General features: G+C 66.1%; 101 protein-coding genes and 2 pseudogenes (2 of these 103 cut by a window edge). 63 read left to right on the top strand and 40 right to left on the bottom strand.

The window, feature by feature from the left end:
* Nucleotides 1-35, top strand: the final stretch of a protein-coding gene (locus tag LJ754_RS09495; protein WP_227926366.1) for a carboxylesterase/lipase family protein. The gene continues 1,486 nt to the left of window position 1, outside the view; only the last 35 of its 1,521 coding nucleotides appear in the window; its start codon lies off the left edge, out of view; the stop codon is at nt 33-35.
* A gap of 14 nt (nt 36-49) precedes the next feature.
* Here LJ754_RS09495 and LJ754_RS09490 read toward each other — a convergent pair whose 3' ends face one another.
* Entirely contained in the window at nt 50-943 is an 894-nt protein-coding gene (locus LJ754_RS09490) for an arginase family protein (protein WP_227926365.1), read from the bottom strand.
* 99 nt (nt 944-1,042) lie between these two features.
* On the opposite strand from LJ754_RS09490, the gene abc-f reads away from it, so the two are divergent.
* The 5 genes from abc-f (at nt 1,043) to LJ754_RS09465 (ending at nt 8,139) form a co-directional block, all read left to right on the top strand.
* Nucleotides 1,043-2,680 carry a ribosomal protection-like ABC-F family protein gene (gene abc-f / locus LJ754_RS09485; RefSeq protein WP_227926364.1) on the top strand — a complete coding sequence of 546 codons (1,638 nt, stop codon included), beginning with the start codon at nt 1,043-1,045 and terminating at the stop codon, nt 2,678-2,680.
* Between the two features lie 238 nt (nt 2,681-2,918).
* Entirely contained in the window at nt 2,919-3,134 is a 216-nt protein-coding gene (locus LJ754_RS09480; RefSeq protein ID WP_227926363.1) for a hypothetical protein, read from the top strand.
* A gap of 122 nt (nt 3,135-3,256) precedes the next feature.
* Nucleotides 3,257-4,807, top strand: coding sequence for a carboxylesterase/lipase family protein (locus LJ754_RS09475; RefSeq protein ID WP_227926362.1), 1,551 nt, complete (start codon nt 3,257-3,259; stop codon nt 4,805-4,807).
* Between the two features lie 160 nt (nt 4,808-4,967).
* On the top strand, nt 4,968-6,368 hold the full coding sequence (gene lpdA, locus LJ754_RS09470; protein WP_227911255.1) for a dihydrolipoyl dehydrogenase: 1,401 nt from the start codon (nt 4,968-4,970) through the stop codon (nt 6,366-6,368).
* Between the two features lie 157 nt (nt 6,369-6,525).
* Nucleotides 6,526-8,139 (top strand): DUF4389 domain-containing protein, encoded by a 1,614-nt coding sequence (locus LJ754_RS09465; protein WP_227926361.1) that lies wholly within the window; start codon nt 6,526-6,528, stop codon nt 8,137-8,139.
* A 42-nt stretch (nt 8,140-8,181) separates the two neighbouring features.
* Here LJ754_RS09465 and LJ754_RS09460 read toward each other — a convergent pair whose 3' ends face one another.
* Nucleotides 8,182-8,529 (bottom strand): VOC family protein, encoded by a 348-nt coding sequence (locus tag LJ754_RS09460; RefSeq protein ID WP_227926360.1) that lies wholly within the window; start codon nt 8,527-8,529, stop codon nt 8,182-8,184.
* Nucleotides 8,530-8,709: 180 nt separating this feature from the next.
* Here LJ754_RS09460 and LJ754_RS09455 point away from each other — a divergent pair, with 180 nt between their 5' ends.
* The 6 genes and pseudogenes from LJ754_RS09455 to LJ754_RS09425 all read left to right on the top strand — a co-directional run bounded on the left by LJ754_RS09455 (nt 8,710) and on the right by LJ754_RS09425 (nt 14,827).
* A complete protein-coding gene (locus tag LJ754_RS09455; protein ID WP_227926359.1) occupies nt 8,710-9,540 on the top strand; it encodes a hypothetical protein in 831 nt (276 codons plus the stop codon).
* Between the two features lie 192 nt (nt 9,541-9,732).
* Nucleotides 9,733-10,182 (top strand): acyl-CoA thioesterase, encoded by a 450-nt coding sequence (locus LJ754_RS09450; RefSeq protein ID WP_227911259.1) that lies wholly within the window; start codon nt 9,733-9,735, stop codon nt 10,180-10,182.
* A gap of 120 nt (nt 10,183-10,302) precedes the next feature.
* Nucleotides 10,303-10,830, top strand: a pseudogene (locus LJ754_RS09445) (SAM-dependent methyltransferase); the annotation flags it as partial.
* Between the two features lie 291 nt (nt 10,831-11,121).
* Nucleotides 11,122-12,460 (top strand): annotated as a pseudogene (locus LJ754_RS09435) (DUF222 domain-containing protein).
* A gap of 53 nt (nt 12,461-12,513) precedes the next feature.
* Nucleotides 12,514-13,662 carry a glycosyltransferase gene (locus LJ754_RS09430; protein ID WP_227926356.1) on the top strand — a complete coding sequence of 383 codons (1,149 nt, stop codon included), beginning with the start codon at nt 12,514-12,516 and terminating at the stop codon, nt 13,660-13,662.
* Between the two features lie 13 nt (nt 13,663-13,675).
* The gene (locus LJ754_RS09425; protein WP_227926355.1) at nt 13,676-14,827 is read left to right on the top strand and encodes a glycosyltransferase; all 1,152 of its coding nucleotides are present in this window, start codon (nt 13,676-13,678) and stop codon (nt 14,825-14,827) included.
* On the opposite strand, the gene LJ754_RS09420 is transcribed toward LJ754_RS09425, so the two are convergent.
* Nucleotides 14,731-15,636, bottom strand: a complete 906-nt coding sequence (locus LJ754_RS09420) for a glycosyltransferase family 2 protein (protein ID WP_227926354.1) — start codon at nt 15,634-15,636, stop codon at nt 14,731-14,733. The genes LJ754_RS09425 and LJ754_RS09420 overlap by 97 nt on opposite strands.
* Nucleotides 15,637-15,737: 101 nt before the next feature.
* On the opposite strand from LJ754_RS09420, the gene LJ754_RS09415 reads away from it, so the two are divergent.
* A complete protein-coding gene (locus tag LJ754_RS09415) occupies nt 15,738-16,844 on the top strand; it encodes a glycosyltransferase (protein WP_227926353.1) in 1,107 nt (368 codons plus the stop codon).
* A 39-nt stretch (nt 16,845-16,883) separates the two neighbouring features.
* Here LJ754_RS09415 and LJ754_RS09410 read toward each other — a convergent pair whose 3' ends face one another.
* Nucleotides 16,884-19,175, bottom strand: coding sequence for a glycoside hydrolase family 3 C-terminal domain-containing protein (locus tag LJ754_RS09410; protein ID WP_227926352.1), 2,292 nt, complete (start codon nt 19,173-19,175; stop codon nt 16,884-16,886).
* A gap of 165 nt (nt 19,176-19,340) precedes the next feature.
* On the opposite strand from LJ754_RS09410, the gene LJ754_RS09405 reads away from it, so the two are divergent.
* Nucleotides 19,341-20,999: an ABC1 kinase family protein gene (locus LJ754_RS09405; RefSeq protein WP_227926351.1), complete on the top strand. Its 1,659-nt coding sequence runs from the start codon at nt 19,341-19,343 to the stop codon at nt 20,997-20,999.
* A gap of 10 nt (nt 21,000-21,009) precedes the next feature.
* On the opposite strand, the gene LJ754_RS09400 is transcribed toward LJ754_RS09405, so the two are convergent.
* The gene (locus LJ754_RS09400) at nt 21,010-22,365 is read right to left on the bottom strand and encodes an MFS transporter (RefSeq protein WP_227926350.1); all 1,356 of its coding nucleotides are present in this window, start codon (nt 22,363-22,365) and stop codon (nt 21,010-21,012) included.
* Between the two features lie 228 nt (nt 22,366-22,593).
* On the opposite strand from LJ754_RS09400, the gene LJ754_RS09395 reads away from it, so the two are divergent.
* The 3 genes from LJ754_RS09395 to LJ754_RS09385 are packed head-to-tail and all read left to right on the top strand — an operon-like array spanning nt 22,594 to nt 26,110.
* A complete protein-coding gene (locus LJ754_RS09395) occupies nt 22,594-23,466 on the top strand; it encodes a shikimate dehydrogenase (RefSeq protein ID WP_227926349.1) in 873 nt (290 codons plus the stop codon).
* A gap of 20 nt (nt 23,467-23,486) precedes the next feature.
* Nucleotides 23,487-25,343, top strand: a complete 1,857-nt coding sequence (locus tag LJ754_RS09390; protein ID WP_227926348.1) for a bifunctional sugar phosphate isomerase/epimerase/4-hydroxyphenylpyruvate dioxygenase family protein — start codon at nt 23,487-23,489, stop codon at nt 25,341-25,343.
* A gap of 2 nt (nt 25,344-25,345) precedes the next feature.
* Complete coding sequence (locus LJ754_RS09385; protein WP_227926347.1) at nt 25,346-26,110, top strand: IclR family transcriptional regulator domain-containing protein; 765 nt, start codon at nt 25,346-25,348, stop codon at nt 26,108-26,110.
* Nucleotides 26,111-26,134: 24 nt separating this feature from the next.
* Here LJ754_RS09385 and LJ754_RS09380 read toward each other — a convergent pair whose 3' ends face one another.
* Nucleotides 26,135-27,514 carry a glutamate decarboxylase gene (locus LJ754_RS09380; RefSeq protein WP_227926346.1) on the bottom strand — a complete coding sequence of 460 codons (1,380 nt, stop codon included), beginning with the start codon at nt 27,512-27,514 and terminating at the stop codon, nt 26,135-26,137.
* Between the two features lie 328 nt (nt 27,515-27,842).
* Between LJ754_RS09380 and LJ754_RS09375 the strand changes: the two genes are divergently transcribed.
* From LJ754_RS09375 to LJ754_RS09360, 4 genes are all read left to right on the top strand, one after another.
* The gene (locus tag LJ754_RS09375) at nt 27,843-28,253 is read left to right on the top strand and encodes an Hsp20/alpha crystallin family protein (RefSeq protein WP_227926345.1); all 411 of its coding nucleotides are present in this window, start codon (nt 27,843-27,845) and stop codon (nt 28,251-28,253) included.
* Nucleotides 28,254-28,287: 34 nt separating this feature from the next.
* Complete coding sequence (locus tag LJ754_RS09370; protein ID WP_227926344.1) at nt 28,288-30,291, top strand: MFS transporter; 2,004 nt, start codon at nt 28,288-28,290, stop codon at nt 30,289-30,291.
* A 187-nt stretch (nt 30,292-30,478) separates the two neighbouring features.
* Complete coding sequence (locus LJ754_RS09365; RefSeq protein ID WP_283996814.1) at nt 30,479-31,783, top strand: inorganic phosphate transporter; 1,305 nt, start codon at nt 30,479-30,481, stop codon at nt 31,781-31,783.
* Nucleotides 31,780-32,031, top strand: a complete 252-nt coding sequence (locus LJ754_RS09360) for a hypothetical protein (RefSeq protein ID WP_227926343.1) — start codon at nt 31,780-31,782, stop codon at nt 32,029-32,031. Before LJ754_RS09365 ends, LJ754_RS09360 begins: the two co-directional genes overlap by 4 nt.
* Nucleotides 32,032-32,129: 98 nt before the next feature.
* Here LJ754_RS09360 and LJ754_RS09355 read toward each other — a convergent pair whose 3' ends face one another.
* Entirely contained in the window at nt 32,130-33,206 is a 1,077-nt protein-coding gene (locus LJ754_RS09355) for an alkene reductase (protein WP_227911578.1), read from the bottom strand.
* A gap of 166 nt (nt 33,207-33,372) precedes the next feature.
* On the opposite strand from LJ754_RS09355, the gene LJ754_RS09350 reads away from it, so the two are divergent.
* Nucleotides 33,373-33,951 carry a dihydrofolate reductase family protein gene (locus LJ754_RS09350; protein WP_227926342.1) on the top strand — a complete coding sequence of 193 codons (579 nt, stop codon included), beginning with the start codon at nt 33,373-33,375 and terminating at the stop codon, nt 33,949-33,951.
* Here the strand turns inward: LJ754_RS09350 and LJ754_RS09345 are convergent.
* The gene (locus LJ754_RS09345; RefSeq protein WP_227926341.1) at nt 33,948-34,436 is read right to left on the bottom strand and encodes a hotdog fold thioesterase; all 489 of its coding nucleotides are present in this window, start codon (nt 34,434-34,436) and stop codon (nt 33,948-33,950) included. The two genes, LJ754_RS09350 and LJ754_RS09345, sit on opposite strands and share 4 nt — an antisense overlap.
* Between LJ754_RS09345 and polA the strand changes: the two genes are divergently transcribed.
* From polA to rpsA, 3 genes are all read left to right on the top strand, one after another.
* Entirely contained in the window at nt 34,435-37,266 is a 2,832-nt protein-coding gene (gene polA / locus LJ754_RS09340) for a DNA polymerase I (RefSeq protein WP_227926340.1), read from the top strand. The two genes, LJ754_RS09345 and polA, sit on opposite strands and share 2 nt — an antisense overlap.
* A gap of 35 nt (nt 37,267-37,301) precedes the next feature.
* The gene (locus tag LJ754_RS09335) at nt 37,302-38,645 is read left to right on the top strand and encodes a GNAT family N-acetyltransferase (protein ID WP_227926339.1); all 1,344 of its coding nucleotides are present in this window, start codon (nt 37,302-37,304) and stop codon (nt 38,643-38,645) included.
* A 278-nt stretch (nt 38,646-38,923) separates the two neighbouring features.
* Nucleotides 38,924-40,396: a 30S ribosomal protein S1 gene (rpsA, locus tag LJ754_RS09330; RefSeq protein WP_227911299.1), complete on the top strand. Its 1,473-nt coding sequence runs from the start codon at nt 38,924-38,926 to the stop codon at nt 40,394-40,396.
* Between the two features lie 99 nt (nt 40,397-40,495).
* Here the strand turns inward: rpsA and LJ754_RS09325 are convergent, their stop codons facing one another.
* Genes LJ754_RS09325 through LJ754_RS09305 form a run of 5 tightly spaced genes read right to left on the bottom strand, consistent with a single transcriptional unit; the run spans nt 40,496 to nt 46,295 of the window.
* Nucleotides 40,496-41,515 (bottom strand): LacI family DNA-binding transcriptional regulator, encoded by a 1,020-nt coding sequence (locus tag LJ754_RS09325; RefSeq protein ID WP_442860319.1) that lies wholly within the window; start codon nt 41,513-41,515, stop codon nt 40,496-40,498.
* A gap of 56 nt (nt 41,516-41,571) precedes the next feature.
* Nucleotides 41,572-43,008 carry a GH1 family beta-glucosidase gene (locus LJ754_RS09320; RefSeq protein WP_227926338.1) on the bottom strand — a complete coding sequence of 479 codons (1,437 nt, stop codon included), beginning with the start codon at nt 43,006-43,008 and terminating at the stop codon, nt 41,572-41,574.
* Nucleotides 43,008-43,916, bottom strand: a complete 909-nt coding sequence (locus LJ754_RS09315) for a carbohydrate ABC transporter permease (RefSeq protein ID WP_227926337.1) — start codon at nt 43,914-43,916, stop codon at nt 43,008-43,010. The genes LJ754_RS09320 and LJ754_RS09315 overlap by 1 nt, the downstream gene beginning before the upstream one ends.
* Nucleotides 43,913-44,914, bottom strand: coding sequence for a carbohydrate ABC transporter permease (locus LJ754_RS09310; protein WP_227926336.1), 1,002 nt, complete (start codon nt 44,912-44,914; stop codon nt 43,913-43,915). The genes LJ754_RS09315 and LJ754_RS09310 overlap by 4 nt, the downstream gene beginning before the upstream one ends.
* A gap of 58 nt (nt 44,915-44,972) precedes the next feature.
* Entirely contained in the window at nt 44,973-46,295 is a 1,323-nt protein-coding gene (locus tag LJ754_RS09305) for an ABC transporter substrate-binding protein (RefSeq protein WP_227926335.1), read from the bottom strand.
* 294 nt (nt 46,296-46,589) lie between these two features.
* On the opposite strand from LJ754_RS09305, the gene LJ754_RS09300 reads away from it, so the two are divergent.
* Nucleotides 46,590-47,111, top strand: a complete 522-nt coding sequence (locus LJ754_RS09300; protein WP_227926334.1) for a hypothetical protein — start codon at nt 46,590-46,592, stop codon at nt 47,109-47,111.
* Between the two features lie 32 nt (nt 47,112-47,143).
* Here the strand turns inward: LJ754_RS09300 and LJ754_RS09295 are convergent, their stop codons facing one another.
* Both LJ754_RS09295 and LJ754_RS09290 read right to left on the bottom strand, forming a co-directional pair.
* Nucleotides 47,144-48,280, bottom strand: coding sequence for a class I SAM-dependent methyltransferase (locus tag LJ754_RS09295; protein WP_227926333.1), 1,137 nt, complete (start codon nt 48,278-48,280; stop codon nt 47,144-47,146).
* A complete protein-coding gene (locus LJ754_RS09290; protein WP_227926332.1) occupies nt 48,277-48,951 on the bottom strand; it encodes an IMPACT family protein in 675 nt (224 codons plus the stop codon). The genes LJ754_RS09295 and LJ754_RS09290 overlap by 4 nt, the downstream gene beginning before the upstream one ends.
* A gap of 92 nt (nt 48,952-49,043) precedes the next feature.
* On the opposite strand from LJ754_RS09290, the gene coaE reads away from it, so the two are divergent.
* Together coaE and uvrB are read left to right on the top strand one after the other, a co-directional pair.
* A complete protein-coding gene (gene coaE, locus LJ754_RS09285) occupies nt 49,044-49,676 on the top strand; it encodes a dephospho-CoA kinase (RefSeq protein ID WP_331461520.1) in 633 nt (210 codons plus the stop codon).
* Nucleotides 49,677-49,735: 59 nt separating this feature from the next.
* The gene (uvrB, locus tag LJ754_RS09280) at nt 49,736-51,814 is read left to right on the top strand and encodes an excinuclease ABC subunit UvrB (protein WP_227911307.1); all 2,079 of its coding nucleotides are present in this window, start codon (nt 49,736-49,738) and stop codon (nt 51,812-51,814) included.
* 8 nt (nt 51,815-51,822) lie between these two features.
* On the opposite strand, the gene LJ754_RS09275 is transcribed toward uvrB, so the two are convergent.
* Nucleotides 51,823-52,995: a polysaccharide pyruvyl transferase family protein gene (locus LJ754_RS09275; protein WP_227926331.1), complete on the bottom strand. Its 1,173-nt coding sequence runs from the start codon at nt 52,993-52,995 to the stop codon at nt 51,823-51,825.
* Nucleotides 52,996-53,020: 25 nt separating this feature from the next.
* Between LJ754_RS09275 and LJ754_RS09270 the strand changes: the two genes are divergently transcribed.
* Nucleotides 53,021-53,473 (top strand): hypothetical protein, encoded by a 453-nt coding sequence (locus tag LJ754_RS09270; RefSeq protein ID WP_227926330.1) that lies wholly within the window; start codon nt 53,021-53,023, stop codon nt 53,471-53,473.
* Nucleotides 53,442-53,633 carry a hypothetical protein gene (locus LJ754_RS09265; protein ID WP_227911310.1) on the top strand — a complete coding sequence of 64 codons (192 nt, stop codon included), beginning with the start codon at nt 53,442-53,444 and terminating at the stop codon, nt 53,631-53,633. The genes LJ754_RS09270 and LJ754_RS09265 overlap by 32 nt, the downstream gene beginning before the upstream one ends.
* A 16-nt stretch (nt 53,634-53,649) precedes the next feature.
* On the opposite strand, the gene LJ754_RS09260 is transcribed toward LJ754_RS09265, so the two are convergent.
* The 3 genes from LJ754_RS09260 to LJ754_RS09250 are packed head-to-tail and all read right to left on the bottom strand — an operon-like array spanning nt 53,650 to nt 57,987.
* The gene (locus LJ754_RS09260) at nt 53,650-54,912 is read right to left on the bottom strand and encodes an alpha/beta fold hydrolase (protein ID WP_442860323.1); all 1,263 of its coding nucleotides are present in this window, start codon (nt 54,910-54,912) and stop codon (nt 53,650-53,652) included.
* A gap of 47 nt (nt 54,913-54,959) precedes the next feature.
* Nucleotides 54,960-55,436 (bottom strand): GNAT family N-acetyltransferase, encoded by a 477-nt coding sequence (locus LJ754_RS09255; RefSeq protein ID WP_227926328.1) that lies wholly within the window; start codon nt 55,434-55,436, stop codon nt 54,960-54,962.
* A gap of 10 nt (nt 55,437-55,446) precedes the next feature.
* Nucleotides 55,447-57,987, bottom strand: coding sequence for a DEAD/DEAH box helicase (locus LJ754_RS09250; RefSeq protein WP_227926594.1), 2,541 nt, complete (start codon nt 57,985-57,987; stop codon nt 55,447-55,449).
* Between the two features lie 68 nt (nt 57,988-58,055).
* Between LJ754_RS09250 and LJ754_RS09245 the strand changes: the two genes are divergently transcribed.
* Nucleotides 58,056-58,868, top strand: a complete 813-nt coding sequence (locus LJ754_RS09245; protein WP_227926327.1) for a trans-aconitate 2-methyltransferase — start codon at nt 58,056-58,058, stop codon at nt 58,866-58,868.
* Between the two features lie 6 nt (nt 58,869-58,874).
* On the opposite strand, the gene LJ754_RS09240 is transcribed toward LJ754_RS09245, so the two are convergent.
* Nucleotides 58,875-59,513, bottom strand: coding sequence for an MBL fold metallo-hydrolase (locus tag LJ754_RS09240; protein ID WP_227926326.1), 639 nt, complete (start codon nt 59,511-59,513; stop codon nt 58,875-58,877).
* Between the two features lie 85 nt (nt 59,514-59,598).
* On the opposite strand from LJ754_RS09240, the gene LJ754_RS09235 reads away from it, so the two are divergent.
* The 15 genes from LJ754_RS09235 (at nt 59,599) to secG (ending at nt 77,783) form a co-directional block, all read left to right on the top strand.
* Entirely contained in the window at nt 59,599-61,332 is a 1,734-nt protein-coding gene (locus tag LJ754_RS09235; RefSeq protein ID WP_227926325.1) for an ABC transporter ATP-binding protein, read from the top strand.
* Between the two features lie 8 nt (nt 61,333-61,340).
* A complete protein-coding gene (locus LJ754_RS09230; protein WP_227926593.1) occupies nt 61,341-63,287 on the top strand; it encodes an ABC transporter ATP-binding protein in 1,947 nt (648 codons plus the stop codon).
* Nucleotides 63,288-63,296: 9 nt separating this feature from the next.
* Entirely contained in the window at nt 63,297-63,707 is a 411-nt protein-coding gene (locus tag LJ754_RS09225) for a GntR family transcriptional regulator (RefSeq protein WP_227911316.1), read from the top strand.
* A gap of 80 nt (nt 63,708-63,787) precedes the next feature.
* Complete coding sequence (gene uvrA, locus LJ754_RS09220) at nt 63,788-66,691, top strand: excinuclease ABC subunit UvrA (RefSeq protein WP_227926324.1); 2,904 nt, start codon at nt 63,788-63,790, stop codon at nt 66,689-66,691.
* A gap of 105 nt (nt 66,692-66,796) precedes the next feature.
* Nucleotides 66,797-67,495 (top strand): HAD hydrolase-like protein, encoded by a 699-nt coding sequence (locus LJ754_RS09215; RefSeq protein ID WP_227926323.1) that lies wholly within the window; start codon nt 66,797-66,799, stop codon nt 67,493-67,495.
* The gene (locus LJ754_RS09210) at nt 67,482-68,150 is read left to right on the top strand and encodes a lysophospholipid acyltransferase family protein (protein ID WP_227911319.1); all 669 of its coding nucleotides are present in this window, start codon (nt 67,482-67,484) and stop codon (nt 68,148-68,150) included. The genes LJ754_RS09215 and LJ754_RS09210 overlap by 14 nt, the downstream gene beginning before the upstream one ends.
* 95 nt (nt 68,151-68,245) lie before the next feature.
* Nucleotides 68,246-70,258, top strand: a complete 2,013-nt coding sequence (gene uvrC, locus LJ754_RS09205; protein WP_227911320.1) for an excinuclease ABC subunit UvrC — start codon at nt 68,246-68,248, stop codon at nt 70,256-70,258.
* 119 nt (nt 70,259-70,377) lie between these two features.
* Nucleotides 70,378-71,277: an RNase adapter RapZ gene (gene rapZ, locus LJ754_RS09200; RefSeq protein WP_227926322.1), complete on the top strand. Its 900-nt coding sequence runs from the start codon at nt 70,378-70,380 to the stop codon at nt 71,275-71,277.
* Complete coding sequence (locus LJ754_RS09195; protein ID WP_227911322.1) at nt 71,277-72,299, top strand: gluconeogenesis factor YvcK family protein; 1,023 nt, start codon at nt 71,277-71,279, stop codon at nt 72,297-72,299. Before rapZ ends, LJ754_RS09195 begins: the two co-directional genes overlap by 1 nt.
* A 10-nt stretch (nt 72,300-72,309) precedes the next feature.
* Nucleotides 72,310-73,290, top strand: coding sequence for a DNA-binding protein WhiA (gene whiA, locus LJ754_RS09190; RefSeq protein WP_227911323.1), 981 nt, complete (start codon nt 72,310-72,312; stop codon nt 73,288-73,290).
* Between the two features lie 148 nt (nt 73,291-73,438).
* Nucleotides 73,439-74,065, top strand: coding sequence for a superoxide dismutase (locus LJ754_RS09185; protein WP_227911324.1), 627 nt, complete (start codon nt 73,439-73,441; stop codon nt 74,063-74,065).
* Between the two features lie 241 nt (nt 74,066-74,306).
* Complete coding sequence (gap, locus tag LJ754_RS09180) at nt 74,307-75,311, top strand: type I glyceraldehyde-3-phosphate dehydrogenase (protein ID WP_227926321.1); 1,005 nt, start codon at nt 74,307-74,309, stop codon at nt 75,309-75,311.
* Between the two features lie 24 nt (nt 75,312-75,335).
* Nucleotides 75,336-76,562 carry a phosphoglycerate kinase gene (locus LJ754_RS09175; RefSeq protein WP_227911326.1) on the top strand — a complete coding sequence of 409 codons (1,227 nt, stop codon included), beginning with the start codon at nt 75,336-75,338 and terminating at the stop codon, nt 76,560-76,562.
* Between the two features lie 92 nt (nt 76,563-76,654).
* Nucleotides 76,655-77,470, top strand: a complete 816-nt coding sequence (gene tpiA / locus LJ754_RS09170) for a triose-phosphate isomerase (protein WP_227926320.1) — start codon at nt 76,655-76,657, stop codon at nt 77,468-77,470.
* 61 nt (nt 77,471-77,531) lie between these two features.
* Nucleotides 77,532-77,783, top strand: coding sequence for a preprotein translocase subunit SecG (secG, locus tag LJ754_RS09165; RefSeq protein WP_227911328.1), 252 nt, complete (start codon nt 77,532-77,534; stop codon nt 77,781-77,783).
* Between the two features lie 83 nt (nt 77,784-77,866).
* On the opposite strand, the gene pgl is transcribed toward secG, so the two are convergent.
* The 6 genes from pgl to tkt are packed head-to-tail and all read right to left on the bottom strand — an operon-like array spanning nt 77,867 to nt 86,135.
* Nucleotides 77,867-78,700 (bottom strand): 6-phosphogluconolactonase, encoded by an 834-nt coding sequence (gene pgl, locus LJ754_RS09160; RefSeq protein WP_227926319.1) that lies wholly within the window; start codon nt 78,698-78,700, stop codon nt 77,867-77,869.
* The gene (locus LJ754_RS09155) at nt 78,697-79,632 is read right to left on the bottom strand and encodes a glucose-6-phosphate dehydrogenase assembly protein OpcA (RefSeq protein WP_227911330.1); all 936 of its coding nucleotides are present in this window, start codon (nt 79,630-79,632) and stop codon (nt 78,697-78,699) included. Before LJ754_RS09155 ends, pgl begins: the two co-directional genes overlap by 4 nt.
* The gene (zwf, locus tag LJ754_RS09150) at nt 79,629-81,173 is read right to left on the bottom strand and encodes a glucose-6-phosphate dehydrogenase (RefSeq protein ID WP_227911331.1); all 1,545 of its coding nucleotides are present in this window, start codon (nt 81,171-81,173) and stop codon (nt 79,629-79,631) included. The genes LJ754_RS09155 and zwf overlap by 4 nt, the downstream gene beginning before the upstream one ends.
* A complete protein-coding gene (locus LJ754_RS09145; RefSeq protein WP_227911332.1) occupies nt 81,174-82,802 on the bottom strand; it encodes a glucose-6-phosphate isomerase in 1,629 nt (542 codons plus the stop codon).
* Nucleotides 82,803-82,807: 5 nt separating this feature from the next.
* Nucleotides 82,808-83,923, bottom strand: coding sequence for a transaldolase (gene tal, locus LJ754_RS09140; RefSeq protein WP_227926318.1), 1,116 nt, complete (start codon nt 83,921-83,923; stop codon nt 82,808-82,810).
* A gap of 22 nt (nt 83,924-83,945) precedes the next feature.
* Entirely contained in the window at nt 83,946-86,135 is a 2,190-nt protein-coding gene (gene tkt, locus LJ754_RS09135; protein WP_227926317.1) for a transketolase, read from the bottom strand.
* Nucleotides 86,136-86,697: 562 nt separating this feature from the next.
* Here tkt and LJ754_RS09130 point away from each other — a divergent pair.
* Complete coding sequence (locus LJ754_RS09130; RefSeq protein ID WP_227911582.1) at nt 86,698-87,594, top strand: heme o synthase; 897 nt, start codon at nt 86,698-86,700, stop codon at nt 87,592-87,594.
* 588 nt (nt 87,595-88,182) lie between these two features.
* Here the strand turns inward: LJ754_RS09130 and LJ754_RS09125 are convergent.
* Genes LJ754_RS09125 through LJ754_RS09115 form a run of 3 tightly spaced genes read right to left on the bottom strand, consistent with a single transcriptional unit; the run spans nt 88,183 to nt 90,886 of the window.
* Nucleotides 88,183-89,172, bottom strand: a complete 990-nt coding sequence (locus LJ754_RS09125) for a COX15/CtaA family protein (RefSeq protein ID WP_227926316.1) — start codon at nt 89,170-89,172, stop codon at nt 88,183-88,185.
* Between the two features lie 5 nt (nt 89,173-89,177).
* Nucleotides 89,178-89,921 (bottom strand): ABC transporter permease, encoded by a 744-nt coding sequence (locus LJ754_RS09120; protein WP_227926315.1) that lies wholly within the window; start codon nt 89,919-89,921, stop codon nt 89,178-89,180.
* Nucleotides 89,918-90,886 (bottom strand): ABC transporter ATP-binding protein, encoded by a 969-nt coding sequence (locus LJ754_RS09115; RefSeq protein WP_227926314.1) that lies wholly within the window; start codon nt 90,884-90,886, stop codon nt 89,918-89,920. Before LJ754_RS09115 ends, LJ754_RS09120 begins: the two co-directional genes overlap by 4 nt.
* Nucleotides 90,887-90,998: 112 nt before the next feature.
* On the opposite strand from LJ754_RS09115, the gene LJ754_RS09110 reads away from it, so the two are divergent.
* The 6 genes from LJ754_RS09110 to LJ754_RS09085 all read left to right on the top strand — a co-directional run bounded on the left by LJ754_RS09110 (nt 90,999) and on the right by LJ754_RS09085 (nt 96,338).
* The gene (locus LJ754_RS09110) at nt 90,999-91,790 is read left to right on the top strand and encodes a helix-turn-helix transcriptional regulator (protein WP_227911338.1); all 792 of its coding nucleotides are present in this window, start codon (nt 90,999-91,001) and stop codon (nt 91,788-91,790) included.
* Complete coding sequence (gene sufB / locus LJ754_RS09105) at nt 91,790-93,265, top strand: Fe-S cluster assembly protein SufB (RefSeq protein ID WP_269437332.1); 1,476 nt, start codon at nt 91,790-91,792, stop codon at nt 93,263-93,265. Before LJ754_RS09110 ends, sufB begins: the two co-directional genes overlap by 1 nt.
* A gap of 101 nt (nt 93,266-93,366) precedes the next feature.
* A complete protein-coding gene (gene sufD / locus LJ754_RS09100; RefSeq protein WP_227911584.1) occupies nt 93,367-94,599 on the top strand; it encodes a Fe-S cluster assembly protein SufD in 1,233 nt (410 codons plus the stop codon).
* 106 nt (nt 94,600-94,705) lie between these two features.
* Nucleotides 94,706-95,476: a Fe-S cluster assembly ATPase SufC gene (gene sufC / locus LJ754_RS09095; RefSeq protein WP_227911339.1), complete on the top strand. Its 771-nt coding sequence runs from the start codon at nt 94,706-94,708 to the stop codon at nt 95,474-95,476.
* 24 nt (nt 95,477-95,500) lie between these two features.
* Nucleotides 95,501-95,830 carry a metal-sulfur cluster assembly factor gene (locus tag LJ754_RS09090; RefSeq protein ID WP_227911340.1) on the top strand — a complete coding sequence of 110 codons (330 nt, stop codon included), beginning with the start codon at nt 95,501-95,503 and terminating at the stop codon, nt 95,828-95,830.
* Between the two features lie 100 nt (nt 95,831-95,930).
* The gene (locus tag LJ754_RS09085) at nt 95,931-96,338 is read left to right on the top strand and encodes a DUF4440 domain-containing protein (protein ID WP_227926312.1); all 408 of its coding nucleotides are present in this window, start codon (nt 95,931-95,933) and stop codon (nt 96,336-96,338) included.
* A 14-nt stretch (nt 96,339-96,352) separates the two neighbouring features.
* Here LJ754_RS09085 and LJ754_RS09080 read toward each other — a convergent pair whose 3' ends face one another.
* Complete coding sequence (locus LJ754_RS09080; protein WP_227926311.1) at nt 96,353-96,988, bottom strand: hypothetical protein; 636 nt, start codon at nt 96,986-96,988, stop codon at nt 96,353-96,355.
* 199 nt (nt 96,989-97,187) lie between these two features.
* Between LJ754_RS09080 and LJ754_RS09075 the strand changes: the two genes are divergently transcribed.
* Nucleotides 97,188-97,823, top strand: coding sequence for an HAD family hydrolase (locus tag LJ754_RS09075; RefSeq protein WP_227926310.1), 636 nt, complete (start codon nt 97,188-97,190; stop codon nt 97,821-97,823).
* Between the two features lie 66 nt (nt 97,824-97,889).
* Here the strand turns inward: LJ754_RS09075 and ypfJ are convergent, their stop codons facing one another.
* From ypfJ to LJ754_RS09055, 4 genes are read right to left on the bottom strand one after another with little or no spacing between them, the layout of a single operon-like run.
* Nucleotides 97,890-98,792: a KPN_02809 family neutral zinc metallopeptidase gene (gene ypfJ / locus LJ754_RS09070; RefSeq protein WP_227911344.1), complete on the bottom strand. Its 903-nt coding sequence runs from the start codon at nt 98,790-98,792 to the stop codon at nt 97,890-97,892.
* Nucleotides 98,793-98,800: 8 nt separating this feature from the next.
* Nucleotides 98,801-99,481, bottom strand: coding sequence for an energy-coupling factor transporter transmembrane component T family protein (locus LJ754_RS09065; RefSeq protein WP_227926309.1), 681 nt, complete (start codon nt 99,479-99,481; stop codon nt 98,801-98,803).
* Entirely contained in the window at nt 99,478-100,206 is a 729-nt protein-coding gene (locus LJ754_RS09060) for an energy-coupling factor ABC transporter ATP-binding protein (RefSeq protein WP_227926308.1), read from the bottom strand. Before LJ754_RS09060 ends, LJ754_RS09065 begins: the two co-directional genes overlap by 4 nt.
* The gene (locus LJ754_RS09055; RefSeq protein ID WP_227926307.1) at nt 100,206-100,862 is read right to left on the bottom strand and encodes a biotin transporter BioY; all 657 of its coding nucleotides are present in this window, start codon (nt 100,860-100,862) and stop codon (nt 100,206-100,208) included. The genes LJ754_RS09060 and LJ754_RS09055 overlap by 1 nt, the downstream gene beginning before the upstream one ends.
* A gap of 257 nt (nt 100,863-101,119) precedes the next feature.
* Between LJ754_RS09055 and LJ754_RS09050 the strand changes: the two genes are divergently transcribed.
* Entirely contained in the window at nt 101,120-102,718 is a 1,599-nt protein-coding gene (locus LJ754_RS09050) for an ABC-F family ATP-binding cassette domain-containing protein (RefSeq protein ID WP_227911348.1), read from the top strand.
* On the opposite strand, the gene LJ754_RS09045 is transcribed toward LJ754_RS09050, so the two are convergent.
* The 4 genes from LJ754_RS09045 to LJ754_RS09030 are packed head-to-tail and all read right to left on the bottom strand — an operon-like array spanning nt 102,715 to nt 105,480.
* Nucleotides 102,715-103,839, bottom strand: coding sequence for a winged helix DNA-binding domain-containing protein (locus tag LJ754_RS09045; protein WP_227911349.1), 1,125 nt, complete (start codon nt 103,837-103,839; stop codon nt 102,715-102,717). The genes LJ754_RS09050 and LJ754_RS09045 overlap by 4 nt on opposite strands.
* A 57-nt stretch (nt 103,840-103,896) precedes the next feature.
* Complete coding sequence (locus tag LJ754_RS09040; protein ID WP_227926306.1) at nt 103,897-104,769, bottom strand: SURF1 family cytochrome oxidase biogenesis protein; 873 nt, start codon at nt 104,767-104,769, stop codon at nt 103,897-103,899.
* On the bottom strand, nt 104,770-105,066 hold the full coding sequence (locus tag LJ754_RS09035; protein WP_227926305.1) for a hypothetical protein: 297 nt from the start codon (nt 105,064-105,066) through the stop codon (nt 104,770-104,772). It lies immediately after the preceding gene.
* Between the two features lie 9 nt (nt 105,067-105,075).
* Entirely contained in the window at nt 105,076-105,480 is a 405-nt protein-coding gene (locus LJ754_RS09030; protein ID WP_227926304.1) for a DUF3099 domain-containing protein, read from the bottom strand.
* Between the two features lie 126 nt (nt 105,481-105,606).
* On the opposite strand from LJ754_RS09030, the gene LJ754_RS09025 reads away from it, so the two are divergent.
* Nucleotides 105,607-106,335, top strand: a complete 729-nt coding sequence (locus tag LJ754_RS09025; RefSeq protein ID WP_227911353.1) for a beta-ketoacyl-ACP reductase — start codon at nt 105,607-105,609, stop codon at nt 106,333-106,335.
* A 119-nt stretch (nt 106,336-106,454) separates the two neighbouring features.
* Nucleotides 106,455-107,210, top strand: a complete 756-nt coding sequence (locus LJ754_RS09020) for an SDR family oxidoreductase (protein WP_227926303.1) — start codon at nt 106,455-106,457, stop codon at nt 107,208-107,210.
* Here LJ754_RS09020 and serB read toward each other — a convergent pair.
* Nucleotides 107,207-108,112 carry a phosphoserine phosphatase SerB gene (serB, locus tag LJ754_RS09015; RefSeq protein WP_227926302.1) on the bottom strand — a complete coding sequence of 302 codons (906 nt, stop codon included), beginning with the start codon at nt 108,110-108,112 and terminating at the stop codon, nt 107,207-107,209. The two genes, LJ754_RS09020 and serB, sit on opposite strands and share 4 nt — an antisense overlap.
* 127 nt (nt 108,113-108,239) lie before the next feature.
* On the opposite strand from serB, the gene LJ754_RS09010 reads away from it, so the two are divergent.
* From LJ754_RS09010 to LJ754_RS08985, 6 genes are all read left to right on the top strand, one after another.
* Entirely contained in the window at nt 108,240-109,028 is a 789-nt protein-coding gene (locus LJ754_RS09010; protein WP_227911356.1) for an ABC transporter ATP-binding protein, read from the top strand.
* 13 nt (nt 109,029-109,041) lie between these two features.
* The gene (locus LJ754_RS09005) at nt 109,042-109,845 is read left to right on the top strand and encodes a TrmH family RNA methyltransferase (RefSeq protein WP_227926301.1); all 804 of its coding nucleotides are present in this window, start codon (nt 109,042-109,044) and stop codon (nt 109,843-109,845) included.
* 378 nt (nt 109,846-110,223) lie between these two features.
* On the top strand, nt 110,224-110,931 hold the full coding sequence (locus LJ754_RS09000) for a hypothetical protein (RefSeq protein ID WP_227926300.1): 708 nt from the start codon (nt 110,224-110,226) through the stop codon (nt 110,929-110,931).
* Between the two features lie 131 nt (nt 110,932-111,062).
* Nucleotides 111,063-111,320, top strand: a complete 258-nt coding sequence (locus LJ754_RS08995) for a type B 50S ribosomal protein L31 (protein ID WP_227911359.1) — start codon at nt 111,063-111,065, stop codon at nt 111,318-111,320.
* 113 nt (nt 111,321-111,433) lie between these two features.
* Nucleotides 111,434-112,513 (top strand): lipoate--protein ligase family protein, encoded by a 1,080-nt coding sequence (locus LJ754_RS08990; RefSeq protein ID WP_227911360.1) that lies wholly within the window; start codon nt 111,434-111,436, stop codon nt 112,511-112,513.
* Between the two features lie 77 nt (nt 112,514-112,590).
* Nucleotides 112,591-112,929, top strand: coding sequence for a cupin domain-containing protein (locus LJ754_RS08985; protein ID WP_227911361.1), 339 nt, complete (start codon nt 112,591-112,593; stop codon nt 112,927-112,929).
* A gap of 52 nt (nt 112,930-112,981) precedes the next feature.
* Here the strand turns inward: LJ754_RS08985 and pepN are convergent, their stop codons facing one another.
* Nucleotides 112,982-114,301, bottom strand: the 3' portion of a protein-coding gene (gene pepN, locus LJ754_RS08980) for an aminopeptidase N (protein ID WP_227926299.1). 1,290 nt of this gene lie beyond the right edge of the window; the window shows 1,320 of its 2,610 coding nt (coding positions 1,291-2,610); its start codon lies beyond the right edge, outside the window; the stop codon is at nt 112,982-112,984.

Below are 114,301 nucleotides of genomic sequence, written 5' to 3'. Positions count from 1 at the left end.
GGCTGGCCTGGAACGGCTACCGCGGCTACCGCTGAGCACGGGGGGATGATCAGACGGGAAGATCCCGCAGCAGCCCGCCCAGCCGGAGCAGTTCCAGGGGTGCATGCTGGGCAAGGGACAGACCGACAATTTCTCCTGCCTCGCCCACGGCGTCCATGATGCGCAGCAGGTCCGGAACGCGGACCCCGCGGGTTCCGGAGCCTGTCCTGTCCGCGAAGTCCCGCCGGTCAAGGACATCCAGATCCACGTGGATGGCCAGCTTAGTGGCCCCGGTCAGGGCGAGCCACTCCAGGATCCGCCGGGTGTCCTCGGGGGTGTCAGTGATTCCCACGCTGCGTATACCCAGCCTCTGCTTCGTTTCGATCCCCGGGTCCTGCCAGTCCCGCAGCCCAATCTGCAGGACATTGCCCGCAGGCACCACCGCCGGCAGCGAGGCGAGGAACTCCGGGTCGCCCAGCCCGGCAAGGGTCGCCAGGGACATGGACCGGAAGCCGGTGTAGCCGTCGCCCGGCATACCGGTATCCGGGTGGGCGTCCACCCACAGCACTGCCAAGTCATCTCCGTACAGGGCGGCCAGATGGCTGAACGGCGCAACGCTTACCGAGCACTCGCCGCCGAAGGTCACCACGGACTGAGGATCCGCTTCCTGCATCACCCGCACGGCTTCCTGGAGTTGCAGGAGCACAGCAGACCGGGCGTAGATGCCGTCCACCGTTTCGACGGCGGCTTCGGAGGTGTCGGTGCTGACGGGTACAAAAGCTGTGGGTCCGTCATGCTCGGGGGAAAGCAGCTCGAGCAGCGACGGACCCAGATGGTAGGACAGCTGGGTCTGGTGCGGCTGGCCCGCCGGCAGCGAGCCGACGGCACCGGCGCCGGCAGCGCCTTGCCACTGGGGAAAAATGAGCCGGAGGGCCCCGGGGCCCGAGGGATGCATGGCAGTCATGGCAGTCCTTTGGTGCGGCGGCTGGTGCGGCGGCAATCCAGCCACCATACCGCTGCCCTCCCGGACGGAAACAGTGCCGGCACAAAATAGGATGGAGGTATGACTGCAACCCTTGTCGCCCGCGACCTCTCCGGCGGCCATGCGCACCGCACCCTCTTTGAACACCTCTCCCTGACGGTGGCCCCGGGCGACGTGGTGGGCGTTGTGGGGGCCAACGGTGCCGGCAAGTCAACCCTGCTGCGGCTCCTGGCCGGGGCGGCGGTACCCCAGGCGGGAACGGTGAGCACCTCGCCGTCGGACGCCTTTGTCGGGTGGCTCCCGCAGGAACACGAGCGGCTGGCCGGGGAAACCGTGCGCGCTTATCTGGCCCGGCGGACCGGCGCTGCAGCGGCAACGGAAGCCATGGAAGCCGCGGCGGCCGCCCTGGGCGAGGAAATCCCGGGTGCCGACGACGCCTACGCCGCGGCCTTTGACCGCTGGATGGCCTCCGGTGCCGCGGATTTGGAGGACCGGGCCCCGGCGGTCCTTGCGGACCTGGGCCTGAACGTTGGCCTGGACGCCGAGATGACCGGTCTCTCGGGCGGGCAGGCGGCCCGGGCGGCACTGGCGGCCCTGCTGCTGAGCCGCTTTGATGTGGTGCTGCTGGATGAACCGACTAATGATCTGGATCTTGACGGACTGGCGCGGCTGGAACAGTTTGTCCGCGGGCTGCGCGGCGGCGTTGTCCTGGTCTCCCATGACCGGGAGTTCCTGGCCCGCTGTGTGACCACGGTGGTGGAGCTGGACCTGGCGCAGAACGGCGTGGCGGTCTACGAGGGCGGTTATGAGGCGTTCCTGGAAGAACGTGCCGTTGCCCGCCGCCATGCGCGGGAAGCGTACGACGAGTTCGCCGACAAGAAGGCCGATCTGGTGTCCCGGGCACGCACCACCAGGGAATGGAGTTCCCAGGGTGTGCGCAATGCCATGAAGAAGAACCCGGACAATGACAAGATCCGGCGCAAGGCAAGCACCGAGTCCTCCGAAAAGCAGGCCCGCAAGGTCCGGCAGATGGAATCGCGGATCGCACGCCTGGACGAGGTTGAGGAGCCGCGCAAGGAATGGCAGCTCCAACTGCGTATCGGTTCCGCCCCGCGTTCCAGTTCGGTGGTGTCCACGCTGAACGAGGCCACATTGACCCGTGGCGGATTCACCCTCGGTCCGGTTTCCGTTCAGGTCAACGCCGGGGAGCGGATCGGCATCACGGGTCCCAACGGCGCCGGCAAATCAACGCTCCTGCGGCTGCTGCTGGGCCGGGAGGTGCCCGACGCCGGGACTGCCTCCCTGGGTGCCTCCGTTGCGGTGGGGGAAATCGACCAGGGCCGCGGACAGCTGGACCCGGCGCAGGCGCTGGGCACCGCCTTCGAAGCGGCCGTTCCGGAACTGTCCTCTGCGGAGGCCCGGACCCTGCTGGCCAAGTTCGGGCTGAAGGCCGATCAGGTTGCCAGCCGCGTCGATGCGCTGTCTCCGGGGGAGCGGACCCGCGCTTCGCTGGCCCTGCTGCAGGCCCGCGGCGTGAACCTCCTGGTTTTGGATGAGCCCACCAACCACCTGGACCTGCCCGCCATCGAGCAGCTGGAAGAGGCCTTGGAAAGCTACGAGGGCGCTCTCCTGCTGGTTTCCCATGACCGGCGGCTGCTGGAAAACGTCCGCCTCGACACGCGGTGGCATGTGCAGGGTGGAACGGTGTCGCTCGGGTAGTCTTCCGCGCCTACCCGGTCTGTGCCGTGGAATACGCAGGTATGTGATACAAATTATGTTATGTTGCGTCCCTGCAGGGACGCAGATACTTAGGTCTCGGGCGATTTCACGGAAGAAGTGTCCTCATGGCTCCATGGATTGGAAATGCCGGCTGCGGAGCAGCCTTTGTGCACAGTGGCAGGGAAAGCCGCTGTGCCCTATCTGTAAGTGCAGGAAAAGCACACGCAGGAACAGCGCAGTGAAGGCGCTGAAGACGGCGGACCTGCCGGTCCTGATCACCGTCTGGCTCCTGTGCGTAGGGACCGACTGGTCCACCGGCACCAAGATTGCCCTCAACGTCATCGCCGTTGCCCTGCTGTGCGCCAAGGAAGTGGCGGTTCACCGGCGGGAGTCCCGGCGGAGCAGTGCGGCCGTCCGCCGAAGCCCCGCGCACCGGCTTGCCGCCGCAGCATAGTTCCCGGCCGGATACCCAGCTCCAATAACGGCCGCAGCACCAAAATGCGGTAGCCGCAGTCCGCGCGGAACCCCGTGTATGGTGACCCCGGTATGCCGCGGCTATGGTGGATAGTCGCAAGCGTGCAGGTCTTCGCCGGCTGGAAAGAGTCGATCGTGGCTATAGACGTGGCCTCATTGGTAGTCGAGACCAGCAATGGGCTGGTGCAGGGAATCGCAGAGCATGGTGTGCGCACCTGGCGGGGCATACCCTACGCTGCTCCGCCCGTGGGGGAACTGAGGCTGCGCGCTCCGCAACCGGCGAAAAGCTGGAACGGAATCCGGGATGCACGCTCCTTCGGTGCTGTCCCGCCGCAGTCCAAGGCGCCGAACCTGACCGGCAGCCACCGGCGGGTGCCGATGGACGAGGACTGCCTGAGCCTGAACGTCACGGCGCCCTTGGAGCCCTCGGACTCCCTGCGCCCGGTCCTCGTGTACCTGTACGGCGGTGCGTTCAGCTCCGGGTCGTCCGCGGAACCTACCTACCGCGGTACCAACCTGGTGCGCGACGGCGATGTGCTCTACGTATCGCTGAACTACCGCATCGGTGCCCTGGGGTTCATGGATTTCCGCGCTTATTCCACTCCTGACCGGCCCTTTGACGCCAATATGGGCCTGCGGGACCAGGTTGCCGCGCTCGAATGGGTGCAGCAGAACATTGAAGCGTTCGGCGGAGACCCGGACAACGTCACCCTCTTTGGAGAGTCGGCCGGGGCCATCGCCGTAACCTCGCTGATGTGCATCCCCAGAGCGGCACCGTTGTTCCATCAGGCCTACGCGCAGAGCCCCGCGCCGTCGGGAGCCTACTATCCGGAAATGCACGCGGCGTGGGCCGAGGACCTGCTGGAGATTCTCGGCATCCGCCCCGCCCGTGCGGCCGAGGCACTGACCTCGATCAGCGCCGCGAAACTGGTGGATGCCACGCGGAAGATGACCACGAAAATCGGGCCGGTGAAGCAACCCGGCACGCTGAGCGTTTCCCCTGTCATTGACGGGGACTTCCTGCCGAAGCACCCAATCGACGCCTTTTTGGACGGGGATTCCAACCCTGTTCCGCTGGTCCTGGGCACCATGGCACGGGAGGGGGCACTGTTCGCGAAGGTCTCGAATATCCTGCCGTCCACGCCGGAGCGGATCGAGAAGATGTTCGCCGGTACGGATCCGCTGGCCCGGGACCGGGTAGTGGCCGCCTACCCCGGGTATCCCTCACGGCAGCGGTCAGTGGACATCAGCGGTGACCTGGTCTTCTGGTATCCGAGCCAGATGGTGGCCGAGGGCCATTCCAGAACCGCACCAACATGGGCCTACCGCTACGACTACGCCACGCCCATGATGAACCTGCTCGGGTTCGGTGCCACCCATTCCTTTGATGTTCCGGTGATGTTCGGGGACACCCGGACCGGGATGGCCAGGGCCCTCTCCCTGCTCGGCGGCGCCGAGGAACTCAGGGCCCTGTCGCAGCGCTTCCAGGGGTCCCTGCTCAGCCTGGCCCGGTACTCCCATCCGGGCGTGGACTGGCCCGGCTACGACGAGATCCACCGGCATACCCGTGTCTTCGACAAGTCCGACCGGATCGAGTCCGACCCGTTTCCCGAACGGCGGCGGGCTTGGGCGGGCTATCGGGGTTACGTCTGATCCGGCGGCATCTGATCCGGCGGCATCTGATCGGGCAGCGTGCCGGATCCGGCACGCGAACCGGTGCCCCTCGCGGCCCATGCGTGAGAGTCTTAAGCCGGCTTATGATTTTCCCGCCCCGCAGCTTGTCCCGCACCGCAGCTAAGGAGAGTTAGTCAGCATGAGTGAACATTACGACCTCGTTGTTCTCGGAGCCGGACCGGGCGGATATGTGGCCGCGATCCGGGCGGCCCAGCTGGGCCTGAAGACTGCGATTGTGGAGGAGAAGTACTGGGGCGGCGTATGCCTGAACGTCGGCTGCATTCCTTCCAAAGCGCTGCTGCGCAACGCGGAACTTGCACAGATTTTCACCAACCAGGCCAAGACGTTCGGCATCAGCGGTGAGGTGAGCTTTGACTTCGGCGCTGCCTTTGACCGCAGCCGGCAGGTGGCGGACGGGCGCGTCAAGGGCGTCCACTTTCTGATGAAGAAAAACAAAATCACCGAATACGACGGCCACGGCGTGTTCTCCGATGACCACACCATCGAGGTCAGCCTCTCCAAGGGAGGTACCGAGACCATCACGTTCGACAACGCCATCCTCGCCACCGGCACCTACGTCCGCCTGCTGCCCGGAGTGGAGCTGAGCGAGAACGTCGTCACATATGAAGCCCAGATCATGGACCGGGACCTGCCGAAGAAGATGGTGATTGTCGGGGCCGGAGCCATTGGCATGGAGTTCGCCTACGTGCTGCGCAGCTACGGAGTGGACGTCACCATCATCGAGTTCCTGGACCGCGCGCTGCCCAATGAGGACGTGGACATTTCCAAGGAGATCACCAAGCAGTACAAGAAGCTCGGCATTCCCATCCTCACTTCCACCAAGGTGGAAACAATCCAGGACAACGGGTCCTCCGTGGCTGTCACCTATACGGACAAGAACGGCCAGCAGGGCAGCATCGAGGCGGACCGGGTCATGCTGTCCATCGGCTTCGCGCCGCGGACCGAGGGCTACGGGCTCGATAAGACCGGCGTCCAGCTGACCGACCGCGGTGCCATCGGCATTGACGAGTACATGCGCACCAACGTGCCGCACATTTACGCCATCGGCGACGTGACCGGCAAGCTGCAGCTTGCGCACGTGGCGGAAGCCATGGGTGTGGTGGCTGCTGAAACCATCGGTGCCGCGGAGACCTTGCCGCTGGGGGACTACCGGATGATGCCGCGGGCCACGTTCTGCCAGCCGCAGGTCGCCAGCTTCGGGCTCACCGAGCAGCAGGCGCGCGACGAGGGCCACGACGTCCTGGTCAGCACCTTCCCCTTCACCGCTAACGGGAAGGCCCACGGGCTGGGGGAGCCGGTGGGCTTCGTGAAACTGGTGGCCGACGCCAAATACGGCGAACTGCTGGGCGGTCACATGATCGGCCCCGATGTTTCCGAACTGCTCCCCGAGCTCACGCTGGCGCAGAAGTGGGACCTCACCGCAGCTGAACTGGCCCGCAACGTGCACACCCACCCGACGCTGAGCGAGGCACTGCAGGAAGCCTTCCACGGGCTGACCGGCCACATGATCAACTTCTGACGGCTGCTGCCTTGTGCTGATAGGCGGGTTCGGCACTGGCCCGGGGCTGGGTCTTGGTATTCCTTGACACTGTGTGCGGCGGCGCGAACGCTGGAATCAGGCACCCACGGCGTCCGGACCGTGCCTGCCACGGCTGGGATGCGAGAAGGGCACGGCCATGAACCCTGGCAGAATCGTCATGATTGTTATTGGGGCGCTGCTGGTCCTCATTGGGCTTGGATTGGGTGCGGCGGCTGCGGCGGTGGGGCTGATCGCCGGAGCCCAGCGCGACAACGGCTACCTGTCGGTGCCGGAGGAGACCTACAGTGTCAGCTCCTACGCCATCACCACCGGCTCCGCGGATATCGGCCCGGGTGCGGACGGCAATGAGGACATCGCATCCCTGCAGGTGCGCGGCACCGGGGTAGACGGCGACCTGTTCATTGGGATCGGCGCCGAAGCTGAGGTACGGCGGTTTCTCGACGGGGTGGCGAGCGCCGAAATTGACGAGGTGAGGTTCAACCCGTTCCGGGTCGATTACCGGCGGACGGCGGGCACGGAGGTACCGTCCCCGCCGGGGATGCAGGACTTCTGGGTGGCTTCTGCTGCGGGCAGCGGGCCCCAGGAGATTAACTGGGCGCCGACCGAGGGCGACTGGATCGTTGTGGTGATGAACGCCGACGCGTCCCCGCAGGTTACGGCCGAACTGCAGGCGGGCTTTCGCTCGGACCTGTTTGGCGTGGCCGCCGTGTGGCTGCTGATCGGTGCCGTGGTGTTGTTCCTTCTGGGAGTGGCGCTGATCCTCGCAGCGATCCTCGCCGGACGGAAACGGGGGGCGTACCCGCCGGCCGGCGGGTATCCGGGGCCGGTCCCCGGCGGTGCCTACGGGTACCGGCCGGTTGGGGCGACCGCGCCCCTCCCCGCTCCGTCCGGCGCCAGGGCGGCGGGAAGTGCTCCCGGCCCGGGTTCAGCCGTCACCGGCGGACCCGATGCCGGCGGACCCGGCGGGGGAGCTCCCTATCCGGCGCGCCTCTACGGCGAATTGGATCCGGGTTTGTCCCGCTGGTTGTGGCTGGTGAAGTGGTTCCTGGCCATTCCGCACTTCTTCCTGCTGTCCTTCCTGTGGATCGCCTTTTGGATTGCCACCATAGTGGCCGGCTTCGCGATCCTGTTCACTGCCCGGTATCCGCGGGCGCTCTTTGACTTCAATGTGGGGGTGATCCGGTGGAGCTGGCGGGTGGCGTTCTATGCCACGGGGGTGCTCGGCACCGACCGCTATCCGCCGTTCAGTTTGGAACGGGAGCACTACCCTGCGGATTTCGACGTCGACTACCCCGAGCACATGTCCCGCGGGCTGGTCCTGGTGAAGTGGTGGCTGCTCGTTATTCCCCAAGCCCTGATTGTCGGGGCCTTCAGCGGAACATCGTTGATGCTGGTGCGCGCACCGCGGTATTTCGGCGGGCCAAACGGGTACGGGCCGGACGGGTACGGTCCCGGCGGGGTCCGCTGGAACGACGGTCCCGGCGGGTTCGGCGCCACGGAGTGGGTGACGGCAGGCTTCTCACTGCTGGGCCTGCTGGTGTTCATTGCCGCCTTGGCGTTGCTCTTCACCAGCCGCTACCCCCGCCAGCTGTTCGACTTCATCATGGGGCTGCAGCGCTGGTCCTACCGGGTGCTGGCCTACACCGCACTCCTGCGGGACGAATATCCGCCGTTCCGGCTGGACCAGGGGCCGGCAGACGCCCGCGACCTGCCCCCGGCCGGCGTCGAACGTCCACCAAACCAGCAGTAGGTACCGTGCAGCCCAGGTGCCGTGCCGCCCAACCCGGAACGATTAGCCGAGCACGCAGAATTCGTTGCCCTCGGGATCAGCCATCACCACCCAGGTCACCCCGGGCGCCTGGCCCACATCCACCCGCCGGGCGCCAAGTGCGATCAGCCGCTCCACTTCTTCCTCCTGGGTGCAGCCGTCCGCCACCAGGTCCAGGTGCAGGCGGTTCTTCACGGTTTTGCCCTCGGGTACCGCCATGATGTCCAGGTCCAGTCCCGTGCCGTCCTTGGCCGTGAGGCTGTACAAGCCGTCCTCAACGGTGAGGTCCCAGTCCAGCGCCTGTTGCCAGAAGGATGCGGAGGCATCGGCGTCGACGGCGTCCAGGTGCACTGTGGAAATCCTGCTGGTCATGATGGGAAAGTCCTGTCGTTTCGGCGGTCGAGGTGTCCCGGGCGCATCGATTTCAGTGCCGTCCGGAAGTGAGGCCAACTTACAGCACTGCCACCGGCAGGATCCCGCAGGCCGCCGGGCGGGGCGCGCGGTCCGCGGGAGCGGCACCATTCCTGCTGCCGGTTAGGGCATACTGGCCGCATGACGACGCCGCTGGAGGGTCCACTCGCCGATTCGGATGCCGGTCTCTGGATTACGGAGCTGCTGGCACCGCCGGGCACCGTTACCGGAACAGTGCCCGGCGGGTTCGAAGCCTATGCGCGGATATTCCATCCGATCCACGCCCAACTGATGTCCTGGGACCAGGACTATCCCGAGGTAGTGGAGTCCCGACGGCTGCTGTGGAGCGAACTGGCGCAGGAACGCGGTACGGTAGCCCACCCGCTGATGCAGTGGGACTCCGTCTTGGCCGGCTACCGGAACCCGGTGTGGAACGAGCCCGGCTGGCAGTACGAAGACCCGTTGGTCGGCTCCCTTGCCACCGGCTCACTGGCCGAAGTGGCCCGTATCCTCGCCGGCCACACAAGCACGCCGGAAGAGTGCCTTGCCGGCCTGTGGGAGGGCTGGGGGTGGGTGAGCGGTGCGGAGGTGCGCCACACCGTGGGCACCGACGGCCGGAGCCGCACGGAACCGGCCTCGCCGCCGTTCGGCCAAGCAGGGGTGTTCGGTGCGGCCCGGCTCGAACTGCCGGGCCGGAAGTACCTGCTCTTTAACGCCGGGCTTTCCCTTTTCGCGGATCCCCGCTGGCAGGAAGCCAGCGGCTGGGACGGTCTGCAAAGTCCCAACCTGCTGTGGCCCAAGGACAGGCAGTGGTTCCTGGCCACTGAGATCGATTTCGATTCCACGCTCGTGGGCGGCTCGGCCGCGCTGATAGACGCGCTCGTGCAGTCCGACGTCGTGGAGTGCCTGGCCGTTCCGCCGGACGGAGACCTTACGCAGCTCGGCGACCTGCTCAACGAACGGCCCGACTAGCCCGTTCCGCACGAGCGCCGCGTGAGCGCCGCGTGAGCGCCGTCGCCGTCCGGGGGCGGCGCGGGACGGGGGCGCGGGACGGGGCTGCGCAGGACGGGCGCCACAGCACCGTCAGGGAGCTAACACCGGTCTGTGAGCAAGGCATCGGCGGATCCGTCGGGTCCGCGTCCGGGCTGTGGATAAGCTGAATATATGCCTCTAGAAAACATCAATTTCCACACCCGTAAGTGGGTCCGGCCCGAAGACCTGAATGCCAACGGCACGCTGTTCGGCGGAAGCCTGCTGCGCTGGATCGACGAAGAGGCAACCGTCTACGCGATCCTGCAGATGGGTAACGGGCGGGTCGTTACCAAGTTCATGTCCGAGATCAACTTCGTCAGCTCCGCGGTGCAGGGAGACCTGATCGAGATGGGCCTTACCGCCACCAAGTTCGGCCGGACCTCGCTCACCATGCAGGCCGAGGTGCGGAACATGATCACCCGGCACAGCATCCTGACCATCGACAAGATTGTCTTCGTGAACCTGGACGAGCACGGCAAGCCCGCGCCTCACGGTTACACCAGCATCAGCTACGACCGCGACCGTCTGCCGAACCACCACTTCCCGCCGCTGCCCCTCGACGCGGAGCCCTTCTCCGCCTAGGGCCCTACAGGGCCGCGAGCGTCGCCACCGTCCGGCTGCGCCTGCAACCGGCAACGCGGCGTCGCCTGAATCCGCCTGTAGCATCGCTGAGATGGAGCGCTCCCATCCTCTGCCGCCCGGCGTGCCGAGGAGCGGAAACTGAGCAACCGCGTGCGCTGGATCGAGACGGATGCCACCACCTGGAACGACGGGGTCTTCGACGTGGTGCTGTGCGTCGGTGCCAGCCACGCCTTCGGCCGGTTGGAGGACATGCTGGGTGCTGTCCGGCGGCACCTGCGCCCCGGTGGGCAAGCGCTGATCGGCGACAGCATCTGGGAGGGCACCCCGTCGGCTTCCGCGCTGGCAGCACTTGGGGTTTCTGCCGACGCCTATCCCGACCTCGCCGGCCTCGTGCGAGCCATCCATGAGTACGGGTTCGAGCCGTCGTACGGGCACGTCAGCACGTTGGCCGAGTGGGACGACTACCAGTTCAGCTGGACCGGGTCGCTCGTCGACTGGGCCGTGCGGGAGGCTTCGACGGCCGAGGATCGTGACCAGGCATTGGCCGCTGCACGCGAGAACCGCGACGCCTGGCTGAGCGGCGCACGGCGCGAGCTGGGGTTTGCAACCTTCGTCCTGCACGACGCCGCCGCTGGCATGCATGACTGAACGCTGGTCTTGACTATTCCTCCCGCAGAGGGCCTTTGACGCCCAGAGCCCCGCAAGCTGCATTCTTTTCCACAAGGATAAAAAGTACTTGTTGCGGCCCTCTGCGGAGTGGATACCATCGAACACATGTTCGAATCATTGGAAGTGGCGGAGTGCTTTCCGTCCGACCTCTCGGGTCACCATACCCCGCTTGTTTCCCGGTCTGCGGCCGGGCAAAGTCCCTCCGCTGCGGAGGCTGCGTCCCCGGTTGAGGTGGCGTCTTGGTCGCGGGCGCTCGCCTCCGAGGAATCCCTGGCCGGGATTGCCGCGGATTCCGATGCAGGGCTTGTTGACCGGCTCCGTGCTTTGGAGGAGCTGAAGGCTGCTGCGTGTGCGGCGCAGGCCCGGGTGGCGGCGGCGTTGGACGCATCTGTGCGTGCTGATCATGCCCGGGCGGGGCTGCCGGCGGAGAAGCAGGGATTGGGTGTTGGGGCGCAGGTGGCGTTGGCGCGGCGGGAGTCTCCGGCCCGGGGCGGGCGGATCCTGGGCTTCGCGAAGGCCTTGACCCAGGAGATGCCGTGCACGCTCCAAGCGTTGTCGGAAGGCCAGATTAGTGAGTGGCGGGCGACCCTGCTGGTCCGCGAGACCGCGTGCCTGTCCGTGGCGGACCGGCGGCTGGTGGACCGTGAAATTGCCGGGGATCCTGCCGGGTTGGACGGGTTGGGGGATGCCCGCGGGGGATGCCCGCCTGATTGCGAGGATCCGGAAGATCACCTACCGGCTTGATCAGGCCGCGTTGGTGCGGCGGGCGGCGAAGGCGGAGGCGGACCGGTTTGTGTCCTGTCGTCCGGCTCCGGACACCATGACCTACCTGACGGGTTTGCTGCCGGTGGCCCAGGGGGTTGCGGTGTATGCGGCCTTGTGCCGTGCTGCGGATTCGTTGCGGGCCCGGGGCGATGCCCGCGGCCGGGGCCAGATCATGGCTGACACGATGGTTGAACGCATCACGGGCCAGGCGAAGGCTGACCAGGTGCCGGTGGAGGTGCAGTTGGTGATGACGGACCGGACCTTGCTGGCCGGGGATAAAGAGCCTGCACACTTGACCGGCTACGGAATAGTGCCGGCGCCGTGGGCGCGGGATCTGGTAGGTAAGGGCGCCCGTCGGAGGGCTCAGAAGACAAGGAAGCCGGGGGAGTCAGGGGAACCGGGGGAGTCCTCTCCCGGATTCTGGCTGCGCCGCCTCTACACTGCCCCAAGTTCCGGGGAGCTTCTGGCCATGGACTCGAAGGCCCGGTTCGTGCCGGCGTCCCTGGCCCGATTGATCACGGCCCGGGACCAGACCTGCCGGACCCCGTGGTGTGATGCGCCGATCCGGCACCAGGACCACATCCGGCCACACCGCGACGACGGTCCCACGCAGGCGGCCAATATCCAGGGGCTGTGCGAGGCATGTAACCAGGCCAAGGAAGCGCCAGGCTGGAAGGCAACAGTCATCGGGGCGTCCGGTACCACCTACCAGCTGAGCCCGCGGGTCCGGAAGGCCACTGCTGCTGCCCGTCGCCACACCGTGGAGATCAGCACACCAACCGGCCATCGGTACCGGTCAACCGCCCCACCGCTTCCCGGCACCCCGGCCCCGTGGTTTCGGTAGCCGCAGGAAGGCAATGCCGGGCCGCGCCGGGGATACAAGGCATACTTACTAATATGAGTATCGAGTTCCCCCTGCCGCAGGGGCATGCGGCCGAGGGGAATGCGCTGCGGATAGCTGTCCTGTCCCACCTGCACCACCCGATCGCCAGCCCCTACCTCGGCGGACTCGAGATGCACACGTCCCTCATGGCCGATGAGTTCGCCTCCCGCGGCCATGACGTCACGTTGTTCGCTAAGGAAGGGTCCGACTCGTTGGGCCGCGTGGTGCCCGTGCTGGAGGCCGCCTTCGAATTCCGCCGCGGGCTTGCCCCGGAGGAAATGTCCGTTCAGCAGCAGAGATTGGATGCCGCGCTGCACCGGGCCATCGAGGAGGTGCGTACCGGCGGATTCGACGTCGTCGTCAACAACTCGCTGAGCCTGCTGCCCTACATCGAGCTGGCGGATGTGCCCATGCTGACCATCCTCCACACCCCGCCCCTGCCGTGGATCGTTGACGCGGTGGTTGACGGCCGGGCGCCGCTTTCGCCCCTGCACCGGTTCCTCAGCGTCTCGGCACGCAACGCCACCGGATGGCAGCCGCACCTGCCGGACCTGCACGTGGTCCACAACGGCATCCGCCTGGCGGACTGGCCCGCCGGCCCGGCGCAGCGTACCGGCGTCGCCGTTTGGGCCGGCAGGGTGACGCCGGAGAAGGGCCTGCATATTGCCATCGACGCCGCCCGGGCGGCCGGGATGGAACTGCACTTCGCCGGGCCGATCAGCGACCGCAAATACTTTGAGCGTGTTGTGGCTCCGCACCTCGGCAGGGGTGTGCGGCACGCAGGCCACCTGGACCACCGGCAGCTGGCGGCATTCCTCGGGTCCGGCGACGTATTTATCGCCTCGCCGGTCTGGTCCGAACCTTTCGGGCTCACCGCCCTGGAGGCAATGGCCTGCGGCACCCCCGTAGCTGCCCTGCCGCTGGGCGCCATGCCGGAAATCATCGACGCCGATGGCGGCCGCCTGGCTGAAGGGCTGGGCGCGGACGCACTGGCCGACGCCGTCACCGCAGCCCGCACCCTGGACCGCCGCGGCGTACGCAAATCCGCGTCCCGCTTCAGCGCCGCCGTCATGGTGGACTGCTACGAGGACCAAATCCGGTCCGTGCTGCAGCCGGACGGGCTGCCATCGTCATCCGATGCCTCAACCGCGCTGGTGCGCTGACCGGAGCCCGGACTTGCCTTCTGCACGCCTTCCCCGGGTGGCGTACTACGCCCACCACCACGGCACCGGACACCTGCGCCACGCGGTCAACATTGCCCGCCTGGACGCGGTCGAGCTGCTGGTCACCGGCACGGCTCCGCCCGGCGGCATCCCGTCCCTCCCGGGCAGTGCACAGTTCGCCGCCCTTCCGCCCGACGTCGGGCCCGACGGTCCCTTCGGCCCCGGCCCCGGCAGCTTCCTGCACTACGCACCGGCAGCCCCGCTGGTCCGGGAACGGTTTGCCCGGCTGCACCAACTATGGCAAGAGTTCACCCCCGACGTAGTGGTGGTGGACGTGTCCGTGGAGACCGCCCTCTTCGCCCGCCTGTGCGGATACCCGGTCATCCACCGGCGGATGCACGGCGAGCGCACGGACACACCGCACCGGCTCGCCTATGAATCGGTCAACGGCCTGATTGCCTACTTCCCCGAGAGCATTGAGGAACCGTCACATCTGGCCGAGCACCGCGGCAAGAGCAGCTACCTCGGCATGCTCGCACCGGCCAGCGCGCCGGCGCCTGGATCCATTCCGGTCCGCCCGCGGACGGTCAGCGTGCAAACCTCGCTTGGCGGCAGCGGAGTGCAGCTGTCCGATCTGCTTCGCGCCGCCCGCCGCACACCGGACTGGCAGTGGGAAGTAATGGGCCGCACCGCCGGAGCGCCGACGGACCTGCCCGACAACGTGCAGCTGCTCGGCGTCGTGTCAGATCCGGGACCCCGGCTGGCCGCGGCGGACGTCATTGTGACCTCCGGCGGGCACAACGCCGTCGCCGCCGCAGCCGCAGCGCGGCGGCCGGTACTGGTGATCCCCGAACCCCGGCCGTTCCGCGAACAGGAACTTTTCGCCCGGGCGCTTACGACGGCGGGGGCCGCCTCCGCAGCCACCTTCGCCGAGGTGGCGGACTGGCAGCGCACACTGGAGCAGCTGCGGAACGGGGATCCCGAACAGCTGGCCAAGACATTGCTGGTGCCGGTGGAGGACTTCCGCGCCCGGTTCCTCGCCGCCGTGGAGCAGGCAGTGTCGGGCGGTCAGTACGGCGCGTCCACCCGAATGGCCGCCAGCTCGGCGGGGCCGGGCGAGCGCAGCAGCCGCAGGTCACTGCCGGCGGGATCCCAAGCGACATAGCCCGCTTCGGCAAAAGCATCCAACCATCCGGTCATGGGCCAGTTCCCCCATTTGCGGCGGAACGCCTTCGCGTTGACCACAATTGACTCCAAATGCTGGAGCGGCGGGTGGTGCACCCCGTGGTGCTGGTGGAACATCACCGCTGCGGAGAACGCCAGCGGTATCCCTTTCCGCCGGGCCGTGAAGGCGAAATCGGTGTCTTCGCCGCCGTAGCCGGCGAACGATTCATCAAAACCGCCGATACGGTGGAAGTCATCCTGCGCCACAGCGAAACCCAGGGACCAGAACAGTGCATACTCCGCAGAGGGCCGTGCCGGCAGCCCTGGTTCGGGGGCGAGCGCGGACCGGGCATGGTGGGCAACGGAATCCCGGAACAGTACCTCGACGCTGCCGCGCCCGGCCCAGTCAGCCACACCGGCGTCGGCAGCCAAGTAACGCGGAGCTGCCATGACCAGGCCGCCGGTCCGGCCCGCATCGGCCAGCAGCACCTCGAACATGGTGGGGGCCGGTATGCAGTCCACGTCCAGGAACACCAGGACAGGGAAGCGGGCTGCAGCTGCGGCGGCATTGCGGGCCGCACCCAGCGGCAGCGGCGCACCAGGTCCGGTGTCCAGATGGACTACCCGCAGGGGCACACTGCTGGCCGGAGGAACCGCACCGGGCTGGTTCATGTAGCAGAGGACAATTTCGGCCGGGAGGAGGGTGGACCTGTTGATTCCCAGAACCGTGTTCGCCAGATGGGCGTCGCGGCCGGAACTGATGATGAGTACCGAAAACTGCCGGTAGGCCCCGTTGGGCTGCTCAGGCATTCTTCCCTTCCGCCGAAGGGCACCCGCCCGCCGGACACCCCGAACTAGTAAGTATACTGAAGACAGATTTTCACAGGGACGGATTTCGGGAGTAAGTACATATGAGCGCAGCTGGGGATTCGACCATCAGGGTGGCTTCGGTGCCGCACAGCCAGGTCTACATCCGGCACACAGACGCCGTCCCCGGCGAGCCGGGCAGCGTGGTTCGGCTGCCGGACCCGGATCCCCGCAACCCGGGCCAGTCCACTGAAGCCAAGTGGTGGCCGCCGGTCATGCTCGACGCTGGCTGGATCCGGGAGAACGCCGGCAGCTTTGACCTCATGCACATCCACTTCGGCTTCGATGCCATCACGCCGGAGGACCTGCGCGCCGTCACGGAAGAACTGAAGGCCCAGGGCAAGCCGCTGGTCTACACGGTCCACGACCTCCGCAACCCGCACCACCTCACGCCGGATGCGCATAACGCGCAGCTGGATGTCCTCATCCGCGCGGCCGATGAACTGATTACCCTCACCCCGGGCGCTGCCGCCGAAGTTGAAGGCCGGTGGGGGCGCGCCCCGCACGTGCTGCCGCACCCGCATGTGGTGGACCTGGACGAATTGGAACGCCGGCAGGCCCGCCGTCTCGCCGAGACGCCGCGGAATGAATTCCGGGTGGGAGTGCACCTGAAGAGCCTGCGCCCGAACATGATGGAGGGCGCCGTCCTGCCGTCCCTGCTCGACGCCGTGGAGGCGCTGCCCGGGGCGGTCCTGCAGGTCAACGGACATCCGGACATCCTGACGCCGGAGGGGGACAAATACCGTCCCGAACTGTACCGCTGGCTCACCGAGGCGGCCGACGCCGGCCGACTGGAACTGCAGGTCCGGGATTATTTCGACGAACCGCAGCTCTGGGACTACCTCTCGGGCCTGGACGTGTCCGTGCTGCCGTACCGCTTCGGAACCCATTCGGGCTGGCTGGAGGCATGCACTGACCTGGGCACCAGCGTGCTGGCCCCGTCCTGCGGCTTCTACGCACAGCAACGGCTATCGGTTACCGAGTTCGTGCACAACGAAGAAGGCCTGGACGCGCAGTCGCTGGCCAACGCCCTCAAGCAGCTCCACGGCAACCGGCCCTGGCCCGGGCTGACCCGGGAAGAGCGGACAGCCGAACGCCGCCGGGTGGCCGCAGCGCACGAAGCGATCTACCGCTCGCTCCTGGACAGGTAGCCCCGGCCGGACCGGCCGGACCGGCTGGTCCGCCCGGGGCTATCGGCCCGGCGCCAGTGCCTGCTCCAAACCGGCGAGCACCTCCGGCTTCAGCGGGCTGCCCGGAAACCGGGCCAGCCGCCGCAGCGGGAGCGAACCCATCATCGCCAGCGCACCGGCGAGCCCGGAAGGACCGGCGTCCCCGGCGCCCGCCCCGCCCATTCCGCCCAGCAGCTGGCGGCCCTGCGGATCCGCCAACCACTCCGACACTGTCGAGTTCAGCGTGAGCGGGTGCCGTTCCCCGGTACTGCCGGCACCGGGCAGCTCCACGGTGCCGGTCAGCCGGATATCCCGCGAGGAGGAGCCGACGTCGATCCGGCATTCTCCGGCGTCGGTGACCCAGTGGTGAGCGGCAGTGTCATATCGTGCCAAGGCGGTCAGCGGCAAGGTGAAAAGCACCGTATCGGACGCCCCCGCTTCCAGGAACACCTTGCTGAAGGCCCGCAGCTGCCGCGGCGCGGTTCCAGATGCAGGAGCCGGAGCGCCGGAGTACACCTGCACCACCTCGGCCCCGGCCCGCGCCCCGGCGTTGGTAACCGTGAGTTCCACCGTGAGCAGCGGTCCGGCTTCCGAATCGGTGGTCCGCACCGTGAGGGAACTGTAGGCGAAGCTGGTGTAGGACAGCCCGTGGCCGAAGCAGTATGCCGGTGCCATGGCGCGGGCGTCGTACCAGCGGTAACCCACGAGCAGGCCTTCGCCGTAACGCACGGTGCCGGCCTCGCCGGGGTAATTGCCAAAGGCGGGAGTGTCCTCGATCCGGTGCGGAAAGGTTTCCGCCAGTTTCCCGGAGGGGTTCACGTCCCCCAGCATTACATCCGCCACTGCTTCACCGCAGGCCTGGCCCGGAAGCCATGCCTCCAGCACCGCCGGTACCCGCTCGCTCCATTCGGTTTCGACTGCGCCTCCGTTGAACAGCACCACCACCGTCCAGGGGTTCGCCGCCTGAACTGCCCGCAGGGTGTCCAGTTGGCTGGCTGGCAGGCCGAGGTCCGGACGGTCAAAGCCCTCCGACTCCCGGTCCTCGGGCAGGCCGAGGAAAAACACCACCGCATCGGCCGCGGCCGCGGCCGTTTCGGCTTCGGCCACCAGCGCCTCGTCCGGTGTCCCGTCCAGCCGGTACCCGGGCGCGAACACCGCTGCCGCTGTCCGTTCGGCCAGGACATCCAGGGGAATGCTGACCTGCGTGGGCGTGACCTGCGAGGACCCTGCGCCCTGGTAACGCGGAGTCCGGGCCAGTTCGCCCACCACCGCCAGCCGGAGGTCCGGGGAGAAGGGGAGGATCCCGCCGTCGTTCTTCAACAACACCATGGACTCCGCCGCGGCCCGGCGGGCGAGCTGGTGGTGTGCTGCCGGATCCACCGGTTCACGCACTGGTGCAGCGGAGTGTGCGCCCAGCTGGACCAGCCGTGCCACGGAGGTGTCCACCATGTCCCGGCTTATCGTCCCGGCGTCAAGGCCGGCCTGCAGTTCGGCTGTTCCCAACCCGTTGCTGGCCGGCATCTCCAGATCCAGGCCGGCAGCGAGCGCCGCAGCTCGGTCGGTGACGGCGCCCCAGTCCGACATCACCAGGCCGTCAAAACCCCACTCGCCGCGCAGCACCGTGTCCAGCAGCCAGGCGTTCTCCGCGGCGTGGATGCCGTTGACCTTGTTGTACGCGGCCATCAGGGTCCACGGTCGGGCACTGCGTACTACGGTTTCGAAGGCGCGCAGGTAGATCTCACGCAGGGTGCGCTCATCCACTGCTGCGTCTATCCGCATCCGCTCCGCTTCCTGGTTGTTGGCGGCGAAATGCTTGGGGCAGGCGCCCACGCCGACGGCCTGCACCGCACGGATCCAGGCCGCACCGAGCAGCCCGGCCAGCAGGGGGTCCTCGGAAAAGTACTCGAAGTTGCGTCCGCACAGCGGCGTGCGTTTGATGTTCAGCCCCGGACCCAGGACCACGTCCACCCGGGCAGCTGCCGCCTCCCGCGCCGTCGCCGTGCCCAGCAGCGCCAGCAGCTCCGGATTCCAGGAACAGGCCGTGAGGCACTCGGCAGGGAAACAGGTGGCGGGCAGGGAATCACCAATCCCGGCTTCCGTCTCGCTGCGGGCACGGCGGATTCCGTGCGGGCCGTCGGAGAGCACCAGGGAACGGATGCCCGCAGCCGGGGCAGCTGCCGTTGTCCAAAAGGTTTCCCCGGAGAGCAGCAGCAGTTTCTCCTCGATGGGCAGGGACGCCGCAGGTCCGGGCAGTGGCCCGGGTACGGATGTGCGGGGATAGTCGCCGAGCGGTCCGGCTGCGGGGATTGGCATGTGCCGGAGTCTAGGACTCCGGTACGGTCCGCCGGAAGAGCACGAACGCGTTGGGGGGCCCGGTCCCGGGCATACACACGGGACCTGTGCGGAGGTTGGGCACGGCGGCTAGTGTTTCGGTATGCACCTGGCCGCAGAGCCGTGTCGGCGGATCGGAGCAGATCAATGATTAGCCATCTGGACCGGTACCGGCAGATCGCCGAGATACTCTCCCGGAACGGTTTGGGGTTCCTGGTGTCCGCCATGGGATTGGAAGGCCGGCTCCCGTTCCGCCGGCAGCAACCTCCGAATGAGGGCAGGCAGCGCCGGACCCGCCCGGAATACCTGCGCACCGCCTTGGAGGAACTGGGGCCCACCTACGTGAAGATAGGCCAGCTGCTCTCCACCCGCCCGGACCTGCTGCCGCCGGAGTACCAGGAGGAGCTCGCCAAACTGCAGGACGACGCCGTGCCGGTGCCGTGGCCGCGGATCCACGAGGAACTGCGGCAGGAGCTGGACGCGGACCCCCTGGAAATTTTCGCGTCCTTTAACACCAGCGTCATGGCCAGTGCCTCCATCGGCCAGGTGTATGCCGCCTCCCTTCGGGACGGCAGGCAGGTAGTGGTCAAAGTTCGCCGGCCGGGAATCGCCGAGGAGGTGGCCCAGGACCTTGAGATCCTGCAGAACCTGGCGAATACGGCGAGCAAGCACTGGGAAGCCGCGCGCGACTATGACGTCACCGGGCTGATGGAGGAGTTCGCCTCCACCCTGCGCGGAGAACTGGACTACCTGCAGGAAGGACGCAACGCGGACCGGTTCCAGCTGAACTTCGAAAACAACGCGGCCATCACCATCCCGGTCATCTACTGGGACTACACCACCTCACGGGTGCTGACCATGGAGCGCATCAACGGGACAAAGGTCACCGACACGGCCGCACTCGACGCAGCCGGCATAGACCGCCCGGCGCTCGCCCGCGCAGCTACTGCATGTGAGATGCAGATGGTTTTCGACGACGGTTTCTTCCATGCCGATCCGCATCCCGGGAACCTGTTCGTGGAGCCCGGCGGCAGTGTTGGATTGATCGACTTCGGCATGGTGGGGGAGGTGGATGAACGGCTGAGGAACCAGTTGTCCGGCCTGTTCGTGGGGATTGTCCGCCAGGATCCGGAACGAATGGCCAACGCGCTGGTGCGCATCAATGCCTCCGGGGTCCGGGTGGACCGGGTCAAGCTGCGGATGGACCTGGGTCCGCTGATCCGGATGTATTCGGGAAAGGACCTGCGCACCGCACCGGTGGGCAACATCATCACCACCGGGCTGGGCATCCTGCGCGCGCACCACATCCAGCTGCCCCGGGAAATGGCCCTGTTGCTGCGCATGCTGATCATGACCGAGGGGATGGGCGAAGTACTGGACCCGGACTTCCGGCTGGGCCCGGTCCTGGGGCCGTATGCCCGGCGGATGGCCCGGCAGCAGCTGAACCCGGTGAACTACGCACGGCGGCTGGGCCGGGCAGGTACAGAGGTCCTGGAGTTGGGTGCAGAGCTACCTGACCAGGTGCGCCGGCTGCTAAACACCCTGGACTTCGAGGGGATGGAGGTCCACATCCGGGCGGAGGAGCTGCTGCCGCTGGTGATCCGGCTGGAGCGCGTGGGCAACCGCATGGTTGCAGCCATTTTCGCCTCCGCCTTTATCCGCGGCGTGGGCGAGCTGGCCCTGGGGGATTCCTCCCGCTGGAAGTCCTGGCAGGCACCGCTGATGAGCGCAGGGCTGGCGTCCACGGGGGCGCTCGGCGGGTACATTGCCTGGACCTCCCGCCGGACGCGGCTCCGCGGCCTGTAGCCGAAGACGGTCAGGGAATCACGGGCTTCACCCTGGCCGGGCGGGCGGGATCTGCCGCAGGAACCTGGCCAAGCTTCGCCGTCGGAACGTGCGCGGTCTCCCTTGCTGTGAAGGCCGAGACGGCCGCGATGAGGCAGATCACCGCGGTGAATCCGCTGGTCACCAGCCAACCGCCCGGGTCCAGGCCGCCGAGCGCCGCAACGATGGACGGCGCAAAGCCGGCCATCAGGAAGCCGAGCTGGGTGCCGATGGCCAACCCGGAGAAACGCACGTTGGCGCTGAACATTTCGCCGTAGAAGGAAGGCCACACGGCATTAGCCGCGGCGTAGCCGCAGGAGAACACCGCGATGGATAGGGCAAACTGCAGCAGCGTGTTCCCCGACTCCATGGACAGCAGGTAGAAGGGCATAATCACCGCACTGGACACGGCGCCATAGATAAAGACGGGCCGGCGGCCGATCCGGTCGGCCACCCGGCCGAAGAGCGGCTGTGTCAGCAGGGCGACGGCGTTGCCGGCCACCACCAGCCATAGCGTGATGTTCTCGTCGACGTCGCCCACTTCCGTGCCGTACTTGATGGCGAGCGTGCCGTACACCGTGGACACCGCAGCAATGAAGGCGCAGCAGATGACCCGAAGGACATCGCGCCAGTGGTTCTGCAGCAGTACGCCCACCGGCAGCTTGGCAAGTTCGTTGCGTTCCTTGGCTTCGGTAAACGTAGGGGTTTCGTGCAGCGACCGGCGGATGAAGTACGTGACTATTACCACCACGGCGCTGAGCCAGAACGGAATGCGCCAGCCGATGCTGTATTTGATGTCATCGGGCAGCGAGACAACGGGGATAAAGACCATGGCGGCAAGGATCTGGCCACCCTGGGTACCGGTGAGGGTCCAGGAGGTAAAGAAGGAGCGGCGGTTGTCCGGTGCGTGTTCCAGGGTCATGGAGCTGGCGCCGGCCTGCTCGCCGGCGGCCGACAGCCCCTGCATCAGGCGGCAGAAAACCAGCAGGATCGGCGCCCACCAGCCGATGGTGCCAAAGTCCGGAAGGCAGCCGATCAGGAACGTCGAACCGCCCATGAGCAGCAGCGTGAACATCAGCACGCGCTGGCGTCCCACCCGGTCACCGAAGTGGCCCAGGATGACGGCGCCCACCGGGCGCGCCACGTAGGCGAAGCCGAAGGTGGCGAGCGACATCACGCTCGCCTGGGCGTCAGCGTCCGGGAAAAACACGCGGGGAAAAATCAGGGCGGCAGCTGAGCCGAAAATGAAGAAGTCGTAATACTCGACGGCGCTGCCCATAAAGCTGGCAGTCGCGGCTTTGCGCGGGGTCTTGCCCGGTGCTGATCCGGCGGGGGCGGATGCGTCCATTGCATCTCTCCTGACATGGGCGGAAGCGGTAGGGGAAGCTGTGCTGGAGGAGATTGTGCGGAACATTGTGCGGAACGTTTGTGCGGATAGCGCACGCCTGTGCATGATCCGTACACGTGAAGTAATGTAGCTCACAGCGAAGTCTCCGGCAAGGCGCAATCCCTTACACAGGGAATGCTCCGTCACGGCACGGAGACGGGTGAATCATGCAGCGGGAGGAGCTGGTCCATGAGCGGCACCAATGAAACATTCATTGTCGGACTGATCGGTGAAGGCATCACCGCCTCGCTCACGCCGCCCATGCATGAGCGCGAAGCCGCCTGCCAGGGACTGCGCTATATCTACCGCCCCATCGACCTCCTGACGCTGGGGCGGCCCGGCACCGATGTCGGCGAGGTGCTGCGTTGGGGCCGGGACCTGGGCTTCAACGCCTTCAATGTCACCCATCCCTGCAAGCAGCTGGTCCTGGCCGAGCTGGATGACGTCTCCGACGACGCCGCCCGGCTGGGCGCCGTCAATACCGTGCTAATCCGGAACAGCCGGTTCATCGGGCACAACACCGATTTCTCCGGTTTCGGCAGTGCCCTGGCGGATGGCCTGCCGGACGCCGAGCTGGACTCGGCAGTGCAACTGGGCGCCGGCGGCGCCGGCGCCGCCGTGTCCTACGCACTCCTAACCGCCGGAACCCGCCGGCTCACCATCCTGGACCTCGAGCCGGCACGGGCCGCGGACCGGGCAGCGGCCCTCACGCATCTGTTTCCCGGCCGGCAGATCACCGCCGGCACGCCCGGGGACCTGCCCGCTGCGCTCCCCGGGGCGGACGGACTGGTGCACGCCACTCCGCTGGGGATGCACTCCCATCCCGGCCTCGCCGTCGATCTGGACCTGCTGGACCCCTCCCAGTGGGTAGCGGACGTGGTTTACCGCCCGGTGGACACGGAACTCGTCCGCGGCGCAAGGGCCAAGGGCTGCCGGGTACTGGACGGCGGCCGGATGGCCGTGGGACAGGCCGTGGACGCTTTTGAACTCATCACCGGCATCCGGCCCGACCCCGCCCGGATGCACGCCCACTTCACGGAACTCATCAGCCAGGGCCGCTGAGGCCGGGAACCGGAGCACCCATGCGCACCTCTATCGCCACCGTCTGCCTGAGCGGCAGCCTCGAAGAGAAAATGCGGGCCTGCGCTGCGGCCGGCTTTGACGGCGTCGAAATCTTCGAACCGGACCTGGTGGTTTCTCCCTCCACCCCGGAACAGATCCGCGCGCTGGCCGGGAGCCTCGGCCTCAGCCTGGACCTCTACCAGCCCTTCCGCGATTTCGAAGGCGTGGGTGGTGAGGAACTGGCGGCGAACATGGTGCGGGCCCGGGCCAAGTTCGAGCTGATGAACCGGCTGGGTATTGAGACCATGCTGCTGTGCAGCAACGCGGGCACGGCAACCGTTAACGACGACGCCGTGGCTGCCGGCCAGTTGAGCCGCCTCGGTGACCTTGCTGCCGGGTACGGCGTGAAGGTGGCCTATGAGGCCCTGGCCTGGGGCCGCTACGTCAACGATTTCGAGCACGCCCAGCGCATAGTGGATTTGGCCCGGCATCCGAACATCGGCACCTGCCTGGACAGCTTCCACATCCTCTCCCGCGGCTGGGACCCGGGAGCCATTGAAAAGATCCCGGCGGAGAAGATCTTCTTCGTCCAGCTGGCCGACGCCCCGAAACTGTCCCTGGACGTGCTGTCCTGGAGCCGGCACTACCGGGTCTTCCCCGGCCAGGGCGCTTTTGACCTGGTGGGCTTTATGGCGCATCTGGTCCGCACCGGCTACGATGGACCGGTCTCGCTGGAGATCTTCAATGACGTGTTCCGGCAGACGGCTGAGGAACGCACCGCCGTGGACGCCATGCGTTCGCTGACCTTGCTTCAGGAACGCACCGCCGCCCGTCTGGCGGCGGACGACGGCGCGGCACGCTATCCGATGTCCCTGGCGGCCCTGCCCCCGGTGGCCGAACCCAGCGGCTTCAGCTTCGCCGAGGTCAAGGCGGAGCACCCGGAGACTGTATCCACCTTGCTCCGCCAGCTCGGCTTCGAATTCGGCGGCCGGCACCGGACCAAAGCCGCGCAGCTGTGGACCCAGGGCCAGGCGAGGGTCATCATCAACGGTGCCGGCGCACTGGAACCGGGCATCTCCGCCCTCGGCCTGGACGTGCAGGATCCGCTGGCCGCCGCCTCGCGTGCCGTTCAGCTGCGCACCCGCCGGGTGCCGCGCGAAACCCAGGCGGATGAGCAGGTACTGCAGGCCGTGTACGCGCCCGACGGCACCGAAGTCTTCCTCTGCGAGGCCACCGCGGACGGTACGGCCGCCTGGGCGGGGGAGTTCAGCGCGGATCCGGGCGACGGCACGGACGCGGAGCCGCTGGTCACCGGCATCGACCACATCAACCTGTCCCAGCCGTGGCAGCATTTTGACGAAGCCGTACTTTTCTACGAAGCCACCCTTTCCCTCTCGGCTGCCGGTGCGCAGGAGGTTCCGAGCCCGATGGGCCTGGTCCGGAGCCAGGTGATGCGCAGCACCGCCGGCGGGGTGCGGCTGGCCCTGAACATCGCCCCGCTCGCGGTCGAGTCCGAACCGGGCGGCTATCCCCAGCACATCGCATTCGCCTGCACCGACCTGGTCGCTGCTGCGCGGCAGGCCGCCGGCCGGGGATTGCGGTTCCTGCCCGTACCGGCGAACTACTATGAGGACCTCGCTGCCCGGTTCCGGCTGGAGCCGGACTTCCTGGCCGCGCTGCAGGAATTGAACCTGCTGTACGACCGAGACGGCGACGGCGCGTTCCTGCACTTCTACACGGCCACCGTGGGGAACGTGTTCTTCGAAGTGGTGGAGCGGCGGGGCCGCTATGACGGCTACGGCGCACCCAACGCCCCGGTCCGGCTGGCGTCGCAGTATCTGGCGGCCGAAGGCACGCTGGCACGGAAGGACGGCTGAGAATGGAGGACAGCTACTACGTCAAGTCCGTGGAGAAGGCCTTCGCCGTACTCGGCGCCTTCAGCAAGGACGTTCCGGAACACACGGTCAGTTCGGCTGCGGCTGCGGCCGGCACCAGCCGGGCAGCGGCCCGGCGGTTCCTGCTGACCCTGCGGGACCTGGGGTATCTGGGCTACGACGGCACCGCTTTCCGGCTCGCTCCGCGGACCCTGGACATCGGCGCCTCCTTCCTGTCCCATCTTTCGCTGCCGCACGCCGCCGAACCGCACCTAAAGCAGTTGTCCGCAGATCTGGGGGAGACGACATCGCTGTGCATCCTGGACGGCAGCGACGTGGTCTACGTTTCGCGGATCACTTCGCCGCGGTTGGTGCGGGTGGCGGTCAACGTGGGCACCCGTTTCCCGGCCTGGGCCACCTCCATGGGACGGGTGATGCTGGCTGCACTGCCGGAAGCCGAGCAGGAGGAGTACTTCGCTGCGGTCCAGCTGATGCAGTACACGGCCGGCACGGTCGGCAGCATTGCGGAACTGCAGCACGCAGTGCGGCGCGCGGGAACCGAAGGGTTCTCGCGCGTCGCGGACGAACTGGAAAACGGACTGCGGGGCGTGGCGGTGCCGGTCCGCGGAGCCGACGGTTCAGTGGTCGCCGCAGCGAACGTGTCCCTGCAGCTGCACAGTTCCCCGGAGGAACGCATCGAAGAAACCGTGCTGCCGCACCTGCGGGCCGCCGCGGACCGGATCAGCAGGGACCTCGGCGGCCGCGCCTAGTGCATGCACCCGGCCCCTCAGGGACTAATGGTGGAAGCCGGGGTGCTCTGCTTCGCGGGGCATGGGCGCGTTCAGCTGGCTGAGATACGCCGTTTCCCGCCGAATGTCCGCCAGGAGGTTGTCGGCCAGGTCCATGCTCAGTCCGTTGCGGACCACAACCCGCTCCACCGTGAGGTTGGCCAGGTTGTCCGGCATGGGATACGCCGGTACCAGCCAGCCCTTGGTGCGGAGCCGTTCGGCAAGGTCGTAGAGGTTCCATTTGTCCGTCTGGCCGTCCTTCAGCCGCCATGCGAACACGGGGATATCAGAGCCGTCATTCCATAGTTCGAAGGGCCCGATTCCGGCGATTCCGCTGGACAGGTGCAGGGCCACATCCTGGGACGCCTGCTGGACCTTGGCGTAACCGTCCCGGCCCAGGCGGAGGAACAGGTAGTACTGCAGGACCACCTGGGCGCCGGGACGGGAAAAGTTCAGGGCGAACGTGGGCATGTCGCCGCCGAGGTAGCTGACATAGAAAATCAGGTCCTCCGGGAGCCACTGCCGTTCCCGCCACACCACCCAGCCCAGACCGGGGTAAACCAGGCCGTACTTGTGTCCGGACGTACTGATTGAATGCACGCGCGCCAGCCGGAAATCCCATTCCAGATCCTGCTGGATGAACGGGGCGATCATGGCGCCTGAAGCGCCGTCCACGTGGATGGCGATGTCCAGGCCGGTGGAGGACTGGATCTCATCAAGCTTCGCGGCAATCTGCTTTACCGGCTCGTACATGCCGGTGTAGGTCACGCCCATAATGGCGACGACGCCGATGGTGCCCTCATCGACGTACTTTTCCAGTTCAAAGCCGTCCAGGCACTTATGCTCCTCGCTGATGGGCACCAGCCGGGCCTCGATATCGAAGTAGTTGCAGAACTTTTCCCAGCACACCTGCACCGCGGAACTCATCACGAGGTTCGGCCTTTCCGCGGGTTTCCCCTCGCTGCGCCGTTTGTGCTGCCACAGCCGCTTCAGGGCCAGGCCGCCGAGCATGCAGGCCTCCGAGGAGCCGACCGTCGAGGTGCCGATGGTCCCCTCCGGGTCGGGTGAGTGCCACAGGTCCGCCAGGATCCGCCAGCAGTTCTGTTCAATCTGCGCGGTCTGCGGGTATTCATCCTTGTCGATCATGTTCTTGTCGAACGTCTCGCTGTAAAGCCGGTTCGCCTGGTCATCCATCCAGGTGCTGACAAACGTGGCAAGGTTCAGGCGCGCATTCCCATCCAGCATGGTTTGATCATGCACAATCTGGTACGCGGTTCCCGGCAGCATTTGCCCCTCGGCCAGCCGGAATTTCGGAGCGGACGTTTCTTCGCCCGGGCGGGAAAAAAGGGGATTAACCGATACGGAATCCTGGTTGTTCTGCGCCATTGTGGAAGCCTCTCGACGGGATGCCGGTCGGTATCGTGCCGTAGTGGACGGCGGGCGGATCCTCACAGGACTGTGCGCACCTGAAAACTATACGCGGGGCGAAAATCCATTACTAGGCTCAAGGCCAGCGGCCCGGACCGTGGGGCAAAGGCGTTTCCGCCACCACCCAATACGCCGGCTGGGCCCTGTTTGCACGGGGGTATCCATTGAGGGCAGGAACCTTCCGGACGTAACCTAGCGGCACCGGCATTCCTCCCCGCCCGGCGGCAGGGCCGGAGCAAAACCGGCGCAACCTGCGGCGAATCCGGGCCATACACAGGAGATATCCATGGCTTCACTTGCAAGGCGCGAACGCTTCGAACTGCCCGACCAGGTCCGGAAATTCTTTGAGGGGGACTGGGAGGTCCCGGCCTTCCCCATCGAGGAGTACCAGGACGGTAACAGCATGGTGATCCGTGCCGAACTGCCCAACATCAACCCCGAGCAGGACCTGGACGTTACGGTCAGCGACGGGATGCTGCATATCAAGGGTGAGCGGCGCGAACAGACCGAACACAAGGGCCGCAACGGCTACCGCTCGGAGTTCCGGTACGGCTCGTTCACCCGGGAAGTTGCCCTGCCCAGCGGCGCCAGCCAGGACGACGTCACCGCCTCCTACAACGACGGCGTCCTTGAAGTCCGCGTCCCCGTTCCCGAGGTTGGTCCCTCCTCCAAGAAGGTGCCTATCTCGCGCGGTTAGTTCCACCGCCGGAAGCCCAACCGGAAGGACCGGTATGACCACGCAGCCGGCACGGAAGCAGCGAACGTACCCGGACTGGCTGGTCATTGCCGTCCTGGCCTGCGGCGGCATTGTGGTTTCACTGGAAAAGACCGCCGTGGTGCCGCTGCTGCCCGAATACCCGCGGGTCTTCGGGGTCAGCAGCGACGACGTCTCATGGATGGTCACCGTAACCCTGTTGGCCGCCGCCGTGGCCACACCCATCGTGTCGCGGCTGGCGGACATGTACGGCAAGCGCCGGATGCTGCTGCTGGCAATGGCCATGATGGTGGTCGGAGCCTTCACAGCCTCGATTGGCGGAACCTTCACCTGGGCGCTGGTGGGCCGGGGACTGCAGGGCTTTTCCGGAGCGGTGATCCCGGTGGGAATCAGCATCCTGCGCGATGCCCTGCCGCAGAAGAAAATTGCGGGAGCCGTGTCCCTGATGAGCGCCAGCTTTGGAATTGGCAGTGCCCTGGGGCTGCCGTTGTCCGGGTACATCTACGACCGGCTCGGATGGCAGGCAACGTTTTGGGTGGTGGGAATAATCGCCGCGCTGCTCATGGTCGCCGTTGCCGTTTTTGTCCCGGAGTCGCACGTGCGCACACCCGGCCGCTTCGATTACCTCGGCGCAGTGCTGCTCTCGGCGGGGATGACCGCACTGTTGCTGGCCATTACCAAGGGCGGTGTCTGGGGGTGGACCAGTTATCCGGTGGTGGGCCTGTTCGCCGGTGCCGCCGTGTTCTTTGCCCTGTGGTTCCCGGCGGAGCTGCGCAACGGCCAGCCGCTGGTGGACCTCCGGACCTCTGCCCGCCGCCCTGTCCTGCTCACCAATATCGGGGCAGTACTGGTCGGCTTCTCCATGTACGCCAACATGCTGGTCACCACACAGCAGCTCCAGCTGCCCCGGGAAACCGGCTTTGGATTCGGGCTGAGCGTGGTGGTGGCGGGCTTGACCATGATCCCGTCCGGGCTGGCCATGGTGGCGGCTGCACCCGTGTCGGCAAGGATCACCAACGGTTTCGGCGCCAAAACCACCATGGTGAGCGGCTGCGCGGTAATGGCGGCCGGCTACCTCTGGCGTGTGCTGTTTGTGGGTTCGGTGACCGAAATCATCACCGGGGCAGTGATCATATCCGTGGGAACAGCCATGGCCATGGCCGCTATGCCCACCCTGATCATGAGCAACGTACCGCTGACGGACACTGCCGCGGCCAACGGAGTCAACACACTGCTGCGTTCGGTGGGCACCTCCACCTGCAGCGCCGTGGTGGCCACCGTCCTGGCATCGCTGACGGTGAGCATCAGCGGTGCCGCCTTCCCCAGCTTGGACGCCTTCCGGACCGTTTTCGTCTGCGCCGGAATCGCGGCACTTGCGGCCACCGGAGTGTCCTGCCTGATCCCGCGCTCCCGCCGGCGCGAGGCCACCCACCCGGATCTGCACGCGGCACCGGGGCAAGTGCAGCCGCAGCGCGCAGACGCGAAACGGGAAATCATGGTCCACGGACGCATGCTCTCGGCGGCGGACGGCAAGCCTGTGCAGCGCGGCACCGTCACCGCGCTGGATGGCACGGGCCGACCGGTGGACTGGGACCGCGCCGACGACGCCGGCTCCTACAACGTGGTGCTGCCCGGGGACGGGGAGTACGTGCTCGTCGCCAACCATGCCCACTGGCGGCCGGTGTCGGAGGTGCTGGCCTTCCCCGGCTCGGCGGCGAACCATGACATCCACTTCCGCCAGCGGCTGACCCTCTCCGGGCGGATCGAGCATGCCGGCCGGCCGCTTGCCGGTGCCCTGGTCATCCTGGTCCGGCCGGGAGGCCAGCCGTCGGTGGCCGTGCGTTCCGACACTGCCGGGAACTACGAGCTGCCGCTGCCCGGGGCCGGCAGCTACATCCTCAGCATCGTGGAGCCCGACGGTGTGAACACGCATTCCCGGCGTGTCGTCCTGCCCGCTCCGGAGACAAACATCGACGTCGAACTTGGCGGCCGCGGGCCCCGGACCAGCCTGCGGATCTGAACCGAAGACTGCGGGTAGGTCCGCTCGGTGCAACCAGCGGGCGAGAGCAAGCGCACAACCCCCGCTTTGGTCCGGGCCTGCCCGAGCGCATACGATCAATCTGGCGTAAAGCGGGATTTCGGCAACACGTGCCGAAGCTGAACCCGCCACGCGGACTCTTTTCACTCGTCTTTAGTTAGGGTATGCGGTGGATCTCACCCTCATGGTCGCGCTGGTGATCGCGCTGGCTTTATTCTTCGACTTCACCAACGGATTTCATGACACCGCCAACGCGATGGCAACTCCCATCGCCACCGGCGCAATCAAACCGAAAACAGCAGTGGCCCTGGCGGCCGTGCTCAACCTGGTTGGCGCTTTCCTCTCCACCGAGGTAGCCAAAACCATCTCGCACGGCCTGATCCGCGAGGGCGACGGCGGAATTCAGATCACCCCGGTAATGATCTTCGCGGGCCTCATGGGTGCCGTGATCTGGAACCTGATCACCTGGCTCAAGGGACTGCCCAGCAGTTCTTCCCACGCCCTGTTCGGCGGGCTGATCGGTGCCGCGGTAGTGGGTGCCGGGTTCGGCTCGGTGGACTTCTCGGTGCTGGTCTCCAAGGTGGTCCTGCCGGCACTGATCGCTCCGGTCATCGCGGGCTTTGTGGCGTACCTCGCCACCAAGCTGGCCTACCGGATCACCCGCCGGCATGACCCGGACTCCGGGGAGAAGCTGCCCCGCAAGCGCGGCGGCTTCCGCTACGCACAGATTTTCTCCTCCTCGCTGGTGGCCCTGGCGCACGGCACCAACGATGCGCAGAAGACCATGGGCGTCATCACCCTGGTCCTGGTGGCCGACGGACTGCAGACCGCCGGAACCGGCCCCCATTTCTGGGTGGTCGCCTCGTGTGCCGTTGCCATTGCTGCCGGTACCTACGCAGGCGGCTGGCGCATCATTCGGACCATGGGAACCGGCCTGACCGAGGTCAAGCCGGCCCAGGGCTTCGCTGCCGAAACCAGCACCGCAGCCGCCATCCTGGCCTCCTCCCACCTTGGCTTTGCCCTCTCCACGACCCAGGTTGCCTCCGGCTCCGTCATTGGTTCGGGCCTGGGCCGCAAGGGCGCGGTGGTCCGCTGGGGAACTGCCGGCCGGGTCGCCAGCGGCTGGCTGCTGACCCTCCCTGCAGCAGCGGTCATGGGTGCCGTCACCGCCGCCGTCGCCTCCATGGGAACAGCGGGCGTGGTCATCGACGCCGTCGTCGGGACGCTGGTTATCCTCGGCATCTTCCTGTGGTCACGGCGGGACAAGGTGAGCCATGACAATGCCGTCAGCAACAGCGGTATTGAAAACGCCGGCGAAGTCGTGAGCATCAAGAAGCGCCGCGGCAAGGGCAAGAACAAGGGCGGCAAGAAGGCCAAGCAGGGCAAGAACCACGGCAAGGCTAAAAAGAGCTCCAAGGGCCGCAAGAACAAGAACGGCAAAAACACCCGCAAGGTCAAGGCAGGTTCCAAATGAACATCCACTGGCTGGACTACCTCGTGGTCTTCGGCGTCACGCTGGTAGCCGCACTGATCGTCGTCGGCGTCTACTCCTTCGGAGTGCGGCTGTACGCCGTGTCCCAGGACGAAGCCACCGCTTCCACCCCGGGCAACCGTGTTGCCTTGGCGAAGGCCGGCGCGTTTGCGTGCTTCGGCGTGAGCGCCGTTGCAGTCCTGTACGGCATCTACCTGATTGTGCCGGCGCTGCACGGCAACCCAACATAAGTACGCTACCGCAGTCTACGGTCGTGGGTTGTGGTGATCCTGCCGGCCTTCTGCGTTGCCGGGCCCGGTTTGGGTCCCGAAACGTCAGTTCTGCGACGTCAGTTCTGCGACGCGGCGTCGCCCCCGGAGTAGAAGGGGTAGTCGGTGTAGCCCTCCGGGCCGAACGAGTAGAACGTCGTGGCGTCAGGGGTGTTCAGGGGCAGCCCCTCCTGCCAGCGGCGCACCAGGTCGGGATTGGCGATGGCCGGGCGGCCGACCACGACGGCGTCTGCGAGTCCGTCGGCAACCATGGCGATCGCTTCGTCACGGGTGGTGATGACGCCGAAGCCGGAGTTGAGGAACACCGGCCCGCCGAAGCGTGCACGCAGGGCCTGCACCAGCTCTCCGGCAGGGTCACGGTGCAGGATGCTGAGGTAGGCAAGGCCCAGCGGTGCAATGGCGTCCAGCAGGGCGCCGTGGGTGGCCAGCACGTCCGCCGGATCTGTCTCGAGCGCCCCCTGGACATTGTGTTCGGGGGACAGGCGCAGGCCCACGCGGTCCGCCCCGATTTCGGCGGCCACGGCGGAAACCGTCTCGATGACAAACCGTGCCCGGTTCTCCGGGCTGCCGCCGTAACCGTCGGTGCGCTGGTTGGAGGCGGGGGAGAGGAACTCGTGCAGCAGGTAGCCGTTGGCCCCGTGCAGTTCGACTCCGTCAAAGCCCGCGTCAACTGCCGCACGCGAAGCGCGTACGAAGCCGGCGGTCACTTCCGCCAACTCTTCGGTTTCCAGTGCCCGCGGCACCTCGTACTGCTGCTTGCCGTCATAAGTGTGGGACAGTCCGTCCACCGCGATGGCGCTGGGGGCAACCAGTTCCAGCCCGCCGGTGGTGTTGGTGTGGCTTACGCGGCCGGCGTGCATGACCTGCGCAACGATCCGCCCGCCGGCGTCGTGCACCGCGTCGGTGACCTTCCGCCAGCCGTCCAACTGCTCCGGGTCCACCAGCCCCGGCTGGCCCGGGAAACCCTGGCCTTCACGGCTGGGGTAGGTGCCTTCGCTGACAATCAGGCCCAGTGAGGCGCGCTGCCGGTAATGCTCAACCATCATGGGTCCGGGGATACCGTCCCGGCCGGCGCGCTGGCGGGTCAGCGGTGCCATCACCAGGCGGTTGGACAGCTCAAGGCTGCCGGCAGTCATCGGGGAAAACAGGTTCAAAACGCAACTCTTCCTATAGTGCGCCGCTGCGCACGCCTCTTGGGGTGGCAGCGGCAATTCCAATCCATAGGCGGCAACCCCGAAGCGGGCGCCCGTATTCCGCAGGGCTGTCTTCCGCCGCGCATCCCGGCCTGGTTAGCATTGCCAGATGGTCCGGACCGTGTACTACGCCTCGGCCTCACTCGACGGCTTTGACGCCGCCGGACACAACCCGGCGGGGTTCAACTCCGCCGATTACCTGGCCGCAGGCTTCGACCCCTTTTCCCCGCATCCGACGGAAGCCGCCGGAACCGAAGTGCCATCCGCCGCGGGAGCCGTGGTGATGGGCGCAGGCACCTACGCGCGGCTGCTGCGCCAGGTCCAGGAACACGGGCCTGCGGCATGGGACTGCCCGCAGGCGCCGGTGTGGGTCTATACCCACCATGAGTTTCCCGGCATAAACGGCGCTGACGTGATGTTCGTGCGCGGCCCCGTCAGTGAGTTCGCCGCAGACATTGCCGATTCCGCGAACGACGCCGACGTGTGGCTGCGCGGAACAAACCTTGCCGCCCAGTACCTCCGGGAAGGCCTGTTGGACGAGCTGCACCTGACTCTGCACCCGCTGCTGCTGGGCTCAGGGCAGGCGCTGCTGCCGGCCGCGGCGAATCAGCAGGTCCGCCTGCTCCGGTCAGAGCCTTCCGCGGACGGCAGCATGCGCCTGCACTACTCGTTCCTGCCGGGTGCCTAGCGGGTCTCGCGGATCATGTTGGTGATCCGGGCGGTGGACAGGCGCCGGCCCTGCTCATCCGTCATCACTACTTCATGCGTGGTGAGGGTATTGCCCAGGTGCAGCGCGGTGGCCGTACCGGTGACCAGCCCCGACGAGACGGACCGGTGATGCGTGGCCCCTATTTCAATACCCACCGCGTGCCGGCCCGGGCCTGCGTGCATTCCGGCACCAAAGGAACCAAGGGTCTCAGCGAGGACCAGATGCGCTCCGCCGTGCAGGATTCCGGCCACCTGTTCGTTGCCTTCCACCGGCATGGTGGCGACCAGGCGGTCCGGCGCCATTTCCAGGAACCGGATGCCCATCTTCACCACGAGCCGTCCGACACCGTGCGCGGCAAGCCAGTCGTGCAGCTCCTCCGGGACACCTGCGTCCAGGAGTTCCTGCCGGTGCGGGTTCGTGTGTGCCGCGGGGCCCCCCGGGCCCGGCGTGAAAATCTCGCTCATGGCAACTAGGCTTGCATTTGTGAGTGAATCTACCAAACTGGCCGGCACCCCCCTTAGCAAAAGCGACACCGAAAACAGCGGCACCGATGATAGCAGCACCAAAAGCAACGGCACGGACGCCGGCACTGCAGCGGTTCAGCTCGGGAACGTGAATGCCGGGGGACACAACCGGTTGCTGGTGATTGACGGTCACTCCATGGCTTTCCGGGCCTTCTACGCCCTCCCGGCCGAGAACTTCTCCACTGACACGGGCCAGCACACCAACGCGGTGTACGGATTCACGTCCATGTTGATCAACCTGATCAAAGAAGAGAAGCCCACCCACGTAGCGGTGGCCTTTGACCTGGACACGCCGACGTTCCGCTCGGAGGAGTACACCGAGTACAAGGGCGGCCGGAACAAGACGCCCGAGGAGTTCCACGGGCAGATTGACCTGATTATCAAGGTCATGGAGGCCATGCGCATTCCTACCCTTTCCATGGACGGCTACGAAGCGGACGACGTCCTGGCAACCCTCGCCACCAAGGCGTCGGCGCAGGACTGGGACGTGATGGTGGTCTCCGGTGACCGCGATGCCTTCCAGCTGGTGGATGACCATGTCACCGTGTTCTACCCCAAGAAGGGTGTATCCGATCTGCCCCGGATGGATGCCGCGGCGGTCGAAGCGAAGTACCTGGTGCCGCCGGACAAGTACTCCGACCTTGCCGCGCTGGTGGGCGAGACCGCGGACAACCTGCCGGGCGTTCCCGGTGTGGGACCCAAAACGGCGGCGAAGTGGATTAAGCTCTACGGCGGCCTCGAGGGGATCCTCGAGAATCTGGACGCCATCAAGGGCAAGGTTGGCGATTCCCTGCGCGAGAACATCGAAGACGTTAAGCGGAACCGGCGCCTGAACCGGCTGCTGCGGGACCTGGACCTGCCCGTGGAGCTCGACGCGATGGCTGCCCGGCGCCCGGACCGGGAGGCCATCGAGGAACTCTTCGACGCCCTGCAGTTCAACGCGCTGCGCAAGCGGCTCTTCGACGTTTACGGGGAAGAGGAGGGCGAGGCCAGTACCCATGCCGAAGTGGCTGCCCCCGAACACAGTGTCCTGACGGACGCCGGAGCCCTGCAGGACTGGCTGCGGGCCACCAACCAGGCCCGTACCGCCGTGCAGCTTGTGACCGAAGGAGCGGCCGCGTCCCGCGACGTCGTCGGCATCGCCCTGGTGACCGACGCCTCCGCGGCCTATGTGCCGCTGACCGGGCTCGACGCCGAGGCCGAGCAGGTGCTCGCAGCATGGCTGGCGAACCTGGATGCTCCCAAGGTGGTGCACGATTTCAAGGAGGCCTACAAGTCCCTGGCCGCCCGCGGGCTGCACCTGGCCGGGGAAGTGGATGACACCGCCATTTCCGGCTACCTGATCCAGCCGGACCGCCGCAGCTACGAACTGGCGGACCTGGCCCAGTACCACCTGAAAATGAATATTGTTCCGGCGGCAGCAGCCAGCAACCAGTTGGAACTGTCCCTGGGCGATGAAGATGCAGCCACCCCTGCCGTATCCAAGGCCTTCGCGGCACTGCGCCTGAGCGAGCACTTCGCCGGCCAGCTCGTGGAGCGCGGAGCCAACCAGCTGCTGGGCGGACTGGAGCTGCCGCTGTCCGAGGTGCTGGCGGAAATGGAACTGGCCGGTATTGCCGTGTCCTCCGAGAAGCTGGACCGGCTGCTGGATGATTTCAGCGCCACCATCACGCACGCCAGCGACGAGGCCTTCCGGATCATCGGCAAGGAAATCAACCTCGGTTCGCCCAAGCAGCTGCAGGCGGTCCTCTTTGATGAACTCGGCCTGCCGAAGACCAAGAAGATCAAGACCGGCTACTCCACCGACGCAGACGCGCTGACGGACCTGATCGTCAAGACCGGGCACCCGTTCCTTGAACAGCTGCTGGCCTTCCGGGACGCGTCCAAGCTGCGCTCCACCGTGGAGGGACTGCGCAAAGCCGTTGCCGACGACGGCCGCATCCACACCACGTACGCCCAGACGGTGGCGGCCACCGGACGCCTGTCCTCGGTGAACCCGAACCTGCAGAACATTCCGATCCGCTCGGAGGAGGGCCGCCGCATCCGCGAGGTGTTCGTGGTGGGCAACGGCTACGACGAACTGCTTACCGCCGACTACTCGCAGATCGAAATGCGGATCATGGCCCACCTTTCCGGTGACGAAGGGCTGATTTCCGCCTTCCGTGCCGGCGAGGACCTGCACCGCTTTGTAGGCTCGCATGTGTTCAACGTGGCCCCCGAAGAAGTAACCAGCGCCATGCGTTCCAAGGTCAAGGCCATGTCTTACGGCCTGGTCTACGGCCTGAGCTCCTTCGGCCTGTCCAAGCAGCTGGCCATCCCCGTCGATGAAGCCCGGACCCTGATCCGGGACTACTTCGAACGCTTCGGCGCCGTGCGCGACTACCTGCGCGGCGTCGTCGAGCAGGCCCGCAAGGACGGCTTCACCTCCACCATCGAGGGGCGCCGACGCTACCTGCCGGACCTTTCCAGCGACAACCGGCAGCTGCGCGAAATGGCTGAGCGTGCCGCACTGAACGCCCCCATCCAAGGGTCCGCGGCGGACATCATCAAGAAGGCCATGCTGGGCGTGGATGCAGAGCTGAAGGCACAGGGACTCAAATCCCGGATGCTGCTGCAGGTCCATGATGAACTGGTCCTCGAAGTCGCTCCCGGCGAGCGGGACACGGTGGAAAAGCTGGTCCGCGCGCAGATGGGCGCGGCGGCGGACCTGTCTGTGCCGCTGGATGTCTCGGTTGGTCAGGGCGTCAGCTGGCACGAAGCCGGCCACTGAGTACGCGGCGCCGCCGCTTCAACACAGGGGGAAGCATGGGAACGGACAACGGCACGAACAACGGCGCGGTCAACGGCACGGTCGGGCTGCGGTTCGCTTCGTTCCCGGCAGGTTACGACGCCGCGGACCATCGCAAGGCCGATGAGCGGACGGTTCGGTGGTTCGACGCCGTTAATCTTGGCTTCCACGAGGACCGCAGCATCCCGGAACGCTTCCCGGCCCAGGTGGACGGTTACCTGCGGGACGGGCGGATCCTGACCGCGGTATACGACGACGATATGCCGGAGTATGCCTGGGATCCGGCGGTGCCAGTGGCCACCTACGGCACCATGGTCAACGACATGAACGTAGGCGGACGGGAGCTGCTTCCCGCTCATTTGGTTACGGCGGTCACCGTGCGTCCCACGCACCGGCGCCGCGGGATCCTGCGGCAGATGATTACCTCGGACCTTGCGCGGGCCAAAGCGGCCGGCTTGGCGCTGGCGGCCCTCACGGCGTCGGAGGCAACCATCTATGGACGGTTCGGGTTCGGCGCCGCCACTTCCACCGCCCGAGTAGAGCTGGACACCAGGGGTGGCCTGGAGTTCAGTGCGCCGCCGAGGGGCAGCATTGCCGTTGCCGACCCTGACAAGATCCTGGCGTTGGCGCCGGAACTTTTCCGGGCCCATCTGGAGCGTACCTTCGGTGCCCTGGGCCGGCAGCATGCGTACGCCATGCGTGCGGCCGGGAAATGGAACGGGGAAAACACGGAACCGGACCGGGCGGTGCGGAGTGTCCTGCGCTTCAACGCAGAGGGGGTCCCGGACGGCTACGCGGCCTACAAGTCGCTGGGCTGGCGAAACGAACCGCACACCATGAAGGTCATCGACCTGGTGGCGTCCAGTGACGAGGCGTACCGCGAACTGTGGCGTTACCTGGGGTCCATCGACCTGGTGGACCGGTTGACGTATGCCGAAGCTCCGGTGGAGGATCCGCTGCCCTGGATGCTCGCGGATCGGCGCCGCTACACCGTAAAGAACATCGAGGACGTCCTGTGGCTGCGGATCCTGGACGCTCCGGCCGCCCTGGCCGCGCGCGGCTATTTCGGCGACGGCGCGGTGGTGCTCCACGTCACGGATCCGATGGGCCTGGCGGACGGGACCTTCCTGCTGAAGGTGCGTGACGGCGTCGGGACATGCGCTCCGGCCGAACCGGGAGAGGACGCCGGCACGCTGCGGGCGGAACTGACGGTTGCGGCCCTGGGCTCGCTCTACCTGGGGGCGGTGAGTGCCCGGACCTTGGCAGCCGCCGGGGGAGTGCGGGCTCAGGATGATGCGCTGTCCCTTCTGGACTCACTGTTCACGGCAGGACCGGTGCCCTACTGCAGCACGCATTTCTAGGCCCCCGGGGTCCCCGCGCGCCGGATCCGGGTGTTTTTCTCCAGGTCACCGGGCAATCCCCTTTGACCTGCGTTGGCGGGTCCGGCTAGACTGATCGGGCGCGTAATAGCGCGAGTTATTACCCATCCTGTCCATCTCCGGGCAAACAAGCTGTTCGTCGCAGGCATTTACGTGCCTTCGTCTTTCACTTGGGCCAGTATCTGCCTGCGGGTTACCCCGCCGGTTAGTGGAAACCAGTCCGGAATACAAAACAACTTCCACATCGGAGTCCCAACTACATGACCATCACCACCAACGAGAAGTCCGGTACCCCGCAGGTCGCCATCAACGACATCGGTACTGCCGAGGACTTCCTCGCCGCGATTGACGCAACGATCAAGTACTTCAACGACGGCGATCTCGTCGAAGGTACCGTTGTCAAGGTTGACCGCGACGAGGTCCTGCTCGACATCGGTTACAAGACCGAGGGTGTCATTCCTTCCCGCGAGCTTTCCATCAAGCACGACGTTGATCCCGGAGACGTTGTCTCCGTTGGCGATCAGGTCGAAGCCCTGGTGCTCACCAAGGAAGACAAAGAAGGCCGTCTGATCCTGTCCAAGAAGCGCGCACAGTACGAGCGCGCCTGGGGCGACATCGAGAAGGTCAAGGAAGAAGACGGCGTCGTTACCGGTACCGTCATCGAGGTTGTCAAGGGTGGTCTTATCCTCGACATCGGGCTGCGCGGCTTCCTGCCGGCATCCCTCGTGGAGATGCGTCGTGTCCGCGACCTGGCTCCGTACATCGGCCAGCAGATCGAAGCCAAGATCATCGAGCTGGACAAGAACCGCAACAACGTTGTTCTGTCCCGCCGCGCATGGCTCGAGCAGACCCAGTCCGAGGTTCGCTCCACGTTCCTCAACAAGCTGGAAAAGGGCCAGGTTCGTCCGGGCGTTGTTTCCTCCATCGTCAACTTCGGTGCATTCGTGGACCTGGGCGGCGTCGACGGCCTGGTTCACGTCTCCGAGCTGTCCTGGAAGCACATCGACCACCCCTCCGAGGTTGTCGAAGTTGGCCAGGAAGTCACCGTTGAGGTTCTGGAAGTTGACCTCGACCGCGAGCGTGTCTCCCTGTCGCTGAAGGCTACGCAGGAAGATCCGTGGCAGACCTTCGCCCGCACCCACGCCCTCGGCCAGGTTGTTCCGGGTAAGGTCACCAAGCTGGTTCCGTTCGGTGCGTTCGTCCGCGTCGAAGACGGCATCGAAGGCCTGGTCCACATCTCCGAGCTGGCAGTGCGCCACGTGGAGCTCGCCGAGCAGGTTGTCTCCGTTGGTGACGAACTGTTCGTCAAGGTCATCGACATCGACCTTGAGCGCCGCCGCATCTCGCTGTCCCTCAAGCAGGCCAACGAGGGCGTCGACCCCGAGGGCACCGAGTTCGATCCGGCTCTGTACGGTATGGCTGCAGAGTACGACGAAGCCGGCAACTACAAGTACCCGGAGGGCTTCGACCCCGAGTCCAACGAATGGCTCGAAGGCTACGAGACCCAGCGTGCCGCTTGGGAGCAGCAGTACGCTGACGCCCAGGCCCGTTGGGAAGCCCACAAGAAGCAGGTCGCCCAGCACAACTCCGAGGACATCGCTGCTGCATCGGAATCCCACGATTCCGGCACCACCAGCTACTCCTCCGAACCGGCCGTTGCCGAGACGGGTGCCGGCACGCTGGCTTCCGACGAAGCCCTGGCTGCACTGCGCGAGAAGCTCACGGGCAACTAATTCCGGCCAGGCCGCTTCGGTGAGCCGGATGCAGTAAACCAAAAGCGGGCCCCCACGAAAGTGGGGGCCCGCTTTTGTGTGGATGCCGTTCCAGTGGCGCTAGGCGGATTCCCGGACCACAAGGGACGTGGGCAGCCGCGTGACGCGTTCCGCCGGACGCCCTTCGATCAGGTCCACCAGGATCTCCGCCATCTTCTCGCCCAGCAGCGAGATCGGGTGGTGGATGGTGGTCAGCGCCGGGGCCACGCTGGTGGCGTAGTAGTCATCATCAAATCCGACGACGGCGACGTCGTCGGGGATCCGCAGCCCGCGTTCCTTGAGCACCGTGTAAGCACCGGCTGCCATCTGGTCATTGGCGGCGAAAACGCCGTCCAGCGGCTGCCCGCGGTCCAGCAGCCGGCGCATGGCGGCGGCCCCCGAGGCCACGGTAAAGTCACCGGCTTCCACCAGGAGGTCGCTGAGGCCGGCACGCTGCACGGCAGTACGCCAGCCCGCCAGCCGGTCCACGCCCGGATGCATGTCCTGCGGGCCGGCAATGGTTGCAATACTGCGCCTGCCGGCACTAATCAGCCGCTTGGTGGCTGTAGCCGCCCCTTCCTCGTTGTCCACCTCGACGAAGTAGGCCTCGGCGGAGTCCAGCAGGGGACGGCCCGCGAAGACCAGCGGCAGGAAGCCGTTCAAATGCGTCCAGGAATGATCCCCGGTGTGGTGTGACACCACCAGGACCCCGTCCACGTTTCCGCCCAGCAGGTACCGCCGGGTTTTCTCCGGATTGGACTCAGAGGACGTCACCATGTTGAGCATGTACTCGGTGGTGTTCAGGTAACGTGCAACGCCTTCCACCACGGCAGCGAAGAAGGGATCCGCGAAGACCTTGGAGGTGGACTCCGGGACCAGCAGAGTCACAGTGTAGGTGCGTCGGCTGGCGAGGGTCCTGGCAGCACGGTTCGGCACATAGTTCAGGACCTTCACTGCCTGCTCCACCGACGTGACGAGGTGCGGGTCAACGGAGGATGAACCGTTGACCACGCGTGACACCGTGGCACGGGAGACTCCGGCCAGGGCCGCGACCATTTCGAGGGTCGGGGCGGAACGGACCTGGCCGGACTCAGCTTTCACTTATATCTCCCTGCGCCTTGGGCCGGGGTGCCCGGCTGATGCCAGCTTACGGGACCTCACACGGCTGTCGCTGCCCCTGCGGCGCTCCGGGTCCCGGCGATGAGGCCGCGGTAGGCATGTCCGCTGTCCTTCACCGTCCGCTCCTGCGTGTCGTAATCCACGCGGACAATGCCGAAGCGTTTGCTGTAGCCCCAGGACCACTCGAAATTATCCAGCAGGGACCATACAAAGTAGCCGCGCACATCGGCACCGGCGGAGATGGCCTCTCCCACGGCGCGGATGTGGTCGAGGATAAAGCGCGTGCGCTCAGCATCCGGGACACTGCCGTCTTCGGCAACCTCGTCCTCGTACGCGGCACCGTTCTCGGTGATGTACAGCGGGGGCAGGTCCGGGTACTCCTCGCCCAGCCGAAGGAGCAGCTTGCGCAGCCCGTCCGGGTTCACCTCCCAGTCCATCCCCGTGCGCGGCAGGCCGCGGCTGGGGAAGGTGATGTGTTCGGCCCCAACCCACGGAGACGCCGTCGGCCGTCCTGCACCCCCGCCGTGCCCGTCGGATCCGCTGGTATCGGGGTGTCCGCTGATTTGGTCATCGTGGTAGTGGTTCACGCCCAGGAAGTCGATGCGGGCGCCAATGGTTTCCATGTCGCCGGGCTGGATGACCTCTTGGAGGCCATAAGGCGCCAGGTCGCGGAGGGAATCCTCCGGATATGCTCCGCGCAGGATCGGATCCAGGAAAATCCGGTTCTGCAGGGAGTCGAACTGGCGCGCCGCCTCGAGGTCTATGGGGTCCGCCGGGTCACGGGGGATGGAGTTGCTCAGGTTCAGCGTGATGCCGATCTGCTCCGCGCCCAGGCGGCGGAGTTCGTTCACCGCCATGCCGTGGGCCAGGTGCTGGTGGTGGACGGCGGCAACCGCTGCGCGCGGCTCCTGCCGGCCGGGAGCGTGCGCCCCGGACCCGTAACCGAGCAGCGACGAGCAGAACGGTTCATTAAACGTTGTCCAGTGCTCCACCCGGTCGCCCAGCGCGGAGTAGACATCCTGTGCATACTCCACGAACCGGTATGCGGTGTCGCGGTTGGTCCACCCGCCTGCCTCCTCCAGGGCCTGGGGGAGGTCCCAGTGGTAGAGGGTGAGCCAGGGAAGGATCCCGGCTTCCAAGAGTTCGTCCACCAGACGAGAGTAGAAATCCAGTCCCTTGCGGTTGAGGTCCCGGCCGCCCGGCCGAACCCTCGCCCAACTGGTGGAAAACCGGTAGGAGTCCAGTCCCAAGTCCTTCATCAGGGCCACGTCCTGCGGCATCCGGTGGTAGTGGTTCACGGCAACTGCCGGGGTGTCTCCGTTGCGTACGTTGCCGGGTACTGCGGCAAAGGCGTCCCATATGGAGTCTTCCTTGCCATCCTCCCGCGCTGCGCCTTCAACCTGTGCGGCCGCGGTGGCGGATCCCCAGATGAAGCCGTCCGGGAAGTTGTTCCATTCCGGGGTGTTGTTAGTCATTAACCCTTCACTGCTCCCTGCATAATTCCGGATATAAGTTGTTTGCCTGCCAGCACAAAGAGGATGAGCAGGGGGATGGTGGACAGCACCGCGCCGCTGAGGACTACCGAGTAGTCCACGTACCGTGAGGACTGCAGCTGGCTGAGTGCGGTTTGGAGCGTGGGATTGCTTGCGTCCAGGACCAGCAGCGGCCACAGGAAGTCGGTCCACGCGGACATAAACGTAAAGAGGCTGAGGATTGCCATGGCCGGACGGGCCGCGGGCAGTGCGACGTGCCAGAACGTCCTGATCATGTTGGCCCCATCCATGCGGGCGGATTCGATGAGTTCGTCGGGAATGACGTCCACGAGATATTGGCGCATAAAGAATACGCCGAACGCCGTGACCAGCGTCGGCACGATTACGGCGCCGATTTCACCGGTCCAGCCCAACTCCCGCATCACCATGAACAACGGGATGATGCCGAGCTGGGTGGGAATAGCCATGGTGGCCACAACGGCCACCATCAGCACACCGTTGCCGCGGAAGCGCAGCTTGGCGAACGCGTAGCCCGCCAGCGTGGAGAAGATGACCACGGAAACGGTGATGATGCTGGAAATCAGGATGCTGTTCCACAGTGCCGTCCAAAACGGGATGGTGTCCAGCACCTCGCCCACGTTCGCCCAGAAGTTGCCGCCCGGCAGCAACGGCGGGTACGTCAGGCCCAGCGCCTCGTTGGAGCGGCTGCCTACTACTGCAGACCACCACAGGGGATAGGCCGAGCCGACGAAGAAGGCCAGCAGCAGGCCGTACGTCAGGAAACCGGGGCGGAGCCCGTTCCCGAAGATCCTGTTCCGCAGGGACTGCTTCCTCCTGGGAGGGACGCTTCCGCGCCCCGGGGCGGGGGCTTTGCGTTCAATGACACTCACTTGTTCTTCCCTTTCAGTGCCGCACGACGGCGGGACCGCCGGCTGTCCGAGGAGGCTATGCGCCTGGACAGGGCCAGGTTGACGACTCCGAAAACGACAATCAGGAGGAACAGGAGCCAGGCAATGGCCGAGGCCCTTCCGAAGTCCTGGCGCTGGAAAGCCATCTCCCAGAGGTACAGCACAGTTGTCTGGAACTGCCGTTGGGCGCCGCCGGCGTACGTCGGATCCAGCAGGCGCGGCTCCGTGAAGATCTGGAGCCCGCCGATGGTGGAGGTGATCACCACGAAGATCATGGTGGGCCGGATGCTGGGCAGCGTAATGCTGAAGAACCGGCGGACGGCACCCGCACCGTCCAAGGCTGCGGATTCGTAGATTTCGCGCGGTACCGACTGCATGGCGGCCAGCAGGATCAGCGCGTTGTAGCCGGTCCACCGCCAGTTGACCATGCTCGCCACCGCGACGTGGCTGGGGAACGTTTCCGTGCGCCACTGGATCGGATCGATCCCGAAGTTGCCCAGGATGCTGTTGATCAGTCCGTGTTCTTCGCCGAACATGTTCGTGAAGATCAGCGCAACGGCCACGGGGGTCACAACGTAAGGGACCAGTACACTCATCCGCCAGAAGGTCTTGGCGCGGATGTTCTGATCCAGTACGGCTGCAATCAGCAGTGCCCCGGCAAGCTGGGGGATGGCGGAGAGAAGGAAGATGCTCAGCGTGTTGAAGAGCGAGTTCCAGAAGAAACGGTCACCCAGGACGTCGGCAAAGTTTCCCAGACCGACGAAGTCGCCCTGGCCCTTCAGCAGGTGCCAGTCGTAGAGGGAAACGAAGAACGTGTAGATGAGCGGGAACAGGCCCACCAGTGCGAAGAGAAGGAAGAAGGGGGAAATATAGAGGTAGGGGGAAACTTTGAAGTCCCACACATTGAGACGCTGCCGGAAGGACAGTTCGGTCTTGGGTGCCGGCGCTGCCGGCGCGGGTGGCTTTACGGTTACGGTCATGTTGATTCTCACAGTCCATGCGGGGGCCTCCGGTTTCCCGGAGGCCCCGACGGGTGTGCTAGTCCTTGACGACCAGCTCGTTCAGTAGCTTGACTGCTTCATTCCAGGAGCCTTCGCCGTCCAGGCTGCCCGAATCGAGCTGGGTCAGTGCGGCACCGAACACCTTCTCCTGGATGACGGAGTCGTCCGGGCCCTTGAACTGGGCCTTTACGCCTTCTGCACGCGAGGCCAGGATGGCTCCGGTCGGCGCGTTGTTGAAGACGGTATTGGGTTTGGCTTCCTCGGCAAGCTGCTTCTGTGCTTCAAGGGTGCTGGGGAAGTTGTTTGCCGCTGCGGACTGCTTGACCTGCTGTTCCGGGGCGGTGAGCCAGGCAGCCAGGGCTGCTGCTTCTTCCTTGTGCTCGGAGGTTTCGGGAACGGAGAGGAATGCACCGCCCCAGTTCGAGGCGCCGCCGGGGAAGACATCAGCAAAGTCCCAGCCGGAGTTCTCGCTGCCGCCTGCAGATTCCAGCTGTTCCTGGATGGTGCCGAGCATCCATCCCGGGCAGACGAACGTGGCGAAGGAACCGTCGGTGAAAGCCCGGCCCGTGCCCCAGTCAAACTTCTTTTCATTGGCGGAGAGACCGGCTTCGGTTCCCGCTGCAAGCTGCATGAACTGTTCCTTCATGGCGGCGTTGTCCTCGATGTTCAGCTCGCCGTCGGCCGTGTAGTAGCCCTCTTCCATCTGGTTCACCATCGAGTTCCAGACGAAGCCGGACTGGTCGTACCAGGCCTTGCCGGTCTTCTCGTGGTACTGGTTGCCCAGTTCGAAGTAACGGTCCCAAGTGGCGTCGTCGCCGCCAAACAGTTCGGCAACAGCTTCCCGGTCGCTGGGCAGGCCGGCGGCTTCGAAGAGCTTGCCGTTGTAGCACAGGCCCTGCGGGCCGATATCCGTGCCGTAGCCGATAACGCGGCCGTCAGCATCGGTGCCCTGCTCGAACTTCCAGTCGACCCAGTTGTCCTTGATGTCCTCGGCACCGTACTCGTTCAGGTCAACGAACTGGTCCGAGACTTCCATGACGGCTCCGAGCCAACCTTCCTCGATGGCCACCACATCGCTGACACCGGAACCGGCGGCGAGTTTCGTGAAGAGGTCGGTCTGGGCGTTGGCGCCGCGGTCAATGTTGTTGTGGGTGATCTTGATGCCCGGGTTCGCCTCTTCGTACTCAGCGTAGAGGTCGTCGTAGCCGAAGGTGCCGAAAGTGGTGACGGACAGTTCGATGGGGTCCTCGGCGGTCCCTGCCTGGCTGTCCTTGTCGCCGCCGCCGCAGCCGGCGGCAAGCAGGGCCAGAACGGCGGCGCCAGCCACTGCTCCTGCCCGGTGTTTAAGGTTCTTCTTCACGGTCACTCCTTTGTGTGTGGGTCTAGCCGGTGAATAAAGTGGACCGTGCCGTGAGCTGAGCCGGGGCTGATCCGCTGAGATGGGGACTGGTTGTGGATTTCGAGAGCTGCCCGGCGCGAACGTGCCTGGGAGAGAGCGCTCTCTGATCTTCGTCAGAGCCTAAGTGTGACGCAGGGCACTGTCAAGAGAGCGCTCTCTCGCGCGTCGCCGAGAGGCCCTTTGCGCTGTGTCGGCGCCGGTGAGCCCGGCGCGCCCGGGTTACGCTGGTGCCGCCGACGCCGATCAGGGGGACCAATGCCAGAACAAGACCCGCCGCAGGGCTATCAGCCGCCGCAGCAGCCGTACCCGCCGCAGGGCTATTGGCCACCGCCGGCGCAGGGGAACCTCCCGCCGCAGCCGTACCCGCCGCAGGGCTATTACCCTCCGCCGTGGCATCAGCCGGAGAATCCGCGCGGGTCAGCCGGCAAAAAGAAGATACTCAGCGGCGGCTCAGTGCTCATCATCCTGCTCGCGTGTTATAGCGCGTTGGTTGCGTTTCCTATCTTCATCGGCCTGGGGATGACCCAACAGTCCTCTTATCCGCCGGGGGTGCGTGAGAAGTACGAACTGATCCTCGTCCTGCTTTGCCCCGGACCCCTTGTGGCCCTGGGCCTCGCCTGGGCTGGCTACGGTGTGCTCCGTCGAAAGCATCCCGTCGCGGCACTGTCCTGGTTCTGTGCGCTCCTGCTGGCCTGGCTTCTGGTGTTTCTTATCTGGCTGGGCCCGGAAATGGTCTTTCCGATGACCGGCTCTTTCTTTTCAGGAGGAGACACCTAGCAGGTGGTACAGCGGCGCCTATCACGGCTCGGCTAGCGCCGGGTGCTCACAGTGACCGTGAACTTGGGGTTGCGCGCCACCTCGCGGGTAGGTCCCACCAAGCGGTTCAGCGCGGCCTTGTAGGTGAGGTGGCTGTTCCACACCGTCCACAGTTCCCCGCCGGGAGCCAGGACCCGGCCGGCGTCGGCAAAAAGCTTGAGCGCGATGCCGGCGTGTACGCTGGCGCCGATGTGGAACGGCGGGTTGAGCACCACCAGTTCCGCCGACGCATCCGGCCGGGTGCTGAGGGCATCGTCCCGGTATACCTGCACCCGATCTGCCACCCCATTCGCGGCCATGGTCTGCACTGCAGAAGCGACGGCGGCTGCGGATTGGTCGGTCGCGATGACCTGCAGGGACGGGCGTGACAGGGCCAGGTAAGCCGCAATGGCGCCGGTGCCGCACCCCAGATCGATGGCTGCGGACGCGTCCCGGGCGCCGCTGAGGTGCGGCAGAAGGAAACGGGTGCCGATGTCCAGCGACGCTCCGGCAAATGCCGCCCCGTAGGCGCGCAGTTCAAGCGGTGCCGGGAGGCCAACGTCGTGCTGCCCGGCCAGCGGGAACCGGTTGGCCGGGAGCGGATCCAGCGGTGCCGACACCGTGAGGACGCGCGATTTCTGCCGTGCCAATCCGGCGGTGACAGAGCCGAACCAGCGGCTGAACACCGTATTCATGGCCGTGGTCATGTGCTTGAGCCGGCCGCCGGCGTACACCACCACCCGCGGATCGGCATGCCGGGCAATCAGCGCGGCAATCTCCTCCAGTGCGTCCAGGGACCGCGGCAGGCGCAGCAGGACGGTGCGGGCACCGGTCAGCAGTTCGGGTCCAAGGGGCAGGGAGCTGAACGTCCCCCCGAGTCCGGCTGCGTCCGCATTGCGCTGCAGGGCCAGTTCGCCGGAGTACGGGTCCTGGTGCACGCGGATTTCCCGTACACCGTAACCGGCCGCCGCGCCCAGGGTGAGTGCACCGTAGGAGTCGCCGATGACGACGACGCCGCCCGCCTGCAGCCGGTCCGATGCGGTGTCCAGCAGCAGCCGGTCAGCTGCGTCATGCGCCTGCAGGTTCCCGGCCTCGACGTCGGGGTATCGCCGGAGCGCCTCAAAGTCGAAGCCGTCGGGGGCGTGCGTCACAGATCGATCCATTCTGTTCTCAGCGGTTCAGGGGTGCTGCCGCCGGCGGTAAGGGCTGCCAGGCGGTCGCGGAATTCTTCGGCGGTGCCGGGTACATCCGGCACCGCCACGGTGATGCTGGCGCCGGCGGCGCCGTAGTCCGTGCCGGTAACACTGATACCGGCACTGCGCAGTTCGTTCTCCAGCCGGCCGGCATCGGCGTGGGACGCCGGGACGGCGTAAAGCTGCATGCGCCTTCGGCGGAGCAGGGGAGCGGCTGCCAGCGCGGAGGAGACGGACTCCGAATAGGCGCGCACCAAGCCGCCGGCACCTAGCAGGATGCCGCCGAAGTACCGCACGGTCACCGCGGTGATGTCGCTTAGATCGGTGGCACCGCCGAAGGTTTCCCGTTTCGTCAGGGCCTCCAGCATCGGGATGCCCGCCGTTCCGGAGGGCTCGCCGTCGTCATTGGAGCGCTGGACGGTACGGGTGGGGCCAAGGACGAACGCACTGCAGTGGTGCCGCGCGTCATGGAATTCCCGGCGAAGCCCGGCTACCAGCGCGCGGGCCTCTTCCTCGGTTTCGGTGCGCTGCAGCACGGTGATGAAGCGTGAGCGCTTGACGTCCAGTTCGGAGCGGTGTTCCCCGGCGATGGTGGTGTAGCGCCCCGCCGCCGCGTCGATGTCACTCACTCCTACATTCTAGTGGCCGCATCTGCGGGCGCCGACGGCGTGACGGGCGGCGCTGACGGGAGGGCCAGTGCCGGAGGACTACGCTGGTGGACATGCTTAAGGTTGGACTCACCGGCGGAATTGCCGCCGGAAAATCCCTGGTGGCCCGCACCCTCGAGGAATGCGGTGCAGTGCTGATCGACGCGGACGCGTTGGCCCGCGAAGTGGTGGAACCCGGCACGGCAGGGCTGGCCGCGGTGGTGGACGCGTTTGGTCCGCAGGTCCTGGCCGCGGACGGCAGCCTGGACCGACCCGCCCTGGCCGCCGTTGTGTTCGGCGACGAGAAGCGGCGGGCAGTGCTGAACGGGATCGTCCATCCGCTGGTGCGCGCCCGGGCCGCCGAGCTTGCGGCTCGGGCGCCGGAGGACGGAATCCTGGTGCAGGACATACCGCTGCTCGTGGAAACCGGGCAGGCCGGGAACTTCGATTTCGTGCTGGTGGTGGAGGCTCCCGAAGACGTCCGGCTGGAGCGGATGGTGCGCGACCGCGGAATGGCTCCCGAAGCTGCACGGGCCCGGATCGCCGCCCAGGCCACCGCCGAAGAGCGGGCCGCTGCTGCCGACGTCGTCCTGCACAATACCGGCGGCCCCGACGAGCTGGTGGCCGCGGTGCGTGCGCTGTGGGATACGCGCCTGGTGCCGCTGAACCGGAACGTTTCCGGAGAACGCGGCGCTGCCGGCGCCTGAGGTTCAGCCCGTAGCAAAGCGGACAGTGGCTGTCCGCGCAGCGGAGTATTTTTGTAGGCATGAGTCTTGCGCAGGACATCAAGAGAGTTGTGGCGCCTTTCGAGGTCGTCAGTGAATATAAACCCGCCGGTGACCAGCCCGCCGCCATTAAGGAACTCGCCGAGCGGATCAACGCCGGCGAGAAGGACGTAGTCCTCCTGGGTGCCACCGGCACCGGTAAGAGTGCCACGGCGGCGTGGCTGGTGGAGCAGGTCCAGCGGCCCACGCTGGTGATGGTGCAGAACAAGACCCTGGCGGCACAGCTGGCCAACGAATTCCGGGAACTGCTGCCCAACAACGCCGTGGAGTATTTCGTCTCCTACTACGACTACTACCAGCCCGAAGCGTACGTTCCGCAGACGGATACCTTCATCGAGAAGGACTCCTCCATCAACGAGGAAGTGGAACGGCTGCGGCACTCGGCCACCAACGCGCTGCTGACCCGCCGCGACGTGATTGTGGTGGCCACGGTGTCCTGCATTTACGGCCTGGGCACCCCCGAAGAGTACATCGAGGGCATGGTGACGCTGCGCCGCGGCCAGCAGATGAACCGCGATGACCTGCTGCGCAAATTCGTGTCCATGCAGTACGTGCGCAACGACATGGATTTCCACCGCGGGACCTTCCGCGTGCGCGGAGACACCGTGGAGATCATTCCCATGTACGAAGAGACCGCGCTGCGGATCGAGTTCTTCGGCGACGAGGTGGAGAGCATCCACACCCTGCATCCGCTCACCGGCAATGTCATCCGCGAAGAGGATGAGATGTATGTCTTCCCCGCCTCGCACTATGTGGCCGGCGAGGACCGCATGCACCGCGCCATCCGGCGCATCGAAGATGAACTGCAGGTGCGGCTGAAGGAACTGGAGTCCCAGAACAAGCTGGTCGAAGCCCAGCGGCTGCGCATGCGGACCACCTATGACCTGGAAATGATGCAGCAGATGGGTTTCTGCAACGGCATCGAAAACTACTCCCGGCACATCGACGGCCGCGGCCCGGGCACCGCCCCGCACTGCCTGCTGGACTACTTCCCGGACGACTTCCTGCTGGTGGTGGATGAATCCCACGTCACCATCCCGCAGATCGGTGCCATGTATGAAGGCGACATGTCCCGGAAGCGGACCCTGGTGGACCACGGCTTCAGGCTGCCCTCCGCCATGGACAACCGGCCGCTGAAGTGGGACGAGTTCCTCGAGCGCATCGGCCAGACCGTGTACATGTCGGCCACGCCCGGCAAGTACGAGCTGTCCAAGGCCGACGGTTTTGTGGAACAGATTATCCGCCCCACCGGCCTGGTGGACCCGCAGGTGGTGGTCAAGCCCAGCAAGGGCCAGATCGACGATCTGCTGGGGGAGATCCGCACCCGCACCGAACGGAACGAACGCGTCCTGGTGACCACGCTGACCAAGCGGATGGCCGAAGACCTGACCGGATACCTGCTGGAGCACGGGATCAAGGTGGAATACCTGCACTCCGACGTCGACACGCTGCGCCGCGTGGAGCTGCTCCGCGAACTGCGGATGGGCACCTTCGACGTGCTGGTGGGCATCAACCTGCTGCGCGAAGGCTTGGACCTGCCCGAGGTCTCGCTTGTGAGCATCCTGGACGCCGACAAGGAAGGCTTCCTGCGTTCCTCCACGTCGCTCATCCAGACCATCGGGCGTGCCGCCCGTAACGTCTCGGGCGAGGTGCACATGTACGCGGACCGGATTACCGATTCCATGGCGCATGCCATTGATGAGACCAACAGGCGCCGCGACATCCAGATTGCCTACAACAAGAAGCACGGTGTGGACCCGCAGCCGCTGCGCAAGAAAATCGCGGACATCACGGACCAGCTGGCCCGCGAGGACGCCGACACCAAGGCCCTCCTGGAAGAGGCAGCGAAGAAGAAGTCCAAGGGAAAGGGCAAGGGTGTGCGCAAGGACGGTCTGGCCGCTGCCCCGGCGGAAGACCTGACCGAGCTGATTGCCTCCATGACCGAGCAGATGCATGCCGCCGCAGCGGAGCTTCAGTTCGAGCTGGCCGCGCGCCTGCGCGACGAGGTCGGGGACCTGAAGAAGGAACTGCGGCAGATGCAGTCCGCCGGGCACGCGTAGGTATGCGCTTACTGCCCGGGCAGGGGCCCGTCCCCGTACAGGGCCGAGGCTTCGGCGTGTTTCCGGGCAGCCAATGCCGGCAGGCGCCGGTGCAGCGAACCCCTTTTCCACGGGATGGACCTGCGGCCCGGAGTTGCATCCGGCGCCAGAAGGGTCCAGCCGCTCCCGAGGGCGGCCAGAGAGGCGTGCTTGACGTCGTAATAGCCCCTGCGGGAAACCAACGCCACACCCCGCGCCCCGGCTGCCGCGGCCAGCAGATGGAAATGGAACCTCGTGGTGATCCATAGCTGGTCCGGCCCAACCGGCAGCCCGCCGGTCCAGACCCCGGCAAACGGAATAAACCGGTCCTGCGGGATCAGGTCGGCCAGCTGCCGGTACGCCGGGTGGTCGACGCCGGGGATGGCTTCCAGATAGTAGGCGCGACCGAACCGGCCGGCATAGCCAATCAGGGCCCGGGCCTGTGCGACCGCAGCCTCGAAAGTGGCCCGGTCCGCCAGGTCGCTCTGGATACAGACATATATTCCGGGCGGGCCGTTGCCCCGCGCGCTGACCGCCTCGGCACCCAGGAAAGCGTCGTCCAGCCCCAGCCGAGCCGAAGATGCCGCGGCACTCTCGGCATCACGGACACTGGCGTGGGCAAAATCCCGAAACAGTTTCCGTGCCTCCGCAGGCGGACCGGGCAGGGGCATCAGTCCCTGCCCGGTGGCATACAGGCGGGCCCCGGTCAGTCCGTGCACCGCCCGCATCCCGTCCAGCAAGGCGGCATGCTGCGGCCAGATACCGTTGATGAAACCGCCGCCGAGCAGGTGCAGGGACTGGACCTCGCGCAGCTTGAGCAAACCGAGGTCATAGCGCGGTGATCCCTGCTCCCGCACCAGCCGGACGACGTGTCCGGCGACGTCTTCCCCGTGATCCGCCGCCTCGCGCACCGCCCGCCACAACGTGTTGGTGACCCGCAACCGGGGGTGCAGGCCCTCGAACAGCACACTGGCCAGGCCGGGCTCGGGACAGTCCAGCCACACCTCGTTATCCGGCGAGGCCTGGGCCAGATAACGGAGCCACGAGGCGGTGATGAACTCGTCCCCGAAGTTCGGATGCCCGGCCGTGGAAACCCAGTAGTAGGGCCGCGGATCCATCTCCCCAGCGTAATCCCCAGCCGTGCCGCCGACCAGCATACTCATGAGGTTGCACGCTAGGCTTGGGTGCATGGTCTCGTCCGCGCTCCTCCCGACACCGGTGCCCGCCGCGCCCGAGCCGGCCGCCGTCGTCGACGCCCCGTGGTGGGAGATCCTCGGAGCCCTGGGACCGCTGGCCGTGCTGGCTGCGGCCATCCTGACCTTCATCATCGGCTGGAAAACACTGGAGCAGCGCCGGAAGGCGGACCAGCGTTCAGAATGGTGGAACCGCGCCCAGTGGGCCATCGAGGCGTCCATGTCCGAAGATCCCCGGCGGCAGGAGACCGGGCTGGGAGTGCTGGACCTGCTGGCCCAGAGCGACCTGGCCGGGGAGGAGGAAACCGCCATCATCAGCATCGCCTGGGCGCGCCCGCTGACGGCAGTCGTGGACGCGGAAGCCCGGATGAGTGAGAATGAACTAGCGAGCACACCCGGAACGAAGGAGGCCGACCATGACTACGGCAGCACTGTCACAGGGAAATAAGACTCCCGGCCGCTCCGAGTCCGCCGGCCATAATACGGAGCAGGGGCGGGACCAGGAACGCGTGCAGATCAGGGCCGCCCGGCTGCGGCTGACCACGGACCGCAAGCTCGGCAAGACCACCCCGGACTGGGTCCGGAAACTGGCGGACCGCCCGCTCTAACCCGGTTGCCCCCCGGTTATTTCCCGCCGCGCACCATGCCCAGCAGCCGGTCGAAGATGGCCTCGCCGTCGTCGGCAATGCCGTCGTGGTGGTAGTCGGCGCTCTCCCAGACCTTTAGGCCCTGGACGGCGGCGGCCGTCTCCAGCGAGATATCCCGGTCCACGTAGATGTCATCCGTGTACACCGCAGCGGCCACGGGCACGGTGTTGCGGGCCAGCCGGCCGGTGTCGTACAGCGGCCCCCAGTCCGCTTTGCGGGCCAGCAGTTCCGCGGTCTGTTTCAGGGGCACCAGCGCCGGATCCTCGTCGAAGTACCAGGGGTAGACCATTTCACCGGTGAACAACGGCGCTTCGGCGGTGGGCTCAAACTCCGGGAAGGACTTCAGCACCCGCCACGCCGCCCAGTCCGTGGCGGATCCCTGCCCGTAGATCGATTCATGCATCACCGCGTAGAGCGGGTTCGAAGCGCGGCTGACCAGCCCGTGCACAGTCTCCAGGAAGGTGTCGGAGAGCCGTTCGCCTCCGGGTGCCGGCACAAAGGCTTCCTCCAGCAGGTGATGCAGCCCGTCCACCCGGGTGTTGCCGCCCAGGTAGGAACCGGCCATCTGGAAGCGCTGCACGCTGAGCCGTTCCCCGGAAGGCAGGAACTCGGGGACGGCGTCCAGGTGCCGGGCAATCCGTGTGGTCAGCTCGCGGTCTTCGGGATAGCGGGCAAAGTATTCGGCGTTGCGGGCAGCCACCCGGCGGAAGGTCGCGTCGTAGACCCGGTCAGCGGGACCGGACAGCGGTGCCAGTCCGCCGGTGATCAGGGATTCGCGGAGCCCTTCGGGCGCAAAGGACAGGTACGTGAGCGTGCAGAAGCCGCCGTAGCTCTGTCCGTAGGTGGTCCACGGTCCCGAGCCCAGCGCCTGCCGGATCAGCTCGGCGTCGGCAACGATGGAATCGGCCCGGAAATGCGTCAGGTACGCAGCCCGGGCTGCGGCATCGCCGCGCAGGGCCAGGGTCTGCCGGTCCGCCGGGGTGGAAAGACCGGTGCCCCGCTGGTCCAGCATCAGGATGCGGAAGTGTTTGGAAGCGGCCTTCGTCCAGCCGCCAAACTGCAGCAGCCGGTTGCCCTTTCCGCCGGGTCCGCCCTGCAGGTACAGCAGCCAGGGCAGTTCCTGCACCATGGCCGGGCGCTGCCCGGCGTCGGAATATTCGCGCGCGAACACGGTGATGGTTTCGCCGTCGGACACCGAGTGGTCCAGCGGCACGGTGAACCGGTGATCGGTCACGTTCATGCCGCGGACCCGGTAGGTGCGCGACGCCGCGTGGGGGACGGGCGCGTTCATTCGGCACCACCGAAGGAGGCCAGCGCCTCGCCGGTGAGCCGGAACGTGGTCCACTCATCCTGCGGCAGGGCCCCCAGGGACTTGTAGAACCGGATGGAGGGTTCGTTCCAGTTCAGCACGCACCATTCCACCCGTGCATAACCGCGTTCCACGGCGATGTTCGCCAGGGTGCGCAGCAGTGCCTTGCCCATGCCCTTGGCGCGGGCCTCCGGACGCACATAGAGGTCCTCAAGGTAAATGCCGTGCACACCTTCCCATGTGGAATAGTTCAGGAACCACAGGGCGAAACCCTGCACTGCACCCTGGTCCACCGCCACGTGGGCGAAAATTGCCGGATGGTCCCCGAAAAGGTTCTTTTCCAGCGCCTCGGCCGTGTTTTTCACGGCGTGCGGCTCTTTTTCATAGATCGCCAGGTCATGGATCAGTTCCAGGATGACGGGGACATCTTCTTTGCGTGCGGGGCGGATCTGCATGGGGTCCAGCCTAATCCAGCCGTCCGGCGGAGATCACCCTGATGACCGGGCTGCCTGCTTCGTCCGACGCCGCCAGGTCCACCTCCGCGGTGATGCCCCAGTCAAGGTGGCCCGCCGGATCCTTGAAGATCTGCCGCACGTTCCACTTGCCGGGAACTTCCGTGATGATCAGCAGGTCCGGGCCGCGGCCGTCGGGGCCGTCGTCGATGTCGTCGTGTTCCTCGAAGTAGGCGTCCAGCACCTGGGCCCAGCGGTCGGCGTCCCAGCCGGCGTCGCCGTCGAGCTCGCCCAGGGCGCGGTCATCCTCGTCGGCAAACAGCTTCACCCGGGAGAACATTTCGTTGCGCACCATCACCCGGAAGGCCCGCACATTGGAGGTGAGCCGGTCCGGGGCAGGCGGCAGGACGGGTTCATCCGTGGCGGCCGGATCGACGCCGGAGGTCAGTTCCTCCCATTCGTCCAGCAGCGAGGAATCGGTCTGCCGGACCAGTTCGCCCAGCCACTCGATGATGTCCTCCAGATCCTCCCGCAGCCGCTCCGGGGGAACGGTGTGCAGCAGTGCCTTGTAGGTGTCCGAGAGGTAGCGCAGCAGCACACCCTCGGAGCGCGCCAGGGAGTAGAAGGCCACGTACTCGCCGAAACTCATGGCGCGTTCGTACATGTCCCGGACAATCGACTTGGGGCTGAGCTCGAACTCGCCCAGCCAGGGGGCGCCGGACCGGTAGACCTCGAAGGACTGTTCCAGCAGCTCAGCCAGCGGCTGGGCGTAGGTGACCTCTTCGAGCAGGGCCATCCGCTCGTCGTACTCGATGCCCTGGGATTTCATGGCCGCGATTGCCTCGCCGCGGGCCTTCTTCTCCTGGGCGGAGAGCACCTGGCGGGGCTTTTCCATGATGGCTTCGATCACGGACACCACGTCGAGCGCGTAGGACGGACTGTCCGGGTCCAGGATCTCCAGGGAGGCCATGGCGAACGGGGACAGCGGCTGGTTCAGGGCAAAGTTCGGCTGCAGGTGGACCTTCAGCCGAACCGTGCGCCCGTCGGCGTCGGGCTCGGGCAGCACTTCGACAATGCCGGCGGTCTTCAGCTCGCGGTAGATGCTCAAAGCCTTCTTCATCAGCGCCAGCTGCGAGGAACGCGTCTCGTGGTTGTGCGTGAGCAGCTTTTTCGCCGCGGCAAACGGGTCACCCGGACGCTCCAGCAGGTTCAGCAGCATGGAGTGGGTGATGTTGAAGCTGGAGGTCAGCGGCTCCGGGGTGCCGTCCACCAGTTTCTCGAAGGTCGGCTTGCCCCAGGACACAAAACCGGCCTGCGGTTTCTTCTTCACCACCTGGCGCAGCTTCTTCTGGTCGTCGCCGAACTTCGCGTGCGCCTTGGCCATGGCCTTGGCGTTTTCGATCACGTGGTCCGGTGCCTGGACCACCACGGTGCCGGCCGTGTCATAGCCGGCCCGCCCGGCGCGTCCGGCAATCTGGTGGAACTCGCGGACCTTCAGCGGCCGGGTGCGGGTGCCGTCATACTTGGACAGCGCCGTGATCAGCACCGTGCGGATGGGCACGTTGATGCCCACACCCAGGGTGTCGGTGCCGCAGATGACCTTGAGCAATCCGGCCTGCGCCAGCTGTTCAACCAGGCGGCGGTATTTGGGCAGCATGCCGGCGTGGTGCACGCCGATCCCGTGCCGCACCAGCCGGTTCAGCGTCTTGCCGAATCCGGGGGCAAACCGGAACCCGGCAATCAGCTCCGCGATCCGGTCCTTTTCCTCCCGGGTGCAGACGTTGATGCTCATCAGCGCCTGCGCCCGGTCAATGGCCTCGATCTGAGAGAAGTGCACCACGTACACCGGGACCTGCTTGGTGGCCAGCAGTTCCTCGAGTGATTCCTGCACGGGCGTTTCCACGTAGTAGTAGTGCAGCGGGATGGGCCGCTGCACGGAGGAGACCGTCACCGTGTCGCGGTTGGTCAGCTCGCTCAGTTCGTTGGCGATGCGGGTCATGTCGCCCAGGGTGGCGGACATCAGCAGGAACTGCGCCTGCGGCAGCTCCAGCAGCGGCACCTGCCAGGCCCAGCCGCGCTGCGGATCCGAGTAGAAGTGGAACTCGTCCATGATGACGGTGCCCAGGTCCGCGTCCGGGCCTTCGCGCAGGGCAATGTTGGCCAGGATCTCCGCAGTGCAGCAGATGATGGGCGCGTCCTTGTTCACCGAGGAATCGCCGGTGACCATGCCCACGTTCTCCGCCCCGAAGATCTCGCACAGCGCGAAGAACTTCTCCGATACCAGGGCCTTGATGGGGGCGGTGTAATAGCTGCGCTCGTCTTGGGCCATGGCATAGAAGTGCGCGGCAATGGCCACCATCGACTTACCGGACCCGGTGGGGGTGGCCAGGATGACGTTGTTGCCGGTCACCAGCTCCATGACAGCTTCGTCCTGGGCGGGGTACAGCGACATTCCCCGGCTCTCGACCCACTCCAGGAAGGACGTGTAGGTCTCGTCGGGGTCAACGGTGCGGGTGGCGGAATCCGGGGAGGGCAGCTGCTCAAGAAGTTTCATGTCCATACCAGACTATCGGGCCGCGCCGATCCCGTTTTACGGTCTCAGCAGCGGCTAGGCTCGGCGGCATGAAATGGGATCCGGACAAGTACACACAGTTCTCCTCGCACCGGGACCGGCCATTCTTCGACCTCACCGCCCGGATAGCGGCATCCTCACCCCGGCGGGTGGTGGATTTGGGCTGCGGCACCGGCGCCCTGACCGCGGCGATCGCTGCCCGTTGGCCCGGGGCGCAGGTCACGGGCGTGGATTCCTCCCGCGACATGATCGAAGCCGCCCGGGGGCTGGAGGACGTGCCGCCGAACCTGGACTTCGTGCACGGCCGGATCGAGGACTGGGAGCCGGCCCCCGGCACCGGCGTCGTTGTGTCCAACGCCGCCCTGCAGTGGGTGCCGGGACACCAGGACCTGCTGCAGCGCTGGGCAATGGCGCTCGACGACGGCGCCTGGCTGGCCGTGCAGGTACCGGGCAACTTTAATGCACCCTCCCATGTGCTGCTGCGGGAACTGGCGGCGAGCGCCGAGTGGGCCGGCAAGCTGCAGGGGGTGCTGCGCCACAGTGATGCCGTGGATGAACCGGAGGATTACCTGGCATTGCTGACCGAGGCCGGCTTTGCGGCCGATGTATGGGAAACCACCTACCAGCAGGTCCTGTACGGAACGGACCCGGTATTGGACTGGGTGCGCGGGACCGCGCTGCGGCCGGTCATCAATGCCCTGTCCGAAGCGGACTTTTTCCAGTTCGAGGCGGAGTACGCCGAATTGCTGGAAGAGGCCTATCCGTCGGAAGGGTGGGGAACGGTGTTCCCGTTCCGCCGGCTGTTTATGGTCGGGCGGAAGCAGGGCCAGGCCTCGGGCGGAAGCTTTCCGCGCGGCCGGTAGCCGGTTTTACCAGCCGCGTTCCTTCCATTCCTGCAGGTGCGGGCGCTCCGCACCCAGGGTGGTGGCCGCCCCGTGCCCGGGGTGCACCACGGTGTCATCTGGCAAGTATTCGAACACACGTTCGAATACGTCGCGGTACAGGGACGCAAACCGCTCCGGATCCTTCTGGGTATTGCCCAGTCCGCCCGGAAACAGCGAATCCCCGGTGAAGAGGTGCGCAGGGCCGGACGGGTCCCGGTAGAGCAGTGCCACGGAGCCGGGTGTGTGTCCGCGCAGCTTGATCGCCTCGAGTTCGGCTCCGCCGAAGGGCACGGTATCGCCGTGTTCCAGCGGCAGCAGCGTGGGAACCTCGATGTCCGGAATGTCTTCCGTGCCGGCTGCGGTACGTGACCCCGTCTCCGCTACGGTCTCTGCCAGGGCCCGCACATGGTCCCAGTGGCTGTGTGTGGTGATGACCGTTCCAAGCCGCGCGGGGGCTTGGGCATCGGCAGCCCCCTCGCCCAGCAGGCGCCGGATCGCGGGGAAGTCATCCGCCGCGTCAATGAGCACCTGGGCACCGGACTCCTTGTCGGTGAGCAGGTACACGTTGTTGTCCATGGTGCCCACGGACACGCTGCGGATGGTGATGTTCTGCAGATCTTCCATCCGGCAAGTCTAGCCGGGCAGGGGCTTCCGAACCCGGCCCGTGGCGCTATTGTCTTACGCCCGCGAACGGGCGTAAGTTGCAAGGATGCTCCTGAGGCTGGTCCGGCAGAACCTCGCCCCCTATAGAGGCGCGGTCGCCGCCGTCGTTCTCCTGCAGCTGCTGCAGACCGCGGCCACGCTGTACCTTCCCACACTGAATGCAGACATCATTGACCGCGGCGTCGTCACCGGAGATACCGGGGTGATCCTCGACGTCGGCGGCTGGATGCTCGCGGTCACGGCCGGGCAGGTGGTGTGTTCGGTTGCCGCCACCTATCTGGCCTCCCGGGTGGCCATGAGCGCCGGGCGGAACATCCGGTCGCAGCTTTTCACCAACGTGGAGACGTTCTCTTCCCGCGAGGTGGGCCTGTTCGGTCCGCCGTCGCTGATTACCCGGACCACCAATGACGTGCAGCAGGTGCAGATGACCCTGCTGATGACGTTCACCATGATGGTTTCGGCCCCGATCATGGGGGTGGGCGGCGTGCTGCTGGCCCTGAACCAGGACATTCCGCTCTCCGGGATCCTGCTGCTGATCCTGCCGGCCCTGTTTGTGGTGATCGGATTGGTGCTGCGCCGCCTGGTGCCGCTGTTCCGGCGGGCGCAGAAGCAGATTGACAGGGTGAACTCCGTGCTGCGCGAGCAGATCATGGGCATTGCGGTGATCCGGGCGTTTATCCGCGAGCGTTCCGAGGAACAGCGGTTCGCCGACGCCAATGCCGACCTCACCGGCACCCAGCTGCGCGTCAGCCAGCTGCTGGCCCTGCTGTTTCCCGCGGCCATGCTGGTGGCGAACCTGGCCACTGTAGCCGTGATCTGGTTCGGCGCGTTCCGGATTGACGACGGGCAGATGCAGATCGGTGCGCTGACGGCCTTCATTGCCTACATCATGCAGATCCTGATGGCGGTCATGATGTCCATGTTCATGATCATGATGCTGCCCCGCGCTGCCGTCTGTGCGGAACGGATCTATGAGGTCCTGGATACCCGCACCAGCGTCAGCGACGCCCCGGGGGCTGGCACGCTGGCGTACGACGGCGGCCGGCTCACCTTCACCGACGTCGGCTACAGCTACCCGGGTGCCGAGGATCCCGTGCTGTTCAACATCAGCTTCGAGGCGCTGCCCGGACAGACCACGGCGATCATCGGGTCCACGGGTGCCGGGAAGACCACGCTGCTGAACCTGGTGCCCCGGCTGCTGGACGCCACCTCCGGGCGCATTACGGTGGACGGGCAGGACATAGCGGGAGTGACACTGTCATCGCTGCGTGCCGGAATAGGCCTGGTGCCGCAGCGCGCCTACCTCTTCAGCGGCACCATCGCCTCCAACCTCCGCTTCGGCAAACCCGAGGCCACCGACGAGGAGCTGTGGGCTGCACTGGAGACGGCGCAGGCCGACGGGTTTGTCCGTGCCGGGGAGGGCGGGCTGGAGCATCCCGTGGAGCAGGGCGGCGCGAACTTCTCCGGAGGCCAGCGCCAACGGCTGGCCATAGCCCGCGCCCTGGTGGTGCGCCCGTCCATCTACCTGTTCGATGACAGCTTCTCCGCGCTGGACTTCGCCACCGACGCACGGCTGCGGGCAGCACTGAAACCGCAGACCCGCAATGCCACCGTGATTGTGGTGGCCCAGCGCGTGAACACCATTACCGACGCAGCGCGGATCGTGGTCCTGGACGAAGGCCGGATTGTCGGACAGGGAACGCATGCCGAACTGATGGAATCCACGGCAACGTACCGGGAGATCGTTGCCTCGCAGCTCACCGCGGAGGAAGTAGCGTGAGCGGGCCCATGCGGGGACGCCCGGGCGCAGGAGCCGCCGCCAAGCCGGAGAACTTCGCCGGCAGTGTCCGGCGGCTGATGGGACTGATGGCCCCGGACCGGCTGCGGGTGGCTGCGGTGCTGCTTTCTGCCGTCGTCTCCGTGGCGCTCGCCGTCTCCGCGCCCCGGATCCTGGGCGAGGCCACCAACGTCATCTTCGACGGGTTCATCGGGCAGGGGCTTCCGGCGGGGACGAGCAAGGACGCACAGGTACAGGCGCTCCGGGATGCGGGGGAGGGGAAACTGGCCGACATGCTCGCCGCCATGGATGTGGTGCCCGGGCAGGGGCTGGACTTCGGCCGGCTGGGCGGGATCCTGCTGGGCGTGCTGGCCATCTATCTGGCCGCTTTCGTGTTCGGCTGGTTCCAGGCCCGGGTGACGGCGCGGATTGTGCAGAACGCCATGTACCGGCTGCGCCGCGACGTGGACGGGAAGCTGTTCCGCCTGCCCATGTCCCATTTCCAGCAGCAGTCACGCGGAGACGTACTGAGCCGGGTCACCAATGACATCGACAACCTGGCGCAGACCCTCTCCCAGAGCCTGACCCAGATCATCACCTCGGTGCTGACCATCATCGGCGTGCTGGCGATGATGATCTCCATCTCCCCGCTGCTGGCCCTGGTCGCCGTGATCACGGTGCCGGTTTCCGCACTGGTGACGGTGCTTATCGCGCGGCGCTCGCAGGCGGAGTTCAAGACCCAGTGGAAGTCCACCGGAGAGGTCAACGGCTACATCGAGGAAATGTTCACCGGGCAGGACGTGGTGAAGGCCTTCGGCCAGCAGAAGCGGGTGATTGAGGGCTTTGCCCCGGCGAACAACCGGCTGTTCCGCTCCGCGTTCCGGGCCCAGTTCGTATCCGGGATCATCATGCCGGCCATGATGTTCATTTCGAACCTGAACTACGTCGCCGTTGCCGTGGTGGGCGGACTGCAGGTGGCCAACGGCCAGCTGTCCATCGGAGGAGTGCAGGCCTTTGTCCAGTACAGCCGGCAGTTCAGCCAGCCGCTGGGGCAGCTGGGCGGGCTGATCAACATGCTGCAGTCCGGCGTCGCCTCCGCTGAACGGGTGTTCGCCCTGCTGGACGCCAAGGAGCAGGAACCGGATCCGGTGCAGCCGGAACACCTGCACAACGTGCGCGGCCGGGTGGCCTTCGAGGACGTCTCCTTCAGCTACAGCCCGGAGGCCCCGCTTATCCGGGACCTGTCGTTCACGGCGGAGCCGGGGCAGACCGTGGCCATTGTCGGTCCCACGGGAGCGGGAAAAACCACCTTGGTGAACCTGCTGATGCGTTTCTACGACGTCGACGCCGGGCGGATCACCGTCGACGGAACCGACATTGCCCGGCTGCGCCGCGAGGAGCTGCGCAGCACCATGGGCATGGTGCTCCAGGACGCGTGGCTCTTCGAGGGCACGGTACGGGAGAACCTCGCCTACGGCGCTCCGGACGCTACCGAGAAGGACATCAGGGCCGCGGCGGCAGCTACGCACGTTGACCACTTTGTCCGGTCCCTGCCGGAGGGGTATGACACAGTGCTCGGCTACGACGGCGGCACGCTCAGCCAGGGCCAGCGGCAGCTGCTGACCATCGCCCGGGCGTGGCTGTCGGACCCGTCCATCCTGATCCTGGACGAGGCCACCAGCTCCGTGGACACCCGCACCGAGATTTCCATCCGCCTGGCCATGAACGCCCTGCGGCAGGACCGGACCAGCTTCGTCATTGCGCACCGGCTGTCCACCATCCGCGACGCGGACGTGATCCTGGTGGTGCGGGACGGGCGGATCGTGGAGCAGGGCACGCATGACGCACTGCTGGCCGCGGAGGGGTTCTACTCCGAGCTGTACCGCTCCCAGTTTGCCGGGCAGGCGGACGCCCAGGAGCAGGGGCTTCCGGCACCTGCCGACCCTTCCGGGCACTAGCATGGCACCATGACTTCTGATCCCAGCCCACAGCGCACCTCTGCCGGCAGCGACGCCGGGGTGCTCAAGTGGATCCGCATTGATGCCGCCAGTTCGGTGCCGCCGTATGAACAGCTCCGCCTGCAGATCCTGGACGCGGCAAACGAGGGGCGCCTCGCCGTCGGGACCCGGCTGCCCCCGGTCCGCGCCCTGGCCGGCTACCTTGGCCTGGCCGTGAACACCGTGGCCCGCGCCTACCGGGAACTGGAACAGGCGCAGGTGGTCACCACCCGCTCCCGCGCCGGCACAGTGATCGCCGCCGGCAGTGATACCGGCCGGACCAGGGTGGCCGAGGCGGCGCGCACCTACGCTGATGCCGTCCGCGCCAACGGGGTGTCCCCTGACGAAGCCGTGTCCTTCCTGCGTGCAGCCCTGCAATAGGGCGGCCAGCGCTTCGCCTGCGGCGAAACACCGCACCTCGAATACGTTTTCGAATCAGCGTTTGAACTAGAGTGGAAAACGTGCCTAAATCGACTCTTACGACGGCGGACACCACGTTTGCGCCGCATACTGCCAATGACCTTTCCCGCCTGGTAGTGAAAGGTGCGCGCGAGCACAACCTCCAAAACGTTGACCTGGACCTGCCGCGGGACGCCATGATCGTCTTCACCGGCCTCTCCGGCTCGGGCAAGTCCTCGCTGGCGTTCGACACCATCTTCGCGGAGGGGCAGCGGCGCTACGTCGAGTCACTCTCCGCCTACGCGCGCATGTTCCTGGGCCAGGTGGACAAGCCTGACGTCGACTTCATCGAGGGCCTCTCGCCCGCGGTTTCCATCGACCAGAAGTCCACCAGCAAGAACCCGCGCTCCACGGTGGGCACCATCACCGAGATCCACGACTACATGCGCCTGCTCTGGGCCCGTGTGGGCCGGCCGTTCTGCCCCGTCTGCGGCGAACCCGTCAGCCGCCAGACCCCGCAGGCCATCGTGGACCAGCTCCTGGAACTGGAAGAGGGCACCCGCTACCAGGTCCTCGCGCCCGTGGTCCGCGGCCGCAAGGGCGAGTTCGTGGACCTGTTCAAGGAACTCGCCGCCAAGGGCTACTCCCGCGCCCGCGTGGACGGCAAGCAGATCCAGCTCTCCGACCCGCCCAAGCTGGGCAAGCAGATCAAGCACAACATCGAAGTGGTGGTGGACCGCCTCGTTGCCAAGGAAGGCATCCGGCAGCGGCTGACCGACTCCGTGGAAACCGCGCTCGGCCTGGCCGACGGCCGCGTGGTGGTGGACTTCGTGGACCGTCCCGAGGACAGCGAGGACCGTACCCGCACCTTCTCCGAAAACCTGGCCTGCCCCAACGAGCACCCGCTGGCCATCGACGAGATCGAGCCGCGCTCCTTCTCCTTCAACAACCCCTTCGGTGCATGCCCGGTCTGCACCGGCATCGGCTCGCGGCTGGAGGTGGACGAGGACCTGATCATCCCGGACCCGTCCAAGTCCCTGGCCGAAGGCGCCATCGCGCCCTGGTCCCTGGGCACCGCCACCACCGAGTACTGGAACCGGCTGCTCGACGGCTTGGCCAAGGACATGGGCTTCTCCATGGACACGCCGTGGAAGAAGCTGCCGGCCACGGTCCGCGAGGCCGTGCTCAACGGCAAGGACCATAAGGTGGTGGTCCAGTACCGGAACCGCTTCGGCCGTGAACGCAAGTACAGCACCGGCTTCGAAGGCGTCATCCAGTACATCCACCGCAAGCACCAGGAAACCGAATCCGACCATGCCCGCGACCGGTACGAAGAGTACATGCGCGAAATCGCCTGCCCCGAGTGCGGCGGCGCGCGCCTAAACCCGGCGTCCCTGTCGGTGCTGATCAACGGCCGCAACATTGCCGAGATCAGCGCCCTGCCGCTGCGCGAGGCCGCCGACTTCCTCGGAACGCTCACGCTCACCGGCCGTGAAGCACAGATTGCCAGCAACGTACTGAAGGAAATCCAGGCCCGCCTGACCTTCCTGCTCGACGTCGGGCTGGAATACCTGAGCCTGAACCGGCCGGCAGCAACCCTGTCCGGCGGCGAAGCCCAGCGCATCCGCCTGGCCACGCAGATCGGCTCCGGCCTCGTGGGCGTGCTGTACGTGCTGGATGAACCGTCCATCGGCCTGCACCAGAAGGACAACCGGCGGTTGATCGAAACCCTGAGCCGCCTGCGCAGCCTGGGCAACACCCTGATCGTGGTGGAACACGACGAAGACACCATCCAGGAAGCGGACTGGATTGTCGACGTCGGCCCGGGGGCAGGGGAGCGCGGCGGCGAGATTGTGCATTCCGGCTCGCTGGCGGACCTGCTCACGAACGAGCGTTCCATTACCGGCGCCTACCTCTCCGGCCGGAAGAAGATCGAGATCCCGGCCAAGCGGCGCAAGGTGGACAAGACCCGCCAGCTGAAGATTGTCGGGGCGCGGGAAAACAACCTGCAGAACCTGAACGTGGACATTCCCCTGGGCGTGTTCACCGCAGTGACCGGTGTCAGCGGTTCGGGCAAGTCCACCCTGATCAACGACATCCTGTACAAGACCATGGCCAACAAGCTCAATGGCGCCAAGCATGTGGCCGGCCGGCACACCCGGGTGGAGGGCCTGGAGCAGCTGGACAAGGTTATCCATGTGGACCAGAGCCCCATCGGCCGCACGCCGCGCTCCAACCCGGCCACCTACACCGGCGTCTGGGACCACATCCGCAAGCTCTTCGCCGAGACCAACGAGGCGAAGGTGCGCGGCTACCTTCCGGGCCGGTTCTCCTTCAACGTGAAGGGCGGGCGCTGCGAGGCCTGCCACGGCGACGGCACCCTGAAGATCGAAATGAACTTCCTGCCGGACGTTTACGTACCCTGCGAGGTATGCCACGGCGCCCGGTTCAACCGGGAGACCATGGAGGTCCACTACAAGGGCAAGAACATTGCCGAGGTCCTGGACATGCCTATCGAGGAAGCCGCGGAGTTCTTCGCCGCCTTCGGGCCTATTTCCCGGCACCTGAACACCCTGGTGGACGTGGGCCTGGGCTATGTCCGGCTGGGCCAGCCGGCCACCACGCTGTCCGGCGGCGAGGCGCAGCGTGTGAAGCTGGCCAGCGAGCTGCAGAAGCGTTCCAACGGCCGCAGCATCTACGTGCTGGACGAGCCCACTACGGGCCTGCACTTCGAAGACGTCCGGAAGCTCCTGGAAGTGCTGCAGGGCTTGGTGGACAAGGGCAACACGGTGGTGACCATCGAGCACAACCTCGACGTGATCAAGAGTGCCGACTGGATCATCGATATGGGTCCCGACGGCGGCACCGGCGGCGGCAAGGTGGTCGCCTCGGGCACCCCGGAGAAGGTGGCCAAGGTCGAAGGCAGCCACACCGCCACGTTCCTGGCGGCGATCCTCAACCCGTAAGGCACACCGGCTGCACGCCGGCGCAGGAATATGTCGCGGTCCGACATATTCCTGCGCCGGTATACCTTTTCGCGTTAGCCCGCTTTGGTATGCCAAACTTGGGCCGTGACTTCTCCCCGGCTCTTGGTTCTTTTTGATTTGGATGGAACGCTGGTTGACCCGGCGGGCGCCATCACCGGCGGCATCAGTGCCGCACTTGCCGCCTGCGGCCTGCCGGTGCCTTCAGGGGCGGACCTGCAGCGCATGGTCGGTCCTGCTCTGGTGACCTCACTGCGGGACATTGCCGGGGTTCCCGCCGACCTGCTGGACGAGGTCATCGGACGCTACCGCGCCGGCTACCGGGAGTCCGGAATGGCACAGAGCCGTCCGTACCCCGGCATCCGAGCAGCTGTCGAACGCCTCCGGGAGAACCACACGGTTGCCGTAGCCACCCAGAAGCCCGAGCCGCTGGCCGCGGAACTCCTCGGCGTCCAGCAGCTTGCGGACCTGTTTGCGTCCGTGCACGGCTCACCTGCCGATGAGCAGGCCGCCGCCGCCCTGGACGGCAAGCGCAGCATCATCCGCGCCGCCCTGGACCGGCACAAGGGTTCCTATGACCGCGCCGTGATGATCGGCGACCGAAGGCACGACGTCGAGGGCGCCTCCGCCAACGGCCTGGACTGCATTGGCGTCTCCTGGGGATTCGCAGCGGCAGGAGAGCTGGAAGAAGCAGGTGCAGCCGCCGTCGTTGCCACCGCTGATGACCTGGTGGATACGGTGCTGCGGTACGCACGGAACGGATCGGCACTCCATGGCGCTGTATAACCTCACCAGGACAGGTATCCGCGCATTCGTGGGCGGGCTGTGCCGGCCAACCATCACCGGCCTGGAGAACGTTCCCGCCACTGGGCCCTTTATCGTCGCCTGCAATCACTTGTCCTTCCTGGACAGCGTGCTGGTGCAGGCGCTGCTGCCGCGGCGCGTCGGATTCTTCGCCAAGGCCGAATACTTCACCGGCACCGGGCTGAAGGGCTACGCCATGAAGAGCTTCTTCGAGGGTGTCGGTTCCATCCCGGTTCAGCGGGACCAGCAGGCTGCCAGCGTTGCGGCGCTGAAGACGCTGCTGGACATCCTCGAGGAGGGCGGGGGTGTGGGGATCTATCCCGAAGGCACCCGTTCCCGCGACGGACTGCTGTACCGCGGCCGCACCGGCGTGGGCTGGCTGGCACTGACCTCCGGCGCCCCGGTGGTGCCCGTGGGCCTGATCGGCACGGAAAACCTGCAGCCAGCGGGCAAGAAAACCGTCAAGCCCGGGCACTTCACCCTCAAGGTGGGACCGCCCCTGTACTTCCAAAAGACGGGGCCGGACCACGCCCTGCCCGCCCGGCGCCAGGCCACGGACCGCGTCATGGACGCCATCGCCGAGCTGAGCGGCCAGGAACGCTCCGAGAGTTATAACCGGAACCGCCCCGAGGGGTAAGGCGGGGTCACGCACCAGGGCGCCCGGGGTTCAGCGCCGGGCGAAACCGCACGGCGTCGTCCGGCCGCACCCGCGGGCGAACGTAGGATGGAAAAGTGGCAGATCCAGCAACTTACCGGCCGAAAACAGGGGAGATCCCCACCGCCCCGGGCGTCTACCGTTTCCGGGATGAACACGGCCGAGTCATTTACGTGGGCAAGGCCAAGAACCTCCGCTCCCGCCTGAACTCCTATTTCGCCAATCCGCGCGGGCTGATGCCCAAAACGCGTGCCATGGTGCATACCGCGGCCAGCGTGGAGTGGACGGTGGTGGGCACCGAGCTCGAAGCGCTGCAGCTCGAGTACACCTGGATCAAGGAATTCAATCCCCGGTTCAACATCATGTTCCGGGACGACAAGTCCTACCCCTACCTGGCCGTCACCATGGGAGAGAAGTACCCGCGGGCGCAGGTCATGCGGGGGGACCGGCGCAAGGACACCCGCTACTTCGGCCCGTTCTATCCGGCCAAGGCCATCCGCGAAACCCTCGACACGCTGTTGCGCGTCTTCCCGGTCCGCACCTGCAGCAGCGGAGTGTTCAAGCGGGCCGAGCGCACCGGCCGGCCGTGCCTGCTGGGCTACATCGACAAGTGCTCCGCACCCTGCGTGGGACGGATCAGCCCCGAGGACCACCGCCAGCTGGCCGCTGAACTGTGCGACTTCATGGCGGGGGAGGGCAAACGCTTCATCTCCGGCCTGGAAAAGGAGATGCAGGCAGCCGTCGCCGAACTGGACTATGAATCCGCCGCCCGGCTCCGCGATGACATCTCCGCCCTGCGGAAGGTCTTCGAGCGCAACAACGTAGTCCTGAGCGAAGACACCGACGCGGACATCTTCGCCCTGGAAGAAGACGAGCTGGAAGCCTCGGCCCAGGTTTTCCACGTCCGCGGCGGACGCATCCGCGGCCAGCGCGGCTGGGTTGTGGAAAAGGTGGAGGACAACGACACCGCGGACCTGGTGGAACACCTGATCCAGCAGGTCTACGGCTCGGCAAACTCTACGGACCGGATCCCGCGCCAGGTGCTGGTTCCCGTGCTGCCGCCCAACGCCGAAGAACTTGCCGAATGGCTGTACGGGCTGCGCGGAGCCCGCGTAGACATCCGGGTGCCCATGCGCGGCGACAAAAAAGCGCTGATGGAAACCGTGGCCCGGAACGCATCGGATGCACTGCGCCTGCACAAAAGCCGCAGGGCCGGGGACATTACCACCCGTTCGGCTGCCCTGCAGGAACTGCAGGAGGCCCTGGACCTGGCCTCCCCGCCGCTGCGCATCGAGTGCTACGACATCTCCCACGTTTCCGGCACCAACGTGGTGGCCTCCATGGTGGTGGCTGAAGACGGCCTGCCGAAGAAATCGGACTACCGCAAGTTCTCCATCACCGGCGACGCTGCCCGGGACGACACGGCGTCCATGTATGACGTTATTTCGCGCCGCTTCCGCAACTACCTGGCCGAGAATGCGGACCCTGCCGCCGATCCCGACGCCCCGACGGACCTGCCCGACGAGCGCGCCGGCGGCCCCGACGCCGACGTCCGGCCCCTGACCGACACGCTGACCCCGGCGCCAAAGGCCAAGTTCGCCTACCCGCCGAACCTGGTGGTGGTGGACGGCGGGCAGCCCCAGGTTGCCGCGGCCTCCAAGGCCCTGGACGATCTGGGCATCACGGACGTGCAGGTGGTGGGGCTCGCCAAGCGCCTGGAGGAAGTATGGGTGCCGGACAGCGACTTCCCGGTGATCCTGCCGCGTGCTTCCGAAGCCCTGTTCCTGCTGCAGCGCATCCGCGACGAGGCGCACCGCTTTGCCATCACCTTCCACCGGCAGAAGCGCGGCAAATCCATGACCGCTTCGTTGCTGGACGAAGTACCCGGACTCGGCCCGGCCAAACGCCAGGCACTGCTCAAGCAGTTCGGTTCCGTGAAGAAACTGCGTGCGGCCACGGAGGAGGAACTGCGCCAGGTTCCCGGCATCGGTCCCGCCATGGCCGCTAACCTGCGCAGCCGGTTGGCCGATAAAGATATGGCGGGGGCTCCGGCGGTCAATATGACCACCGGCGAAATCCTGGAAACTTAGTTAGTCTTGGAAAACCGGCGTGTCGTCACTACGGCGTGTCGGAGGATGCCGCATACGGTTTCCGCTGCACCAGCGCCGGCGCAACCGGGCAACAGGGTAAACAGGATGGGATCACAGCAATGACGCAAGAGGACGGCTTGACCATAGTCAAGCCTGAGGAATCGGAACTGCTCGTGGTCACGGGCATGTCCGGTGCCGGACGGAGCACGGCCGCCAATGCGTTGGAAGACCACGGCTGGTACGTGGTGGAGAACCTGCCGCCGCTCATGCTGGGTACCCTCACCGAACTCGTTTCCCGGATGCCGCAGTCCATTCCCAAGCTCGCCGTCGTCATCGACGTCCGGAGCAAGGAACTGTTCCAGGACATCCGCGAAGCGCTGCGCAACCTGCGCACCGCCGGGGTAACCTACCGCCTGCTGTTCCTGGACGCCGACGACGCCACCCTGGTCCGCCGGTTTGAGCAGGGCCGCCGTCCGCACCCGCTGCAGGGGGACGGCAGTATCCTGGACGGCATCGCCGCCGAACGCGAGGTAGTGCAGGAACTGCGCGATTCCTCCGACGTCGTGGTGGACACCTCCAAGCTGAACGTCCATGCCCTGGCCACCACGGTGACCGAGCTTTTCACCGAGTCCGGCCCCATTGTGCTGCGCCTGAACATCATGAGCTTCGGCTTCAAATACGGGCTCCCCGTTGACGCCAACTACGTGGCCGATGTCCGCTTCATTCCCAACCCGCACTGGGTCCCGCAGCTGCGCCCGCACACCGGGCTGGACGACGACGTCCGGGACTACGTGCTGCAGGCCAAGGGCACCGCTGAATTCCTGGACCGCTACGTCGAGGCGCTGGAGCCCGTGATTGACGGCTACCGCCGAGAGAACAAGCACTACGCAACCATCGCCGTGGGCTGCACGGGCGGTAAGCACCGTTCCGTGGCGGTCACCGAGGAACTGGCCAAGCGCCTTGCCCAGCTGCCCCGGGTCACGGTCAGCTCGCACCACCGGGATCTGGGGCGCGAATAATGTCCTTTCTCACCGGCCCGCTGCCCCTGATTCCGGAGGGCAAGGCCGGCCGGGGGAGCGGTGGCGGTCCCGGATCGGTAGTCGCGCTGGGAGGCGGCCACGGCCTTTCCGCTTCGCTTTCCGCACTGCGCCTGCTGACCACCGACCTCACCGCCGTCGTGACGGTGGCCGACGACGGCGGTTCCTCCGGCCGGCTGCGCCGCGAGCTCGGCGTCCTCCCGCCCGGCGACCTGCGCATGGCGCTGGCTGCGCTCTGCGATGACACCGACTGGGGCCGGACCTGGCGCGACGTGATGCAGCACCGTTTCCGCTCCCAGCCCGGGGTGGACGGCTCCCTGGACGACCATGCGCTGGGCAACCTGCTGATCGTCACGCTCTGGGAGCTGCTGGGGGATCCGGTGGCCGGACTGCAGTGGGCCGGAGCGCTGCTCGGTGCCCGCGGACAGGTCCTGCCGATGTCCACTATGCCGCTGACCATTGAGGGCGACGTGATCCGCCGCACGCCGGACGGGGACCGGGTGGAAACCGTCAGCGGCCAGGCCCGGCTGGCAGCTGCAGGGGCCCGCACCAATGTGACGGACGTACGGCTGCTGCCCACCGACGCGCCGGCCTGTCCGGCTGCCCTGGACGCCATTGAGGGCGCCGACTGGGTGATTCTGGGGCCGGGGTCCTGGTACACCTCGGTCCTGCCTCACCTGATGCTGCCGCAGATGCGCGACGCACTGTGCGCCACGGCAGCCAAGCGGTGCCTGACCATGAATCTCAGCAACGAAACCACTGAAACTGCAGGCATGAGCGCGGTGGACCACCTCGCCGTAATCCGGCGCTACGCACCGGAGTTCAAAGTGGACGCGGTGCTGGCGGATCCGTCGGTGGTGGGTGACCGCGCGGCCTTCGAGGACGCTGTCGCCCAAATGGGCGGCCGAGCCGTCTTCGGTAAGGTGGGGGCAGCGACGGGGCGTCCGATCCATGATCCGCTCCGCCTCGCAACCGCCTTCCACGATATTTTTGGGGAGAACTAGGAGTGTATTTGTGGCGTTGACCGCAGCTGTAAAAGAGGAACTGTCACGGCTGGACGTGAAGAAGTCCTCGGTCCGAAAGGCCGAAGTGTCGGCAATGCTGCGTTTTGCCGGCGGGCTGCACATTATTTCCGGGCGCATCGTCATTGAGGCCGAGGTGGACCTCGCGTCCACGGCCCGCCGGCTCCGCTCGGCCATTGCCGAGGTCTACGGGCACGCCAGCGACATCATTGTGGTGTCCGGCGGGGGACTGCGCCGCGGGAACCGCTATGTGGTGCGTGTGGTCCGCGACGGGGAGTCCCTGGCGCGGCAGACCGGCCTGCTGGATGCCCGGGGACGGCCCGTCCGCGGCCTGCCCTCCGTGGTGGTCAACGGTTCTGCCGCCGACGCCGAGGCTGTCTGGCGCGGAGCGTTCCTCGCCCACGGTTCGCTCACCGAGCCCGGACGCTCGTCCTCCCTGGAGGTCACCTGCCCCGGGCCCGAGGCGGCCCTGGCCCTGGTGGGCTCCGCACGCCGGATCGGCATCGCCGCCAAGGCGCGCGAGGTGCGCGGCGTTGACCGGGTAGTGATCCGCGACGGCGACACCATTGCCGCCCTGCTGACCCGGATGGGCGCCCACGACGCGCTGATGGTCTGGGAAGAGCGCCGCATGCGCAAGGAAGTGCGGGCGACCGCCAACCGCCTGGCGAATTTCGACGACGCGAACCTCCGCCGTTCCGCGCAGGCCGCCGTTGCTGCCGGCGCACGCGTGGAACGAGCCCTGGAGATCCTCGGCGAGGACGTGCCCGAGCACCTGCGCTACGCGGGTGAATTGCGCGTTGCGCATAAGCAGGCCAGCCTGGACGAGCTCGGGCACCTGGCCGACCCGCCCATGACCAAGGACGCCATTGCGGGGAGAATCCGCCGTTTGCTGGCCATGGCGGACAAACGTGCGGCGGAATTGGGCATTCCGGGTACCGAATCCAGTGTCACTCCGGAAATGTTGGACGAATAGCGCCGTCCCGGCCCGGCAGCCCAATGTTGGCTGGATGGCGTAATTGCATAGGATGGACTAAGTCTGCTGCCTTTTGGGGCGGCACGAAGAATTTCCGGATGGGAATTCCGTCCGGATCTTTGATCCGACACTTCAACGGAGGATTTTCGTGAACGAATACACACTGCCGGAACTGCCGTACGACTACGCAGCCCTGGAACCGCACATTTCCGCACGCATCATGGAGCTGCACCACGACAAGCACCATGCCACGTACGTAGCCGGCGCGAACACTGCCCTTGCCCAGATGGCCGAAGCACGCGACAAGGGCGAGTTCGGTACCATCGGCAAGCTCTCCAAGGACCTGGCCTTCCACCTGGGCGGCCACACCAACCACAGCATTTTCTGGAACAACATGTCCCCGGACGGCGGCGACAAGCCCGAAGGCGAGCTGGCGGCAGCCATTGACGAGTTCTTCGGCTCCTTCGACGGCTTCCGCGGCCAGTTCACTGCCGTGGCCAACTCCATCCAGGGCTCCGGCTGGTCCATCCTGGCCTACGAACCGCTGGGCAAGAACCTCGTTATCGAGCAGCTCTACGATCAGCAGGGCAACGTTCCCGTCGGAACCATCCCGCTGCTGATGCTGGATATGTGGGAGCACTCCTACTACCTCGACTACGCCAACGTGAAGGGCGACTACGTCAAGGCATGGTGGAACATCGTCAACTGGGCCGACGTCGCCGCACGTTTCGACGCCGCCCGCACCGGTGCGAAGTCGCTGATCGTTCCCGCCTAGTCGCCGCCTGTGCCGCACAATTGTGCGGGTGCCCCGGTCCCTACGGGGACTGTGACGCGTAAGATAAATCCGTAGGTCCCCGTCCAGCCGGCAACGCCGGCAGGACGGGGCCACGGCCCCGTTCCGCCGGCACTGCCGGAAAGCTTTCCCCAGCGGAACGTGTCAGGCCGCAGTCAGTCCGGTGGCTTCATACCCGAGGTCACACAGTTCTCAATTGACCCCCTATCAAGGAGACAGAAAAGTGACTACTCGTGTTGGAATCAACGGATTCGGACGTATCGGCCGCAACTACTTCCGAGCCGCCCTGGAGCAGAACGCAGACCTCGACATTGTCGCCGTCAACGACCTGACCAGCCCCGAAACCCTCGCCCACCTCCTGAAGTACGACTCCGTGACCGGCCGGCTGGGCGCTGACCTCGAAGTGCGTGAAGGCAACATTGTGGTGGGAGGCAAGACCATCAAGGTCCTTGCCGAACGCGATCCCTCCAACCTTCCCTGGAAAGACCTCGGCGTAGACATCGTCATCGAGTCCACCGGGTTCTTCACCAAGGCCGAAGACGCCAAGAAGCACCTTGATGCGGGTGCGAAAAAGGTCCTGATCTCCGCTCCGGGCAAAGGCTCGGACATCACCATCGTGATGGGCGTCAACGACGGCGACTACAACCCCGCCAGCCACAACATCATTTCCAATGCCTCCTGCACCACGAACTGCCTCGGCCCGCTGGCCAAGGTCCTGCACGAAGCCTTCGGCATCGAGCGCGGCCTGATGACCACCGTGCACGCCTACACTGCAGACCAGAACCTGCAGGACGGCCCGCACCGGGACCTGCGCCGGGCACGTGCCGCAGCCCTGAACATTGTTCCCACCTCCACCGGAGCAGCCAAGGCTATCGGCCTGGTCCTGCCGGAACTGGACGGCAAGCTGGACGGCTTCGCCCTGCGTGTTCCGGTCCCCACCGGTTCGGTCACCGACCTCACGGTCACCGTGGGCCGGGAAGCCTCCGTGGATGAAATCAACGATGTCTACAAGACGGCAGCCAGCGGTCCGCTGGCCGGGATCCTGCGCTACACCGACGAGCCGATTGTGTCCTCCGACATCGTCACCGACCCGGCCTCCTGCATCTTCGACTCTGGCCTGACCCGCGTAATGGGCAACGAAGTAAAGGTTGTTGGCTGGTACGACAACGAGTGGGGCTACTCCAACCGACTGGTGGACCTCACCACGCTCGTTGCCTCCAAGCTTTAACCAACCGAGTACGCAAAGGTAGACATGACTGTCAAAACTCTCTCCGACCTGATCAGCGACGGCGTCGAGGACAGGTACGTGCTCGTCCGATCGGATCTGAATGTTCCGCTGGACGACGGCCGGGTCACCGACGACGGCCGCATCCGTGCCTCCATCCCCACTCTCCAGGTTCTGGTGGAGCACGGTGCCAAGGTCATTGTGATGGCCCACCTCGGCCGTCCCAAGGGGCAGCCGGACGAGAAGTACTCGCTGCGTCCCGCCGTCGACCGCCTCGACGAGCTCGCACCGTTTTCGGTGGAGTTCGCCGAGGACGTGGTCGGCGGCAGCGCAAGCGGGCTGGCCGGTTCGCTGGCTTCAGGTTCCGTGCTGGTGCTGCAGAACATCCGGTTCGACCCGCGTGAGACCTCCAAGGACGACGCCGAGCGGCAGGCACTTGCCCGTGACCTGGCGGCGCTGACCGGCGGCAACGGAGCGTACGTGGATGATGCCTTCGGTGCAGTGCACCGCAAGCACGCCAGCGTCTACGACATCGCCGAAGTCCTGCCGGCCTACGAGGGCGACCTGGTCCATACCGAGGTCCAGGTGCTCAAGCGCCTCACCGAAAACCCGGAAAAGCCCTACGTGGTGGTGCTGGGCGGTTCGAAGGTTTCGGACAAGCTGGCAGTGATCGAAAACCTGATGGACCGCGCCGACTACCTGCTGGTGGGAGGTGGAATGGTGTTCACGTTCCTGGCCGCACAGGGATACAACGTGGGCGCCTCCCTGCTTGAGGCAGACCAGATCGAAAATGTGAAGGGCTACCTCAGCCGGGCAAAGGAAGTGGGCTGCGAGTTCGTCCTGCCCACCGACATTGTGGTGGCGGACAAGTTCGCTGCCGATGCCGACGTCCAGACCGTTCCTGCGGACGCGATGGAGAGCAGCCGCTTCGGTGCCGCCGGCATCGGCCTGGACATCGGTCCGGATTCCGCGGACGCGTTTGCCGAACATATCGGCAAGGGCCGGACCATCTTCTGGAACGGCCCCATGGGCGTGTTCGAGTTCGAGGCCTTCGCCAATGGCACCCGCGCCGTAGCACAGGCGCTGAAGGACTCCTCGGGCTTCAGCGTGGTCGGCGGCGGCGATTCGGCGGCGGCAGTGCGCAAGCTCGGGTTCTCGGAAGCCGACTTCGGGCACATCTCCACCGGCGGCGGCGCCAGCCTCGAATATCTGGAAGGCAAGGCCCTGCCGGGCCTCACCGTCCTGGACCAGTAGTTTCCCGGTGCGGGTCCGCGGCCCTCAACAGCTGCGGACCCGCATCTGCATGTCCTGTCCCAAGAACCATTAAGCAAGAAACCGGAGCAACCATGACAACCTCCACGAACGGCAAGTTCGACCGCACACCCCTGATCGCCGGCAACTGGAAGATGAACATGGACCACGTCCAGGGCATCACCCTGCTGCAGAAGCTGGCCTGGACCCTCAGCGACGCCCGCCACGACTACGGCCGCGTGGAGGTGGTCGTGTTCCCTCCGTTCACCGACCTGCGCAGCACGCAGACCCTGGTGGCCGGCGACAAGCTGAAGGTGGAATACGGAGCCCAGGATCTTTCCCCGAAGGATTCGGGCGCCTACACGGGCGACATCTCCGGACAGTTCCTCTCCAAGCTCGGCTGCAGCTACGTCCTGGTGGGCCACAGCGAACGCCGTGCAGTGCACGGCGAAACCGACGAGCTGCTGAATGAAAAGCTGAAGGCTGCCTACCGCAACAACCTTGTACCCGTCCTCTGCGTGGGGGAGGGCCTTGAGGTCCGCCAGGCCGGAGACCACGTGATGCACACCCTGGAGCAGGTCCGCGCCGACCTCGCCGGACTGGACGCCGAGCAGGTCTCCACCCTGGTCATCGCGTACGAACCCATCTGGGCCATCGGCACCGGCGAAGTAGCCGGACCGGATGATGCACAGGAAATGTGCGTCGCCATCCGCGCCGAAATCGCCGATCTGTACGACGACGCGACAGCCGCCAAGACCCGCCTGCTTTACGGCGGCTCGGTCAAGGCCGCAAACGCTGCAAGCATTCTGGGCGAACGCGACGTGGACGGCGTGCTGGTGGGCGGTGCCAGTTTGGATGTAGGCGAATTTGCTAATATTGTCAGGTTCGAACAACATCTGGTGACTGACTGAACTGCAGCTGAAGGACGCCGCAGCGGCGTCCCCAATCCATGAGTCACCCGAAAGGCCGTAAGTGGAAATTCTGAAGATCATCCTGCTGGTGCTTCTTGCCATCACGAGCCTGCTGCTGACGCTGCTTATCCTGCTGCACAAAGGCCGCGGCGGCGGTATGTCGGACATGTTCGGCGGCGGCATGACCAGCAGCCTCGGCTCCTCCGGTGTTGCCGAAAAGAACCTCAACCGTTTCACCGTGGCCCTGGCCCTGTCCTGGGGCCTGGTTATCGTGGCTCTGGGACTGCTCCAGCGCTTCTCGGGCGAAGCCTAGGCACGCACCCCGGGCACGGGAAGACATAAAGAAGGCCCCCGGATTATCCGGGGGCCTTCTTTGCTGCATGCCGTTACCGGCCGCTAGTCTTCGTCGTCATCCTCGCCGGCGTGCTCCTGATCGGAGTCCAGCAGGCGCCGCGAAAGCTGGGCAGCGGCGGCCTGGTCGATCAGCCACCGCGTTTTGTTCCGTCCCCGGGCACCGGCGGCCGGAACCTGGATCTCCCCGGCGCCGGCCAGGGCAAGGCCCACGGCGCCGGCCTTGTCATCACCGGCAACCCCCAGCCACACTTCGGAGGCCGTGTTGATGGCCTCCAACGTCAGTGAGATCCGCTCCGGCGGCGGCTTGGGCGCGTCCCGTACCGCCACCGTGGTCTGCCCAACGGTCCGCACTCCCGGCGTCTCCGGAAAAAGTGAGGCGATGTGGGCGTCCGGGCCCACCCCCAGCAGCAGCACGTCGAAGCGCGGCAGGCGCGGATCAACGGACTCAAAGCCGGGCGCCAGGTCTTCTTCCTCCGCTGCCAGGGCCAGCCGCCGGGCATAATCCGCGGCGGCGTCCTCCACGGTGTCAACCTCGCCGGCGGTGGCGACGGCGTGGATGCGCTCCGCCGGGACACCCATCGGCTCCAGCACCGCGTGCCGCGCCTGGAAGGAATTCAGCTCCGGGTCATCCGCGGGCAGGAAGCGTTCGTCTCCCCACCAGAAGTTCACCCGGGTCCAGTCCACGGCCGTGCGCGCAGGGTTGGCAGCTACGGCTTCCAGCGTCGCAATGCCCACGGTGCCTCCGGTGAGGACCACTGTGGCTTCCCCGCGCCGGCTCTGCACATCCACCAGTTTGGTAAGCAGGCGGGCGGCCGTCGCCGATACAAGGGCGGACGGATCCGGGTGGATGCTGACGCCGTTGGGGGAGTGCTTCACGCCGTCGCCCCTTCCTGGACCAGGCACGCGGCCAGGCCCTCAGTAAGTACTTCTCCGAAAACCTCATCCGGGTCCAGCCGGCGCAGTTCCTCGGCCAGGCAGTCCCGCAGGGTCCGGCGCGGCAGGGAAATCTGCTGTTCCGGCTGGCCCGGCTGGGTCAGGTGCGCGGTGACCTGGTCCGGGCGTGCCAGTTCCACGTCTCCCTCGGGACGCTCGAACACCACACGGTGGATCCCGGTCCCGGCTTCGCCTTCGATGATCTGCACGGGAACTTTCAGCGCCTTCTTCAACCAGGCGGCCAGCAGGAAGGTGCTGGCCGAATCCGAGGCGCCCTCCACGACCACCCCCTGCACGGGCGATGATCCGGCGTTGTCCAGCACCGCAGCAAGCTGCACCCGCCAGTTGGTCAGGCGGGTCCAGCTCAGGTCCGTATCGCCGGCCGCATAGGTTTCGGCCAGGCGCAGCAGGGCCTTTTTGGGGTTGTCCTCCGTGGCTGCGTCAGTGATGCGCCGGTGTGCAATGCAGCCCAGCGGGGTCTGCGCCGGATCCTCGGGCACACCGTGCGGCCACCAGGCAACAATGGGGGCGTCGGGCAGCAGCAGCGCGGACACCAGGGATTCGCTCTCCCCGGCCAGCTCGCCGTGCCCGGACAGGACAATCACTTCGGAGGCACCGGCGTCGCCGCCCACCCGGATCTGAGCATCCAGCCGGGTCTCGTCGCCGGCGCTGCCCTCAGCCAGCACAATGATGCGGCAGGGGTGTTCGCGGCTGGCTTCGTTGGCCGCCGCGATGGCCTCTTCCACGAAGTCCGGCTGCGTGTCCACCACCAGGGTCAGGACACGGCCGAGGGTGACCACGCCGCCCCGCTCCCGCATGGCGACGATTTCCTTGGACACCTTGGAGGTGGTGGTGTTGGGCAGGTCTACAATCACGGCCTTCTCCAGGTCCTTCCGTCTCGGGCGAGCAGTTCGTTAGCGGATTCCGGGCCCCAGCTGCCCGGAGCGTATGGCTCCGGCTGGCCGTCCAGGGTAGCCCAGTATTCTTCGAAGGGGTCCACGATCTTCCAGGACAGCTCCACTTCCTGGTGCCGGGGGAAGAGCGGAGGCTCGCCCAGCAGCACGTCCAGGATCAGGCGTTCGTACGCCTCGGGGCTGGATTCCGTAAAGGAATGCCCGTATCCGAAGTCCATGGACACATCCCGGACCTCCATTTGGGTGCCCGGCACCTTCGAACCGAACCGGATTGTCGCCCCTTCGTCCGGCTGGACACGGATGACGACGGCGTTCTGGCCGAAATCGTCTTCACTGTGTTCACGGAAGAGCAGGTTGGGGGAGCGCTTGAAGACCACGGCGATCTCCGTGACCCGCCGGCCCAGCCGTTTGCCGGCCCGCAGGTAGAACGGCACTCCGGCCCAGCGGCGGGTGTTGATGTCCAGCCGGATGGCAGCGAACGTCTCCGTGGTGGAATCCGGGTTGAAGCCCTCTTCCTCCAGGAAGCCCGTCACCTTCTCGCCGCCCTGCCAGCCGCCGGTGTACTGGCCGCGGGCGGAGCTGTGCGAGAGGTCCTTCGGCAGCCGGACGGCGGCCAGGACCTTTTCCTTCTCGGTGCGCAGGTGGTCAGCATCAAAGGAGATGGGCTCCTCCATGGCGGTGAGGGCCAGCAGCTGCAGGAGGTGGTTCTGGATGACGTCGCGGGCTGCGCCCACACCGTCGTAATACCCCGCACGCCCGCCAATGCCGATGTCCTCGGCCATGGTGATCTGCACGTGGTCCACATGGTTCGCGTTCCAGATGGGCTCGAAGAGCTGGTTCGCGAAGCGCAGGGCCAGAATGTTCTGGACGGTTTCCTTGCCCAGGTAGTGGTCGATCCGGAACACCGAGTCTGCCGGGAACACCGATTCCACCACGTTGTTCAGTTCGCGGGCGGAAGCCAGGTCATGGCCAAACGGCTTCTCGATCACCACCCGCCGCCACTTGCCCTGGGAAGTTTTGGCCAGCCCGTGCCGGGAGAGCTGCTGGCAGACCTGTTCAAAGGACTTCGGCGGCACGGAGAGGTAGAAAGCGTGGTTGCCGCGGGTGCCGCGTTCGGCGTCGAGGTCCTCCAGGGTTTCCTTCAGTTTCCCGAAGGCCTCGTCGCTGTCGAAGCCGCCTTCAACGAACCTGATGCCCTCGGCGAGCTGCTTCCATACATTCTCGTTGAAATCGGTGCGCGAGTGCGCCTGCACGGATTCCTTCACCTGCGCGGCGAATTCCTCGTTGCTCCAGGGCCGGCGGCCGAAGCCAACCAGCGAGAAGCTGGGCGGCAGGAGCCCCCGGTTGGCCAGGTCGTAAACGGCCGGGATGAGCTTTTTCCGGGCCAGATCGCCGGTGACTCCGAAGATCACCAGGGAGGACGGCCCCGCGATGCGGCTCAGCCGCCGGTCGCGCGGATCCCGGAGGGGGTTGCCCGTCCCGGACTTTTCCTCTGCGGACATTTAGTTGCTACCACTTTCTGCAGCCAGGGACCGCACGACGTTCTCGATTTCACGGATGCCTTCATCGCGGTTCAGCAGGTGCAGCCGCAGCACGGGCCGGCCCTGGTCCGCCAGGACAGACGCGTCGCCGGCCGCCTGCGCGCTGATCAGTTCAGCGAAGCTGAAGGGCCGCTCGGGGATGGCCACGTCGCCGGCGGGACGGCCGGTGATCTGCAGGTACACACCCTGTGCCGGTCCGCCCTTGTGGAACTGGCCGGTGGAGTGCAGGAAGCGCGGGCCCCAGCCGAAGGTAACGGGACGGCCGGTAGCCGCCGCCAGGTCCGCGCGGATGCCCGCGAGGCCGGACTGCTTGGCGCGGTCCAGGTAGGCCTGGATGCTCAGGTAGCCGTCCGGGCCCAGCTGCCCCAGCAATGCCGTGAGGGCGCCGCGCAGGGTGGAGGCAGTGCCCAGCAGGTCGGCGGGGCCGCGGACCTCGACGGAACCGTCAATGAACGCCGGTTCGGTGGGCTCGGGGGTGGCATCAAGCAGGCCGCGGGCTGCCTTCTTGGCAGCCTCCACGTCCGGCTGGTCAAAGGGGTTGATGTTCAGGAGCCGTCCGGCCACGGCGGTGGCGAACTCCCACAGCATCATTTGTGCCCCCAGGCTGCCCGACACCACCACCTGGTCTCCTTCGGGCAGTTCCTCGGAATCCACCGGCACAATCCGGACGGTCAGCACGTCGGCGGCACCGGAGGTGATCTCCGGAGCACCGGGCTCGACGACGACCGGCAGCACACCTGTACCGAGCTTGCCTGTTGATTCGGCGATCAGCTGCTCGGCCCAGTCCGGGAAACCGGCCAGGCCGGAACCCTCGTCCACTATGACGATCTTGTTGCGCAACGGCTCGGTTCCGCCAAGGGCGGCACCGAGTTCCAGGCCGATGTTGTCCGGAGCATCGTCCCGCAGGATTTCGGCGGTCATTTCGGCGTCGTCGAGGAGGGTCTCAATGTCCGCGCCGGCCAGGCCCGACGGGACCAGCCCGAAGGCGGTGAGGGCGGAGTAGCGTCCGCCCACGTTGGGGTCGGCGTTGAAGACGGCACGGTACCCGGCTTCGCGGGCCGCGGCGTCCAGCGGCGATCCGGGGTCGGTGACCACTACGATCCGGGACTTCGCATCGATCCCGGCGTCGGTGAAGGCCTGTTCAAAGACTCGGCGCTGGGAATCGGTCTCCACGGTGGAACCGGACTTGGAGGACACCACAATCACGGTTTCGGCCAGCCGTTCACCCAACGCGGCCGCAACCACGTCGGGGTCGGTGGAGTCCAGGACGGTCAGGTCCACGCCCGCGGTGCGGGTGATGACCTCGGGCGCCAGGGAAGAGCCGCCCATGCCGGCCAGGACCACGCGGGTCACCGACTCGGCGGCAAGCTCTTCCCTCAGCGCCGCAATCTGTCCCAGGAGCGGCCGGGAACTCTCACCGGGGTTGAGCCAGCCGAGGCGGATGGAAGCCTCGGCTTCGGCGTCGGGGCCCCACAGGGTGGGATCCTGCGCCACCAGGCGGGAGGCGACTTCGTCGCCTACGAGTCCGGGAACCTTGGCGTCGACGGCCTCGCTTGCGGCGCCGGCTGCTTCAAAGGACAGTGTGGTCATCTCTTCTATGCCTCTTTCGCGGTATCCAGTGCGGTCTGAACGGTCTGCAGCAGTTCTCCCCAGCTGGCCACGAACTTGTCGAGGCCTTCGGTTTCCAGCTGCTCCACAACCTCGTTGTAGGAGATGCCCAAGCCGTCCAGGGAATCAAGCACGGCGTTCGACTCTTCGTAGGTGCCGGATACCGTGTTGCCGGTGACTTCGCCGTGGTCGGCAGTGGCTTCCAGCGTCTTCTCAGGCATGGTGTTCACCGTGTGCGGTGCCACGAGCCCCGTGACGTACAGGGTGTCCGGCAGGGCCGGGTCCTTGACACCGGTGGAGGCCCACAGCGGGCGCTGCGCGTTGGCGCCGGCAGCGGACAGGACCTGCCAGCGTTCGGAAACGAACTGCTCCTCGAACACCTGGTAGGCCAGGCGGGCGTTGGCCAGGCCGGCCTTGCCCTTCAGTGCCTTGGCTTCGTCGGTGCCAATGCCGTCCAGCCGCTTGTCGATCTCGGCGTCCACGCGGGAAACAAAGAAGGAGGCCACGGAGTGGATGGTGGAGAGGTCGTGGCCGTTTTCCTTGGCCTGCTCAATGCCCAGCATGTACGCGTTAATGACCTCGCGGTAGCGTTCCAGCGAGAAGATCAGCGTCACGTTGACGCTGATGCCGGCAGCCAGGGTCGCCGTGATCGCGGGCAGTCCCTCTTTGGTGGCGGGGATCTTGATCAGCACGTTGTAGCGGCCAACCTTGTCGAAGAGTTCCTTCGCCTCATTGATGGTGCCCTGCGTGTCGCGTGACAGGCGCGGATCAACCTCAATGGACACCCGGCCGTCAACGCCGTGCGTGGCCTCGGCTAGGGGGGCGAAGACATCGCAGGCCTGGATGACGTCGTCGGTGGTGATCTCGAAGACGGACTTGTCGACGTCGGCGCCGGAACGGGACAGCTGCTGCACCTGGGCGGCGTAGGACTCGCCGTTGGCCAGGGCGGCCGCGAAGATGCTCGGGTTGGTGGTTACGCCAACCACGTTCTTCTCGTCGATGAGCTTCTTGAGGGAGCCGGAGACAATCCGTTCGCGGGAAAGGTCGTCCAACCAGATGGAGACGCCGGCTTCGGAGAGCGCGGCGGTGGGAGTTGAAGTCATGGTGTTACTCCTTAGTAAGGGTCTACTGCTGGTCGCCGGTCTCGGTGGACTGGGCTCCGGAGGAGGCACCGGTGGTGCCGGCCGGGGCGGATCCGCTGCCGGAAACAGCTGCGAGGGAATCGCGGGCTGCCTGCGCCACGGCGTCGGCCGTAATGCCGAATTCGCGGTACAGCGTCTTGTAGTCGGCGGAAGCGCCGAAGTGCTCCAGGGAAACGCTGCGGCCGGCGTCGCCGACAACCTCGCGCCAGCCCAGGGCGATGCCGGCTTCCACGGAGACGCGGGCCCGGATGTCCTTGGGCAGCACGGCCTCGCGGTAGTCCTGGTCCTGCTTGTTGAACCATTCGATGCTGGGCATCGAGACGACGCGGGCCGCCACGCCTTCGGCGGCGAGGGCTTCGCGGGCCTCGACGGCCAGCTGGACCTCGGAACCGGTGCCCACCAGGATGACGTCCGGGGTGACAACCAAGCCGTCGCGTACAGCTTCGGCCAGCACGTAGCCGCCTCGGGCGGCGCCCTCTGCCGAGGCGAACGTGTTGGCGGTAGCCGCACCTTCACCCCGGGCGTAGGTGGGAATGTTCTGCCGGGTCAGCACAATGCCGGCCGGGTTCTCGGTGTTCTCCAGGATGGTCCGCCAGGCCACGGCCACCTCGTTGGCGTCGCCCGGACGCACGACGTCGAGCCCGGGAATGGCGCGCAGGGACGCGAGCTGTTCCACCGGCTGGTGGGTCGGTCCGTCTTCGCCGAGCCCGATGGAGTCGTGGGTCCAGACGTAGATGGCCGGAACGCCCATCAGGGCACCAAGGCGGATGGCCGGGCGCTGGTAGTCGCTGAAGATCAGGAACGTACCGGAGAACGCGCGGGTGTTGCTGTCCATCGTGATGCCGTTCACGATCGCCGCGGCTGCATGCTCGCGGATGCCGAAGTGCAGCACCCGGCCGTAGGGGTTGCCGGCCCAGGCGTTGGTCTGCTTCCCGGCGGGAATGAAGGACGGGGAGCCTTCGATTGTGGTGTTGTTGGACTCCGCGAGGTCAGCGGAACCGCCCCACAGTTCGGGCAGCGCCGGGCCGATGGCGGAGAGGACCTTGCCGGACGCGGCGCGGGTGGACATGTCCTTGCCTGCTTCGAAGACGGGCAGGGACGCTTCCCAGCCCTGGGGCAGTTCGCCCTTCTCCAGGCGGGCCAGCAGGGCCGAACCTTCGGTGTTGGCTTCCTGCCAGGCCTTGAAGCCTTCGTTCCACTTGGTGTGTTCCTCGGCACCGCGGGCTACTGCCTGACGGGCGTGCTCGAGGACCTCGGGGTCGACGTCGAAGCTCTTAGCCGGGTCGAAGCCCAGTGTTTCCTTCAACGCGGCTACCTCGTCGGTGCCCAGGGCGGAGCCGTGGATCTTGCCGGTGTTCTGCTTGTTCGGAGCAGGCCAGCCGATGATGGTGCGCAGCGAAATGATGGACGGCCGGCCGGTTTCGGCCTTGGCCGCCATCAGGGCGTTGTAGAGCTCGTTGACGTCTTCGACGTATTCGCCGGTCTTGGTCCAGTCCACGCGCTGGGTGTGCCAGCCGTACGCTTCGTAACGCTTGAGCACGTCTTCGGTGAAGGCAATGTCGGTGTCGTCTTCGATGGAGATGTGGTTCTCGTCGTAGATCACGACCAGGTTGCCCAGTTCCTGGTGCCCGGCCAGCGAGGAGGCTTCGGCGGTGACGCCTTCCTGCAGGTCGCCGTCGGACGCGATAACCCAGACAGTGTGGTCGAACGGGCTGGTGCCTTCTGCGGCGTCGGCGTCCAGCAGGCCGCGCAGGCGGCGCTGGGCGAAAGCGAAACCAACCGAGGAAGCCAGGCCCTGGCCCAGCGGGCCCGTGGTGATCTCGACGCCGTCGGTGTGGCGGTACTCGGGGTGGCCGGGGGTCTTGGAGCCCCAGGTGCGCAGCGACTTCAGGTCTTCGAGTTCCAGGCCGTAGCCGGCGAGGAAGAGCTCAATGTACAGGGTCAGGGAAGTGTGCCCGGGGGAGAGGACGAACCGGTCGCGGCCGATCCAGTGCGGATCCGACGGATCGTGGCGCATGACCTTCTGGAACAGAAGGTACGCGGCAGGGGCCAGGCTCATGGCCGTGCCGGGATGGCCGTTGCCGACCTTTTCCACGGCGTCGGCCGCCAGGACGCGGACAGTGTCCACTGCCTTGCGGTCCGTTTCGGTCCAGGTCAGTTCTTGCTCTTCCATATGTGGCACGTTTACCGGGCCCCTCTCTGTGCAGATAACCGGCGCCGCACAGCGCCGGACATGCCCGGAAGTCCCCGTGAACCCACAGGGTGCCTCCGGTGCCTTTACCACTACAACCAACTGCGGGCGGAAATCGATACCGCATCTGCGGCAGCAATTGATTCCGCCTTTCGTAACCTGCGTTGCGGAGACTGAAAATACCGGGCGCTTCGAAAAGCGGGTGCTTCGAAAATACCGGGTGCTTCTTTGTATTGGCCCACTCCCGCCACGCCGCAGCGTTGCCGGGGGAAAGGTCCGCTCCAACCTTATCCTCTGCGGCTGCTTCCTGCCTGCCCCGTGCCGCTCCGGCGGGCCTCCGGCAGGGTCCGGACCGGGGCTCCACGGGTCCGCGGGCCGGGGCTGCGCCGTCCACCTGTGTGCGGATACGCCCGGGCGCGTTTGATGCTTCGATTTCTACAGCCGATAGAGGTTATGATGGGGACGGACTTTTTCGTTCCAGATTGGATAAAGTGATCGCTTCGTGACTACCCAGCATGCCGAATCCCCTATCTACACGGGGAAGATGACGGCGGGCCGCAAGGCCCGGGCTTACGTGGCGCTCACCAAACCACGCGTCATCGAGCTTCTGCTCGTAACCACCCTGCCCACCATGATCTTCGCGGAGCGGGGCCTTCCCTCGCTTGGCCTTATCCTGGCCACCATGGTCGGCGGGGCGTTGGCGGCCGGCAGCGCCGGTGCGTTCAACTGCTACATCGACCGCGACATGGACAAGCTGATGAAGCGGACAAAGAACCGTCCGCTGGTCACCGGCGAGGTTTCCCCGCGGGAAGCGCTGGTCTTCGCCTGGGTGCTGGGCATCGTGGCCATCGCCCTGCTCTGGTTCGGCGCCAATCCGCTGACCGGCCTGCTCGGCGTCGGCGCAATCCTGCTCTACGTGGTCTTCTACACGCTGATCCTCAAGCGCCGCACCACCCAGAACATCGTGTGGGGCGGAATGGCCGGCTGCATGCCGGTGCTGATTGCCTGGGCTGCCGTCACCAACAAGGTGGAATGGCCCGCAGTCATCCTGTTTATGATCATCTTCCTGTGGACGCCGCCGCACTACTGGCCGCTGTCCATGAAGTACGGCGAGGACTACCGCAACGCCAGCGTGCCCATGCTCGGCGCCGTTGCCGGAGCCAAGCTCGTCTCGGTCCAGGTGGTCCTGTACGCCTACGCCACGGTGGCCTGCTCGCTGCTGCTGGTTCCCGCCGGTGGAGCCGGCTGGGTCTACACGGTGGCCGCAGTGCTGGCCGGTGCATGGTTCGTGGCGGAGTCCCACAAGCTGCATTCCCGCGCACAGCGCGAGGAGCTTGACGACAAGTCGGCCATGAAGGTCTTCCACCTGTCCATCAGCTACCTCACCATCCTGTTCCTGGCCCTGGCCGTGGACCCGTTTGTGGGCAGCTCGCTGGTCTAGCTTTTACGGTTCCTGCGTGGCTGGGTCCCTTCGGGGGTCCGGCCACTGCTGTGTTCCGGGGGATTCCAGGGTGAGGTTGTTCCAGTGGTGAGGATTTCCGGGGGCGTGGTGGTTCCGGGGCGCTTTGTGCCGACGTACTCCCTGTGGGGTTTACCGGGGACCGGTGTGTTGGGAGCCTTGGGCAGCCCTAGGCAGTGGGGGAGAGACTGTGCGGAGGGGGATCCTGCAGGGTGACGACTGAGCAGATAACGGGTTTATGCCCGGGCTATACCCCCGGTATCTGCTCACTAGATGTGGGTTTCCGTCCGGCAAGCCCCGGTATCTGCTCACTAGATGCGGCTTTCCGCCCCGCACGAGGCCCCATCAGCTCTGCTTGCCCACCAACACCGTCAGCTCGGTACCCATGCCCGAGGCCCCACGCTGCAGGTGCTGCACCCAGACACTCGACCGAGCAGATAACGGATTTATGCCCGGACGTTAGCCCCGGAAGCTGCTCACCGGATGGCCGCACCTCCATCGCAACCCGCAGCACAGCAAAAAGGCCGGGCCCCGATGGGGACCCGGCCGTTAGCGGTAAGTCAGCGCGGCCTAGCGCCCGGCAGGCGCACCGGACACCGGAGCGGCAGCATCACCGGCGCTGCCGGGGACCTGCTTGGCATATCCCGTAAAGACCGCCTGCGCAGCCGCAGCAGTGAGCAGGCATGCACCGAGCATGTGCAGTGCCACCAGGGCGATCGGCAGGTGCAGGAAATGCTGCGTGTAGCCGATCACGGCCTGGGCCAGGACGACGACGGCCAGCAGCACCACGGCCTTGCGCACCCGGGCGTCGGCCGTGCGCCGGAAGACCAGGTAAAGGGCAACCGCCAGCGCGAAGACCAGCAGATAGACGGGCACCACGTGGACGCGGGTAATGAGGTCCGGGTTGAGCCCGTTGCGGGCTGCACCGTGGTCTCCCGCATGCGGACCGGAACCGGTGACCATGACGCCGAGCAGCACGGTGATGCCGGAAAGGACGCCCATGGCGCCCAGCAGCGGGCGAAGGGTCTTGCCGGCAAGCGGGGCGTGACGGACGGCCAGGTCTCCGGAGGACAGCCAAGCACGGTTCACCAACACCACGGCGGCGACAATCAGCACCATGGAAATGATGAAGTGCAGGCCCACAATCCAGGGGTTCAGGCCGGTGAGCACGGTGATGCCGCCAACCACGGCCTGCGCCGGGATGCCGGCGAGCAGTCCGATGGACAGCCACCAGAGGTCGCGGCGCTGGGCCCGGATCCGCCAGACGGAGAACACGGTGGCAAAGGCAACGGCGGTCAGCACGAAGGTCAGCATCCGGTTGCCGAACTCGATGATGCCGTGCACGCCCATTTGCGGCGTCGTCACCAGCGAGTCAGCGGTGCACAGCGGCCACTCGGGGCAGCCAAGGCCGGAGGCGGTCAGGCGGACCGCACCGCCGGTCACCACAATAACGATGTTGGCCACCAGCGAGGCCACGGCGAGGGAGCGGATCAACCGTCCTGCCGCAGGCAGGGGACCGGTGGATTGCCGGGCCGGAACTCCGGCCGAGGTTGATGACACGGTAGCTAACTCCATTTGAACCAGCGGACAGCACCCAGGCCGCCCAGTATTGTCCACGCCAGAAGGATCAGCGTGGCGGAAATATTGAACTGCGAGTCGATCAGCGCGGACCGCAGGGCGTCCCCAAGGGCGGCCGAGGGCAGGACTTCGATGAACGGCTGCAGGAGGTCGGGCAGGTTGCCTACCGGGATGATGATACCGCCGGCGGCTGCCAGCAGTATCCACAGCAGGTTGGTTATGGCCAGTGTGGCCTCGGGTCGCACGGTTCCTGCCACCAGCAGGCCAAGAGCCGTGAAGGCAACGGCACCCAGGGCCAGCTGCAAGGCTGCGGGCACCAGGCCTGCCAGCTCCGGCCGCCAGCCGAGCAGCAGCGCAACCACGGACACCAGGACCACCTGGATGGACAGCACGGCGAGAACGGCAATGACCTTGCCTGCAATCAGTCCGGCCCGGCCCAGCGGGGTGGTGGAGAGGTACCGCAGCACCCCGTACCGGCGGTCAAAGCCCGTGGCGATGCCCTGCCCGGTAAAGGCAGTCGACATGGCGCACAGCGCGAAGATGCCCGGCGTGGCCATATTGATCCGGCTGGTGCCGTAGCCGTCCAGCAGGGGAGTGACCACCAGGGCCACCATGGCCATCAGCGGCAGCACCACGGCGAGGATCAGCTGCTCCCCGTTGCGCAGCATCATCACGGCCTCATAGCGGCCCTGGTTCAGGATGCGTGCCGGAAGCGAAGCGGGAGCGCTCAACGGATGGTCCTTCCGGAAAGGTCGAGGAACACGTCTTCCAAGGTGCGCGAGGCCATATGGACCGACGACGGCAGGATCTGCCGCTCGGCCCACCACGCGGCGACGGCGGCCAGGTCCGAAGGAGTAAGGGCACCGCGCAGGGCGTAGTGGCCGGGGGCGGCCTCGGCAATGTCCAGGTGCTGCAGTGCACCTGACGCGAGGGCCGCGACGTCGAGGCCCGGGTCGGCGTCGAACGTCAGCAGGCGCTGCTCGGCCTGATGTCCGGTGGCCGAGGTCAGCTCGGCCACGGTACCGGAGGCAACGGTCTTGCCGGCGTCGATGATGTAGACGTAGTCCGCAAGCTTCTGCGCATCGTCCATCAAGTGGGTGGTGAGGATGATACCCAGGCCCTCGGAGCGCAGTTCGGAAATCAGGTCGAAGACAATCTGCCGGGACTGCGGGTCCAGCCCGGCACTGGGCTCGTCCAAAAACAGCACCTCGGGCCGGCCAATCAGGGCCGCCGCCATGGCCAGCCGCTGCTTCTGGCCGCCGGAGAGCCTCCGGATGCCGGTGTTGGCGAAGCTTCCAATACCCAGCCGCTCCACGAGTTCGGCCACCGGACGGGGCGACTCGTACATGCGGGCAACGTGTTCCAGCAGGGCCACGGGACGGGCCGACGGCGGCAGGCCGCCTTCCTGCAGCATCACGCCTACGCGGCTGCGCAGGTGGGCGTTGGCGCGGTAGGGGTCCTGCCCGAGCAGCCGGATTTCCCCGCCGTCTATGGGCTGCAGGCCCTGAGCGCACTCCAGGGTGGTGGTCTTGCCGGCGCCGTTGGCGCCAAGGAGGGCGGTGACGGCGCCGCGGCGGGCAGTAAAGTCGACGCCGGCCAGCACGCGGACCATCTTGCCGTCCAAACCAGCAACCGGGCCACAGTCCTTGATCAGACCTTTAATGGTCAGGCAGGGTTCATCGTTAGGCACCTGCATATTCTACGTTAGGTAGTACAAGCTCCCGCACGAGGCACTGCCGGGTCCGGCACGGCCGGTGGCAAGCCTTGCCTTAGTGGAATCAGGGAACAGATTAGGTCATGCTTGTGTTGTGTATTCTGTGAGCAACTCTGATACGAAGGCGGCGGCCCCGCCGAGCGCTGCCCGCGAAGCGGAGGAGCGCACCCGGGACAAGGTGCTGGGTGCGGTTCTGGAACACGGCCCGGTCAGTGCGGCTGAGCTGGGCGAACGGCTCGGCTTCACGCCGGCAGCCGTGCGCCGCCACCTCGACGCCCTGTCCACCAAGGGCCTGATCCAGGTCAAGCTGGTGCGGAACTCCTCATCCGGAGCCGGCCGCCCGGCCCGCCGCTACGTGCTTAGTCCGCAGGGCCAGGCATATCTGGGCAATGACTACCTGGACATCGCCACCGAAGCGCTGCGCCAGCTGGGTGCAGCACTGGGCCCGCAGGCCATCGAGGCCTTCGCGGCCGAACGCTTCGGCCAGATGGAGGAACGGTACCGTCCCGTTGTCGACGCCGCAGGCCCCGAGGTCGCCGACCGCGCCCAGGCACTGGCCGCGGAACTGAGCAAGGACGGCTTCGTGGCATCAACCACCATGATCGGCGCCGGGGCGAAGAAGAGTACGCTGCTTAGCATCCAGCTGTGCCAGGCGCACTGCCCCATACAGGGATTAGCCACGGCCTATCCCGTCTTCTGTGACAAGGAGACCGAAGTTTTTGCCCGCCTTCTGGACGTGGACGTCCGCAGACTGTCCACTTTGTCCCGGGGCGGACACGTTTGTACGACCCACATTCCCGTGGGTCGGAACAGATCCGCGCCGCAGGTTCCACTGCACGCCGAGACCCCCCAGTCCACATCCATTCATCAGCAAGAAAGGCCGTGATGACGGATCAAGTAACCCAGAAGCCGACGGCACCTTCCATGGTGCCGGAGTCTGTTATTTCAGACATCCTGGAAAAGAACCCTGAACTCGAGGGCATCGGTACATACGAGTACGGATGGGCAGACTCCGACGTCGCCGGCGCCACCGCCCGGCGCGGCCTGAGCGAGGAAGTTGTCCGCGACATCTCGGCTAAGAAGAATGAGCCGCAGTGGATGCTGGACCTTCGCCTCAAGGGCCTGAAGTACTTCGACCGCAAGCCCATGCCGACCTGGGGCGCAGACCTCTCCGGCATCGACTTCGACAACATCAAGTACTTCGTGCGTTCCACGGAGAAGCAGGCCAACACCTGGGAAGACCTCCCCGAGGATATCCGCAACACCTACGAAAAGCTTGGCATCCCCGAGGCCGAGCGCGGCCGCCTGGTGTCCGGCGTCGCCGCCCAGTACGAGTCCGAGGTGGTCTACCACCAGCTCCGCGAGGACCTGGAGCGCCAGGGTGTCATCTTCCTGGATACGGACACCGCCCTGAAGGAACACCCGGAAATGTTCCAGGAGTACTTCGGCACGGTCATCCCGGTTGGCGACAACAAGTTCGGCTCGCTGAACACTGCCGTGTGGTCCGGCGGATCCTTCGTCTACGTCCCCAAGGGCGTCCACGTGGAAATCCCGCTGCAGGCCTACTTCCGCATCAACACGGAAAACATGGGTCAGTTCGAGCGCACGCTGATCATTGCGGACGAGGATTCCTACGTCCACTACATCGAAGGCTGCACCGCACCGATCTACACCTCGGACTCACTGCACTCCGCCGTCGTGGAAATCATCGTGAAGAAGGGCGCCCGCGTCCGTTACACGACCATCCAGAACTGGTCCAACAACGTGTACAACCTGGTCACCAAGCGTGCCATTGCACACGAGGGCGCCACCATGGAGTGGATCGACGGCAACATCGGTTCCAAGGTCACCATGAAGTACCCGGCTGTATACCTGGTCGGCGAGCACGCCAAGGGTGAGACCCTGTCCATCGCCTTCGCCGGCGAGGGCCAGCACCAGGACACCGGATCCAAGATGGTCCACATTGCCCCCAACACCAAGAGCTCCATCATCTCCAAGTCCGTGGCCCGCGGCGGCGGCCGCGCCGCCTACCGCGGCCTGGTCCAGGTCCGCGAAGGCGCCACGCACTCGGCCAACACCGTGCGCTGCGACGCCCTGCTGGTGGACACCATCTCCCGCTCGGACACGTACCCGTACGTGGACATCCGCGAAGATGACGTCACCATGGGCCACGAAGCCACTGTTTCCCGCGTCAGCGAGGAGCAGCTGTTCTACCTCATGTCCCGCGGCCTTCCCGAGGACGAGGCAATGGCAATGATCGTACGCGGCTTCATCGAGCCGATTGCACGCGAACTGCCGATGGAATACGCCCTTGAACTCAACCGCCTCATCGAACTCCAGATGGAAGGAGCCGTCGGTTAATGTCGAAGCTTAACGACGTCGTCGAAACCGTGACCGAAAAGGTCAGCAATGTAGTGGAGGAGGTCAAGGCGAAGGTTGTTTCCCCGAAGGAAACCAACCGGATGCGCATTGACGGCTTCACCGAGGAAGGCGAAAACCTTTCCCCGCTGAACGATGACTCCTCACCGCTGGGCGGCGACAGCAGCAAGTCCCACAGCCACGGCGGCGGAGAGGGCATCCCGGACAGCTCGCGCGCCGGACGCACCACGTCCTTCCACCGGGCTGACTTCGGCAAACTGACCGGCCGTGAAGAAGACTGGCGGTTCACCCCGCTCAAGCGCCTGCGCGGACTGCACACCGCGGACCTGGACGGCACGGCTCCCGAGCTGGCCGTCGTCGCGCCGGACGGCGTGCGGGTGGAGAGCATTGCCCGCACCGACGCCCGCGTCGGTTCGGCCGGCATCCCCGAAGACCGGGTTGCCGCTGCCGCATGGGAAGACTTCCGCGAGGCCACATCCGTGACCATCCCCGCCGAGACCGTTATTGACGGCAGCGTCACGCTGACCATCAACGGCGTCAGCAAGGACCCGGCCGCCCAGCACATCGTCATCACTGCGGAGAAGTTCTCCAAGGGTGTTGTGGTCCTGGACCACAAGGGCTCGGCGGTGCTGTCGCAGAACGTCGAGATTGTTGTCGAAGACGGCGCAGAACTCACCGTTGTTTCGGTCCAGGACTGGGACGACGACGCCGTGCACGCCTCCGCGCAGTACGCGAAGATTGGCCGCGACGCGAAATTCAAGCACGTCGTCGTCAGCCTCGGCGGCGACCTGGTGCGTGTCACCCCGTCCTCCAAGTTCACCGCCACCGGCGGCGACGTGGAAATGTTCGGCCTGTACTACGCCGACGCCGGCCAGCACCTGGAGCAGCGCCTCTTCGTGGACCATGCAGTGGCCAACTGCAAGTCCCGCGTGATGTACAAGGGCGCCCTGCAGGGCCGCGACGCGCACACCGTGTGGGTTGGCGACGTCTTGATCCGCAAGGAAGCAGAAGGCACCGACACGTACGAGGTCAACCGCAACCTGCTGCTGACCGACGGCGGCCGTGCCGACTCCGTGCCGAACCTGGAAATCGAGACCGGGCTCATTGAGGGTGCCGGCCACGCCAGCGCCACCGGCCGGTTCGACGACGAGCACCTGTTCTACCTGATGGCACGCGGCATCCCCGAGGACACCGCCCGCCGCCTGGTGGTCCGGGGCTTCCTCACCGAGATCATCCAGCAGATCAAGGTTCCCGCCCTGGAAGAGCGTCTCACCGACGCCGTCGAGCGCGAGCTCGAAGCCTCCGGAGCCTACTAGGACACGGGTTCGGGTGCCGGAGAATTCCGGCACCCGAACCTGAGCCGCCTTCCATCCCCAACGCTTAGTTACGCACCTCTGGGTGCAAAGGAGAAAGCCAACTCGCATGTCTACTCTTGAGATCAAGGATCTTCACGTCAGCATTGAGACCGAACAGGGCCGCAAGCCGATCCTGAAGGGTGTCAGCCTGACCATCAACACCGGTGAGACGCACGCCATCATGGGCCCCAACGGCTCCGGCAAGTCCACCCTGGCCTCCACCATCGCCGGCCACCCGCGCTACACCGTGGACAGCGGTTCCATTACCCTTGACGGCGAAGACGTCCTGGCCATGAGCGTGGACGAGCGTGCCCGCGCCGGCCTCTTCCTGGCCATGCAGTACCCGGTCGAGGTCCCCGGCGTCACCATGACCAACTTCCTGCGCACCGCCAAGACCGCCCTCGACGGCGAAGCCCCTTCGCTGCGCCACTGGACCAAGGACGTCAAGGCTGCCATGGGTGACCTGCGCATCGACGCCGACTTCGCCCAGCGCAACGTCAACGAAGGCTTCTCCGGCGGCGAGAAGAAGCGCGTCGAGATCCTGCAGCTCGAGCTCTTCCACCCGAAGTTCGCCATCCTCGACGAGACCGACTCCGGCCTCGACGTCGACGCCCTGAAGATTGTGTCCGAAGGCGTGAACCGTGAGCACTCCAAGGGCGGCATGGGTACGCTGCTGATCACGCACTACACGCGTATCCTTCGGTACATCAAGCCCGATTACGTCCACGTTTTCGTTGACGGACACATTGCCGAGCAGGGCGGCCCCGAGCTCGCCGACCGGCTCGAAGAAGAGGGTTACGACCGCTTCACCGGCGCCAACGCCGCGGCCGGCGCGTAATTCGGAACAGCTGAAGGAGCAATAATGAGCGACTCCGATCTGGCCTCCACGTCCCTTGAGGACGTCGAAGAGGCCCTCAAGGACGTCATTGACCCCGAGCTGGGGGTGAATGTCGTTGACCTTGGCCTGCTGTACGGCCTGAAGTACGCCGAGGACGGCGCACTGCTGATCGACATGACGCTGACCACTGCGGCCTGCCCGCTGACCGACGTCATCGAAGAGCAGACCGCGCAGGCGCTGGACGGCGTCGTTGATGAGTGGCGCCTGAACTGGGTGTGGATGCCGCCGTGGGGACCTGAAAAGATCACCGACGACGGCCGCGACCAGATGCGCGCCCTCGGGTTCAACATCTAGCAGCTGTGGATACGGCAAAGAGCCGCTTCCGGATTTTTCCGGGGGCGGCTCTTTGCGTGTCGGTATCAGCATCCCAGCCGGCGCTGCTAGCGTTCGCGCCATGGGCAATACTGCAAGCACAGACCATTTTCACGACCGGTACCTCACTGCCTGGAACGCGGCCATGGCGTCCGGAGACAGTGCACCCATCGAGGCGTTCCTGGCGCCGGAGTACCACGGATGGCTGGGCTCCGCGGCTGCGTCTGCCGAGCCGTTCGACGGTGCGACGGCTCGGAAGGGTTTCCGCGCTACCGTCTCTGCATTGAAGGGCTGCACGGTCCATGCCGATTTCCGTACTGTAGCCCCGCGCGGCCGCGACGAAGCGGTGGTGTTCTACGAGATGACGTACCGGGTGGGCGGGGATAACACGGCGCGTGCGCTGCTGATGGAATCCTGGCGGCTAACAGAGGGACAGTGGCTGCTCTGCCGGGACCTTACCGAAGTCAATGTGGGCCAACCTGCGGCCTAGCAGCGTTGCGCCGGCTACCCCTCCTTCGGCTTGACGTAGTCCTCGAACTCTTTGGCTCCGTCAATCTTCCAGTCTTTTCCGACTTTCACCATGAAAACGTCCCTGCTGGTTGTCGACGCGTCGTGGTCCGGATCTTCGTACATGATTACCGCGCGCCGTGCATCGATGACCATGATGTCCTCATCCGCGATGTCCGCCGCCGCCTTCGCATCGTTCTCGTCCGTAAACGCAGTGATCAGCATGGAGTTGTACCCGATGATGGCGCGGTCTGAATCGCTCATCCCCTCCCAGTGGTAGGAACCGGACATCGGGTTGAACTCCGCGTGAAAGTCCGCCAACGCCTTTTGGCTCTCGGGTTGCAGGGCGTCGTAATTTTCTTCAACCGTGTCATAGTCACCGGTTTTGAACTTCGTCATTTCTTCAGGGCTCAAAGCATCCTGAAACTTGGCTTCATAGGCGTCAAAGTTTTCGTTCATGGTCTTGGCCGCCTTTGCTGCCGCGGACTGGTACTCCGCAAAGGCCGCTCGTACGTCCGAACGGACTTCGGCCGGGTCATCCCTGCTGTCCTGGCCGCAGCCTGACAGTGCGGTAGACAAAGCCAGTGACAAGGCCAAGACGGGCAGTGCGGGCAGTCCATGACTCTTCTTCACTGAGGTTCCTTACCTCTAGGGCTTCCGGAATCGGATTTCAGTATGCATTGAAGCGGCAGCTGGTCACTCTTGACACGCCAGTCACTGCCGCCTCCGTGTGCTGGCCGGAAGGCACGGACACTTATGTCAGTTGCCGGGACCCGGTCAAGCGGGGGAGAACCGGTTATGGCCGCTGACATCCGCTGCTAGGGTTCGCCGCATGGGGAACACCGAGAACATTTCCAAGCCCGGCACCTGGTACCTGTTCGATTACGGCATGGTGATCTCCACCGCGCCGGAGCCGGCAGACTGGGCCGCGCTGAAGCTGGAGACCGGCCAGCATCTGCAGGATCCCGCGAGCCCCTATTGGACGCACCGGGAAAGCTATGACGCAGGCCTGCTCAGTCCGGCTGCGTACTGGGCCGCCGTGCTTGCCCTGCCCGAGGTAGACGAGGAGCGGGTGCGGGTGCTGGAGGACTTGGACGCAGCACAGTGGTCCCACCTCAACCCGGACACAGCCGGCATCTTGCGGGCCCTTGAAGGCGAAGGCGCGAAGCTGGCTGTGCTTTCGAACATGCCGACGGAAATGTCCCAGCGCTACCTTCGCGATTCAGCATGGGCCCGGCACTTTGCCAAGACCTATTTCAGCGGCCCGCTGGGAATGACCAAACCTGACCGCCGGATCTTCGAGCTCGTCCTGAAGGACCTGCACGCAGAGCCCGGCGACGTGGTTTTTATCGACGACAACGAGGCAAATATCTCCGCTGCACGGGCGCTCGGCATTCGCACCGTGCACTTTCGTCCTCCGGGGGATGCCGATCCCACGGATTTGCGGGAGTTGCTGGGCCGGATGTGAGCGGTTCGCTCGGGGCACCGCGGGCGGTGGCTCCGCGGGCACGGGTGCTGAGCCGGATGGAAACCCTTACGGGCGTGACAGGTCAGCGGCGCTGAAGGTGTCGCACGTTTCCAAGGAGCCGCCGTCGTTGTAGCCCGCCAGGAACCACGCCTGGCGCTGCTCGCTCGAGCCGTGCGTCCAGCTCTCCGGATTGACCTGCCCCGTGGCGGAAGCCTGGATCCGGTCATCACCTACGGCAGAGGCAGCCGAGAGGGCGTCGTTGATGTCCGTTTCGGTAAACGGTGCGAGGAAGGGAACGTCGCTGCCCGGTGCGGGAGTAGACGCCGCATGGCGTGCCCAGAGGCCCGCATAGCAGTCGGCCTGGAGCTCGGTCCGGACCGAGGCGGACTCGGGTCCCTGCGGGTCGGCATTGCGGCCTGTACTGGATCCCGTGAGCTGCTGGATGTGGTGGCCGAATTCGTGCGCCACCACGTACTCCTGGGCCAGCGGTCCGCCGGAGGAACCATAGCTGTTCACCAGGTCGGAGAAGAACGCCGTGTCATAGTAGGTCTGTTCATCGGCGGGGCAGTAGAAGGGCCCCACAGCACTGGTTGCAGCTCCGCAGCCCGTGGTGGTCTGGTCTGAGAACAGCACCACGCCGGGCTCGGTGTAGGTGACACCGCGCTCAGCGAGCTGCGGTTCCCAGAAGCTGTCCAAACTCTCCGCAGTACCGAGGATGCGGCAGTCCAGGCGTTCGTTGGCATCCTCGCCGTTCAGGCACGTGCTGATGCTTTCGGATTGGCCCTGCCCAGCGGAGGAGGCGCCGCCGTCGCTTAATCCCAGCCCATCGATAACGTCGGAGCCGAAGAACAGGGAGAGGATCAGCAGCAGTCCGCCGCCCAGCCCTCCGCCAACAGCGATGCCTTTGCCTTTGCCGCGCCGGTCGCTCACTCGTGAGGAATCAAGGCGCGCGTTTTCGTTGAAACTCATGCCATCGATTATCCCTGACGGCCAGCATGCTTCCGTTTGGAGGGCTGCTGCGGCGTTGGTTCACCCAACCCACGGGCGGCCAGTGCTTCACCGGTCTGGTGGGCATACGCCACCGCCCGGATGACCACGGGCACCGCCAATGCCCTCGGGTTGCGTTCCAGTCCCCGGGCCATTGCTGATTGGCGGACTTCGCCTGCCGAACCGAGAAGGAACGGAAGGCTGCGCATCATCAGGGCAAGCGTCAGGGCGAACCGCTCCGGGTCCGCCCCCAGGCACGTCAGCGGCCGGGCCAGCGCTGCCAGCCCGTCCATCAGTTCCTGGGGCGCCGTGGTCAGCGTCAACAGCCGGGCGGCTACTACGCACAGCACTATCCGGCCGGTGACCAGCACTGCCGCAGCCGGTCCTTCCATCCACACCTGGACCGCAGCCAGCAGGACCAGCAGCGGCCACATCAGCCGCAAGGGCACCCACAACTCCCGCACCATCCGTGCCAGGACATAAAGCCCGGCCACCAGCACCGCAGCGGAGGCCTGCACCACAAAGGATGACGAGGCGAGCACCACTGCGGAGAGCAGCACCAGGACCACAGCCTTCAGGGCTAGCGGTGCCCTGTACAGCAGGGAGGTTCCGGTCCGGTATCCGCCCGTCAGGAGCGCGGCTGAAGCCAGCCCGGCTGAACGCCTCTTCACCTCAGGTCCAGCGCCATCGCACGGTATCTGGCGACAGCCTCCCCGGGGTCGCCGTCGAACACCACCCGTCCGCAGTCCATCACCAGCACCCGATCTGCGTCGGCAGCAAACTCGAGGTCATGGGTGGTGTAGATGACTTGCTGCGGCAGCCCGGCAAGCGTCCTGCACAACCGGGCCGTGTTGCGCAGGTCCAGGAGGGTGCTCGGTTCATCCGCCACGAGGACCGCCGGCTCAACGGCCAGGACCGAAGCAAGTGCCATCAGCTGGCGTTCACCCCCGGACAGGTCGTAGATGCTGCGGTCCGCCAGGGGCAGAAGGCCGAATGAATCCAGCCGTTCCTCGGCCGCCGCACGGCGCTCGGACCGATTGCGTACGGACGCGCGCAGGGAAAGCTCGACGTCGTCCCTGCCGGTGGGCATCACCAGCTGGGCCAGCGGATCCGTGAAGACAAACCCCACCCGCCGCCGCACCGCAGCACCCTGGCGCACAGTATCCAGGCCGTCCACGGTGACGGTTCCGGTATCGGGCAGCACCAGACCGTTGATCAACTTCAGGAGGGTGGATTTCCCCGAGCCGTTGGCACCGATCACCGCCGTACGGGGGTTGGTGAACTGCAGCGAGAAGGGACGCAGGATCGGCTCGGCGCCACTCCCGCCGCCAGTCCCAGCGCCACTCCCGCCGCCGGACGGCAGCACCGAAACATTGTCCAGGGCAATACGTGCCATCAGGGGCGCCGCCGGGTGGCCGGTGCCATGCGGGGGAACGCCCTGAACACACTGACCGCCACCGCCGCGGCGAGCATGTTCTTGAGGACGTCGCCGGGCCAGAACGCTATATCCGCAACCAGGGCGCCGGAAAAGGGCAGGTGGGCATTAACCATGAGCCCGGCAACGCCGGCAGGGTGGACCACGAGGAAACTGGTGGCCAGCCCGGCAGCGAACAGCAACGGGAACCGTGCCCGGTTCGCCCGCCGCAGCACAATACCGGCAAGGACGCCCGCAACGGCTGCAGCCAGCGGGAAGGAGAGCAGGTAACCGGCAGAGGGGCCGGCCAGCACGCCCAGGCCGCCGCGGAAGCCGCTGAAGACGGGCAATCCGGCCAGACCCGCGAGTAGGAACAGTCCTATGGCTGCCGCACCGCGGCCGGGGCCGAGGAGGATTCCCGTCAGTATCACCGCCAGGGTCTGCAGCGTGATCGGCACCCCTGAACCCAGCGGAATGCCGGGCAGAACCGAGAAGGCAGCCGTAAGTGCGGCGAAAACAGCAATCAGGGACAGGTCGCCGGGCTTCCATCCCCGCTGCCTGCGGCGGACTGCCGGCGGGGGTGAACCCTCGGCAGCAGCGCTGGTGGAACCCGGTGCATCAAGCGGTGTGTTGTCCATCGCAGCTCTCTCGTCTGGGGAAGAAATCGGTACGGTCCTGCGTTTTGAACACTAGTGGCGGGATGACGGGATTCCATTGGAGGTTTTCTACAAACCGGCCATGGCGGCTACACTGGGAAGGCTGATCCGGCCAACAAGGCCTTGCCACCGGTCACTGTGACCGTTCCCGCCTCGGTGGATTCCCACCCGGTACGAGGCCCGCGCACCGCGCAGCGTTATATCTGCAACACCTATAAACCCTTCGAAAGGTCCACTGAGTGATTTCCGTATCTGGTCTCGAGCTGCGCGCAGGCGCACGCCTTCTCATGGAAGCGGTTTCGTTCCGTGTGGACAAGGGAGACAAGATCGGGCTGGTGGGCCGCAACGGTGCCGGCAAGACCACTCTCACCAAGGTACTGGCCGGCGAGACCCTCCCGGCGTCCGGCAGCGTCAAGCGCGTCGGCGAGATCGGTTACCTGCCCCAGGATCCGCGCACACCGGACATGGACCAGCTGGGCCGGGACCGGATCCTCTCCGCCCGCGGCCTCGACGTCGTTTCCGCGCAGCTGAAAAAGTGCCAGGACGAGATGGCCAGTGATGATCCGAAGATCTCGCAGAAGGCCATGAACCGCTACGACCGGCTCGAATCCGAATTCCTGTCCGCCGGGGGATACGCCGCCGAATCCGAAGCTGCCACCATCTGCGCCAACCTGGCCCTGCCGGACCGGCTGCTGAACCAGCCGCTGAAGACCCTTTCCGGCGGTCAGCGCCGTCGTGTGGAACTGGCCCGGATCCTGTATTCCGACGCCGACACCATGCTCCTCGATGAGCCCACCAACCACCTCGACGCCGATTCCATCGCCTGGCTGCGCGAGTTCCTGAAGAACCACACCGGTGGCCTGATCGTGATCAGCCACGATACCGAGCTGCTCGAAGCCACCGTCAACAAGGTCTTCAGCCTGGATGCCAACCGCGCCACCATCGACATCTACAACATGGACTGGAAGCGGTACAAGGTCCAGCGCGAGACAGACGAGCGGGCCCGTAAGCGGGAGCGTGCCAATACCGAAAAGAAGGCCGGGGTCCTGCTTGCCCAGGCCAACAAGATGAAGGCACGTGCCTCCGGTGCTTCTGCTGCCCAGAGCATGCTCAAGCGCGTGGACCGGCTGCTGGGCGGGCTCGACGCCGTCCGCGCCAGCGACCGGGTGGCAGCACTGCGCTTCCCGGATCCCGCACCCTGCGGCAAGACCCCGATGATGGCCGAGGGCCTGAGCAAGAGCTACGGTTCGCTGGAAATCTTCACCGACGTTGACCTGGCCATTGACCGCGGCTCCAAGGTGGTCATCCTGGGCCTGAACGGTGCCGGAAAGACCACCCTCCTGCGGATGCTGGCCGGCGTGGATAAGCCGGACACCGGAAAAATCATCCCCGGCCACGGCCTGAAGGTCGGGTACTACGCCCAGGAGCACGAGACCCTGGACACGGACCGGACGGTCCTGGAGAACATGCGTTCTTCCGCCCCGGACATGGACGACGCCGAGGTGCGCAGCGTTCTCGGTTCCTTTATGTTCAGCGGCGACGACGTGGAGAAGAAGGCTGGTGTCCTCTCCGGCGGTGAAAAGACCCGTTTGGCGCTGGCCACCATCGTGGCCTCCTCCGCCAACGTGCTGCTCCTGGACGAACCCACCAACAACCTCGACCCGGCTTCGCGTGCCGAGATCCTGGGCGCCCTGAGCAATTACACGGGTGCAGTGGTGATGGTCAGCCACGATGAGGGCGCCGTGGCAGCACTGAACCCCGAGCGCGTGGTGCTGCTGCCGGACGGCGACGAGGACCACTGGAACGAGAACTACCTGGAACTGGTGACCCTGGCCTAGGAGCCGTTCCCGGGAGATTCCCGAAAACTCCCGTACTCCTGGACCGCTCGCTCCAGTTCGGCAGGGTCGAGCCCAACAGGATCCGAATCAACGTCCCGGCGTCCGGGCATCAGGAACGGCTCCACGTCCACCGTGGAGCCGTTCCTTTCCCATATCCCGGCAATCCGCCCGTCCACAAGCAGCACGTTCCGGAACAATCCGTTTTTCGCCGGGCCCACCACTGCGCGGTGCTCCGCGGCCATGATCAGATCCCGGTCTGCGTAACCGATGTGGTATTCGTCAAAACCCGGCAGCAGGCGTACGCCGCCTGACCGGCCCGTTTCCTGCTCCTCGAGGAGTTCCGGCGCCACCCACCACCGGTCCTCCCCGCGGGCAGGCTCCGCGGCCGTCAGCGGCGTGATCCGGTCTCCGGCCACTTCGAAGGCACGCCTGGCGTCGCGCAGTGTGAGCCCGCTCCACCAGGCCAGGTCCTGCGCCCGCACCGGGCCGTGACCCTGCACGTAGCGGACCGCCAGCGTCGCCAGGGCATCATCGCGGGGCAGGGGAGCGGCCGGGGAAATGACCCGCGCATAGAGCTCAAACATGGCTGTCTTGCCTGCCGGCGGAGCGAACACGATGACCTGTGACTGGGCCAGGAACCGCAAGACGTGCGACGCCGCAGCACTGTCGGTCAGTCCGCCCGCAGTAGCCAGCACTTTCACGAGTACGGACCGGGCCGCAGGACCGCCGCTGAGGGCTTCGGCCACGGCGCGCGTGCACCGGTCCAGGATTTCTTCGCTCACTCCGGCGGCCCGGCGAAGGCCCGCCTGCTGGGCGTTGGCCCGGGGTCCGAGCAAGGGTACCAACCATGCAGCATCGACGGCGCGCACCAGGTGTTGGGTCCCGCGCATGGTCCAGGTCAGAACCAAGCCGCGCCCGGCAATGGCTGCGCGGACACCGGATTCGGTGCCGCCGACGGTCCGCTGGCCTATGCTCCACGCGGCTCCGGCGGCGTTTTGGGCCTGCACCGCCAGCAGCCGTCCCACGGCATCAGCGGGGGAGGCAGCCTTGGCTGCCGCCAGCCCGGAGGCGGCCAGCCGCAGGCGGCGCAGTTCCCGGCGGGTCGAGGGGAGCGTGGTCATGGCTCCGGATCGTACCGGAAACTCCATGCCCCCGGCTGCCTGGAACCCGGCTGCCTGTTAGAACCCCTGCGCGTCCAGGATTGCGTCTTCCTCTTCTTCGCCGGTTGGTCCGCGCTTTTTCCGCGGCGGACGACGGCGGGACGGAGTCGGATTGGCGGCGATGATTTCGTCGTCGTCGTCCTCGTCATCCTCGATCCCGTCGTAATAGCGGTTCAGGGCTTCCTGACGGGCGGCGTATCCCAGGCCCAGGAACATCATCAACGCGAACCCGTACCACTGCAGTCCGTAGGACAGGTGCAGGCCTTCATCCACTTCCGGCCGCGCCGCAGCTTCGGGGACAACGGCCGTGCGCGGATCTTCGCTGGCCATCAGCCCGTAGGAGCCCTCGTGCAGCGGGTACTCCAGTTCGTCCGCAAACGCGGAAAGGTCAATCGACGCGAGCTGGCCTTCGGGAGCCCTGCGAGTCAGCTCCGGCTCGGCGGCCTTGACCCGGGCAACAACGCTGACCCGTCCTTCCGGCGCAGCCGGAATGCTGTCCGGGTGCCCCGCTTCATCGTCGCCGATCGGCAGCCAGCCGCGGTTGACCGCCACCGCCGTGCCGTCGTCGAGCTTGAGCGGCACCAGCACCTCGTAGCCGGGCCGTCCCTTCAGGGGCCGGTTCCGCACAATACGCTGCTCCGAGGAATCGTAGGTGCCCTCCAGGGTCACGGGCAGCCACTCGGCCGATTCGTCGAACCGGTCGAAGTACTTTCCGGCCTCCGCGTACGCAACCGGGGCGGCGTCGTAGTTGGATTCGATGCGCGCACTGTCGGCCAGGGACTCCGTACGGCGGTCCATCTGCCACAGGCCCAGTCCGACGCACGCGGCAGCCAGGACGCAAACCATCACAAGCCAGCCGAGCCAGCGCGCGGATAAAAGGAAGCGGTACATCTACAGGGCTCCGCTTTGGGTGCCGGACGCCAGCGGGAGGGTTTCTTTCCACAGGCCTCTGGTGCGCAGGTAGTCCTCCAGCCAGTCGCGGTGCTCGCTGCAGGAAAGCCAGGTCTTTCGGCGCTCGGGGGTGTGGATGCGGGGGTTGTTCCACAACAGCTGCCACGCCGCCTCCTGCCGGCAGGCCTTGCGGGAGCAAATTGGGGTGCCTTCGGGGCCGGCCTGCGCCCCGGATTCGGAGCGGGTACCGGAGTGCGAGCCGGAGAGGCCGCCGGATAGTGAGTCCAAGAGGTTCATGCGCTGGGCTTAGGCCTTGTCGTCGTCGTCGTCATCATCAGTGTTCTCTACTATCTCGCCCGGCACCACGGAGGTCTCGGGGGATTCTTCTGTGTGTGCGGTGTCCGGCGGCGGAGCAGGAGCGTCAATAGCTGCAGCCGGAGGCTGGTTGATCATGGCGTCGGAGGCCTGCATGTTGCGGGTGTCGGCGCCTCCGTTGGCCATGATGACAGCGAAATAGGGCAATACCACTGCACCGGCAATAACCACCCACAACAACCAGCCGTGAACGAAGAACAGCAGGAAAAGGCACACCACGCGGATGCCCATCGACACGCCGTACTTGATCATGCGGGCATGCATCTCATCGGTGTGCGGGTTAGGCGCGGCGGTGATCCGGGGAACACTGTCCCCGCGATTTGTGTCCTTAGCCATCTATAGCAGCCATCACTCTCCAAACAGGTTCGTCCATTCTCTCACTAGCGGGGGCGTTGCAGAAGTTGAATCCGCCGCACGTAGGATCGAGGCAACCCCCATCACAGGCTGAAAGAAGGAAGATCCGTGCAAAGCACCCCAGAAAACGAGTCCGGCCGCAGCGTCCTGGTGACCGGCGGAAACCGCGGTATTGGGCTGGCGATAGCCCAGGCATTCCTGGCCGCGGGAGACCGGGTGGCCATCACGTACCGCAGCGGCGACGTTCCCGAGGGGATGCTGGGCGTCAAGGCCGATGTGACAGATATGGCATCCGTGGACGCGGCCTTCACAGAGGTCGAAGCCGCACACGGGCCGGTAGAGGTGCTGGTGGCCAACGCGGGTATTACCCGCGACACCCTGCTGCTGCGGATGAGTGAAGAGGACTTCGCCGACGTCATCGACACCAACCTCACCGGCGCTTTCCGCGTGGTCAAGCGTGCCTCCAAGGGCATGCTCCGGATGAAGAAGGGCCGCGTGGTGCTGATCTCCTCGGTGGTAGGCCTCTACGGTTCGCCCGGCCAGATCAACTACGCCGCGTCCAAGGCCGGCCTGATCGGCATCGCCCGGTCCCTGACCCGCGAACTGGGCTCCCGGAACATCACGGCCAACGTGGTGGCTCCCGGCTTCATCAACACGGACATGACCCGTTCCCTGCCCGAGGACACCCAGAAGAACTACCTGTCCTCCATCCCGGCCGGCCGGTTCGCGGAGCCCGAGGAAGTGGCCGCCGTCGTCCGCTGGATCGCAGGCGAGGAAGCAGGCTACATCTCCGGCGCTGTCATTCCAGTGGACGGCGGCCTGGGCATGGGGCACTAAGTACCGTAAGTCTCCGGCCCGCATTCGTTGGAGGTTTCCTCAACTGCCTGCGGGCCGGACGGCTGGCAGGATGGGAGTCGGAGCGAGATGCTTAGACACTTTCTACAAAAGGAGTTTGTATGGGCCTGCTTGAGGGCAAAGCCGCGGTTGTTACCGGATCATCGCGCGGAATCGGCGCCGAGGTAGCCCGCTTCCTGGCAGCCGAGGGTGCCGGTGTGGTGGTCAACTACCGCCAGAAGGCACCGCGGGCCAACAAGGTGGTGGCCGGCATTGAGGCCGACGGCGGCCGGGCCGTGGCAGTGGGCGCCGACCTCACCGTTCCAGAAGGACCGGCTGCACTCGTGGCCGCTGCGCAGGAGAACTTCGGCGGACTGGACGTCCTGGTGCTCAACGCCTCCGGCGGCATGGAGACCGGCATGGAGGAGGACTACGCGCTGAAGCTCAACCGCGACGCGCAGGTCAACATGCTCACCCAGGCCCTCGAGGCCATGCCCGCCGGCTCCCGCGTAGTGTTCGTGACCAGCCACCAGGCGCATTTCATCGCCTCGGTTCCCACCATGCCGGAATACGAAGCTGTTGCCTTGAGCAAGCGTGCCGGGGAAGACGCGCTGCGCGCGATGCTCCCGCAGCTTGAGGAAAAGGGGATCTCCCTCGTGGTGGTCTCCGGTGACATGATCGAGGGAACCGTCACCGCAACCCTGCTGGACCGGGCCAACCCCGGCGCAATCGAAGCCCGCCGGGAGGAAGCAGGCCGGCTGTACTCGGTCGCTGAGTTCGGTGCCGAAGTGGCACGCATGGCCACCGCCGATGTTCCCTCCGGCCACACCGAGTACGTGGGCGGCGCCGACTACCTCGCGGCCGGCGAGAACGCCTAGAGCTTCACGAAGTGCTGCACCACGTCCAGGTTGGGCAGGTTCAGCACGGCATCTGCGGCGGCCTGCACTGCCGGCTTGGCCTTGAACGCCACGCCCAGCGCGGCCGCCGCCAGCATGTCCAGGTCATTGGCGCCGTCGCCCACGGCAATGGTGTGTTCCGGTGATACACCCAGTTCACCGGCCCATTCGGCCAGTGACCGGGCCTTGACCGCACGGTCCACCACTTCGCCGGCCACCGCTCCGGTCAGCACACCGTCCTTGATGTCCAGCATGTTGGCGCGGGCGAAGGTCAGTTGCAGGCGGGCAGCCAGCGGATCGAGCACCTGGCTGAACCCGCCGGACACCACTGCCACGCCGTGTCCTGCGGCCAGGAATTCCTTCACCAGCACCTCGGCGCCTGCGGAGAGCTCAATCCGGGTACCCACCTCGTCTATTACGGAAGCGGGGAGCCCGGCCAGTGTCTTCACCCGCGCGTGCAGGCTGGCGGCGAAGTCCAGTTCGCCGCGCATGGCGGCTTCGGTGACGGCTGCAACCTCTGCTTCCCGCCCTGCATGGGCGGCCAGCAACTCAATGACTTCCTGGCGGATCAAGGTGGAGTCAACATCCATCACCAGCAGCTTGCGGGCCTCTTCAAGGAGCGACGGCGGCACCACCGCGGTCTGCTCCCCACCGTTTTTCTGCGGCACCGCTGCCGCAGCGGCCGCAACGGTGCGCCGCAGCCTGGCTGTCCCGCCGTCGTACCCGACAAAAAGCTTGGACACCGTATAGCCGTCCCCTGCAGCGTTCTCCAGCTCTAGGATCCGCGCCCCGATCCCGGTCACTGCGGCCTGCACCGAGCCCAGGTAGGCATCTGACAAGTCCCGCCCATAGCTGACGACACTGTACTCGGGGGTGTTCGGCATGGCATCCGTTCTGCTTGGTCCGGCATCGGGTACCTGTGCGGTACCGGGGCATGCGGGCCGCATTGCACCGGCCGCTGCGGCGTATCGTTTCGCCAATGTCCCTTTCTTTAGCCTAGTGTCTAGTGCTATGAGTGATGTTCTTGAATTTGCCGGCGTGAGCGTGGTTCGCGGCGGTAAGACCCTGTTGGACGGCATTAACTGGCAGGTCAAGGAGGGGGAGCGCTGGGTCATCATGGGGCCCAACGGTGCCGGAAAGACTACGCTGCTGCAGATAGCCGGCGGACGCATGCACCCCACCCGCGGTGTTGCGGGAATCCTCGAAGAAGTCCTGGGCGCGGTGGACGTTTTTGAACTGCGCCCCCGGATCGGCCTCGCATCCGCGGCCCTGGCCGGCCAGATTCCAGAAGACGAAACTGTCCTGAACGTAGTGGTGACCGCCTCCTACGGCGTAACCGGGCGCTGGCGCGAGAAGTACGAGAAGCTCGACGAGCGCCGTGCCTTCCGTCTCCTGCATGACTGGGGAATGTCCACGTTCCTCAACCGCCGCTTCTCCTCGCTGAGCGAAGGTGAGCGCAAGCGCGTGCAGATCGCCCGTGCCCTCATGACCGACCCCGAGCTGCTGCTGCTGGACGAGCCGGCTGCCGGGCTGGACCTCGCCGGCCGCGAGGACCTGCTCTTCCGGCTGGGCGAACTTGCCCGGGACGAGGAAGCGCCCGCCATGGTGCTGGTGACCCACCACTTGGAAGAGGTCCCCACCGGGTTCACCCATGCCCTGCTCCTGCGCGACGGCGGGGTGGTAGCGTCCGGGCCCATTGAAGAGGTCTTCACCGAAGAACACCTGAGCACCGCTTTCGGTCTTCCGCTGGACCTGAAGCGCGACGGCGGCCGTTACTCGGCCACCGCGCGCCGCAGCTAAGGCCAGTGCACAGGTGAGCCTTCAGTACCTGCAGTCCGCCGCTGATCCGCGGGTCAGCGACTACACCTCCCTCACGGATACCTCGCTTCGGCGGCGCCGCGAACCGGAGGAGGGCATGTACATTGCCGAGTCCTCCAAGGTCCTGCGCCGCGCAGTCGACGCCGGCCACCGCCCGCGTTCCTTTTTCCTGGCCGAGAAATGGCTGCCGGACCTGCAGGACATCCTGGACCGTTTCCCCGATGTCCCCGCCTTTGTGGGTACGGCGGACGTTTTGGAGGAGATCACCGGATTCCATCTGCACCGCGGCGCCCTGGCGGCCATGGAACGGCCGGCTCCGCTGGAGCTGGACGCGCTGCTGGCAACCGCCCGCCGGGTCGCGGTCCTGGAAGACATCGTGGACCACACCAACATCGGGGCAATCTTCCGCTCTGCGGCGGCGCTCCAGGTTGATGCCGTACTGGTCACGCCCCGCTGCGCGGACCCGTTGTACCGGCGCGCCATCCGCGTGAGCATGGGAACCGTCTTCCAGGTTCCGTGGGTCCGCCTGACCGACTGGCCCGGACAGCTTGAACAGCTGCGCTCTGCCGGTTTTGCCACCGCAGCCCTGGCCCTGCGCGAGGATTCCCTGACCCTGGACGAACTCAGTGCCCGTCGGGATGAACGCCTGGCCCTGGTCCTGGGGACCGAGGGGGACGGGCTGGCCGAATCCACCTTGGCCGCTGTGGACCTGGCCGTGCGGATTCCGATGAGCGGCGGGGTGGACTCGCTCAACGTGGCAGCCGCCAGCGCCGTGGCTTTCTGGGAGTGCCGGCCCTAACTACACACCGGCTCCAGCTACACACCGGACCCGAACTGCTCTTACCCTCGCGCGCCCCACGTGCCAGACTGTGCCCAGCCACCATCCCCCTGAGCATCCCCCTGAGCATCCACCGGAGCCGCCATGGAATCCCGGACCCGACTGGGCACGGTCCTTGCACTGTGCGCAGTACTGCTGCTGCCGCTTTCAGCATGCGGACCGACGGCGGAACAGCTCCGGGAGCGCGCTGCCTCCCCTTCCGCTACTCCGCAGCCGGCCCGCACCGCACCGCCGCGGACAGCTGACCCGGGCCCGGACCCGAGCCCGCCTCCAGCCCCGGCACCCGCACCGGAGAGCCCACCGCCGGTGCGGGTGGGAGTAGCCGGAAACCAGATAGGCATGGCCCCGGCAGTGCAGGATGCCTGCCAGTGGCTGCTGCGGGTTGATCCCGAACCGATGTCCGGCACTGAAGCCGGAAGCTGTGTGGCCGCGGCCATCACGGCCGGCGGCGGCGGTGTGCAGACCCTGTCCACCGGCACCAGCTGGCTGCCCGCGGGGGAGTACACCGTCACCTTCGGCACGGTTCCCGCTTTCACCATGGACCTGCACGGTCCCGCGGCCGCCGGTGCTGTGCCCGGCAGTACAGGCACGGACAGTGCGGCAACCGGTGCGGCCCCTGACGGCGCAGGCCTGAAAATCGAAATCCGCGGGGACAACCGGGTGGTGCGGCAGGGCGGGGAGGATATTTCTGCGGACCGGCGCGGCTCCCCGGAACAGGCCTACGCCGCCGTGCTGGCCGATGCCGCCGAGCTGACGGTCCGGCCCGAGCGCGTGGCTGCGATGCTGTCGGCGGCGGAAACGGTGGAGGTGGAGTACGGGGCCGTGCTGGCGGGGGCCGCGTACACGCGCATCAGCGGCAGTTTCAGCAATGCTGCGTCCGACGGCGCGGAACCGGCTTCCCTGGCGGTGATCCCCGAGGGCACGTTCTCGCTGTATCTGGATGACTACTACCGACCGTCCCGGATCGAGATTGCAGGCCTGAACCAGGGGATCCCCTCGCTGTTGACGGCGGTAAACACACAGTGGGGCACGCAGCCGCTGTCCTGACTCGCGGTTGCAGGTGTTTCCTGCCGGCCCGGTAAGTGCGGTAGTATGGGTTGCTGGTCGAAACACCGGCCAATAAAGCTTTTAACCCACCTGTGCCTGGCAAAATCCAGGCACCAAAAGAAGGTAAAACTGTGAAGTCTGATATCCACCCCAAGTATGCTCCGGTTGTCTTCCGTGACCTCGCGTCCGACACCGCTTTCCTGACGAGCTCCACCGCCACGTCCTCCAAGACGATCGAGTGGGAAGACGGAAACACCTACCCGCTCATCGAGGTGGAAATCTCCTCCGCATCGCACCCGTTCTACACGGGCAAGCAGCGCATCATGGACTCCGCCGGCCGCGTCGAGCGCTTCAACGCCCGCTTCAAGGGCTTCGGCGCTAAGAAGTAACGTTCGGAAGAACAGCAGTACTTGGAGGAAGGTCCGCCGGCATCAGCCCGGCGGGCCTTTCCCCGTAGTGGGGGACCGCCCGGTCCCGGCACCGGTCAAGATGAGGAGTTGTGATGGCAAGCGCGGATGGAAGCTTCAGCCGGCGGCACGGCGAGTACAAGGTCCCCGGCGGCAAGCTCGTTGTGGTGGACCTCGACGTCCGTGACGGACGCCTTGCAGACGTGTCCCTGGGCGGTGATTTTTTCCTGGAACCCGATGAGGCGCTGCTCGACATCAACGCCGCCCTCGAGGGGCTGCCCGCGGAAACAGGCTTCGGCGACATAGCCGCTGCCGTGCACGCCAGGCTGAGCCCGGACGCCGTGCTCTTTGGCTTCTCTCCGGAAGCCGTGGCGACGGCAGTGCGGCGCGCACTGGGGAAGGCCACCGGCTGGGGCGACCACCAGTGGGAAATCATCCCGCCCACCCCGCTGTCCACGCACATGCACGTGGCCATGGACGAAGTCCTGGCCGAGGAAGTGGGCGCAGGCCACCGGAACCCGACGCTGCGGTTCTGGGAGTGGGAAACTCCGTCCGTAGTGATCGGCAGCTTCCAGTCACTGAAAAACGAGGTGGATCCGGCCGGTGCCGAACGCCACGGCGTGACCGTTGTGCGGCGGATCACCGGCGGGGGTGCCATGTTCATGGAACACGGCAACGCCATCACGTACTCCCTGTACGTGCCCCAGTCCCTGGTGGACGGGCTGAGCTTCGCCGATTCCTATCCCTTCCTTGACGCCTGGGTGATGGAATCCCTGAAGAAGCTGGGCATCCAGGCTTGGTACGTGCCGCTGAACGATATGGCCACGGACCAGGGCAAGATCGGCGGTGCCGCGCAGAAACGCTTCAGCAGCGGTGGAATGCTTCACCACGTCACCATGTCCTACAACATCGACGCCGACAAAATGGTGGAGGTGCTGCGCATCGGCAAGGAGAAGCTGTCCGACAAGGGCACCACCAGCGCCAAGAAACGCGTTGATCCGCTCAAGCGGCAGACCGGGCTTTCGCGGGAGGAGATCATTGCGACGATGATCGACACCTTCACCGCCCGCTACGGCGCAGTCCAGGCCGGAATAAGCGATGAAGAGATGGACCTGGCGGAGCAGAAGGTCAAGGAAAAGTTCGACACCGCCGAGTGGCTGAACCGGGTTCCCTGACCCCGGCAGCACCCGGCAGCACCCGGGGCGCGGCAGCCCGGTTACCCTGCCGCGTCCGGAGTGCCTAGACTGCGGGCATGGAGAAAAAGTCCCTTACCGCCCTTGTCCGCCAGCAGATGGAAAGGGCTCACTCGGCCGCCAGCGGCCGCAGCGCCTCCACGGTTTACGGCGGGCACGAGCATGTCCTGCGGCAGACCGTGATTGCCCTGCGGGCAGGGTTTGTCCTGGACGAACATGAAAACCCGGGAGAAGCCACTGTTTTCGTCCTCAAGGGACGGGTCAGCCTGGTCTCCGACGGCGCAACCTGGGACGGCTCCGCCGGAGACCTGCTGATTGTGCCGCAGGCCCGCCATTCAGTGCGGGCCCTGGAGGACTCGGCCATCCTCTTGACCGTCGCCAAACCGCAGCTGGCCTGAGGAACATACCCCAACTGGGCCCCGTCCCTACTGGGCCCAGCAGCGACGGGGCCTACAGGCCGGCTGCCTGGACCCGCAGGGAGCGCAGCAGCTGGTCCTGCTGTTCAATGATGATCCTGCGCAGGGCACCCGGCGCGTCCGGGTGCTGCTCCAGCCATTCCACGGATTTCTGCACCACCGGGTGGTCAGCCGGTGCGGTTCCCGGAGCCGCATCCTGGCCGCCGGGGTAGAGTCCGCCCACTACGCGGGAGGCCAGCTCGATGCTGCGGCTGGACCATACACCCGTGAGGGAGGCAAAGTAGTCCGGGATGTAGCCGTCCAGCAGCTCGTGGCTGCCGAGTCCGAACCCGGTGATGGTGGCGGAGAGCAGTTCATTGGAGAGTCCGTTCGAGTGGACGGCGGCCTGCCACGCAGCGTCCTTCACCGCCGGATCCGGGAAGGCCGCGGCTGCCGTGGTGTGTCCCACCCGGCCCGACGCCGTGTTGTCGCGTTCCAGCTCCGCATCCAGTTCCGCCCGGGTGGCGGATCCGGTGGCTGCCAGGGCAACCCACAGCCGCCAGCGCAGGTCCGTGTCGACGGTGAGCCCGCTGATCCCGGCGCTGCCCTCCAGCAGGCTTCGCAGCAGCTCGGCGGAGCCTGCACTGCGCTGCCCGGCGGCGGCAGCCGCCCGTGCCCAGATAACCTGCCGGTCACTGCCCGCCGGTGCCGCACGCAGCTGCTCGGTAATGCAGGCACCGAACTCCCTGCGCAGCTCTTCGCGGCGCGAAGCCGGTGCGTAGTATTCAATGGCGCTGCGCGCGTTATCCAGCAGTACGTTCAGCACGCCCGCACCGGTCTCATGCGGGGCCACCCTCTGCACCAGGTGCACATAGTCCCGGGCGCTGAGCACACCGTCGCGGACGCTGTTCCACAGCGCGGACAGGGCGATGGCCCGGGCCAGGGGATCGGCGAGCAGGTGCAGCGACTCCACCAGAACGGCCAGCGACGCCGGATCAAAGCGGATCTTGGCGTAGGTCAGGTCTTCATCGTTGAGCAGCAGCACCGCAGGACGCTTCCGCCCGATCAGTTCGGGCACCTCGGTGCGGGTCCCGGCTACGTCCAGTTCAACGGTGTCGGTGCGGGCCAGGAACCCGGCGCCGTCAAAGTCGTACAGCCCGATGCGGAGCCGGTGCGGGCGGGGGACCTGTTCCCCGCTGACCGGGTCCGGTGCGTTCTGGCGGATCACCACTGAGGTGTAGGCGCCGTCGTCGTCGGTTTCAGTCTCCGGAACCAGGACAGGCACGCCGGCGGTCTGCAGCCACTGGCGTGCCCAAAGACCCATGTCGCGGCCGGAAGCGTCGGCCAAGGCGGCCAGCAGGTCGTCGAGGGTGGT

The organism is Arthrobacter sp. zg-Y40 (assembly GCF_020731535.1).
GTDB lineage: Bacteria > Actinomycetota > Actinomycetes > Actinomycetales > Micrococcaceae > Arthrobacter_B.
The sequence above is the reverse complement of the archived record's forward strand: the minus strand, read 5'-3'. Positions and strand labels throughout refer to the sequence as shown.

Excerpts from the sequence above, each read along its gene's own strand:
- LJ754_RS09490 (WP_227926365.1), bottom strand. The coding sequence starts at position 943 with ATGACTGCCATGCATCCCTCGGGCCCCGGGGCCCTCCGGCTCATTTTT.
- abc-f (WP_227926364.1), top strand. The coding sequence starts at position 1,043 with ATGACTGCAACCCTTGTCGCCCGCGACCTCTCCGGCGGCCATGCGCAC.
- lpdA (WP_227911255.1), top strand. The coding sequence starts at position 4,968 with ATGAGTGAACATTACGACCTCGTTGTTCTCGGAGCCGGACCGGGCGGA.
- LJ754_RS09465 (WP_227926361.1), top strand. The coding sequence starts at position 6,526 with ATGAACCCTGGCAGAATCGTCATGATTGTTATTGGGGCGCTGCTGGTC.
- LJ754_RS09460 (WP_227926360.1), bottom strand. The coding sequence starts at position 8,529 with ATGACCAGCAGGATTTCCACAGTGCACCTGGACGCCGTCGACGCCGAT.
- LJ754_RS09455 (WP_227926359.1), top strand. The coding sequence starts at position 8,710 with ATGACGACGCCGCTGGAGGGTCCACTCGCCGATTCGGATGCCGGTCTC.
- LJ754_RS09450 (WP_227911259.1), top strand. The coding sequence starts at position 9,733 with ATGCCTCTAGAAAACATCAATTTCCACACCCGTAAGTGGGTCCGGCCC.
- LJ754_RS09430 (WP_227926356.1), top strand. The coding sequence starts at position 12,514 with ATGAGTATCGAGTTCCCCCTGCCGCAGGGGCATGCGGCCGAGGGGAAT.
- LJ754_RS09420 (WP_227926354.1), bottom strand. The coding sequence starts at position 15,636 with ATGCCTGAGCAGCCCAACGGGGCCTACCGGCAGTTTTCGGTACTCATC.
- LJ754_RS09415 (WP_227926353.1), top strand. The coding sequence starts at position 15,738 with ATGAGCGCAGCTGGGGATTCGACCATCAGGGTGGCTTCGGTGCCGCAC.
- LJ754_RS09410 (WP_227926352.1), bottom strand. The coding sequence starts at position 19,175 with ATGCCAATCCCCGCAGCCGGACCGCTCGGCGACTATCCCCGCACATCC.
- LJ754_RS09405 (WP_227926351.1), top strand. The coding sequence starts at position 19,341 with ATGATTAGCCATCTGGACCGGTACCGGCAGATCGCCGAGATACTCTCC.
- LJ754_RS09400 (WP_227926350.1), bottom strand. The coding sequence starts at position 22,365 with ATGGACGCATCCGCCCCCGCCGGATCAGCACCGGGCAAGACCCCGCGC.
- LJ754_RS09395 (WP_227926349.1), top strand. The coding sequence starts at position 22,594 with ATGAGCGGCACCAATGAAACATTCATTGTCGGACTGATCGGTGAAGGC.
- LJ754_RS09390 (WP_227926348.1), top strand. The coding sequence starts at position 23,487 with ATGCGCACCTCTATCGCCACCGTCTGCCTGAGCGGCAGCCTCGAAGAG.
- LJ754_RS09385 (WP_227926347.1), top strand. The coding sequence starts at position 25,346 with ATGGAGGACAGCTACTACGTCAAGTCCGTGGAGAAGGCCTTCGCCGTA.
- LJ754_RS09380 (WP_227926346.1), bottom strand. The coding sequence starts at position 27,514 with ATGGCGCAGAACAACCAGGATTCCGTATCGGTTAATCCCCTTTTTTCC.
- LJ754_RS09375 (WP_227926345.1), top strand. The coding sequence starts at position 27,843 with ATGGCTTCACTTGCAAGGCGCGAACGCTTCGAACTGCCCGACCAGGTC.
- LJ754_RS09370 (WP_227926344.1), top strand. The coding sequence starts at position 28,288 with ATGACCACGCAGCCGGCACGGAAGCAGCGAACGTACCCGGACTGGCTG.
- LJ754_RS09360 (WP_227926343.1), top strand. The coding sequence starts at position 31,780 with ATGAACATCCACTGGCTGGACTACCTCGTGGTCTTCGGCGTCACGCTG.
- LJ754_RS09355 (WP_227911578.1), bottom strand. The coding sequence starts at position 33,206 with ATGACTGCCGGCAGCCTTGAGCTGTCCAACCGCCTGGTGATGGCACCG.
- LJ754_RS09350 (WP_227926342.1), top strand. The coding sequence starts at position 33,373 with ATGGTCCGGACCGTGTACTACGCCTCGGCCTCACTCGACGGCTTTGAC.
- polA (WP_227926340.1), top strand. The coding sequence starts at position 34,435 with ATGGCAACTAGGCTTGCATTTGTGAGTGAATCTACCAAACTGGCCGGC.
- LJ754_RS09345 (WP_227926341.1), bottom strand. The coding sequence starts at position 34,436 with ATGAGCGAGATTTTCACGCCGGGCCCGGGGGGCCCCGCGGCACACACG.
- LJ754_RS09335 (WP_227926339.1), top strand. The coding sequence starts at position 37,302 with ATGGGAACGGACAACGGCACGAACAACGGCGCGGTCAACGGCACGGTC.
- rpsA (WP_227911299.1), top strand. The coding sequence starts at position 38,924 with ATGACCATCACCACCAACGAGAAGTCCGGTACCCCGCAGGTCGCCATC.
- LJ754_RS09320 (WP_227926338.1), bottom strand. The coding sequence starts at position 43,008 with ATGACTAACAACACCCCGGAATGGAACAACTTCCCGGACGGCTTCATC.
- LJ754_RS09310 (WP_227926336.1), bottom strand. The coding sequence starts at position 44,914 with ATGACCGTAACCGTAAAGCCACCCGCGCCGGCAGCGCCGGCACCCAAG.
- LJ754_RS09300 (WP_227926334.1), top strand. The coding sequence starts at position 46,590 with ATGCCAGAACAAGACCCGCCGCAGGGCTATCAGCCGCCGCAGCAGCCG.
- coaE (WP_331461520.1), top strand. The coding sequence starts at position 49,044 with ATGCTTAAGGTTGGACTCACCGGCGGAATTGCCGCCGGAAAATCCCTG.
- uvrB (WP_227911307.1), top strand. The coding sequence starts at position 49,736 with ATGAGTCTTGCGCAGGACATCAAGAGAGTTGTGGCGCCTTTCGAGGTC.
- LJ754_RS09275 (WP_227926331.1), bottom strand. The coding sequence starts at position 52,995 with ATGAGTATGCTGGTCGGCGGCACGGCTGGGGATTACGCTGGGGAGATG.
- LJ754_RS09270 (WP_227926330.1), top strand. The coding sequence starts at position 53,021 with ATGGTCTCGTCCGCGCTCCTCCCGACACCGGTGCCCGCCGCGCCCGAG.
- LJ754_RS09265 (WP_227911310.1), top strand. The coding sequence starts at position 53,442 with ATGACTACGGCAGCACTGTCACAGGGAAATAAGACTCCCGGCCGCTCC.
- LJ754_RS09260 (WP_442860323.1), bottom strand. The coding sequence starts at position 54,912 with ATGAACGTGACCGATCACCGGTTCACCGTGCCGCTGGACCACTCGGTG.
- LJ754_RS09255 (WP_227926328.1), bottom strand. The coding sequence starts at position 55,436 with ATGCAGATCCGCCCCGCACGCAAAGAAGATGTCCCCGTCATCCTGGAA.
- LJ754_RS09250 (WP_227926594.1), bottom strand. The coding sequence starts at position 57,987 with ATGAAACTTCTTGAGCAGCTGCCCTCCCCGGATTCCGCCACCCGCACC.
- LJ754_RS09245 (WP_227926327.1), top strand. The coding sequence starts at position 58,056 with ATGAAATGGGATCCGGACAAGTACACACAGTTCTCCTCGCACCGGGAC.
- LJ754_RS09240 (WP_227926326.1), bottom strand. The coding sequence starts at position 59,513 with ATGGAAGATCTGCAGAACATCACCATCCGCAGCGTGTCCGTGGGCACC.
- LJ754_RS09235 (WP_227926325.1), top strand. The coding sequence starts at position 59,599 with ATGCTCCTGAGGCTGGTCCGGCAGAACCTCGCCCCCTATAGAGGCGCG.
- LJ754_RS09230 (WP_227926593.1), top strand. The coding sequence starts at position 61,341 with ATGCGGGGACGCCCGGGCGCAGGAGCCGCCGCCAAGCCGGAGAACTTC.
- LJ754_RS09225 (WP_227911316.1), top strand. The coding sequence starts at position 63,297 with ATGACTTCTGATCCCAGCCCACAGCGCACCTCTGCCGGCAGCGACGCC.
- LJ754_RS09210 (WP_227911319.1), top strand. The coding sequence starts at position 67,482 with ATGGCGCTGTATAACCTCACCAGGACAGGTATCCGCGCATTCGTGGGC.
- rapZ (WP_227926322.1), top strand. The coding sequence starts at position 70,378 with ATGACGCAAGAGGACGGCTTGACCATAGTCAAGCCTGAGGAATCGGAA.
- LJ754_RS09195 (WP_227911322.1), top strand. The coding sequence starts at position 71,277 with ATGTCCTTTCTCACCGGCCCGCTGCCCCTGATTCCGGAGGGCAAGGCC.
- LJ754_RS09175 (WP_227911326.1), top strand. The coding sequence starts at position 75,336 with ATGACTGTCAAAACTCTCTCCGACCTGATCAGCGACGGCGTCGAGGAC.
- tpiA (WP_227926320.1), top strand. The coding sequence starts at position 76,655 with ATGACAACCTCCACGAACGGCAAGTTCGACCGCACACCCCTGATCGCC.
- zwf (WP_227911331.1), bottom strand. The coding sequence starts at position 81,173 with ATGTCCGCAGAGGAAAAGTCCGGGACGGGCAACCCCCTCCGGGATCCG.
- LJ754_RS09145 (WP_227911332.1), bottom strand. The coding sequence starts at position 82,802 with ATGACCACACTGTCCTTTGAAGCAGCCGGCGCCGCAAGCGAGGCCGTC.
- tal (WP_227926318.1), bottom strand. The coding sequence starts at position 83,923 with ATGACTTCAACTCCCACCGCCGCGCTCTCCGAAGCCGGCGTCTCCATC.
- tkt (WP_227926317.1), bottom strand. The coding sequence starts at position 86,135 with ATGGAAGAGCAAGAACTGACCTGGACCGAAACGGACCGCAAGGCAGTG.
- LJ754_RS09130 (WP_227911582.1), top strand. The coding sequence starts at position 86,698 with ATGACGGCGGGCCGCAAGGCCCGGGCTTACGTGGCGCTCACCAAACCA.
- LJ754_RS09115 (WP_227926314.1), bottom strand. The coding sequence starts at position 90,886 with ATGCAGGTGCCTAACGATGAACCCTGCCTGACCATTAAAGGTCTGATC.
- sufB (WP_269437332.1), top strand. The coding sequence starts at position 91,790 with ATGACGGATCAAGTAACCCAGAAGCCGACGGCACCTTCCATGGTGCCG.
- sufD (WP_227911584.1), top strand. The coding sequence starts at position 93,367 with ATGCGCATTGACGGCTTCACCGAGGAAGGCGAAAACCTTTCCCCGCTG.
- sufC (WP_227911339.1), top strand. The coding sequence starts at position 94,706 with ATGTCTACTCTTGAGATCAAGGATCTTCACGTCAGCATTGAGACCGAA.
- LJ754_RS09090 (WP_227911340.1), top strand. The coding sequence starts at position 95,501 with ATGAGCGACTCCGATCTGGCCTCCACGTCCCTTGAGGACGTCGAAGAG.
- LJ754_RS09085 (WP_227926312.1), top strand. The coding sequence starts at position 95,931 with ATGGGCAATACTGCAAGCACAGACCATTTTCACGACCGGTACCTCACT.
- LJ754_RS09075 (WP_227926310.1), top strand. The coding sequence starts at position 97,188 with ATGGGGAACACCGAGAACATTTCCAAGCCCGGCACCTGGTACCTGTTC.
- ypfJ (WP_227911344.1), bottom strand. The coding sequence starts at position 98,792 with ATGAGTTTCAACGAAAACGCGCGCCTTGATTCCTCACGAGTGAGCGAC.
- LJ754_RS09060 (WP_227926308.1), bottom strand. The coding sequence starts at position 100,206 with ATGGCACGTATTGCCCTGGACAATGTTTCGGTGCTGCCGTCCGGCGGC.
- LJ754_RS09055 (WP_227926307.1), bottom strand. The coding sequence starts at position 100,862 with ATGGACAACACACCGCTTGATGCACCGGGTTCCACCAGCGCTGCTGCC.
- LJ754_RS09045 (WP_227911349.1), bottom strand. The coding sequence starts at position 103,839 with ATGACCACGCTCCCCTCGACCCGCCGGGAACTGCGCCGCCTGCGGCTG.
- LJ754_RS09040 (WP_227926306.1), bottom strand. The coding sequence starts at position 104,769 with ATGTACCGCTTCCTTTTATCCGCGCGCTGGCTCGGCTGGCTTGTGATG.
- LJ754_RS09035 (WP_227926305.1), bottom strand. The coding sequence starts at position 105,066 with ATGAACCTCTTGGACTCACTATCCGGCGGCCTCTCCGGCTCGCACTCC.
- LJ754_RS09030 (WP_227926304.1), bottom strand. The coding sequence starts at position 105,480 with ATGGCTAAGGACACAAATCGCGGGGACAGTGTTCCCCGGATCACCGCC.
- LJ754_RS09020 (WP_227926303.1), top strand. The coding sequence starts at position 106,455 with ATGGGCCTGCTTGAGGGCAAAGCCGCGGTTGTTACCGGATCATCGCGC.
- serB (WP_227926302.1), bottom strand. The coding sequence starts at position 108,112 with ATGCCGAACACCCCCGAGTACAGTGTCGTCAGCTATGGGCGGGACTTG.
- LJ754_RS09010 (WP_227911356.1), top strand. The coding sequence starts at position 108,240 with ATGAGTGATGTTCTTGAATTTGCCGGCGTGAGCGTGGTTCGCGGCGGT.
- LJ754_RS09000 (WP_227926300.1), top strand. The coding sequence starts at position 110,224 with ATGGCCCCGGCAGTGCAGGATGCCTGCCAGTGGCTGCTGCGGGTTGAT.
- LJ754_RS08990 (WP_227911360.1), top strand. The coding sequence starts at position 111,434 with ATGGCAAGCGCGGATGGAAGCTTCAGCCGGCGGCACGGCGAGTACAAG.
- LJ754_RS08985 (WP_227911361.1), top strand. The coding sequence starts at position 112,591 with ATGGAGAAAAAGTCCCTTACCGCCCTTGTCCGCCAGCAGATGGAAAGG.